This is a genomic window from Halomonas sp., assembly GCF_052095695.1.
In the GTDB taxonomy this organism is placed as follows: Bacteria; Pseudomonadota; Gammaproteobacteria; order Pseudomonadales; family Halomonadaceae; genus Vreelandella.
Genome location: NZ_JBQDLQ010000001.1, coordinates 1 through 96593 on the forward strand (window position 1 = coordinate 1; position 96593 = coordinate 96593).

General features: G+C 53.6%; 100 protein-coding genes, 2 pseudogenes and 1 riboswitch. Of the genes and pseudogenes, 39 read left to right on the forward strand and 63 right to left on the reverse strand.

Annotated features, from left to right (window positions below; all coding sequences use genetic code 11):
* Together ACTH5D_RS00005 and ACTH5D_RS00010 are read right to left on the reverse strand one after the other, a co-directional pair.
* Positions 1–159, reverse strand: a 159-nt coding sequence (locus ACTH5D_RS00005; protein WP_441667708.1) for a catalase, incomplete at its 3' end; no start/stop codon positions are given.
* 204 nt (positions 160–363) lie between these two features.
* Positions 364–1395, reverse strand: a complete 1032-nt coding sequence (locus ACTH5D_RS00010) for a succinylglutamate desuccinylase/aspartoacylase family protein (protein WP_441667619.1) — start codon at positions 1393–1395, stop codon at positions 364–366.
* Positions 1396–1609: 214 nt separating this feature from the next.
* Here ACTH5D_RS00010 and ACTH5D_RS00015 point away from each other — a divergent pair, with 214 nt between their 5' ends.
* Positions 1610–2221, forward strand: coding sequence for a TetR family transcriptional regulator (locus tag ACTH5D_RS00015; protein WP_441667620.1), 612 nt, complete (start codon positions 1610–1612; stop codon positions 2219–2221).
* A gap of 75 nt (positions 2222–2296) precedes the next feature.
* Positions 2297–3232 (forward strand): alpha/beta fold hydrolase, encoded by a 936-nt coding sequence (locus ACTH5D_RS00020; RefSeq protein ID WP_441667621.1) that lies wholly within the window; start codon positions 2297–2299, stop codon positions 3230–3232.
* Between the two features lie 40 nt (positions 3233–3272).
* Here ACTH5D_RS00020 and ACTH5D_RS00025 read toward each other — a convergent pair whose 3' ends face one another.
* From ACTH5D_RS00025 to ACTH5D_RS00085, 13 genes are all read right to left on the reverse strand, one after another.
* The gene (locus tag ACTH5D_RS00025) at positions 3273–3959 is read right to left on the reverse strand and encodes a hypothetical protein (RefSeq protein ID WP_441667622.1); all 687 of its coding nucleotides are present in this window, start codon (positions 3957–3959) and stop codon (positions 3273–3275) included.
* Positions 3960–4127: 168 nt separating this feature from the next.
* Positions 4128–7316: an efflux RND transporter permease subunit gene (locus tag ACTH5D_RS00030; protein ID WP_441667623.1), complete on the reverse strand. Its 3189-nt coding sequence runs from the start codon at positions 7314–7316 to the stop codon at positions 4128–4130.
* Positions 7316–8584: an efflux RND transporter periplasmic adaptor subunit gene (locus tag ACTH5D_RS00035; protein ID WP_441667624.1), complete on the reverse strand. Its 1269-nt coding sequence runs from the start codon at positions 8582–8584 to the stop codon at positions 7316–7318. The genes ACTH5D_RS00030 and ACTH5D_RS00035 overlap by 1 nt, the downstream gene beginning before the upstream one ends.
* Before the next feature lie 77 nt (positions 8585–8661).
* The gene (locus ACTH5D_RS00040) at positions 8662–10143 is read right to left on the reverse strand and encodes a TolC family outer membrane protein (protein WP_441667625.1); all 1482 of its coding nucleotides are present in this window, start codon (positions 10141–10143) and stop codon (positions 8662–8664) included.
* 302 nt (positions 10144–10445) lie between these two features.
* Positions 10446–11399, reverse strand: a complete 954-nt coding sequence (gene tal, locus ACTH5D_RS00045; RefSeq protein ID WP_441667626.1) for a transaldolase — start codon at positions 11397–11399, stop codon at positions 10446–10448.
* A gap of 20 nt (positions 11400–11419) precedes the next feature.
* Positions 11420–12907, reverse strand: coding sequence for a xylulokinase (xylB, locus tag ACTH5D_RS00050; protein ID WP_441667627.1), 1488 nt, complete (start codon positions 12905–12907; stop codon positions 11420–11422).
* Positions 12907–14394 carry a mannitol dehydrogenase family protein gene (locus ACTH5D_RS00055; protein ID WP_441667628.1) on the reverse strand — a complete coding sequence of 496 codons (1488 nt, stop codon included), beginning with the start codon at positions 14392–14394 and terminating at the stop codon, positions 12907–12909. The genes xylB and ACTH5D_RS00055 overlap by 1 nt, the downstream gene beginning before the upstream one ends.
* 21 nt (positions 14395–14415) lie before the next feature.
* Positions 14416–15087: an HAD family hydrolase gene (locus ACTH5D_RS00060; protein WP_441667629.1), complete on the reverse strand. Its 672-nt coding sequence runs from the start codon at positions 15085–15087 to the stop codon at positions 14416–14418.
* A complete protein-coding gene (locus ACTH5D_RS00065; RefSeq protein WP_441667630.1) occupies positions 15084–16232 on the reverse strand; it encodes an ABC transporter ATP-binding protein in 1149 nt (382 codons plus the stop codon). Before ACTH5D_RS00065 ends, ACTH5D_RS00060 begins: the two co-directional genes overlap by 4 nt.
* Positions 16233–16244: 12 nt before the next feature.
* Positions 16245–17072 (reverse strand): carbohydrate ABC transporter permease, encoded by an 828-nt coding sequence (locus ACTH5D_RS00070; RefSeq protein ID WP_441667709.1) that lies wholly within the window; start codon positions 17070–17072, stop codon positions 16245–16247.
* Between the two features lie 68 nt (positions 17073–17140).
* The gene (locus tag ACTH5D_RS00075) at positions 17141–18031 is read right to left on the reverse strand and encodes a carbohydrate ABC transporter permease (RefSeq protein WP_441667631.1); all 891 of its coding nucleotides are present in this window, start codon (positions 18029–18031) and stop codon (positions 17141–17143) included.
* A gap of 93 nt (positions 18032–18124) precedes the next feature.
* A complete protein-coding gene (locus ACTH5D_RS00080) occupies positions 18125–19447 on the reverse strand; it encodes an ABC transporter substrate-binding protein (RefSeq protein ID WP_441667632.1) in 1323 nt (440 codons plus the stop codon).
* A 150-nt stretch (positions 19448–19597) separates the two neighbouring features.
* The gene (locus tag ACTH5D_RS00085) at positions 19598–20548 is read right to left on the reverse strand and encodes a sugar-binding transcriptional regulator (protein WP_441667633.1); all 951 of its coding nucleotides are present in this window, start codon (positions 20546–20548) and stop codon (positions 19598–19600) included.
* A gap of 161 nt (positions 20549–20709) precedes the next feature.
* On the opposite strand from ACTH5D_RS00085, the gene ACTH5D_RS00090 reads away from it, so the two are divergent.
* A complete protein-coding gene (locus ACTH5D_RS00090; RefSeq protein ID WP_441667634.1) occupies positions 20710–21021 on the forward strand; it encodes an NGG1p interacting factor NIF3 in 312 nt (103 codons plus the stop codon).
* A gap of 24 nt (positions 21022–21045) precedes the next feature.
* On the opposite strand, the gene ACTH5D_RS00095 is transcribed toward ACTH5D_RS00090, so the two are convergent.
* Entirely contained in the window at positions 21046–21603 is a 558-nt protein-coding gene (locus ACTH5D_RS00095; protein WP_441667635.1) for an NUDIX hydrolase, read from the reverse strand.
* A 94-nt stretch (positions 21604–21697) separates the two neighbouring features.
* Here ACTH5D_RS00095 and ACTH5D_RS00100 point away from each other — a divergent pair, with 94 nt between their 5' ends.
* Both ACTH5D_RS00100 and ACTH5D_RS00105 read left to right on the forward strand, forming a co-directional pair.
* Entirely contained in the window at positions 21698–22369 is a 672-nt protein-coding gene (locus ACTH5D_RS00100) for a CoA pyrophosphatase (protein WP_441667636.1), read from the forward strand.
* A complete protein-coding gene (locus tag ACTH5D_RS00105) occupies positions 22366–23034 on the forward strand; it encodes a 2OG-Fe(II) oxygenase (protein WP_441667637.1) in 669 nt (222 codons plus the stop codon). The genes ACTH5D_RS00100 and ACTH5D_RS00105 overlap by 4 nt, the downstream gene beginning before the upstream one ends.
* A gap of 16 nt (positions 23035–23050) precedes the next feature.
* Here ACTH5D_RS00105 and ACTH5D_RS00110 read toward each other — a convergent pair whose 3' ends face one another.
* Positions 23051–24019 (reverse strand): L,D-transpeptidase family protein, encoded by a 969-nt coding sequence (locus ACTH5D_RS00110; protein WP_441667638.1) that lies wholly within the window; start codon positions 24017–24019, stop codon positions 23051–23053.
* 428 nt (positions 24020–24447) lie between these two features.
* Between ACTH5D_RS00110 and ACTH5D_RS00115 the strand changes: the two genes are divergently transcribed.
* Positions 24448–24858, forward strand: coding sequence for a PRC-barrel domain-containing protein (locus tag ACTH5D_RS00115; RefSeq protein ID WP_441667639.1), 411 nt, complete (start codon positions 24448–24450; stop codon positions 24856–24858).
* A gap of 210 nt (positions 24859–25068) precedes the next feature.
* Here ACTH5D_RS00115 and ACTH5D_RS00120 read toward each other — a convergent pair whose 3' ends face one another.
* Complete coding sequence (locus ACTH5D_RS00120; protein WP_096281515.1) at positions 25069–25491, reverse strand: OsmC family protein; 423 nt, start codon at positions 25489–25491, stop codon at positions 25069–25071.
* Between the two features lie 203 nt (positions 25492–25694).
* Here ACTH5D_RS00120 and ACTH5D_RS00125 point away from each other — a divergent pair, with 203 nt between their 5' ends.
* Positions 25695–26600 carry a DMT family transporter gene (locus tag ACTH5D_RS00125; RefSeq protein WP_441667640.1) on the forward strand — a complete coding sequence of 302 codons (906 nt, stop codon included), beginning with the start codon at positions 25695–25697 and terminating at the stop codon, positions 26598–26600.
* Here ACTH5D_RS00125 and ACTH5D_RS00130 read toward each other — a convergent pair.
* The 3 genes from ACTH5D_RS00130 to ACTH5D_RS00140 form a co-directional block, all read right to left on the reverse strand.
* A complete protein-coding gene (locus ACTH5D_RS00130) occupies positions 26554–27402 on the reverse strand; it encodes an MOSC domain-containing protein (protein WP_441667641.1) in 849 nt (282 codons plus the stop codon). The two genes, ACTH5D_RS00125 and ACTH5D_RS00130, sit on opposite strands and share 47 nt — an antisense overlap.
* A gap of 58 nt (positions 27403–27460) precedes the next feature.
* Positions 27461–28456, reverse strand: coding sequence for a gluconate operon transcriptional repressor GntR (gene gntR, locus ACTH5D_RS00135; RefSeq protein ID WP_441667642.1), 996 nt, complete (start codon positions 28454–28456; stop codon positions 27461–27463).
* Positions 28457–28545: 89 nt separating this feature from the next.
* Positions 28546–29064 carry a gluconokinase gene (locus ACTH5D_RS00140; RefSeq protein ID WP_441667643.1) on the reverse strand — a complete coding sequence of 173 codons (519 nt, stop codon included), beginning with the start codon at positions 29062–29064 and terminating at the stop codon, positions 28546–28548.
* Between the two features lie 258 nt (positions 29065–29322).
* Between ACTH5D_RS00140 and ACTH5D_RS00145 the strand changes: the two genes are divergently transcribed.
* From ACTH5D_RS00145 to yghU, 3 genes are all read left to right on the forward strand, one after another.
* On the forward strand, positions 29323–29772 hold the full coding sequence (locus ACTH5D_RS00145) for a MarR family winged helix-turn-helix transcriptional regulator (protein WP_441667644.1): 450 nt from the start codon (positions 29323–29325) through the stop codon (positions 29770–29772).
* Positions 29773–29891: 119 nt separating this feature from the next.
* Complete coding sequence (locus ACTH5D_RS00150) at positions 29892–30326, forward strand: organic hydroperoxide resistance protein (RefSeq protein WP_441667645.1); 435 nt, start codon at positions 29892–29894, stop codon at positions 30324–30326.
* A 163-nt stretch (positions 30327–30489) separates the two neighbouring features.
* On the forward strand, positions 30490–31362 hold the full coding sequence (yghU, locus tag ACTH5D_RS00155; protein ID WP_441667646.1) for a glutathione-dependent disulfide-bond oxidoreductase: 873 nt from the start codon (positions 30490–30492) through the stop codon (positions 31360–31362).
* Between the two features lie 101 nt (positions 31363–31463).
* Here the strand turns inward: yghU and ACTH5D_RS00160 are convergent, their stop codons facing one another.
* The 5 genes from ACTH5D_RS00160 to ACTH5D_RS00180 all read right to left on the reverse strand — a co-directional run bounded on the left by ACTH5D_RS00160 (position 31464) and on the right by ACTH5D_RS00180 (position 34771).
* Positions 31464–31781, reverse strand: a complete 318-nt coding sequence (locus ACTH5D_RS00160; RefSeq protein ID WP_441667647.1) for a DUF6693 family protein — start codon at positions 31779–31781, stop codon at positions 31464–31466.
* Between the two features lie 77 nt (positions 31782–31858).
* Complete coding sequence (locus tag ACTH5D_RS00165; protein WP_441667648.1) at positions 31859–32179, reverse strand: hypothetical protein; 321 nt, start codon at positions 32177–32179, stop codon at positions 31859–31861.
* 53 nt (positions 32180–32232) lie between these two features.
* The gene (locus ACTH5D_RS00170) at positions 32233–33222 is read right to left on the reverse strand and encodes a lipid A deacylase LpxR family protein (RefSeq protein ID WP_441667649.1); all 990 of its coding nucleotides are present in this window, start codon (positions 33220–33222) and stop codon (positions 32233–32235) included.
* Between the two features lie 240 nt (positions 33223–33462).
* Entirely contained in the window at positions 33463–34002 is a 540-nt protein-coding gene (locus tag ACTH5D_RS00175) for a YaeQ family protein (protein ID WP_441667650.1), read from the reverse strand.
* A 67-nt stretch (positions 34003–34069) separates the two neighbouring features.
* Complete coding sequence (locus tag ACTH5D_RS00180; protein WP_441667651.1) at positions 34070–34771, reverse strand: glutathione S-transferase family protein; 702 nt, start codon at positions 34769–34771, stop codon at positions 34070–34072.
* 265 nt (positions 34772–35036) lie between these two features.
* Here ACTH5D_RS00180 and ACTH5D_RS00185 point away from each other — a divergent pair, with 265 nt between their 5' ends.
* The 3 genes from ACTH5D_RS00185 to ACTH5D_RS00195 are packed head-to-tail and all read left to right on the forward strand — an operon-like array spanning position 35037 to position 38239.
* Positions 35037–36416: a GntP family permease gene (locus ACTH5D_RS00185; protein WP_441667652.1), complete on the forward strand. Its 1380-nt coding sequence runs from the start codon at positions 35037–35039 to the stop codon at positions 36414–36416.
* Positions 36417–36425: 9 nt separating this feature from the next.
* Entirely contained in the window at positions 36426–37196 is a 771-nt protein-coding gene (locus tag ACTH5D_RS00190; RefSeq protein ID WP_441667653.1) for an SDR family oxidoreductase, read from the forward strand.
* A gap of 32 nt (positions 37197–37228) precedes the next feature.
* Complete coding sequence (locus tag ACTH5D_RS00195) at positions 37229–38239, forward strand: L-idonate 5-dehydrogenase (protein WP_441667654.1); 1011 nt, start codon at positions 37229–37231, stop codon at positions 38237–38239.
* Positions 38240–38289: 50 nt separating this feature from the next.
* On the opposite strand, the gene ACTH5D_RS00200 is transcribed toward ACTH5D_RS00195, so the two are convergent.
* From ACTH5D_RS00200 to ACTH5D_RS00220, 5 genes are all read right to left on the reverse strand, one after another.
* Positions 38290–38907 (reverse strand): LysE family translocator, encoded by a 618-nt coding sequence (locus tag ACTH5D_RS00200; RefSeq protein ID WP_441667655.1) that lies wholly within the window; start codon positions 38905–38907, stop codon positions 38290–38292.
* Between the two features lie 154 nt (positions 38908–39061).
* Entirely contained in the window at positions 39062–39835 is a 774-nt protein-coding gene (locus tag ACTH5D_RS00205) for an enoyl-CoA hydratase/isomerase family protein (RefSeq protein WP_441667656.1), read from the reverse strand.
* Positions 39836–39973: 138 nt separating this feature from the next.
* Positions 39974–41602, reverse strand: coding sequence for an acyl-CoA synthetase (locus tag ACTH5D_RS00210; RefSeq protein WP_441667657.1), 1629 nt, complete (start codon positions 41600–41602; stop codon positions 39974–39976).
* 112 nt (positions 41603–41714) lie between these two features.
* Positions 41715–43502 (reverse strand): acyl-CoA dehydrogenase, encoded by a 1788-nt coding sequence (locus ACTH5D_RS00215; protein WP_441667658.1) that lies wholly within the window; start codon positions 43500–43502, stop codon positions 41715–41717.
* A gap of 143 nt (positions 43503–43645) precedes the next feature.
* Positions 43646–45019: an MFS transporter gene (locus ACTH5D_RS00220; protein ID WP_441667659.1), complete on the reverse strand. Its 1374-nt coding sequence runs from the start codon at positions 45017–45019 to the stop codon at positions 43646–43648.
* A gap of 560 nt (positions 45020–45579) precedes the next feature.
* On the opposite strand from ACTH5D_RS00220, the gene ACTH5D_RS00225 reads away from it, so the two are divergent.
* The 3 genes from ACTH5D_RS00225 to ACTH5D_RS00235 all read left to right on the forward strand — a co-directional run bounded on the left by ACTH5D_RS00225 (position 45580) and on the right by ACTH5D_RS00235 (position 47416).
* Entirely contained in the window at positions 45580–45963 is a 384-nt protein-coding gene (locus ACTH5D_RS00225) for a VOC family protein (RefSeq protein ID WP_441667660.1), read from the forward strand.
* Positions 45964–46091: 128 nt separating this feature from the next.
* The gene (locus ACTH5D_RS00230) at positions 46092–46478 is read left to right on the forward strand and encodes a DUF4870 family protein (RefSeq protein ID WP_441667661.1); all 387 of its coding nucleotides are present in this window, start codon (positions 46092–46094) and stop codon (positions 46476–46478) included.
* 2 nt (positions 46479–46480) lie between these two features.
* Positions 46481–47416 (forward strand): lysophospholipid acyltransferase family protein, encoded by a 936-nt coding sequence (locus ACTH5D_RS00235; RefSeq protein ID WP_441667662.1) that lies wholly within the window; start codon positions 46481–46483, stop codon positions 47414–47416.
* A 26-nt stretch (positions 47417–47442) separates the two neighbouring features.
* On the opposite strand, the gene ACTH5D_RS00240 is transcribed toward ACTH5D_RS00235, so the two are convergent.
* Positions 47443–48852, reverse strand: a complete 1410-nt coding sequence (locus tag ACTH5D_RS00240) for a mannose-1-phosphate guanylyltransferase/mannose-6-phosphate isomerase (RefSeq protein ID WP_441667663.1) — start codon at positions 48850–48852, stop codon at positions 47443–47445.
* A 42-nt stretch (positions 48853–48894) separates the two neighbouring features.
* A complete protein-coding gene (locus ACTH5D_RS00245; protein WP_441667664.1) occupies positions 48895–50475 on the reverse strand; it encodes an alkaline phosphatase in 1581 nt (526 codons plus the stop codon).
* Between the two features lie 139 nt (positions 50476–50614).
* Here ACTH5D_RS00245 and ACTH5D_RS00250 point away from each other — a divergent pair, with 139 nt between their 5' ends.
* Positions 50615–52225 carry a glucan biosynthesis protein gene (locus tag ACTH5D_RS00250; RefSeq protein ID WP_441667665.1) on the forward strand — a complete coding sequence of 537 codons (1611 nt, stop codon included), beginning with the start codon at positions 50615–50617 and terminating at the stop codon, positions 52223–52225.
* A 60-nt stretch (positions 52226–52285) separates the two neighbouring features.
* On the forward strand, positions 52286–53065 hold the full coding sequence (locus ACTH5D_RS00255; protein ID WP_441667666.1) for a creatininase family protein: 780 nt from the start codon (positions 52286–52288) through the stop codon (positions 53063–53065).
* A gap of 24 nt (positions 53066–53089) precedes the next feature.
* Here the strand turns inward: ACTH5D_RS00255 and ribA are convergent, their stop codons facing one another.
* Positions 53090–54193, reverse strand: a complete 1104-nt coding sequence (ribA, locus tag ACTH5D_RS00260; RefSeq protein WP_441667667.1) for a GTP cyclohydrolase II RibA — start codon at positions 54191–54193, stop codon at positions 53090–53092.
* 255 nt (positions 54194–54448) lie between these two features.
* Between ribA and ACTH5D_RS00265 the strand changes: the two genes are divergently transcribed.
* Positions 54449–55192 (forward strand): RibD family protein, encoded by a 744-nt coding sequence (locus ACTH5D_RS00265; protein WP_441667710.1) that lies wholly within the window; start codon positions 54449–54451, stop codon positions 55190–55192.
* A 102-nt stretch (positions 55193–55294) separates the two neighbouring features.
* Here ACTH5D_RS00265 and ACTH5D_RS00270 read toward each other — a convergent pair.
* From ACTH5D_RS00270 to ACTH5D_RS00285, 4 genes and pseudogenes are all read right to left on the reverse strand, one after another.
* Positions 55295–56197 (reverse strand): annotated as a pseudogene (locus tag ACTH5D_RS00270) (lysylphosphatidylglycerol synthase transmembrane domain-containing protein); the annotation flags it as partial.
* Entirely contained in the window at positions 56166–58103 is a 1938-nt protein-coding gene (locus ACTH5D_RS00275; protein ID WP_441667668.1) for a glycosyltransferase, read from the reverse strand. The pseudogene ACTH5D_RS00270 and the gene ACTH5D_RS00275, both read right to left, overlap by 32 nt.
* Positions 58100–58498 carry a 6-pyruvoyl trahydropterin synthase family protein gene (locus ACTH5D_RS00280; protein WP_441667669.1) on the reverse strand — a complete coding sequence of 133 codons (399 nt, stop codon included), beginning with the start codon at positions 58496–58498 and terminating at the stop codon, positions 58100–58102. The genes ACTH5D_RS00275 and ACTH5D_RS00280 overlap by 4 nt, the downstream gene beginning before the upstream one ends.
* A gap of 26 nt (positions 58499–58524) precedes the next feature.
* Positions 58525–59505, reverse strand: a complete 981-nt coding sequence (locus ACTH5D_RS00285) for a zinc-dependent alcohol dehydrogenase (protein ID WP_441667670.1) — start codon at positions 59503–59505, stop codon at positions 58525–58527.
* 385 nt (positions 59506–59890) lie between these two features.
* Here ACTH5D_RS00285 and ACTH5D_RS00290 point away from each other — a divergent pair, with 385 nt between their 5' ends.
* Entirely contained in the window at positions 59891–60616 is a 726-nt protein-coding gene (locus ACTH5D_RS00290) for a CDP-alcohol phosphatidyltransferase family protein (RefSeq protein ID WP_441667671.1), read from the forward strand.
* A 6-nt stretch (positions 60617–60622) separates the two neighbouring features.
* Here ACTH5D_RS00290 and ACTH5D_RS00295 read toward each other — a convergent pair whose 3' ends face one another.
* Positions 60623–61033 (reverse strand): DUF1090 domain-containing protein, encoded by a 411-nt coding sequence (locus ACTH5D_RS00295; protein WP_441667672.1) that lies wholly within the window; start codon positions 61031–61033, stop codon positions 60623–60625.
* 186 nt (positions 61034–61219) lie between these two features.
* Between ACTH5D_RS00295 and ACTH5D_RS00300 the strand changes: the two genes are divergently transcribed.
* From ACTH5D_RS00300 to modC, 9 genes are all read left to right on the forward strand, one after another.
* Positions 61220–62152, forward strand: coding sequence for a CysB family HTH-type transcriptional regulator (locus tag ACTH5D_RS00300; RefSeq protein ID WP_441667673.1), 933 nt, complete (start codon positions 61220–61222; stop codon positions 62150–62152).
* A gap of 132 nt (positions 62153–62284) precedes the next feature.
* On the forward strand, positions 62285–63367 hold the full coding sequence (locus ACTH5D_RS00305; protein ID WP_441667674.1) for a sulfate ABC transporter substrate-binding protein: 1083 nt from the start codon (positions 62285–62287) through the stop codon (positions 63365–63367).
* Positions 63368–63428: 61 nt separating this feature from the next.
* Positions 63429–64259: a sulfate ABC transporter permease subunit CysT gene (cysT, locus tag ACTH5D_RS00310; protein ID WP_441667675.1), complete on the forward strand. Its 831-nt coding sequence runs from the start codon at positions 63429–63431 to the stop codon at positions 64257–64259.
* A 12-nt stretch (positions 64260–64271) separates the two neighbouring features.
* Positions 64272–65171: a sulfate ABC transporter permease subunit CysW gene (cysW, locus tag ACTH5D_RS00315; protein WP_441667676.1), complete on the forward strand. Its 900-nt coding sequence runs from the start codon at positions 64272–64274 to the stop codon at positions 65169–65171.
* 28 nt (positions 65172–65199) lie between these two features.
* Complete coding sequence (locus ACTH5D_RS00320) at positions 65200–66279, forward strand: sulfate/molybdate ABC transporter ATP-binding protein (protein ID WP_441667677.1); 1080 nt, start codon at positions 65200–65202, stop codon at positions 66277–66279.
* A 61-nt stretch (positions 66280–66340) separates the two neighbouring features.
* Positions 66341–66724: a winged helix-turn-helix domain-containing protein gene (locus ACTH5D_RS00325; protein ID WP_441667678.1), complete on the forward strand. Its 384-nt coding sequence runs from the start codon at positions 66341–66343 to the stop codon at positions 66722–66724.
* A gap of 76 nt (positions 66725–66800) precedes the next feature.
* Positions 66801–67586, forward strand: coding sequence for a molybdate ABC transporter substrate-binding protein (gene modA / locus ACTH5D_RS00330; RefSeq protein WP_441667679.1), 786 nt, complete (start codon positions 66801–66803; stop codon positions 67584–67586).
* Positions 67586–68284, forward strand: coding sequence for a molybdate ABC transporter permease subunit (gene modB / locus ACTH5D_RS00335; RefSeq protein WP_441667711.1), 699 nt, complete (start codon positions 67586–67588; stop codon positions 68282–68284). Before modA ends, modB begins: the two co-directional genes overlap by 1 nt.
* Positions 68274–69392, forward strand: a complete 1119-nt coding sequence (modC, locus tag ACTH5D_RS00340) for a molybdenum ABC transporter ATP-binding protein (protein ID WP_441667680.1) — start codon at positions 68274–68276, stop codon at positions 69390–69392. The genes modB and modC overlap by 11 nt, the downstream gene beginning before the upstream one ends.
* Positions 69393–69461: 69 nt before the next feature.
* Here modC and ACTH5D_RS00345 read toward each other — a convergent pair whose 3' ends face one another.
* Positions 69462–71069: an aminotransferase class V-fold PLP-dependent enzyme gene (locus ACTH5D_RS00345; protein ID WP_441667681.1), complete on the reverse strand. Its 1608-nt coding sequence runs from the start codon at positions 71067–71069 to the stop codon at positions 69462–69464.
* A 43-nt stretch (positions 71070–71112) separates the two neighbouring features.
* The gene (locus tag ACTH5D_RS00350) at positions 71113–71577 is read right to left on the reverse strand and encodes an Lrp/AsnC family transcriptional regulator (RefSeq protein WP_441667682.1); all 465 of its coding nucleotides are present in this window, start codon (positions 71575–71577) and stop codon (positions 71113–71115) included.
* A 543-nt stretch (positions 71578–72120) separates the two neighbouring features.
* Here ACTH5D_RS00350 and ACTH5D_RS00355 point away from each other — a divergent pair.
* On the forward strand, positions 72121–72681 hold the full coding sequence (locus ACTH5D_RS00355; protein ID WP_441667683.1) for a manganese efflux pump MntP: 561 nt from the start codon (positions 72121–72123) through the stop codon (positions 72679–72681).
* A gap of 91 nt (positions 72682–72772) precedes the next feature.
* Here the strand turns inward: ACTH5D_RS00355 and ilvY are convergent, their stop codons facing one another.
* Positions 72773–73651 (reverse strand): HTH-type transcriptional activator IlvY, encoded by an 879-nt coding sequence (ilvY, locus tag ACTH5D_RS00360; RefSeq protein ID WP_096281641.1) that lies wholly within the window; start codon positions 73649–73651, stop codon positions 72773–72775.
* Between the two features lie 223 nt (positions 73652–73874).
* On the opposite strand from ilvY, the gene ilvC reads away from it, so the two are divergent.
* Both ilvC and modF read left to right on the forward strand, forming a co-directional pair.
* Positions 73875–75347 (forward strand): ketol-acid reductoisomerase, encoded by a 1473-nt coding sequence (gene ilvC / locus ACTH5D_RS00365; RefSeq protein ID WP_441667684.1) that lies wholly within the window; start codon positions 73875–73877, stop codon positions 75345–75347.
* A gap of 156 nt (positions 75348–75503) precedes the next feature.
* Positions 75504–76991: a molybdate ABC transporter ATP-binding protein ModF gene (modF, locus tag ACTH5D_RS00370; RefSeq protein ID WP_441667685.1), complete on the forward strand. Its 1488-nt coding sequence runs from the start codon at positions 75504–75506 to the stop codon at positions 76989–76991.
* Positions 76992–77039: 48 nt separating this feature from the next.
* Here the strand turns inward: modF and ACTH5D_RS00375 are convergent, their stop codons facing one another.
* From ACTH5D_RS00375 to ACTH5D_RS00400, 6 genes are all read right to left on the reverse strand, one after another.
* Entirely contained in the window at positions 77040–77354 is a 315-nt protein-coding gene (locus tag ACTH5D_RS00375; RefSeq protein WP_441667712.1) for an antibiotic biosynthesis monooxygenase family protein, read from the reverse strand.
* Positions 77355–77425: 71 nt separating this feature from the next.
* Positions 77426–77596, reverse strand: a complete 171-nt coding sequence (locus tag ACTH5D_RS00380; RefSeq protein ID WP_192536229.1) for a hypothetical protein — start codon at positions 77594–77596, stop codon at positions 77426–77428.
* Between the two features lie 425 nt (positions 77597–78021).
* Entirely contained in the window at positions 78022–78537 is a 516-nt protein-coding gene (locus tag ACTH5D_RS00385; RefSeq protein ID WP_441667686.1) for a GNAT family N-acetyltransferase, read from the reverse strand.
* Positions 78538–78636: 99 nt separating this feature from the next.
* Positions 78637–79017 carry a VOC family protein gene (locus ACTH5D_RS00390; protein WP_441667687.1) on the reverse strand — a complete coding sequence of 127 codons (381 nt, stop codon included), beginning with the start codon at positions 79015–79017 and terminating at the stop codon, positions 78637–78639.
* Between the two features lie 121 nt (positions 79018–79138).
* A complete protein-coding gene (locus ACTH5D_RS00395; RefSeq protein WP_441667688.1) occupies positions 79139–79738 on the reverse strand; it encodes a pentapeptide repeat-containing protein in 600 nt (199 codons plus the stop codon).
* A gap of 156 nt (positions 79739–79894) precedes the next feature.
* Positions 79895–80335 (reverse strand): GFA family protein, encoded by a 441-nt coding sequence (locus ACTH5D_RS00400; protein ID WP_441667689.1) that lies wholly within the window; start codon positions 80333–80335, stop codon positions 79895–79897.
* Between the two features lie 113 nt (positions 80336–80448).
* Here ACTH5D_RS00400 and ACTH5D_RS00405 point away from each other — a divergent pair, with 113 nt between their 5' ends.
* Both ACTH5D_RS00405 and ACTH5D_RS00410 read left to right on the forward strand, forming a co-directional pair.
* Positions 80449–80721 (forward strand): type II toxin-antitoxin system Phd/YefM family antitoxin, encoded by a 273-nt coding sequence (locus ACTH5D_RS00405; protein WP_441667690.1) that lies wholly within the window; start codon positions 80449–80451, stop codon positions 80719–80721.
* The gene (locus ACTH5D_RS00410; protein WP_441667691.1) at positions 80702–80974 is read left to right on the forward strand and encodes a Txe/YoeB family addiction module toxin; all 273 of its coding nucleotides are present in this window, start codon (positions 80702–80704) and stop codon (positions 80972–80974) included. Before ACTH5D_RS00405 ends, ACTH5D_RS00410 begins: the two co-directional genes overlap by 20 nt.
* Here the strand turns inward: ACTH5D_RS00410 and ACTH5D_RS00415 are convergent.
* The 8 genes from ACTH5D_RS00415 to ACTH5D_RS00450 all read right to left on the reverse strand — a co-directional run bounded on the left by ACTH5D_RS00415 (position 80971) and on the right by ACTH5D_RS00450 (position 85291).
* On the reverse strand, positions 80971–81570 hold the full coding sequence (locus ACTH5D_RS00415) for a GNAT family N-acetyltransferase (protein ID WP_441667692.1): 600 nt from the start codon (positions 81568–81570) through the stop codon (positions 80971–80973). The genes ACTH5D_RS00410 and ACTH5D_RS00415 overlap by 4 nt on opposite strands.
* 105 nt (positions 81571–81675) lie before the next feature.
* On the reverse strand, positions 81676–82047 hold the full coding sequence (locus tag ACTH5D_RS00420) for a VOC family protein (protein ID WP_441667693.1): 372 nt from the start codon (positions 82045–82047) through the stop codon (positions 81676–81678).
* 108 nt (positions 82048–82155) lie between these two features.
* Entirely contained in the window at positions 82156–82656 is a 501-nt protein-coding gene (locus ACTH5D_RS00425; RefSeq protein ID WP_441667694.1) for an AAA family ATPase, read from the reverse strand.
* A gap of 86 nt (positions 82657–82742) precedes the next feature.
* A complete protein-coding gene (locus ACTH5D_RS00430) occupies positions 82743–83057 on the reverse strand; it encodes a HigA family addiction module antitoxin (protein ID WP_441667695.1) in 315 nt (104 codons plus the stop codon).
* 14 nt (positions 83058–83071) lie between these two features.
* On the reverse strand, positions 83072–83353 hold the full coding sequence (locus ACTH5D_RS00435; RefSeq protein WP_441667696.1) for a type II toxin-antitoxin system RelE/ParE family toxin: 282 nt from the start codon (positions 83351–83353) through the stop codon (positions 83072–83074).
* A 125-nt stretch (positions 83354–83478) separates the two neighbouring features.
* Positions 83479–84024, reverse strand: coding sequence for a DUF6624 domain-containing protein (locus tag ACTH5D_RS00440; RefSeq protein ID WP_441667697.1), 546 nt, complete (start codon positions 84022–84024; stop codon positions 83479–83481).
* 106 nt (positions 84025–84130) lie between these two features.
* On the reverse strand, positions 84131–84802 hold the full coding sequence (locus ACTH5D_RS00445) for a hypothetical protein (RefSeq protein ID WP_441667698.1): 672 nt from the start codon (positions 84800–84802) through the stop codon (positions 84131–84133).
* Between the two features lie 108 nt (positions 84803–84910).
* Positions 84911–85291 carry a VOC family protein gene (locus ACTH5D_RS00450; protein WP_441667699.1) on the reverse strand — a complete coding sequence of 127 codons (381 nt, stop codon included), beginning with the start codon at positions 85289–85291 and terminating at the stop codon, positions 84911–84913.
* A gap of 275 nt (positions 85292–85566) precedes the next feature.
* Between ACTH5D_RS00450 and ACTH5D_RS00455 the strand changes: the two genes are divergently transcribed.
* Positions 85567–85686: a phage integrase N-terminal SAM-like domain-containing protein gene (locus ACTH5D_RS00455; protein WP_441667713.1), complete on the forward strand. Its 120-nt coding sequence runs from the start codon at positions 85567–85569 to the stop codon at positions 85684–85686.
* A 75-nt stretch (positions 85687–85761) separates the two neighbouring features.
* Here ACTH5D_RS00455 and ACTH5D_RS00460 read toward each other — a convergent pair whose 3' ends face one another.
* Positions 85762–86364: a class I SAM-dependent methyltransferase gene (locus ACTH5D_RS00460; protein WP_441667700.1), complete on the reverse strand. Its 603-nt coding sequence runs from the start codon at positions 86362–86364 to the stop codon at positions 85762–85764.
* Positions 86365–86494: 130 nt separating this feature from the next.
* A riboswitch (TPP riboswitch) is annotated at positions 86495–86655 on the forward strand.
* Between the two features lie 89 nt (positions 86656–86744).
* Between ACTH5D_RS00460 and tenA the strand changes: the two genes are divergently transcribed.
* From tenA to aztD, 4 genes are all read left to right on the forward strand, one after another.
* Positions 86745–87428, forward strand: coding sequence for a thiaminase II (tenA, locus tag ACTH5D_RS00465; RefSeq protein ID WP_441667701.1), 684 nt, complete (start codon positions 86745–86747; stop codon positions 87426–87428).
* Positions 87429–87458: 30 nt separating this feature from the next.
* Positions 87459–89378 (forward strand): phosphomethylpyrimidine synthase ThiC, encoded by a 1920-nt coding sequence (gene thiC / locus ACTH5D_RS00470; protein WP_441667702.1) that lies wholly within the window; start codon positions 87459–87461, stop codon positions 89376–89378.
* Positions 89379–89548: 170 nt separating this feature from the next.
* Positions 89549–90487: a metal ABC transporter solute-binding protein, Zn/Mn family gene (locus ACTH5D_RS00475; protein ID WP_441667703.1), complete on the forward strand. Its 939-nt coding sequence runs from the start codon at positions 89549–89551 to the stop codon at positions 90485–90487.
* 63 nt (positions 90488–90550) lie between these two features.
* Positions 90551–91765 (forward strand): zinc metallochaperone AztD, encoded by a 1215-nt coding sequence (gene aztD / locus ACTH5D_RS00480; protein ID WP_441667704.1) that lies wholly within the window; start codon positions 90551–90553, stop codon positions 91763–91765.
* A gap of 95 nt (positions 91766–91860) precedes the next feature.
* On the opposite strand, the gene ACTH5D_RS00485 is transcribed toward aztD, so the two are convergent.
* The 6 genes and pseudogenes from ACTH5D_RS00485 to ACTH5D_RS00510 form a co-directional block, all read right to left on the reverse strand.
* Positions 91861–92046, reverse strand: coding sequence for a CsbD family protein (locus ACTH5D_RS00485; protein WP_441667705.1), 186 nt, complete (start codon positions 92044–92046; stop codon positions 91861–91863).
* Between the two features lie 121 nt (positions 92047–92167).
* Positions 92168–93262 (reverse strand): DUF2955 domain-containing protein, encoded by a 1095-nt coding sequence (locus ACTH5D_RS00490; protein WP_441667706.1) that lies wholly within the window; start codon positions 93260–93262, stop codon positions 92168–92170.
* Positions 93252–94313, reverse strand: coding sequence for an HlyD family secretion protein (locus ACTH5D_RS00495; protein WP_441667707.1), 1062 nt, complete (start codon positions 94311–94313; stop codon positions 93252–93254). The genes ACTH5D_RS00490 and ACTH5D_RS00495 overlap by 11 nt, the downstream gene beginning before the upstream one ends.
* A 215-nt stretch (positions 94314–94528) precedes the next feature.
* Positions 94529–95038 (reverse strand): porin family protein, encoded by a 510-nt coding sequence (locus tag ACTH5D_RS00500; protein ID WP_096281673.1) that lies wholly within the window; start codon positions 95036–95038, stop codon positions 94529–94531.
* A gap of 77 nt (positions 95039–95115) precedes the next feature.
* Positions 95116–96036, reverse strand: a complete 921-nt coding sequence (locus tag ACTH5D_RS00505) for an EamA family transporter (protein WP_441667714.1) — start codon at positions 96034–96036, stop codon at positions 95116–95118.
* A 288-nt stretch (positions 96037–96324) separates the two neighbouring features.
* A pseudogene (locus ACTH5D_RS00510) lies at positions 96325–96593 on the reverse strand (heme o synthase); the annotation flags it as partial.

Genomic DNA, 96593 nt, shown 5'->3' on the forward strand with positions numbered 1-96593 from the left:
ATCCGGAATCATTTCCCGGTTAAAGGCAGCCATCTGCTCCATCAAGTAGTGATCGTGCAAAACAATCGGCCCATCGGGGCCTACTGAGAGTGAGTGTTCTTCACTGCTGACCGGTATGCCCGCATCCGTTGTGGTGTGCTTAGGGTTATCGCTCGTCATCGCTATTCCTCCATGTCACGGTAGACGTGGCGTTTGACCGCCACTCGTTCGAGTACGATGAAAGCTTGGCTATTTATTTTCATTGTTATCAATGTAGCCGCTAACAAAGTCCACCTTTAGGTATAGCCAATCAGCCGCTAACTTTCCATGTATGGCGGCTATCACTTCTCTATCAAACCAATAGCTTTTATTTATAAGCAGAGACTAAGAAAAAGAATCCGTGGGCGGCACCAAGCTTGAGTTAAAGCTCTCGATGGCCGTTTCAGCCTCCTCAATTTCATCGAAACGGGCAATATGAAATAGCGCTTCACCTTCGTTAGCCAGCGGCAAGCGGCTCATCCCAATCACAATTCCATCTGCCACCGCGCGCACTTCGCTCTCTTCATTGCCAAAAGGGTCGGCCACTTTGCCCAGCACCTCACCTTTGGCAACGCGCGCGCCTAGGCGCACCTTGGGGCGCAAAATACCGTCGATAGGCGCCCTTGCCCAGCTTGAGCCGTTGGCCAGTTCAGCAGGCGCAGGCGTGCGGCGGCGCTGCTCACCGGCCAACATACCTAAACGCCGCATAACGCGCAGCACACCGCGGGCACCCGGCGCAATCGCCCATTCATCAAAGCGCAGCGCTTCACCGGCTTCATAGGTTAATACTGGAATACCACGGCTCTGCGCGTAGTGGCGTAGGCTACCTTCACGCAGCTCAGCGTTAAGCACCACGGGCGCGCCAAAAGCATCTGCCATCCGCTCGGTTTCACTACCCGGCCGCAGCTGTGCACGAATTTGCGGCAGGTTCGTACGGTGAATCGCCCCGGTATGCAGATCAATAATATGCGTGGCGTGATCAACAATTTGTTCTCGAAATAGAGCGGCAATCCGACCACCTAACGAGCCTGACTCACTGCCCGGAAAGCAGCGATTAAGATCACGCCGATCAGGCAAATAGCGCGTTTGCTGTAAGAAACCAAACACATTGACCACCGGCACCGCGATCAGCGTGCCGCGAATGCTATTAATCACTTTGGCGCGCAGTACCCTACGCACAATTTCCACGCCGTTGATTTCGTCGCCATGAATACCACCGCAAACCAGTAAAACAGGGCCATCCTTGCGCCCGTGCACAACCTCCACAGGGATATGCAGCGGCGTATGGGTATATAAACGCGCTACCGGCACGTCTATTTGTAAACGCTGACCGGGCATAATGGAGTGCTCGCCCAGACGAAAAGGTGCTCGCGCCATGTATACATCCTGTTTTTCAATGGGTAAGCCAAGCAGCAGCATTACCCATGTGAGCCGGTTTGATTACCTGTTTATACCCCTTAAGCACCAAAATGACGAATTTGTTAACCCACGTATGCACTCGACCATCTATCCATACAGTTTTGAATGTAAATGTTATTCAGCTTAGGTTAAAATATGATCATCCCGTGTCGATTATGAAGGTTACATTTCCATGGCAAGAAAAACCAAAGCTGAAGCTGCTGCTACCCGAGAAGCTCTGTTAGAAGCTGCTGAAGAGGTGTTTTTTGCCAAAGGCGTGGCACGCACATCCCTTGAGCAAATTGCTCGCCATGCAGGCCTTACCCGCGGTGCCGTTTACTGGCATTTTAAAAACAAGGGCGACCTGTTCATGGCGTTGATTGAACAAGTGCGCATGCCCTTCCAGTCGCTAATGGATGAGGTAAGCAAAGCCGACGCCGAACTATCTCCCCTTGAAGCAATACGCCTAGCATGCCACGCAGGCTTAGCGCGCCTCGAGCAGCCGTCTTACCAGCGAGTACTGTCCATTTTATTGCATCGCTGCGAATTCTTTAGCGACATTAACCCACTCGAAATGCAGGAAGAGATCGGCAACGAGTGTTTTGAAGAGATGCTGGAAGTGTTTAGTCTCGCGCAACAGCAAAAGCTATTGCGCGACGATTTAACTCCGGAAGTAGCAGCACGCCTGATGCAATCCATGCTGGGCGGCCTTTTCCATGACTGGTTACGCAACCCCGACGCTTTCTCGATTCGCGAGCGCGGCGGCGAACTGATTGATGCCTCTATTCGTATGATGCACCGCTAAACACTGCACCCACCCCTCGCTGCATTGCAGCAAACATGCTAATACTGGCTCTCTTTATAGCTAGGTGAGCACGCTATGGATGCCCTCGAATTTATCCGCGTACGCGAATTAGAAGTCGCCGTACGCATCTGGAACCCAAACGCCCCCCGCACGCTTATCGCTTGGCATGGCCTTGCTCGCCACGGTGGCGACTTTGACGCGCTGGCGCGTGAATTAGGCAGCGAATGGCGTATTTTGGCCCCCGACATCCCCGGCCGCGGGCTTTCCAGCTGGTCACTGTTTCCCCACCACGATTACCTTTACAGCCACTATGTGACGGTCGCCATCGCACTACTCGATCACTTTAAGCTTGATCAAGTTGATTGGCTGGGCACTTCCATGGGTGGGTTATTAGGCATGTTGATTGCCGCTGCCCCGCAATACAGTGCTCGTATTTCCCGGCTGGTTCTAAATGACGTTGGGCCAGAGCTAAACAAACAGGGGCTAATAGCGCTTTCCAGCTACTTTGGTGTCTACCATTGTTTTTCCAACTTCAGCGAGCTACAGCAAGAGCTCCAACAGCACTACGCCAGCTTCGGTATCAACAGTGATGCGGCTTGGCGCGAATTAGCACTCAATAGTGCCCGCCGGCTGCCAGATGGCCGCTGGACGTACCACTTCGATCCGCGTATCAGCGAGCAGTTTATACATGACACGCCACGTGATACCTGGACTGACTGGGCGAGTATTCGCTGCCCAGTGATGGTTATTCGTGGCGAACAATCGACGCTACTAGACGCAGCGACGTTGCCGCGTATGGCCGAGCTTCAGCCGTCAATGGTGACACTCAGTGTGCCTAACTGCGGGCACGCCCCCATGCTAGATCGACCTGAACAGGTCGCGCCCATTGAGCGCTTTTTAATACGGGCTGAAAAGGCTCATGTAGTGCCCAACGAGCCAATTCAAACCACCAAGGTTAGTCCTACTCTCATTCAGTGGCTAACTCAGCAGTGGCGGAAGTGGTGGCAATAGCTGAGCGACGCTTTTAGGCGATACGCCCAGCTGTTTCCCATCAAGGCGAAGTCGAGTATGGCGCCGAGTGGCGTTTTTTCCGGTTGAGCCGCAGCTTATTCAAATGAACGCGTGTTTCTAGGTAGTCATGCTCTGACACGCTTCGATAAGCACCCTCTGAGGGCAGGTATTTAACCAACACACGCCGCTCGCCTTGAAATGGCAGCGCCCCTTCCTTGCTATGCAGCGTTATTGCGCTGTTAGGCTCATTATCAATCACTGCAAATGCTAACTCACCGCGGCCTTGGCGCTCAGTCACCACCACGGTTTCTCCCAACAAGCACCGGCGAGTAAATGGACGATAGCGGTGTAACCCACGGTGCAACGCGTGGCAAATCGATGCTGCAATCGGTGAAGCAGCGACCATGGACAACCACAATACCAGTACGCCCACCGGAATACGTATTAAGCCAAGTGGCAGCCAGCGCAAGACCAAGAGCTCTGTCATCAACGTGAATGCCGCTGAAATAGCCAAAATAACGCTCAGTGCCAGCATGGCGGGCACACCAGCGAAGCCTAGCGAAACCAACGTGCTGGCGAGATGGTCTTCTTTTAAGCTGTCACGTTCAAATAAATCTAGTGGGGCTACTCGGATCAGCACTAATAGCCAGTAGAACGCCAGTAACCCCAGTAAGACAACGAGCACAATGCTCGGAAATTGCATGGCAGCGTGCAGTACATGTTCCATGGTGTCGCTCCTCCGATACTTAGCCGGCGATGTATTATTATTTAAAGCTTAGTCTACATTAGCTTTTTTAGTACCTCTTTTTAACGCTATTTTCATCAGATAAAAAAACGGGCATCACCCGAAGGTGACACCCGTTTATTGCTTGCTTACCCATCGTAAGGGGATTAGTTAGTCTTGATTGTGCTCAAGCGCTGGCTTGGAGGATTCATGCTTGTGCCCTCGCATCTTACGGCCTAGCCAATCCGATGCTGTCGCAATCATGGCGTAAAAGCTGGGGATAAACAGGCTGCCCAGCGTTGCGACAGACAGCATACCCATCGCGACCGTGCTACCAATGTGGTGGCTGCTCACATCGCTGGCACCGGTGGCTAACGCCAGCGGAAGAGTACCAAAGATGAACGCAAGCGAGGTCATAACAATCGGGCGGAAACGCAGCTCGGCCGCGATAATCGCCGCTTCGCGAATTGATTTGCCATGCTCTTTACGCTGAAGTTCAGCAAACTCGACGATCAATATAGCGTTCTTCGCTGCCAACCCTATAACCACCAGCATACCTATTTGCACATACACGCTGGTGTCCAGGCCGCGCAGTACAATGCCCCCTATGCTGCCAAGGAAAGCAAAAGGCGTTGCCGTTAGTACCGCCAGCGGCAGTGACCAGCTTTCATACTGGGCCGCAAGTATCAAGAACACCATCAGCATACCAAAGACGATCGCCATAGTAGCCGCATTACCCAGATTGGCCTCCTGATAAGCAGTACCGGTCCAGCCCATACCCCAGTTAGTGCCCAGCGTTTCTTGTACGATTGAATCCATCGCCTCAATCGCCTGAGCAGAACTGTAGCCGGGCGCTGGATTGCCCTGGAACTGGGCACCCGCATAAACACCGAAGCGGGATACCACAGAAGCCCCTATTTGGCGCTCAAGCTCTACGAATTCAGAAAGCGGTATACGCTCACCGTTGCCGCCGCGCACATACACACTGCTAACGTCATCTGGCGTCTTACGGAAATCATCTTCGTTTTGCAGGTACACCTGGAAATTACGGTTTTGATAGCTAAAGTAGTTCACAAAGCCGTTACCAAACGTATTACCTAATGCTGAGTTGATATCACCCAGTGCCACGCCATAGCTCAATGCCTTCTGTTGATCAATGTTCGCACGGTACGAAGGTACGTTAACGTTGAACGTTGAAAACACTTGGTTTAAAGCAGGATGCTCATTGGCCTTCTGCATGATTTGCAGCGATGCTTCATAAAGCTCACGCGTTGATGCACCATCAAAGGACTGCAGGTAGCCGGTAAAACCGCCGGTCGTCGAGAGGCCCATAATTGGCGGCACGTTAAACGCCATGGCAGAGCCGCCGTCAATACTTGCCCCTAGCTGCATGATTTGCCCAACAAGGCCGCTGGCCGTCAGGTCACGCTCAGACCAGGTGCTCATGCTGACGAAAATGATCCCCCGAGCCGTATTCACGGCGCTCGACAGGATGTCGTAACCCGCAATGGCTGAGGAATATTCCACGCCCGGAATCTCTTCAATTTCAGCACTGAGCTTTTCCATGTAACGCTGAGTACGATCAAGCGACGCGGCATCCGGCAGCGACACGCTCACCAGCACGATCCCCTGGTCGGTTTCTGGCACCAGCGTTGAAGGCGTGTTGGCATACAGCCAGTAAGAGCCAACGCCGACCAGCACCGTGAGCGCTAATGCCAACACCCATAGACGCACCAACCCTTTCACCACCCACATGTAGGCAGCAGTGATACCGGCAAACATGCGATCAAACAAGCGCAAAGGCGTATTCAAGGCACGTTTAAATTTAGACTCACCCGCCCCGGCGATTTTATGCTTGATAAAGATCGCGGAGAGCGCCGGTGTAAAGGTCAGCGCCATGACCGCCGATAGCGCGACAGAGATGGCCACGGTAATCGCAAACTGCTGATAAATCTGACCAGTAAACCCGCCCAGGAAAGCAACAGGGATAAACACGGCAGCCATAATCAGCGATGTCGCAATGACCGGCCCTCCGACCTCTTTCATTGCTCGGATGGTTGCATCGCGAACGCTTATATCCTCTTCTTCACTGAGTACACGTTCGACGTTTTCAACCACCAAGATGGCATCATCAACCACGATACCTATCGATAGCACCAACGCGAACAGCGTCAGTAGATTGATCGAGAAACCAAACAGGTAGAAACCGGCAAAAGTACCTACCACGGCTACCGGCACCACCGACATCGCAATCACGGTAAAGCGCCAATTCTGCAAGAAGATAAACAAAATGACGATAACGATCAGAAAGGCTTCAATAAAGGTATGGAAAACCGTCTCTACTGAGGCATCAATAAACAACGTGGTATCGTAAGGTGAGGCATACTCAAGCCCTGGCGGAAAACGCCCTTGCAGCTCATCCATTGTTTCCCGCACGGCGTCCGCCGTTGCTAATGCGTTTGCTCCGGGCTGCTGATTAATGATAATCGGCGTCATCGTAGAGCCGTTCAAACGCGCATCAATACCGTAAAAAGATGCCCCAAGCTCAATGCGCGCAACGTCTTCTAGGCGCAGTGACGACCCATCGTTATTGGTGCGCAGATAAATATTGCGGAAATCATCCACATTATTCAGTCGGCCGCCTGCGGTAATCGTATACGTATAAGCGCGCGGCTCGCTTTGGGGCGTGGATGCCAAGCTACCCGCTGGGATTTCAGTATTTTGCGACCTAATCGCGCTCGCCACTTCACTAGGCGTCAGGTCGTACTGAGCCAACTTGTCTGGGTCCATCCAAATACGCATGGCAAACTCACCGCCACCCAGCACTTCAGCATTACCCACACCCGGCACTTGGCGCAGCTCATCCAGAATATTGAGCGTGGCGTAGTTCTGCATATAGACGTTGTTGTAGTCCCCATTGGGTGAGGTCAACGCAATAAGCATCAAAATAGAGTCTGAACGCAGCTCGACGGTAACACCTTGCTGCTGCACGGCCTCAGGCAATTGAGAAAGAGCGCCCTGTACGCGGTTATTGACGTTAATGGTATTTATGTCGCCATCCGTGCCGATATTGAATGCAATACTCAGGCTCATAATGCCGTTATCAGCGCTGTTCGAGGTCATGTAGAGCATGTCCTCAACGCCGTTTATAGCTTCTGCCAGCGGCGCCGCGACCGTTTGGGCAACGGTTTCGGCGTCAGCACCCGGGAACTGCGCCTGCACCGACACGGTAGGCGGCACCACGCTAGGATACTGTTCAATAGGCAGCACTCGCATGGACATAACGCCTACCAGCGTCACGATAATTGCCAGTACCGTGGCAAATATCGGGCGGCTGATGAAGAAGTTAGAGAAGTTCATTATTGCGCACCCTCTTCTCCTTCAGCGGGCTGTCCATCGGCAGCACCCGCTTCCATCGCTTGCGCTGCTTCAGCCTGCTCTTGTGCTTCTTGCTGCTCAACATCTTCAACAACGGCAGCCGCATCACCATCAAACGGCTGCGGGTCAATCGCCATACCCGGTGATAAACCGGCAGGGTCACCGACAATCACTCGATCACCTGGCTCCAGACCTTCGCGAATCAGTTGCCACGGGCCTGCCACTTCACCTAAGGAGATCGTTTGTTCGCGTGCCTTATTCTCGTCATCCAGCACCAGTACCTGCGGGCCCATTAAGCCCTGAGTAACGGCAATTTCAGGTACGGCCATTACATCAAAGCGCTTTAAGCCCTCAATGCGAACGCGTACAAACTGACCTGGCAGTACGGTAGCGTCAGGGTTCTCGAACGTGGCGGATGCTTGTACCGTGCTCGTACCGCTATCCACTCGGGAGCCCAAAAAGTCTAAGTGACCTTCAAGCTCAGAGTCAGTGCCACCGCTCACGCCGGGAATGCTTAACCGGGCACGGATATCAGAAGGGTCACCGCCCTGGCTCAACTGCCTGCGAAGCTCAAAGGCATCGCGCTGGGGTAATTGAAAACGCACTTCTAGCGGGTCCAGCGGTGTGATCGTGGCAAGCTCCGTGCCAGACGTCACCACATTGCCCACATTGATTTGACTCAAGCCGATCATGCCCGAGACGGGCGCGGTCACCTGGGAATAGCCTAGGTCTAGATTGGCGCTGGTCAATACCGCGCCTGCCTGTGCCACGCTTGCCTGTGCCACGCGCTGGTCGGCTAACGCTTGGTCATACTGCTGACGGCTCACCGAGTTTTGGCTCAGCAGCTGTTCAAAGCGCTGGGCATCACGCTGAGCGCGAGACAGCTGGGCCTGCGCACTTTGTAAATCGGCTTCGCGCTGATTGACGGTGGCCTGATAAAGATCCGGCTCAATGGTGTAAAGGCGGTCGCCTTTTTCTACCATTTGCCCAGGTTCGAAGTGACGTTCCTCCAGCGAACCATCCACTCGCGCGACGAGCGTAACTTCGTTATCGCTGCGTAACAGCGAGGGGTACGATTTATCCAACGCTATATCTTGGCGAGCCATCTCTGCCACTGCCACTTTATGCGGCGGCGCCTCTTGCTGACTCTGCGGTGGGGCTTCAGTCTGTTCTTGACCACAGGCGGCAAGTGCCAGCGCGGCTACCAGCGTCACCAGACTCGCTCTATGTGAGTGAATCATTTTCTTCATACGTTGCAATTCCCATATATCTTTTTAAGATCGACTGATAGCAGATTCGCGCTTAATGCACGTTCGACTTGACATCATTACCGGCCAGGCTGGGGCGGTGCACCAATGTCGAGTGCGCGCTGGTAACGGTCATCACCGCCGCTTTCGGGCAAAGTGAAGTTCACTTCATCGCCCGTTAGCCAATTATTGAGGTCTTCAATGGCATCCACATCTAAAAGACCCGACTGCTGACGCAGCGATAGTAAATTCACCACATAGCTGTAGCGAGATTCAGCATAATTAGCGATAGCGTTGTACAAGTTCTGCTCAGCATTCAGCACATCCACAATATTACGAGTGCCCACCTCATAGCCCGCGCGGGTTGCTTCTAGCGCGCTTTGGTTCGACACAATGGCCTGCTGGCGCGCTTCAACCGTTTCTACATCATTGCTGACTTGGGTATATAGCGAGCGCACTTGCTGGATAGACATCCGACGCTGGGACTCGAAATCATACTGGCTGCTCTCCAGTTGATAGGTCCCTTGTCGAATCCTGGCGCTCGTGCTGCCGCCGGTGTAAAGAGGTAAGTTGGCACTCACGCCTACTTGGCTAGACGAATCATGACCGGTAGTACTGTCAATATCGTTATCAGCGAACTGATAGCTACCAAACGCCTGAATAGTTGGCAAACGTCCCGCGCGAGCAATGTCCACACCACTGCGTGAAATCTCAATACCTGCCTGCTGCGCTAATACTTGCGGGTTGCGCTCAATGGCTTGCTCTACCCAATAGTCGCGACTGCTGGGCTCAGGAAGCGCAATCGGCATACTGTCTTCCAACGCGTCGATACTGGCATAGCGCTGACCAGTGAGCTGCTCTAACGCTTCAAAAGCCACCTGCAGACTGCTCTCTGCGGCAATGCGGTCAGCACGTGACTGATCAAATGTGGCGCGCGCTTCTTCTACTTCGGTAATCGCAATCAAGCCGACTTCGAACTGCTCACCGGCTTGCTCAAACTGCCGCCCGATCGCCCGCTCTTGAGCAAAACGCGCCTCTAATACTTCGTAAGCGCGCAGAATTTCGAAATAGGCGCTAGCCACATCAATCAACAGCTGTTGTTCGGTGGCCGCCAGCAGATAAACCTGCTGATCAATTTGCCGTTCGGCCTGAGTAAACTGTTGGCGAGTCACTTCATCGAACAACGCCTGAGTGGCTTCAAGCTGGAGCGATACGGTGTTGTAACGGTCATCGCTCGACCCAGTGGTGCCCAGCTCAGGGCCTCCCGCTCCGGCACCACCAGCACCTACGCCAGACCTGCCCTGGCTTTCATACTGCTGGTTATGCGCCACATTACCCGTTGCATTAACTTGAGGTAATAGTCCGCCCCGTGCGACATCTCGGCCGGCCTCAACGCCCAAGTATTCAGAGCGCGCAGAGGCAAGTGCTGCGTTATTATCTAACGCATCACGGGTAATCGTGATGAGGTCAGCCGCCTGAGCAGGCAGCACAAAAGAAGCGGCAAACACCGCTAACAGTAAGGGTCGTAAAGGGGCATTGGCTGCCCAGTGTGCCAGTCGCATGGGGGTTGCCTCTAAGCATTAGCGTCGGGATGGCGAGCGTACTAAGTCACTTAACGTACTGGGCCATTCAGAAAGATGAGCATTATAGTTACATTCATGTATGTATGCTAGCCTTGAACAATCGAAATTTGTGTGTGCACTCTCTTGTCAAGATTACCCTAGTCCAAAGTATTATAGGTTAACGATAAATAGTTTTTTTTACTGGCGAAACTCGCGCGAATCAATACCCCGTTTACAAAACAATGCCGCCCTAACCAATTGACTGAGGCGGCATTGTGCTAGTACTGCTTGTCTAAACCCGATTAACCAAGCCGCTTATCGATTAACGCTTCTAACTCAAGCTGGTCTTCGTGGAAGCGACGAATACCTTCAGCCAGCTTGTCGTTCGCCATGGCATCCTGGTTATGCCCCCAGCGGAAAGCTGATTCGCTTAACGCTGTCGCGGGCTTACCATTTTGTTTGTTAGCATTGATCTGTGCACTGACGCCGCCCTCAGTGGCCTCCAGCTCTTCAAGCAAGGTGGGCGAAATGGTTAACCGCGGACAGCCTGCCAGCGCTAGCACTTGGCCCGTGGTGCGAAAACTCGCGCCCATTACCACGGTATCGTAGCCGCCCTGATTGGCTCGCTCACATACGCCCTGCACAAACTGAACGCCTGGATCATTTGCAGGGGCGTAATCATTGCCTGTCTCTTTTTTGTACCAGTCGGTGACACGGCCCACAAAAGGAGAAATCAGGAATACGCCCGCATCAAAACAGGCCTGGGCCTGGGCGTCGCTGAACAGCAGCGTTAGGTTGCACTGGATGCCTTCACGCTCAAGCACCTCGGCGGCACGAATGCCTTCCCAGGTAGATGCTAGTTTAATCAGCACACGATCACGGGCGACACCGCGGGCGCTATAAAGCTCGATCAGCTCGTGGGCTTTGGCAATGCTAGCCTGGGTATCGAAGGAAAGACGCGCAGCTACTTCGGTAGAAACACGCCCCGGCACCACGGCTGAAATTTCACTACCCATGGCGACTGCAAGCCGATCAACGGCATGACTAACCTGTTCTTCACGGCTGCCACTTGAGGCTTTTACGCCGCTCAGCTCTTCATCAATCAATCCTTGATAACCTGCCAGGCTAAAAGCTTTAAGCAGCAATGACGGGTTGGTGGTGGCATCCTGGGGCTGATAGCGGCGAATAGCGTCAAGATCACCGGTATCGGCGACTACCAGTGAATGTTGCTTCAACTGTTGCAACTGACTCGTCATACAATCTCCTTAATAGGCTGTTAGGCGCCGCCATGGCGTTGTTCAAGTGCCGCGCAATAGCGGGCATAAATGGGTTGGTACGCGGCCACCCTGTCTGGACGTGGGTCAGCCAGCGACTGCGCATCCAAATGCACTAAGCGCTCACACAGCGTCTCTAACGTTACGCCGTTTGCACGCTGGTCGCACCAAGCCGCCTGTAGCGCAGCGCCTAGCGCTGCCGCATCGGTAATCTCGGGGCAAATCACCTGGGTGCCGGTAATATCGGCCACCATCTGCCGCCATACAGGGCTATTGGCACCGCCACCGATTAGCCGGATTTGGCTAGCGCCAGCGGTGATATCACCCAGTAACTCTAGCCCATAGCGTAGCCCGAACGTGGCCCCCTCTACTACGCCCCGGCATAAATTAGCCTGGGTGGTATTTAAACTAGTTAGACCGAGAAAGTCCGCCGACACATCAGGCAGCATTGGCACCCGCTCGCCATTAAAAAACGGTAATACGGTAACGCCTTCAGCGCCTATTGGCGCGCTTGATACTTTCTCGCTAAATGCCGGCAGATCTAAACCGAACAGCTCGCGTACTCGCGTAGTGGCTGACGTAACGTTCATGGTGCAAATAAGAGGCAGCCAGCCGCCAGTACTCGAACAGAAGTTGGCAACCATGGCGCTGTCACATTCGACGGGCGTCGCCGAATAGGCGCAGACGGTGCCAGACGTACCTAGACTGAGCGTAATCAGCCCTGGGGTGATATTGCCGGTACCAATGGCGCCCAGCATGTTGTCGCCACCGCCAGAAGAGACGACGACCTGATCGCTCAGCCCAAGCTCTCGGGCTACCGCTGGGCGCACAAACCCGGCTGACTCATGGGCTTCTAGCACGCGAGGCAATACCTTCGCCGGGTCTAGTTCGGGGGCTATTTCAACAAACACATCCAACTGCCAGCAACGATTGCGGGTATCGAAATAGCCAGTGCCTGATGCATCGCCTGCCTCGGTGACGCGCTCACCGGTTAACCAGTAATTCAGGTAGTCGTGCGGCAGGAGCAGGCTGTCAATTCGCCGATAGGCATTGGGGTGCTGCTCACGCAGCCAAGCGAGTTTAGACGCGGTATAGCCCGTTTGTAATACCAGCCCCAGCTTATCCAAACAGCCTGCTTCGCCCCCCAGGCGCGCGACTAAGTCAATGTTCTGTGCATTGGTTTCGGTATCGCACCACAGCTTAGCCGGGTAAACCGGCGCGCCGTCGGCATCCAGTGCCACCATCCCATGCTGCTGGCCGGATACGCCGATCCCTCGCACGTCACTCGCGAGAACTCCTGCACGCTCCAGTGCGGCAAAGAAGGCGCCTTTGAGAGCCGCTAACCATTCAGCGGGTGCCTGCTCGCGTCGACCATTTTCGCCTTCATCTAGGCGATGGGGGCAGCTCGCCTCAGCCAGAATCCCCCCCCGCTCAACGTCTACCACAACCACCTTGGTACTTTGGGTACCGCAATCTACCCCGATATACATCACAACGTTCCTTTGGACACGGCCAGCCCCTCTAGAGTAGCGCGTGCGCCGCGTTCGTGCAGCGCTGTTAGCGCCGCCAGATAAGCGTCAACAAATCGAGGGCTGTCGCTTAGGTCGCCAAACAGCTCACGACTCTCAATAAAGGCCGTGGGTCGCGTGCGGTTCTGGGCAGCAATGGCCATCAAGGGCGCCTTTAAGCGATCAACAATTTCAATAGCTTGACCTTGCTCATCCACACCCTCGGCATAGCGCGCCCAGCTAGCCACGACAGCAGCACTGCGTGCTATATCACCGCCCTGAGCCAGCTGTTGGCGAATTACCGGCACGAGCCATTTGGGAATACGATCAGAGCTTTCGGCGCACAGCCTTGCCAGCGTATCTTTAATTTGCGGGTTGGCGAAACGCTCAATCAGCGTTAATCGATAGGCTTCAAGGTCTACGCCCGGCACTGGCGATAACGTTGGGGTGCCTTCTTCGCACATATAACCCATTAAAAAATTGACGAACAGCGGGTCCTGACAAACTTCGTGGGCATAGCGATAGCCCGCCAAATAGCCAAAATAGGTCAGTGCCTGATGGCTTGCGTTAAGCAGGCGCAGCTTCATCAGCTCATAAGGTTCAACATCGTCCACTAGCTGCACGCCCACCTTTTCAAACGCGGGGCGCCCCAGAGGAAAATCGTCCTCCAATACCCACTGGGTAAAGGGCTCGCAAACCACCGGCCAGGCATCCTCTACACCAAAGCGTTGGCTCAGTTCCTCAATATCAACAGGCGACGTCACCGGAGTAATGCGATCGACCATGGCATTGGGAAACGCCACCTCCGTCGTTAGCCAAGCGCCTAATTCAGGATCACGCGCCTGGGCATAGGCAGCGAACATACGTTTGGCCACATCACCATTGCCCTGAATATTATCGCAGGACATCACGGTAAAGGGCGTCACACCCTGCGCACGGCGGCGAGCAAGCGCTTCGACGACTAGACCAAAGCTGCTGAACGGCTGAGTAGGATTGGCAAGATCAGCGCGTATTTGCGGATTATCAACATCGAATTCGCCGCTCACCGGATGAAAATTATAGCCCCCTTCGGTAACCGTTAGCGACACGATACGAATCGCCGGGTCCGCCATCTGCTCAACCACTGCATCACCGTCTTCGGGGGCAAACAAGTAATCCACCATACTACCGATCACACGAGGCTCATATTGGCCATCAGGATGCTTGACCACCAGCGTATACAGATAATCCTGCGCCGCTAGCGCCTGCTGCATGCGCTTGTCGCCAGGCATCACGCCTACGCCAACAATTCCCCAGCCAAGCGCCTCTCCCTGATTCATCAATGCATCTAGGTACATCGCCTGATGAGCGCGATGAAAGCCACCTACCCCGATATGCACAATACCGGGCGTTAGTGACTGACGGTCATAGGCAGGTGTGGCAACATCGGCACTGAGCTTGGCTAGATTGAGATTGCTAAGTTGGGTCATCGGTATTTCTCCAGTCAAGGCTCACTTGGCGATGGCCTGCCACTCGTTAACCAAGGCTTCCAAGCCATGCAGGTGGTCTAAAATGCGCCATGCACCGGCGTTAGTCAGTCGCGCTGACTGCTCAGCATCCACGTGGCTGGCCCCAATGAAGCCAATCACACACATACCGGCAGCGTGGGCAGCGGTCACGCCGGAAACGCTGTCTTCTACCACCAAACAGTCTTTAGGCAATTGACCCAACTGATGCGCTGCGAGCCGATAAAGCGCTGGATCAGGCTTGGGTTTAGCGACCTGTTCAGCGGTAAAAATTGGTACTGCGCCAAAGGCATCCGCCAGCTTAGTGCTGGCAAGCGAGGCCAGCACGCGGCTACGACGGCTGTTGGAGACAATGGCCTTGGCAAGCGGTATACGCCGGACGGCTTCATCTGCACCCTCAAGCGCTCGAAGCTCGCTTGCCAAACGCGCTTCAATGGCCGTATCCATTTGTTCGGTAGCATCGAGCGGCAAGGTGTGGGTACTTAGCTGTTCAAGGTGACGTAAAATATTGGCGGTGGTCATACCAAGTGCTTGGCTGAGCACCTGGATGACATTTAGGTCGGGTAACCATCGTGACAGGTACTCAACGAGAGTCTCTTCAGCAAGTGCCTCGCTATCGACCAGCACTCCGTCACAGTCAAAGATGAGCGTCTTCATGCAGGATCCTCTGCAGGCGATGGGGCGCGGTTATCATGGCGGGTCAGCGCGGCCAAAGGGTGCTGCTGCAAGCTGGCTAACGCTAGCCCATTCGCGTCGAACAAGTGAGCACGCTCAGGGGCAAAACCAAAATGCACCGTGTCGTGCACTCTATAGGCGACGTCACCATCGGCCATAATCGTGACCAGCTCATCATCCATTTGGATGTAGAGCGAGGTTTGGCCGCCCAGGCGCTCCAGCACCTTAATCTCGCCACTCAGCGGCCCCTGCTCATCAAGTACCAGATGTTCCGGGCGAACGCCTAGCTCAAGAGTCGCGTTGGTAGCCAAATGCTGACCGTCAGCCGGTACGCTGCGCTCACCGCCACCGGGCAATCGAATACCCACGCCTTCTGGCGTTACGTCGGTCAGCGTTACCGGTAGAAAATTCATTTTCGGGGAGCCGATAAACCCAGCGACAAAGCGGTTGCGAGGGTGGTGATAGAGCGCCATAGGCGAACCCACCTGCTCCACCACACCGTCGTGAAGCACAACGATTTTATCCGCCATGGTCATGGCTTCGATCTGGTCATGGGTGACGTATATCATGGTCGCATCTAGCTCATCGTGCAGCCGTGCCAGCTCAATTCGCATCTGCACACGCAGCGCGGCATCTAAGTTAGAAAGCGGCTCATCGAACAGGAAGATACTGGGGTTGCGCACAATGGCGCGGCCAATCGCCACCCGCTGACGCTGACCACCCGAAAGCGCCTTCGGCTTGCGTTCCAACAGTGGTTCGAGCTGCAGAATTTTGGCCGCTTCCAGCACCTTGGCACGCCGCTCCTCTTTAGGCACGCCCGCAAGCTTCATGCTGAAGCCCATATTGCCTTCCACCGTCATATGCGGATAAAGCGCATAGCTTTGGAAAACCATCGCAAGGCCGCGATCCGCGGGGCCAACGTCATTGATACGCTGACCATCGATTAAAATGTCGCCATCGCTGGCACTTTCTAGCCCGGCGATCATGCGCATCAAGGTCGACTTACCGCAGCCAGAGGGGCCCACGAAGACCACGAATTCGCGATCATTCACCTCAAGGTCGATACCTTTAATTACCTGGGTGTCGCCGAAGTGCTTGGTAATATTGCGCAGTTGCAGTGTTGCCATGAGGAAGCTCCTTTACTTGACGGCACCAAAGGTAAGGCCACGTACCATTTGTTTTTGAGTCATCCAGCCCAGTATTAAAATGGGAGCAATCGCCATAGTGGATGCCGCTGACAGCTTGGCCCAGAACAGACCCTCAGGACTTGAGAACGAGGCAATATACGCCGTTAAGGGGGCCGCTTTTGAAGTGGTAAGATTGAGGCTCCAAAACGCCTCATTCCAGCTTAAAATAACCGACAGCAGCCCCGTTGAGGCGATGCCTGGAAGGGTCAGTGGCAATAGCAAAAAGAACACTTCCTGCAACGTAGAAGCGCCGTCCATCCGCCCTGCTTCTAGAATTTCTTTGGGCATATCTTTAAAGAAGGTGTAAAGCATCCACACCACAATCGGCAGGTTCATCAGCGTATAAATGATGATCAGCCCAGTACGCGTGTCGAGCAGGCCGACATCTCGAAAGATCAGATAAATGGGCACTAGTACGCCCACTGATGGCAGCATTTTGGTGGAGAGCATCCACAGCAAGGTGCCTTTGGTGCGCTTCGTCGGCAAAAAAGCCATGGCATAGGCACACGGTATCGCAATCAGCAATGCCAAGAAGGTAGAGCCAAAGGCTACCGCTACGCTGTTAAGCGCAAAGCGTGTATACCCAGAGCGCTCATGTACGGCCTGATAGCTTTCAAGCGTCGGGGAAAAAATCAGCGTCGGGTCAGCAATCGCTGCTGTTTCTGTTTTGAATCCGGTCAGTATCATCCAGAAGATCGGAAAAAAGATCACCAGGGCAATTGACCAGCCCAGCACGGTTATAAAAGCCCGCTTTGCCTGTGCTGACCGCCACCCCGTCATCAAATGTGGCGCAGCCGTTTTGGAACGTAATGTTGTCATTGCAATGCTCCCAAGACACAAGTGCCGGTCTAGTCTTCCAAGTTTTTGGCCACCATACGGACCAGGAAGATCGCCACTATATTGGCAAGGATGATGGCAATCACCCCACCGGCGGACGCAGTGCCCACGTCAAAATCCAGTAGCGCACGGATATAAATCAGGTAAGCCAAGTTGGTGGTCGCTAAACCAGGCCCACCCGAGGTCGTCACAAAAATTTCCGCAAAAATAGTCAGCAGGAAGATCATTTCAATCATAATCACCACGCTAATGGCGCGTCTTAAGTGCGGTAGCGTAATAAAGAAGAAAATAGCAATCGGCCCCGCGCCATCCATGCGCGCAGCTTCCACTTGATCTTCATCCAACGACTGCATGGCGGTGAGCAGAATCAACAGCGCAAAGGGCAGCCACTGCCACGCGACAACAATCACAATGGACGTTAGCGGTAATGCCGAAAACCAATCAATCGCTGGCAGACCAACGGACTCAAATAACCATGCCAGCACTCCGTTAGACGGGTGCATCATCATGTTTTTCCACACCAGCGCACTGACCGTGGGCATGATGAAGAAAGGTGAAATAGCCAATACGCGAGCAATACCACGGCCCGCGAACTCCTGCTGAAACAGCACCGCCAGTAACGTGCCGCCAATCACCGTAATCGCTAGCACTGACCCAACCAGTAGCAGTGTATTGCCCATGGCTCTCCACAGCGCGGTGTCGGTCAACAGATAGTGGTAGTTTTCCACCCCGGCAAAGCCGGCCATGTCGGGCATGAGCAGGTTGTAATACTGGAAGGAGAACCACAGCGTCATGCCTAACGGCACAATCATCCATAGCAGGAGCAGCGTGACAGCGGGCGCCTGAAGCGAAAGCGTTCTTAACCCACCGACTGTACGGCCAGAAGCACGTTTTTTATTCATGAAAGTACCTGCGAGACAACAGACTTGCTAGAAAACACCGACAAAACGCCTGCCCTCACCTACTAACAGCCAGTAAGAGCAGGCATTAGCTACTTATCGTTCGATATAGCCAGCTCGCTGCATGGTGCGCTCGGTAGCGCGCTGGGCACCGTCTAATGCCTGCTCAACCGTGGTATCACCGATTAAAGCCGCCGCAATGCTTTGCCCAACCTGAGTGCCAATCGACTGAAACTCAGGAATATTGACGGTCTGTACACCGACATAAGGGTTTGGTTCAAGGGTTGAGTCGTTAGGGTTGGTTTCTTTGATAGCGTTAAGTACGAAATCAGCAAACGGAGCCGCGTCGGTGTACTGCTCGTTGGCATAAGTCGACTCTCGGGTTCCCGGCGGCACGCTGGTCCAGCCGTTGGTTTCGCCGACTAGCTCAATGTATTCCTGCGACGTTGCCCAGGTAATGAACTCAAGCGCAGCCTCTTTATGCTCGGAGGAGGCCGGGATAGCCAGCGCCCAAGACCACAACCAGTGCGAGCCCTTAGGCGTTTCAGCGATGGGGGCTGGCGCAAAGCCAAGGCTATCCGCGACGTCAGACTCGTTAGCATCGTAAAGCTTGCCTGCCGCTGACGTGGCATCCACCCACATGGCGCAATTGCCACGCGAGAACAGCGCTAGGTTTTCATTGAAGCCGTTAGAGCTCGCGCCTGGTGGGCCGTAGTTACCCAGTAGATCAACATAGAACTGAACGGCATTGACCCACGCCTCGGAGTTGAGTTCTGGGTTCCACTGCTCATCAAACCAGCGCCCGCCATAGGTATTCACCAGCGTTGTGATGAACGCCATGTTTTCACCCCACCCAGGCTTGCCGCGCAAGCAGATCCCAGCCAAACCCTCTTCGCTGCCGTGAAGATCTTCGGCCCAGTCACGCACCTGCGCCCACGTCGGCTGCTCCGGCATTTCTATACCGGCTTGCTCGAACAGGTCTTTGCGGTAATACATCATCGAGCTTTCAGCGTAGAAAGGCAGCGCGTGCAGCGTACCATCCAAGCTCAAGCCATCGCGCACCGAGGCTAGCAAGTCATCCTCGGCGTACTCGTCTGGCAAGTCATTTAGCGGCTCCAGCCACTCTCGCTCCGCCCAGACCGGCACTTCGTAAGTACCGATCGTCATCACGTCAAACTGACCGCCACCGGTAGCAATATCAGTGGTCATACGCTGACGCAACACGTTTTCCTCAAGCACTACCCAGTCCAGGGTAATGTCAGGATGCGCTTCCTCGAAAGCCTCGGTGAGGCTTTGCATGATCACCATATCATTATTGTTTACCGTCGCCACAGTAAGCTCTGTTTGCGCCTGGGCGTTTCCCGCTATAGCAATAGCGGCGGCTAGCGTGGTGACGGGCAAGTGACGTGCGAATCGCATAAAGCACTCCTATGGGCATGTATTGGCATTGTTGTCGCCTTGATCTTATTGATCATCAACCAAACAAATGATCGTACGTAAGTCGGAAAAAAGCAAAGCCCTGGGCTTAGACTTTACGCTAACCTAGTGCCGGCTACGCGCACTGACGCGTTATAACGTTTCTACAATCTGCCTTGCGGCAACCTCATCGGTTACCAATCCTTTGAGCCAACCACCGCGCAGCGCTGCGCGGATGGCCGGCGCTTTTTCACGCCCACCTGCAATCGCGACCATGAGATGTTTACCAAAACGCTCTAAGGGAAGGCTAGTAACGCGGCGTGTAATCGAACAGTCAATGACGTCGCCATCACTGTTAAGCGGCCACCCTAATAGCTCGCCCACCGCTTTTAAGCCCAACAGCTCATCCAGCTCGCTTTCGCTAATGAAGTGATCTCGAAACAGCGTGGCCTGCCGGTCGATACGCCCTATGCCAATGAAAGCGGCTTCTGATTCTGTGGCCACGTCAGCAATCGCCTTGAACAGGCGCTGCGTAAGCATCGCCTCTTTCTCGCCCAGCGACCCAGCCACTATCGGCGTGGGCAACAAAAAACGTTCTCCGCCGGTTTTATCAGCCATCAACATGACGGCGTCGTAACGGTTCGTAGAGCCGTCCCTGGCGACATTACCCACCAGCGACACAAAGCGATGCTGTGGACGCTCAACGTGCCTGAGCGACTCCACTGCGGCGCGAACCGAACGCCCAGAGCCTAACGAAAGCGTTAATGGCTCACTACGTTCAACGAGTTTGGCAATACGTTCTGCGGCGGCTACCGCCAGATAGGAAAGCACGCTGTCAGGTGCGTGATTATCAGCAGGTACCACTTCGCAGTAGGCTAAGCTAAAGCGATCACGCAGCGTGCGGCCTAGCGCCATACAGGTGGAAATAGGATGATCAATATGGACTTTAACCAAGCCTTCCTGTCGCGCCAGGGCCAATAATCTCTGTACTCCCGGCCTGGAGACGCCTAGCTGGTAGGCAATTTCATCCTGCGTCATTCCGCCCACGAAGGACATCCAGGCGGCTCTGGCGGCCTGATCCAGTTTAACCTCGAATTTATCCATATGCCGCTCTCTCAATGTTAATTTACGTGTCATCATACAAAGGTAATGCCGCGACCAGAAGCCACCTATTCGTTAATAGACAAGCGTCGCTAATAGATAAGCATCGCTAATGGGCAAGTGGTATATCGCCTCACCATGCTCACACTATTTGGAGATTATGCATGTATAAACTGGCTTTTTACGTTCCCATCAACGATGCCGAAAGCGTTAAACAGGCCGTATTTGAGTCCGGCGCTGGGCATATTGGCTTGTATGAAAATGTCTGTTTTCAAACCCGCGGCACCGGCCAGTTTCGGCCAACGAAAGGCACCAACCCGCATATCGGCGCGGTCGGCAGTTTGGCAAGCGTTGAAGAATTCAAAGTCGAGATGATATGCGACGAGGACCATATTCACAGCGCTATTGCGGCCTTGAAACTTGCCCACCCTTATGAAGAAGTCGCTTATGATGTGTGGCTACTCGCCGATTTGTAACACGTGCGCACGTTTATTTTTAGTCTAGGCGCTGCCTAAATAACGCTCGCGGTCTTCTGGTGTCACCATGCTGATATGCAGCGGGAATTCATCATGAGGGCGATCCGCGTAAAAGTGACGTAACGTACGTTCAATCGTAATGAAAGCAAGCTCGTCCCAAGGAATTTCGTGTTCGTCAAACAAGGCTACTTCGAGGCTTTCTGGCCCGGTACTAAAGCCGCCGACTAATTCGGCACGAAAAATCATAAATACCTGATTGATATGAGGCAGATCAATGAGCGTATACAGACTAGCCAGATCGACCTCGGCACAGGCCTCTTCCCGAGTTTCCCTGGTCGCCGCCTGCGGGGTAGATTCAGCATTTTCCATAAAGCCAGCAGGCAATGTCCAATAGCCCTTGCGCGGGGCAATCGCGCGTTTACAGAGCAACACTTTGCTACCACTAACCGGCAGCGTACCGGCCACGATGCGTGGGTTTTGATAATGGATCGTACCGCAGGCATCACACAGGTAGCGAGGGCGGTCATCGCCTTCAGGGACAGCAAAACGTACTTTATCACCACACTGGCTACAAAAATTCATCGCGTATTCTCAACGGCTAGTGGATAGAAGCCTCGACGCGCTTGACGTCAATGGCCGCTGCTGGGTAAAAGAGAACAAAGTCATTGGATACCCTATGTTAGAGAAACTACGTAAACAGCTGCAACAACTGACTCCTCGGCGTTTGGATCACATTGTGATGCGCGAAGCCGCCGTGCTTTTGCCCATTGTCGAACGTCCAGAGCCAACCTTACTATTTACCCGCCGTGCAAGCCACTTAAGCACTCACAGCGGCCAGGTGGCCTTTCCGGGGGGGAAGCGCGAGCCTTTTGACAGCGATCTCTATGCAACGGCGCTGCGCGAAGCTGAGGAAGAAATCGCCCTTGACCCAAGCCTGGTCGAGCCGCTGGGAAGGCTGTCGGATGTTATTTCACTACATGGGCTTCGCGTTACTCCTTGGGTTGGCATTATTCCGCCTGATTTACCGCTGGTTGCTGACCCGGGTGAACTTGACGCTATTTTTGAGGTTCCGCTTAGCCACTTTCTGGATGACTACCGCACCCACACCGATGTCATTACCGTCGATGGGATTGCTCACTATGTACCCAGCTACCACGTCGATGGCCATGTCATCTGGGGGCTTTCGGCGATGATGCTGGTGGAATTACTGGCAGAGGGTTTTGGTATGCCCATTGACTTATATCAACGCCCACAGGGCCCGCTGCAGCATTATCCTGAACGCAAAAGCCGCCTTCCTAACTCATCTGTCACGCCTTCTCGTCCGGCGCCATCGAGACCCAACAAATGACCCCGACCGTCACAACGTCGTCACCTGTGCTGCAAACAGCAACGCAAAACGCTCTAGTGGATGCACTGGTCGAGCAGGGCTGGTATGTTGGCCGCGAGGTTATTGACCTTGAGCTATGTGAGGCGCTGAATCACGAGCTTTTGCACCGCGCGGCCTACAACAAATTGGATGAAGCGGGGATTGGCCGAGGCAAGCAGCATCTGCTGCGTAAAGATATTCGCGGAGACGCTATTCACTGGCTGGATCGTAAGAGCGCCGCTCAGCGGCGTTACTTAGATGCCATGAGCGAGCTACAGCAGGCGCTTAATCATGCATTGTTTTTAGGCCTGTTCGAGTACGAAGCGCATTTTGCCCACTACCCCCCTGGCGCTTTTTACCAGCGCCACGTAGATAGCTTTCGTGGCCGCGCCAATCGCGTGATTTCCACCGTCAGTTACTTAACGCCCGACTGGCCAAACGATGCCGGTGGCGAAATGGTGATCTACCACCCGGACGACACCTCTCTTGAGATCACCCGGGTCGTACCCGAAGCAGGCACTTTCGCCTGCTTCATGTCTGAAAATATCGCCCATGAAGTGCTGCCTACCCGCCAGTCGCGCACCAGCATTGCAGGCTGGTTTAGGCGCAATGCCTCGCTAGGCGGCGTACTTGATCCCGCACGCTAGCGGGAAAGGCGCATAATTAGCTGAGAGGAACGATCTGGCCGTTGGATTGATCTAGCACCTCCCGCACCTGCTCGTAGTCAACGCTACGCGGATTGCCGCCTTCATATTGCTCAATTAAACCAACGACATTTAACAGCGTTTCCATGCCATAGGCCTTTTCATCTGTCGAGGTAAAGGCCTGCACAAAGCTTTCATCGTTGGCGCCCCAGCCTAGCTTGATCGGTGCATCGATAATATTGACCTGGGTACCCACCGGCACGCGCCAGAACACAGATTCAATATCTTCAGGATACATGCGGATACAGCCTCTACTAGCGCGCATCCCAACACCATCCGGCTGGTTAGTGCTGTGGATCATATAGCCTGGAATATCCAGCAGCATGGTGAAACGGCCTAGAGGGTTCTCAGCACCCGGCGGCACCACGGCGGGTGCTGGGTCGCCACGCTCAGCCGCCTCACGACGAATTGATTCAGGCGGATACCAGGCCGGATTCTCAAGGCGCATGGTCGTTTTGGTAATGCCCAGCGGCGTATTAAAGGCGTCACGCCCAATGCCGATTGGATACGTTTCGACCCGTGGCGTTTCGCCAGCCTTAACGTCGGGATAGTAATAAAGTCGCAGCTCGGCCACGTTAATCACAATGCCCGTACGCTCCTCATCGGGAAGAATGAACTGCCCGGGGATCGTCACCTCGGTTCCCTCCCCCGGCACCCAAAGGCTGACATCAGGGTTAGCCATACGAATTTCTTCGTAACCCACGTTATGAGCACGGGCAATATCCATCAGCGTATCTTCTTCTGTAGCTGCGACGGTGTAGACCTCACCGACCATATTGCCATTTTCGGGCAGCGGATAATGCCCTCGAGGAAGGTCACTGCCGCTGGCAGCAGCAGACGACGCCAACAGCCATGCACCCAGCGTGATACTGCCGAGCCACAGTTGCTTAACACGCGTTAAGGGGTAGCGCCTAGCAGTCGATATCATGGGTTTTCCTTTTTATGCGGCCCTGGCCTGACGTTCATGGCAGGTGGGCTGAAAGTAGTCATTTGACCCGGCAATATGAGCATTGTTAAAGAGTAGGTCAACTCGGTAGATTGTCGCATGGTAGCAGCACCGTGGCCCTACACACTTACATAGCCTGCTAAAACCTGTCATGAAATGATTGTATTTTTGAATACAGCGGCTAATCTATTAATTGCCTTAGTGCAGCTAAGCATAAGGCGCTTAATCATCTTACGCCGTTATTACAGCTTACTATCTAACATGGCTTGATGATTAATAAAACTAGGAATAGTAGCGGTGAGAAGATTTCTAGAGCAAGACAACTCGGAATATTATAAGCCGTTATTAGCCTTTTAGGGTTGCAACGCGGAGTCGTTCAGTCCCGATAACACTGCAAGGAGCAAGCAAAAATGAAAATGATTAAACCCGCTATTTTAGGCACTCTCGTCGTTCCGGCCTTCATTCTTGCCGCAGGTATGGCAAACGCTGAAGAAACGACCGAAACAATGGAAGCGACCTACCTTACTGCTACGCCAGAAAACACTTTCCATTCGGATGCGTTGACCGGCAATCAGGTCCAGAGCGCGGTCGAAAATGATCAAGATATTGGTACCATTACCGATCTCGTGATCAATGAAGATGGCCAAATCACCGCGGTGGTTGTCGGTGTCGGTGGCTTTCTAGGTATGGGTGAAAAAAGCGTTGCTATCGAGTGGGATTCGCTTGAACTCACCAAAGAAGAAGATGGCGAAGGCTACATGATTAGCGTTAATGCATCTGAAGATGCTCTCAAAGATGCTGAAGAGTATACGCGTGACTAACGAATTGGCGCTAATAGCCAATATAAAAGCCCTGGCAACCGCCAAGGCTTTTTGTTTTACTACGCTTACTTAAAAGGCATTAGCATTATTTAAAAAAAAATGCAACCCTTATACCTTTTGTCAGAGACTTAAGCATCATGACGTCTTGATTAAAAAATGAACCTAATACTTAAAAGCTTATAAAAAAAGACGCCACAACAGAGATCAACATTAGCCTTTTAATTTAGCGGTCATGCTAATGTCGGCATTAAGGACTTTAGAAACCGGGCAATTAGCTTTAGCAGTTTCTGCTGCTTCCTGGAAAGCGGCATCGTCTGCGCCACTGATGGCGGCAACAACATCTAAGTGAATCTTAGAAATATCGAATCCGGCATCACTTTGGGAAAGAGTCACTTTCGCACTGGTTTCGATAGAGTCAGCGGTATAGCCCTTCTCGCCCAGAATCATTGAAAGCGCCATCGAAAAGCAGCTGGCATGCGCTGCGCCGATTAGCTCTTCAGGATTCGTACCTTTTTCATCTTCAAAACGCTGCTTAAAGGAGTACTTGGCATCTAATACGCCACTTTCGGTTGAAACGGTGCCTTTACCATCTTTCAATCCACCTTCCCAACGTGCGCTAGCTTTGCGATCCATGAACAACTCCTTGTGCGTGCTAATAGGCAAAAAAATATGTCGTTCTAAGCCCAAGCGGCAGATGCCATCTAGACTACCTAAACAGCGTAGCTGATTTTTGCATGCCCTGCCCAGCAAGCGCTTCCAATAACTTCCATCGGCCTCTGTTCAGTCGTAAGCTAGCTAGCCAATCAACCACATCATTTTGAATATTAAGGGCATTCATGTCATCCACTGATGCGCTACGTCTGCTGCTGCTTTCCTCGCTCTGGGGCCTGTCCTTCATCTTCATGCGCGTAGCCGCCCCCGAGTTCGGGCCAGTCCCACTGGTGTTGATACGTATGGGAATAGGCGCACTGCTACTAATGCCGCTACTTATCAGCCTGCACTATCTACGCCTAATTTGGCAGCATAAAGGCCCGCTATTACTGCTGGGAATCGTCAATCACGTACTGCCTTTTTCACTGCTGGCACTCGCTACCACACGCCTTGAAGCAGGCTTCACGTCACTGATTAACGCTACTACGCCTATTTTCACTGCGTTGATGGGCGTGTGCTTCTTCGCCACTGCTATACAGCGCCAACAGTACTGGGGCCTCGCGCTGGCGCTGCTGGGGGTTTATGTGCTCTCAGCTAATCGGCTCGACTTTGCGCTAGGTGGCGACGGCTGGTTTATTGTAGCGGCACTCGGGGCTACGTTTTGCTATGGCATTGCGAGCAACTACTCCAAGACGCGCCTAGGCCACCTCCCTACCCGCGTTCTAGCTGCGGGCAGCTGCGCGATGTCGGCGCTGGTGCTATTGATTCCCGGCATTTGGTTATGGCCAAGCTCCCCGATCAGCCTTCTGGCTTGGGGCAACGCTATTTCGCTCGCAACGCTTAGCACCACACTGGCATTCCTGCTGTATTTTGGTTTACTCGCCAGCGCCGGGGCTACAGCAACCTCAACAGTCACTTTTTTAGTGCCGGTGAGCGCACTGGTATGGGGCTATCTATTGCTGGACGAAACGCTAAGCCTTCAGATTATCGCCGGTATGGTCATTACGCTGATAGGTACGGCCATTGCTACCAACCTGCTGCGCCTTAAATCTCGCGGATCACTGCCGACAACGCATCCCCCACGCGAATAACGCCGCCCGCACCGACAAGCAGGGTGGCATTTTGGCCGAAGTGCGCGCCTTTCAAGGTAGGCTGAGTATTAAGCACCACCAGCGTTTCCAGCGGTTCTGCAGGCGCAGGCATCGCCGCCGACTGCTGATCAATCGTGATAATTTTGCAACGCTTGCAGGCCTTACGCAGCGTCAGCTGAAAGCTACCGCTCTGCGCTGAAAGCGTCACCCAGCGGTCTTCAGCCCACGCCTGGTCGCACTTAATCACGATATTAGGTCGAAAACGATTCATCGGCACAGGCGACTGCCCGCCATCGACCAGCGCTTGATTCAGGGCATCTAAGGAGCCGGTAGTGGTGATCAAAAAGGGGTAGCCATCGGCGAAATAAGTATGGGCCGCCCCGCCGTCAAGAAAATCTTCTTCAACCGCACGGCTAAACTCTGTGGCAAAGCGTACCAAGCTCAGCCCCTGAGCCTGTTCACCTAGGGCAGCTTCTAACCATCGCGTAACTTCCTCGCTTTCAGGCCGCGCTTTGCAGTGATCATTCCACACGTTAACAAGGCGCAGGTTTCCCTCCGGCTCAGTGAGTGGCAGGCGCAGTGAGTCAACGGCGGAGTGTGAAAGCACAAGGTGCTCGTCGGTCAATTCAACGCCGATTGTCGCCAGCGCAGGCAGCTGACGCTGCGTCACAAAACGTTGCTGGGCATCCACTAGCATCCAGCGGCGGTCCCAGGCTAGCCCATGCTCTTGCAACACACTCTGGCTCAAGCTGATGCCTTGTAATGACTTAACGGGATAGATGTTGAGCTGAGCAATCTCCACGGGCGGCCTCACAGTATGGGAAAACGCTACTTTAGCCAGTCCCGTAACCGCCGTCACGCTATAGCGTCATGCCTGCTTCGATTAGATAGCCTAAGTCGATCACGCTCTGCGTTAACGGCTCCCCCCGTATACGGGCTAAAAGCTCACGCGCCGCCGCTTCGCCGATGCCCTGACGCGGCGTAACCACGCTAGCAAGCCTAGGTGCCATCACTTGCCCTACGTCATGACCGTGAAACCCCGCCAAGGCCATGCGCCCAGGCACGTCAACCACACACCGCTGGCACTCAAAATAAGCGCCCACAGCAACGTCATCGTTGGTGCAGAACACACCATCGGCATCTGGATAGTCAGCTAGCACCTGCTTTAGCAGTGCCGCCCCCACGCTATAAGAGGAGCGCTGTGTGCTTTTCAGCGCAATCGGCGTTAGCCCGTGCTCTTCCATAGCAAGTCGGTAGCCCTGCTCACGCTGTCGAGTACGCTCATCTAGACGTACGCCCAGGTAAATCACCTGACGCCGGCCCCGTTGAATCATGGCACTGACCATGTCATAAGCGGCTTGAACGTTGTTATATCCCACCGCCTGCTGCAGCGCGGGTCGGTAAGTATCCATGATTTCAACTACCGGGATACCGGCGGTTTCCAGCATACGCAGGCTGCGCGGGGTGTGATCGCGGTCAGAAAGGATCACCCCATCAACGTTATAAGAGAGCAGCGAGGCCAAACTACGTTCTTCAAGCTCAGGGCTATAGCCATAATGAGCAAGCATCAAATGATAGCCCGCGGGTTCCGTCAGCGATTCGATGCCGACAATCACATCGGCGAAGACCTGATTAGTCAATGACGGCACCAGCACACCGATAGAGCGGCTGGTCGCTCGGGAGAGTAAATCCGGGGCCCGATTAGGTATATAGCCGACCTGCTCAGCCACTGAGAAGATGCGCGCGCGTAGTGCTTCAGAAACCGTTTCAGGATCGCGCAGGCAGCGGCTTACCGTCATTTTGGTAGCCCCTACGTGATTGGCAATATCCTGTAGGGTGGGGCGTTTTTTCTTCAAAGTGTGGCGGCCTTGTGCAGCGAGGGAGCGTTGGGATCTACCCTAACTAACAATGAACCCTCGTGCCTATCCCCTCTTTAGCCGAAGGTTTAGCTAAGCGGCGGCGCTAGCATTGCGGTAAATTGGCCAACAATGGTTGGGGGGGAAAGCGCAATGGAGGCCGTCATTGCCTCATCGCTGCCCGGCGGCTCTAAGTCCGCTAGCTGGCTTGCCAGCATGCTGTCGCCCTTAAAGAAATGCCCCGACCGGGTTTCCAACCGCTCTCGCAGCAGCTCGCGCGTGCCTTTCAAGTATAAAATGCGCAGTTCAGAATCGCCGCTTCTCAAGCGATCCCTGTAGCGGCGTTTAAGCCCCGAACAGGCAATCACTACCGTCTCGTTTTGCGCTTTATAATTAGCAAATAGCGCTGCCAGCGTGTCTAACCAGCCTTGGCGATCATTGTCATCAAGCGGCGTGCCGCTCGCCATTTTTGCCACGCTCTCTGGCGAGTGGTAGTCATCACCATCAATGAAGGTGGCACCTAGAGCCTGCGCCAAATTTTCGCCAATCAACGATTTTCCACACCCGGATGCGCCCATAACTAAGATACGATAAGACGAGGGAATCATTGGGCTAGCTCTCCAAATGTGAAGCCTACGGTGCAAAAGAATGAAACGAAAGTGTACATGACGCTCAAAATGCAGTGGGGTAAGAAATCGATATAAACAAGGGCCTTGCCATTGTTACCGGTAACAATTAAAAGAAAAGGCTAACGGGGCGCTCATTGCTTGTCAAAACAAAACTGTTAACCTGCGACCAACGTCTAGATCTAGCCACTGGCGCTCCATCAAGCTACATTAGCCTACGTCTTTCGTTTCGGAGCACCCATGTCTGTGCAACCATCTTGCAGCGCGTTAGAACTGGATCACCAGCTTTGCTTTGCGCTCTACTCAACCTCGTTGATGATGACGAAGGTTTATAAACCGCTGCTTAAAGAGCTGGAACTTACCTACCCGCAATACCTTGCCATGCTGGTACTGTGGCAAAACGATGGTATGACCGTTGGCACCATGAGTAAGCGCCTACTAACCGATCCCGGTTCACTGACGCCACTACTTAAGCGACTTGAAGCCGATCAACTGCTTAATCGTAAGCGCAGCCATCAAGACGAGCGCGTGGTAGAGCTATACCTTACCGAAAAAGGCAAAGCGCTGCGTGAGCAGGCCTACCACATTCCTAGCTGCGTCGTGCACGCGAGCGAGCAGTCAATAGAAACGCTGACTGAGTTAAAAGAGGATTTGGTGCGGCTACGCGACAGCCTGCAAAAAAACCAGTGACCCTTTGGCCACGGCAAAAGGGTCACTGGTTTTTATTTACCATTTATATTGCGCGCAAAATAAAGCTGCGCTAGATTAAAGAAGTTAACATAACTCATAATGCTGACAGGAGATTCAATATGACGACCACTACTATCGAAAAAGTTGCTTACCGCGCCCAGGCTATCGCTACCGGTGGCCGTGAAGGCCAGGCTAAATCATCAGATGGCGCGCTAGAGGTTAAACTCAGTACGCCTAAAGAGCTGGGTGGCGCTGGCGGTGAAGGCACCAATCCCGAGCAGCTGTTCGCGGCTGGCTACTCAGCCTGTTTTCTAGGTGCGCTTAAGCATGTAGCGAGCCAAGAAAAAGTAACGCTTCCCGAAGACACTCAAATTGAAGGCAACGTAGGTATCGGCGCAATTCCTACCGGTTTTGGCATCGAAGCTGAGCTAAAAATCAGCCTGCCCGGCCTTGAGCGAGACGTCGCGCAGCAGCTAGTTGATAAAGCTCATGTCGTGTGCCCCTACTCCAATGCCACCCGTGGCAATATTAACGTCACCTTGACGCTGGTATAAGCGAACCATTAGCTTAATCTGCTAGCGCCCACACCACCGCTTTCTGCGCATGCAAAGCGGTGGTGTCGTAAGCCCCCCCCCTAAAAGCGTTAGCATCGCCGCACAAGGATAGGCTCACCTCTGTGCCCAGCAGTTACCGATACCGGTTAATAGCGAGGAAACGATGAGCGATAACACCTATACGCCTCCCAACGTTTGGAAATGGGAGCCTGGCAACGGCGGTAAATTTGCCAACATCAATCGCCCGATAGCAGGCCCTACCCACGATAAAGCGCTGCCCGTGGGTAAGCATTCCCTTCAGCTCTACTCCCTAGCGACACCTAACGGTGTAAAAGTTACCGTGATGCTCGAAGAGCTGCTGGAGCAGGGAATTAAAGACGCAGAGTACGACGCCCATCTGATTCAAATTGGCGAAGGCGATCAGTTCAGCAGCGGTTTTGTTGAGGTAAATCCCAACTCCAAAATCCCGGCACTGATGGATCACTCCACCACTCCACCTCAGCGAGTGTTTGAATCCGGCGCCATCCTGCTCTATCTAGCCGAGAAATTTAATGCCTTCTTGCCGACTGACCCAAGGAAGCGCACAGAATGCCTCTCTTGGCTGTTCTGGCAAATGGGCAGTGCGCCAATGTTAGGCGGCGGCTTCGGGCATTTTTACGCCTACGCGCCAGAAAAATATCAGTACCCGATTGATCGCTATACGATGGAAGTGAAGCGCCAGCTTGATGTACTTGATCGCCACTTAGCAGAAAACCGCTTTATGGCCGGGGATGAGTACACCATTGCCGATATGGCGATTCACCCTTGGTACGGCGCACTGGTGAAGAACCGTGTTTACGAAGCGGCTGAGTTCTTGGAAGCACACACTTACAAGAATCTATTGCGTTGGACCGAGGAAATTGATGAGCGCCCCGCCGTCAAGCGTGGCCGTATGGTCAACCGCACCTCGGGTGAGCCTAGCGAGCAGTTGCATGAGCGCCACGACGCCAGCGACTTCACGCTGAAAACACAAGACAAGTTGACTGACGGCAAGTAAGTTGACGGCATACAGCACGGGCGCCTTTAGCATCGCTAAAGGCGCCCGTGCTGACACATATCGCTTGGCTGTTTTACGCTACGCGCTATTGAATACGTGAGTTATTGAGTGCGCGAATTATTCAGTGCATAGTTCCACACCCGATAAACGTAAAAAATATACCCAAGCCCAAACGTTAATAGTGAAATGATAACCCACAGGATGATGTGGCCAATATTGCTGAAGAGGCTGATATCACACACCATTTTCCGCTCCACGCCTGTCGCTGTGTCAATAACGGAAGTGCGGTTAATAACAAATCTTGCAAACGAGTATGGAAAGAAAAATAACGCTATACCGAAGGTAATCACGCTCAGGATTAGCCAAAGAACCAGATGACCGATGATGTCGATAATGGATAGATCCGCTTTAATGTTCACGCTGCGTCCTTAAAGAATAAGAGCGGCGCAGAATATCATCACACAAGGCAAACACGCATTTACATTAGCAAGGCAGCTTACGCCAGATTCTCCCACCACTTGGCATAAGAGCTATTATGCGGGGCAAAACCCGTCTCATCGGGCGCGTCATCATCCCACCACACCGGGCCGCGCTCTCCCAATGCTTCTTTAGCGGCTTGCACCGCCTCGCGAGCGCGGCCTAGCCCCGCTTCATCGTTCTGTTGCTGGGTGGTTCTCACTGCACGTCGAGCTTTCATTAAGGCTTTAATGTGCACGCGCCTTTCGTCTTCACTTAAACGCGGATCAGTACAGCGCCATAGTCGATTCTTAGCGATAAAGTAGCGCCCATCAGGCGTGTGAGGATATTTATTGGCCATGCATATCCTCCCCTATTGAAAGACGCTTAACATTATTCGTCGCGTTAAGCCGCTTAGAAACGCTTGGATAGCGCAATAGAACCAAACTTATCCTGATCTTCCTGTCCGTCGAACTCACGCGAGCGCTGCACAACCGCGTAGGTGACCTGCCAATCTTCCCAGGCAAGCGCCAGCCCTGCTGAGACGTCGCCCACCCACTCTTTACGATCAACCGAGTGGCTGTCTCTGAAAGTATTACCATCAAGCGTTAGGTTTTGCGCCATGTAGTAGCCGTCTACGCTCGCAAACAGGTACCACTGCAAGCCTTGCCTTCCCGTCATATAGTGACGGCTACCGGGGCTAGGCGTCAGCGTAGGAATGCCGGCAGCTTCATCGCCCCAGCGCACGCTGTAGCCCGCACCAGCATAGGTATACAGATTACCTAGTGCGGTACTGACACTCGGTCCATGGGCAAACTCTTTACCGATAAACGGCGTGCTGTTCCACCACTGGCGACGCATAGCAGCATTGACGATTGGCTCATCGCCAATTTGATTATTCCAGCCGTTAGGACGGTCGCTGCCGGTGATACGGTGTACTTCACGCTGAATACTATCGGCAAGTGACGACGGCCCTGCCAATCCAATATCTAGATGCAGGTCAGTCGACTGAACCCAGCTACCCATTGGCACATCTTCGTAAAGCGATACGCCACCATAAACAAGCCCGGCATATGGGCGATCATCTTCAATCAGCCCCGGCTGCATAATATTGTTAGGCGTATAAATTTGGTGCACCAAGCGATAAGCAGCCATGTCTGCACTGCCGATAATGCTATCGGGTAACGCGGTAGCTAAACGCTGGGTCCAGCTTTGTGCCTCAGGCTCAAACATCCAATTAAGCTCAAAGCCACTCGTGAAGTGGCCATCGTCACCGCTGGCGATACCGTCATTTTCATGCTTAATCGTGAATACACTGTTGCCTGCGTGTGCCAGTGTTGGCAGCAGGCTAATGGCTGCTACTAGCGAGAGCAGCTGCCAACGTAAAGAGGGGTATCCGCGCATTGCTCGTTCCTTGAGAGAGGCCTTGAGACAGTTTTTAAAACAGTTTTAAGACAGCTGTTGAGGCAGTTTTTTGAGACCGCCAACAAACATTGTTGATTGTATGTAATTGTGCAAAAAGATAGCAAGCTATAGTTTTCTTTTCCTCGCGTGGAAAAGCTTAAGCAGCTGAAACAGCAGGGATGAGCAATGGCTACCCCTTCTCATATTTATAGCTTAGTCGAATAAACCCAACGATAAAGATTAACGCTCGCGCAGTAGCCATTGAGGGGTAATTTCATGCTGGCCGTTCTCATCGGTAATAAACAGCGATTCTTCGCTGATCATAATGGCCCAGTTGATAGCCCTTGGCAGATCTTTCGCAATCACCGCTAGCGCCTCTTGCGGAAGCCTCGCCACATGCACATTTTTCAACGAGGATACGCTCGGCAGTACTTTGCTTTCCCATAAGTCGACCCGGCCGTACGCAAGCAGCGAAACCCGCTCTGCCCGGCGCGAGCACCAGGTAAGACGCTCGGCATCGGGCAGCCCGACTTCAATCCAGTGCAGCAAGCGCCCATCCAAGCTTTTCTCCCATAGCGCGGGTTCGTCCACATCGGAAAGCCCGCGGCCAAAAGCTAGCACCTCGCTGTACCACAGCACATAGGCAAGCAGGCGCGCGGTCATGCGTTCTTCAGTTTCCGAGGGGTGACGCGCCACGGTAAAGCGCAGCGTCTCGTACACGCTGCGATCCAGATCGGTCAGATTAATATCAACTTTATAGGGCGTTGCACTAAGGGCCATGGATGTTTCCAAACAAAAATTTTCGCCAGTGTACCTGATGCATAGCGCATCGCGTGAGCTAAGCGAGTTAAGGCTGTCGATAATCCGCTATTAGCGCGCCATTCTTGAGCGTTTCAGTTTCGTGCATAGGCTCACGCCACGGCTCTTCAAGCGCAGACTGATACCACGCACGCATGACGGGCAGCGCAAGTAAACGCTCTACATAAGCCTGAGAGCCTTCACTAACCGGCAGATTAAACGTCTGCATGCGAAATGCTACCGGGGCATAAAAAGCATCCACCGCGGTGAAGTTTGCGCCCGCTAAATAAGGCCCACCAAAGCGCTCAAGCCCCTGCTGCCACAGCACATCCAAGCGAGCAACATCGGCTTTAAGGCTATACGACAATCCCTTTAGCTCAACGCGCACGCCGCAATTCATTGAGCAATCGTCACGTAGAGCACCAAAACCGCTGTGCATTTCAGCAGCGGCGGAGCGCGCCCAGGCGCGTGCGAGCTTATCCGATGGCCACACCGCTTTATGCTGCTCGGCTAAGTACTCAATAATAGCGAGCGAATCCCATATCGCCAGCTCGCCACCGGTCGTCATATCAACTAAGCAAGGCACTAAGCCTGAGGGTGAAAAACGTAGAAAGGTGTCACGACTTTCACCCAAACCACCTTCAAACGGCATGAGATGTTCTTCAAACGGAATGTCTAGAACCTTCATCAATACCCATGGGCGCAGCGACCAGGACGAATAATTCTTATTGGCGATATAAAGATCAAACATGAACACCTCAGCTTAATAGAGACTGAACGACAATTGATGCCATAAACACTCACAAACCTAGCAAACACAATCGAGTAAACATAGCCGTATCGGCGCACATCCTACGCCTATCTGTTTATCAGAATTGCTGTCGCTGGACTAGTGGTTATCCCAACGCCGTTGTTCGTCCATTTAAACCAAGGTCGTGTATCCAGCCCGCATTCAAGCTGTAAAATGTTACCGATAACATCGACAGTCATTAGCCTTACTTTTTCGGAGCGCTCGCATGAACGGATGGACTCAGACGATGTCCGCAGGACCACTGCTAAGCATTGCCGCAGTGGCTGTCTTATCCCTTTTGGTGTTAATCATCAGGTTTAAAATGCACGCCTTCTTGGCATTGATGCTGGTGAGCCTGCTCACCGCGCTAGCTACCCAAATACCTATTGATGCCATTGTACCCACGCTGGTGAATAGTTTCGGTGGCACGCTAGGGGCCGTTGCGCTGCTTGTCGGCCTGGGTGCGATGCTTGGCAAGCTGGTTGAGCATTCGGGGGGCGCGAAGGCGCTTTCTGACAAGATGATTGACGTCTTTGGCGAAAAGCGCGCGCCGTTTGCACTGGGTATAGCCTCGCTGCTGATGGGGTTCCCCATTTTCTTTGATGCTGGCTTGATCGTCATGCTGCCGATCATCTTTGCGGTATCACGTCGTTTAGGCGGCCCGGTACTGCTCTACGCCATGCCTGCAGCCGCGGCATTCTCGGTCATGCACGTTTTCTTGCCTCCTCACCCAGGCCCGGTGACCGCGTCGGAACTGTACAATGCCAACCTAGGTCTCCTTCTGCTAACCGGCGTAATAATTGCCTTCCCACTCTGGTGGATCTCAGGCTACATGTGGGGGAAAGTGGTCGCCAAGCGCCATCCTTTCCCGCTTAGCAATGGGCTATTTGGCGACATCAGCGACGACGAAGTGACCAATCCGCCTTCCGTTGGTGTGGTAATCAGCATGCTGATGCTGCCACTTGTACTGATCTTTATGAACACCGGCCTGAACTCGCTGCGCTCCATCGGCGCGGTTGACAGCGACCAATTGTGGTTTCAGCTTCTTTCAGCGCTCGGCAATACGCCTATCGCACTGCTTATTTCAACGTTAGTGGCTATGTTAGTGCTGGGCCGTCGCCAAGGAATGGAAGGCAATGCGTTAGAAAAAGTACTTGACTCCTCCCTCGGGCCGATTTGCTCAGTGGTGTTGATTACCGGCGCTGGCGGCATGTTCGGTGGCGTGCTGCGCGCATCGGGCATTGGCGATGCGCTATCCAGCTCGTTAAGCGATATTGGCCTGCCTATCATCCTGGCGGCCTATGTGATTGCGGTGATTATGCGTCTCGCCCAAGGGTCGGCAACGGTCGCGCTGGTAACGGCAGCGGGGCTAATGGCACCCGCCGTGATTGGTGGTGACTTCACCTCAATGCAAGTAGTGGCGATTACGTTAGCCACAGCCGCAGGCTCTGTGTTTGCAGGCCACGTGAATGACTCAGGCTTCTGGCTAGTGGGCCGGCTGCTCGGTATGGATGTCAAAACAACGCTGAAAACGTGGACCGTCCAGCAGGCGCTTGAGTCTGTGGTCGGCTTTATCTTCGCGTATATCATTTTCATGATGTTTTAGGTGACCACTATGCAGCAGGCACTTTTCGATATTAGCGACCGCTTAGCGTTGATAACCGGTTCTTCAAGAGGGCTAGGTAATGCTCTCGCAAGAGGGTTGGCACACCAGGGCGCGCGGGTCATCCTACACGGGCGTGACCTAGACAAAGTGAAGGCGGAAGCAGATAAAGTGGCGCAAGACACAGGGGCCACCGTTGAAGCGATCAGTTTCGATGTCACCGATGCTAATGCCACCAAGCAGGCGCTTGAAACACTGATTGATGACTACGGAACGCCGGATATTCTGATCAATAATGCCGGGCTTCAGCGCCGCGCACCGTTCAATGAGTTTGATACAGCTGATTGGGATGCTCTTATCGCGACCAATCTGTCGAGTTTATTTTATGTTTCCCGCGCCTTAACGCCAGCTATGAGCGCACGCGGCTCCGGCAAAATCATTAACATCGGCTCCGTGCAGTCCAAGCTTGCTAGAGAAACCATCGCGCCTTACTCCGCCACAAAAGGCGGAGTTGCGCTACTGACACAGGGCATGGCCGCAGATTTGGCCCGCTTCAACATCCAGGTCAACTGTATTTCTCCCGGTTATTTCAAGACCGAAATGAATACTGCTTTGTGGCAAGACCCAGCCTTTAACCAATGGGTCGAAAAGCGCACGCCAGCCCAGCGCTGGGGCCATTTCGACGAGCTGGTTGGCACGCTTATCTATCTCTGCTCGGGCGCCTCAAGTTTCGTTTCGGGGCAAAATATTTTCGTCGATGGCGGGATGACCTCGGTCGTTTAACTGCCCAGGCCTCCCCTTTAGGAAGCAGCGCCATGCAAGCATTAGTCATTCACGGTAAGCAAGATCTGCGAGAAGAAAGCATTACATTGCCTGCATTAGCCTCTGGAAAAGTACGTTTACGTATGTCTTTCGGCGGCATCTGCGGCTCAGATCTTCACTACTATCATGAGGGAGCCAATGGCGCTTTTGTGATTCGTGAACCATTGATTCCCGGCCACGAGATGTCGGGAATCGTTGAGGAAGACCCTAGCGGGCAATGGTCGCAGGGCACACCGGTCACGCTGCACCCTGCAACGTTTGGCAACAGTCAGCCCGGCATCGAAAACAAACCGCACCTGTGGCCCAACGGTGCTTATTTAGGCTCTGCCTCAACCTGGCCGCATACGCAGGGTGGCATGAGCCAGTTTTTAGATGTCGATGCCAGCATGCTAAGGGCCCTGCCTGATACCTTGCCTCTGGCACGTGCTTCTTTAGCAGAGCCCTTATCCGTGGGTTTGCATGGTATCCAGGTAGCCGGCGGGGTCGATCAAAAGCGCGTACTGGTGTGCGGTGCGGGGCCTATTGGCTTGCTCGCCGCTGCGGCAGCGCTTGCTAAAGGGGCCCGCGAAGTCAGCATTACCGACGTTCTGGATGGCCCGCTATCTCGCGCCCGTGCACTGGGGGTGCATAGCACTATTCAGATAGGCACGGATGAGCTGCCTCAAGAAGCTTTTGATGTGGTGCTAGAATGCACTGGCGTACCCGCATCGATCAACAGCGCTATTCTCGCCGTACGTCGTGCAGGCGTTATCGTTCAAATAGGCATGATGCCTGCAACGCCACAGCCGATTGCGCTAGCGTCATTGATTTCAAAAGAGGCACAGCTGAGAGGCTGCTTCCGCTTCAATGATGAAATTGATGAAGCCATCAGTCTTCTCGCTGCCGATGCCCGCTTCGATAGCATCATCACTCACGTACTGCCCGCCAAAGACGCCCAGCGCGCGTTTTCTATTGCTAAAGATGCGCAAGTATCCGGCAAGGTGTTGATCGAGCTTTGGAAGTAACAGAGCAATGATTAGGCAAGGCAAGCCTTGATGGCTTGATGGCTTGCCGGCTAACGCGCCGCTTGAGCTAACGTATTACCCCCCAGCCCCATCAATATGCCGCCGCCGATCCGCTGAATGAGCGTAGAAGAACCTTTAGAGTGCTGCAGCCATGCCCGTAGCGGGCTAGCAAGCAGCACTACCATGACATCTGCAGAAGAAAACAGCATATTGGTAGCAATGCCTAACCAGAGCAGTTGCCATGCCACCGGCATAGTGCTCTCAGGCTGCACAAACTGAGGCAAAAATGCCACAAAGAAGAGTGCAGTTTTAGGATTGAGCACTTCTACCCAAAAACTGTCGCGCAGCACGCGCCTTGTCGTTGCCAGCGGCACTTCAACGTTATGAGCCCCAACCCCCTGTTTCCATAGCCGTAACCCCATCCACAGCAAGTAGAGTCCGCCAATAATTTTCATGGCTACATAGGCAGGAGGAATCGCTGCAAATAAAAGCGCCAAGCCAAGAGCAGCAGCGATTACGTGGATATAACACCCTATATGCACGCCGATGACAGCTAACCACCCTGCGCGTCGGCCTCGCCCAAGCGTTTGCGCTGCGGTATACAGCATCGCAGGACCAGGCAGGTAGGCAAAACCAAGCGTGGCGATTAAAAAGGCGGCCCATTGCATAAATGACACTTCCCAATAACGCTAGTGATCAAATATAGAAATAAAGCATAGGAATAAAACGGGAGTGACACAGACGTCACCCCCACTACCAGTCAAAATTTATTAAGCAAATGCTTATAAGCTGACCTAACGCAGCAGGCCTTAAAGCGAGATGTTAAAAGTTAGCTTTGCGCTTTTCTACAAAGGCGCTCATACCTTCTTTCTGTTCTTCACCGGCGAAACATAGGGCAAACAGGCTCGTTTCCAGCGCTAGCGCGCTATCAAGGTCTTGGTCTAATCCATCGTGAACCGCCTGTTTAGCCCCCCGCACGGACTGCGGGCCATTGCCTTTAAGCTGCTTGGTGAGCTCTTCGACGTAGCTCTCCAGCTCAGCCTGCGGCATTACTCGGTTGACGAGTCCGATACGCAGCGCCTCTTGGGCATCAATCTTACGACCCGTGGTGACAAGGTCAAGCGCCATGGCGGGACCAACGCGACGCGGCAGACGCTGGGTGCCACCAAAGCCGGGGATAACGCCCAGCAGCACTTCTGGCTGCCCAAACACGGCGTTATCGCTGGCTACGGCCCAGTCGCAGGCCAGTGCCAATTCGCAGCCGCCGCCAAGGCAAAACCCGTTTACCAGCGCGACCACCGGCACTGGCAATGTCTCTAAGCGTTTAATCGTGCGCAGCGCTTGGCTGGCAAATGCTCGCGCCTCTTCAGGCGTTTTTTCGCGCATTTCGGTAATATCGGCTCCCGCCACGAAGGATTTCTCGCCCGACCCCGTAATCAGCACCGCGCGTAAACTCGGGTGAGCTTCCAGCGCCACTAAATGGGCTTCTAATGCGGTGAGCACTTCGCTGTTTAGCGCATTGAGCGCCTTAGGGCGATTAATGGTTAATCGCACCATTCCATCGTTATCAACTTTCTCAATCACTGACTCACTCATGGCGGCTCCTTAATTGTTATGGGCATACGCTGTTATATCGTAGCCAGAAAAACACCACTCAACCCTAGCGAACGCTTGGTTGAGTGGCAATGACTTCTTTTTGTCGCGCACGCAGGGTGACGAACGCCGCCCTTTCCTTTAACGGTGTTTAGCCTCTTCACGCAATACGAATTTTTGTATCTTACCCGTTGAGGTTTTCGGCAGTTCGCTGAAAATCACCGTCTTAGGCACTTTGTAGCCCGCCAAACGTTCGCGACAGTGAGCGATAATATCGGCCTCAGTGACTTCCCCGTAGCCGACTTTCAGCTTCACAAATGCACAGGGCGTTTCGCCCCACTTCTCGTCGGGCTTAGCCACCACCGCCGCCTCTTCGACGGCAGGGTGGCCGTAAATAGCGTCTTCTACTTCGATGGTCGAGATGTTTTCACCGCCGGAAATAATGATGTCTTTAGAGCGGTCTTTGATCTCGATATAGCCATCCGGGTGCCACACAGCCAAATCACCGGTGTGATACCAACCGCCCTCTAGCGCCTGCTCGGTTGCCTCAGGGTTTTTTAAGTAGCCCTTCATTACGTTATTACCACGCATCAGTATCTCTCCAATGGTTTGACCGTCTTTGGGGACAGGCTCCATGGTGAGCGGGTCGGCCACGCATAATGCTTCGAGCATGTGGTAGCGCACGCCCTGGCGAGCCTTTATTTTCGCCCGCGCCTCAAGCGGCAGCTCATCCCACGCCTCACGCCAGGCACAAACGCTCACCGGCCCATATACCTCGGTTAAGCCGTAAACGTGGGTAACCTCTACGCCGAGCGTTTCAACACCAGCAATCACCGCGGCGGGGGGCGCAGCACCGGCGGTGGTGACTTTCACCGAATGATCGAACTGGCGCTTATCTTCAGCGGACAAATTAACTAGGCCATTGAGAATAATCGGTGCGCCGCTGAAGTGGCTAACTTTTTCATCGCCAATTAGCTGCATAACCTTTATGGGCTCAACACGGCGCAGGCATACGTTGACGCCTGCATTAGCGGCGATCGTCCATGGAAAACACCAGCCATTGCAGTGGAACATGGGCAACGTCCACAGATAGACCGGGTGGTGGGGCATTGCCCACTCCATAATATTGCTCACCGCATTCAGGTAAGCGCCGCGGTGGTGATAAACCACGCCCTTGGGTTTACCCGTTGTGCCCGAGGTGTAGTTGAGCGAGATCGCACTCCATTCATCGTCAGGCAGCTGATAAGCGAAATCGGCGTCACCTTCATTGAGCAGCGCTTCGTACTCAATCTCCCCAATGCCGTTTGTTTCACCCAGAAACGCCACGTCGGCCACATCGATGATCAGCGGCTTATGTTCAAGCTTGGCAACGGCCTGCTGGATAACGTCAGCAAACTCGGGGTCCACCAGAATCGCCTTGGCTTCGCCATGCGCAAGCATGTAGCTGATCGCCTCAGCATCCAGGCGAATATTTAGGGTATTGAGCACACAGCCCGCCAGCGGCACGCCAAAATGCGCTTCATACATAGCCGGTATATTAGGCAGCATGGCGGCTACCGTTTGACCCGGCTGAATACCCCGCTGTTGGAGCGCAGAGGCTAGCTTGCGACAGCGCGTCCAGGTTTCATCCCAGGTGCGGCGAGTGCTGCCATACACAACGGCGGTATAATCGGGGTAAATAGACGCCGAGCGCTCGATAAAGGTCAGCGGCGAAAGCGGTACATGATTAGCAACAGTTTTGGGCAAGCCTTGCTCGAAGATAGCGCTCATGGTCGGCTCCTACGTATTGTTATTAAAAGCAATCGTTTTAAATGTATGTTTTGTTAGCCTACAAACAGCGCCGCCGCCTTTAAGGCGGCGGCACGTAGTTATGTTATTCGCGTCAATGAACCTCAAAGTCGCTAAGGCACTGCATGCCCGCCTCAATGACCGCACGCTGGGCGCGGCCAACCGGCAGCCATTGAGTGATAGCAAATTCTGCGCTGCGCAGTTTGGCCGTATAAAAAGGATCGTCGCTGCCGTTATCAAGCGCAACTTGAGCGCTAAGCGCCGCTTGCCCCATCTGCCAGGCGCACAGCACGTGCCCCGCTAAGCTGAGAAATGGCGTGGCGTAGGCCTGGACCGCGTCCGTTCCTTTTTCAGGGTCGGCACCCTGCTTGAGCACCATCGCTTGGGCGGTTTTTAGATCGTCTAAGCCGGCGGCTAAGCCACTGCCTAACGCAGCAAGCGCAGGGTTCGCATTGAGCTGTTCGACGGTAGTGGCAACGTCATCTAGCAGCGCCGTTAGCGCCTCGCCACCATCGCGCTGAAGCTTACGCCCCGCCAAATCAAGCGCCTGAATACCGTTAGTACCTTCGTAAATCGGGGCAATTCGCGCATCGCGCAGCAGTTGAGCTGCGCCGGTCTCTTCCACGTAGCCCATCCCACCGTGCACCTGAATGCCCATGGACGCGATATCGACCGCCTGGTCAGTTGAGAAACTTTTAATCACCGGAATAAGAATATCGGCGCGTGCTTGGGCAGCGCTACGCGTATCGCGGCTGTCTGCATGACGGGCTGTATCCAGCTCGGCAGCACAGTACAGCGCCAGTGCCCGCAAGGAATCGGTACGCGAGCGCATCGAGAGCAGCATTCGGCGAACGTCGAAATGATCGCTAATACTGCATTCAGCGCCGCCACGCGATGCCGGTGCTCGCCCCTGACGACGCTCAAGCGCGTAAGCGAAGGCATGCTGGCAGGCGCGCTCAGCCACGCCAATGCCCTGGATACCTACTTTGTGGCGCGCCTCGTTCATCATGGTAAACATATGATTCAGGCCGCGCCCTTCTTGGCCAACCAAGTAGCCAATCGCACCGCCGTTTTCACCAAAGCTTAGCGTGCAGGTAGGGGAACCATGAATGCCCAGCTTATGCTCAATAGATGCACAGGTGACGTCGTTGCGCTCGCCAAGCGAGCCGTCGTCATTGACCAAAAACGTGGGGACTAAAAACAGTGAAATGCCTTTATTGCCTTGCGGCGCATCGGGCTTTCGGGCCAAGACTAGATGAATAATGTTGTCAGCGGCGTCGTGCTCGCCCCAGGTGATATAGATTTTCTGGCCGCTAATGCGGTAGTGGTCGTTTTCGGGCACCGCGCGAGTGCGCACTTGGGAAAGGTCCGACCCCGCCTGGGATTCGGTAAGGTTCATCGTGCCCGTCCAGCTACCTTCCACTAATTTGGGCAAGTAAGTGGATTTGAGGGCATCGCTGCCGTGGTGCGCAAGCGCCTCGATAGCGCCAGCGGTTAGCATGGGGCAAAGACCTAGCGCCATATTGGCACCGTGCAGCATTTCCTGCACGGCGCTGGCCACCACTTCAGGCAAGTTCTGCCCACCTAGCGCTTCGGACACGCCAATACCGTTCCAGCCACCCTCTACATACGCCTGATAAGCCGCTGCAAAGCCATCCGGTGACGTCACGCTGCCATCGATATGACGCTTGGCGCCCTGTCGATCACCGCTAGCATTTAGCGGCCCCCAGACATCGCCTGCAAGCTTTGCCGCCTCTTCGAGCACTGCCTCGACTAAATCGGGCGTGGCCTCTTCAAAGCCTGGCAGGCTTAGCGAGCGATGCGCGAGCAACTCTTCTAGCACAAAGCGCAAGTCGCGTACGGGCGCGGCGTAAACATTCATGGCGAACCTCGGCGGAGAGTGAATCTGGGCATTCTTAAACAATTGTTTGAAAGTAGCGCTACGATAGTAGTAATACTCTCCCCCAGATACCATTAGCCCAAGGTATCAGCCGCTGCTAATAATGCCGCTATATTGCGATTGCGCTACTTGCGCACGCCCACCTGCTCCACGTCATCATAATAGGTGATATGACTTTCATCTTCGGCAGGCGGCCCTACCACTGGCTCAACGGCGTCAACATCCCATACCGCGTCGGACAAATCTTCCAGGTGCTCGTGCTCTAGCGCACCTTGCATCAGTTCCTCGGTCACCACTAGCTCGGCACCCGCTGCGGTCATTGGCGTTGTTGGCGTAAATGGAGCCACGGGCACCGGCGCTGGGCGAACATGGCGCCGCCAGGAAAAGAACATGACGAGGAACAGGCTGAGCGAACCAAAAGCCCAGAAGAGCCCTGCGTCGCCTATCGCTGTCATGACCGGTGAAATCATTAGCGGACTGAGCGTGGCGCCAATAGAATTGATCAACAGCAAGCCTTGGCTCATACGCACTAATGCGCCCGCGGGTGCACGGTCAGCGGCGTGGCTAACCGCGACAGGATAAAGGGCAAACACTCCGCCGCCGAGCAAGAACAGCAGCCCTGCTAACAGCGGTGTTGAGAGCGGTAGCCAGAGTATCGCCGCCGAGATCAATACACAGAAGCCGCTAATCCCAATCAACACCATCTGACGGTCGTGGCGGTCCGACCAGCGGCCAATGGGGTACTGCAGCAGCATAGCGCCCATAATCACCACGGCCATCATCTGCCCTACCTGGCTAACGCTCATGCCGTTACGCTGCAAATAGAGCGGTAGCAGCGTATAGGCCGCCGCCACTACCATGCCCGAGCCCAAACTCCCCATCACCCCGGTGGGTGTCAGCATAATCAAACGATGGGGAGGCAGCGGTTCAGCGTGTTCCATGATCGGCGAGACGCGGGGAATCATGGCCATTGGCAGAACGGAAAGCGAGGCCAGCAGGCCAATCACCATAAAGGGCGCGGTGACGCCCATAGCGTTAGTCACGCCTAGCAGCAGTTGGCCCAACACCCCGGCCCCGTACAGCGAAATCATATATAGCGCCAAGAGGCGGCCGCGGACCTTTTGATCCCCGGCGGTCAGCAGCCAGCTTTCAATGACCAGATAAACGCCCACCGTCGCCCAGCCGCCAATCAGACGTAGGCCAAACCAGGCCCATGGGTCGAAAAACAAGCCCTGTAACAGCACCGTAACCGCAACGAGTGAGGCGAAACTACCGTAGGCACGGATGTGGCCAATGCGCAGCAACAGGCGGTCATTCACCAGCGCACCCAGCGCTAAGCCGATAAAGTAAGCCGACGACACAATACCGATCACCGTGGCCGACTCACCGGCGGCGTCCAGACGCACGGTAATTAAGGTGGCAAGAAAACCGTTGCCAATCCCGAGAATGAATAGCCCTAACAGGGGCGCCAGCGCCATGGCTAATAGTTGCCGCGACATGAAAACCTCACCTCGCCTACAGGAGTGCAAAAACACGCATGAAACACGTTGCCAAATGTGCTCAAAAACACCGTCATCTCACCTGGCACACCTAGTCAGGTTGGGATATCGGCGCGCAATTATTGCCCTCGATGGTGCAAAGTCAATGCTTTTCGAATGCTTCTCTCACTCGCGCTGGCGGTTTATGAATAATAATCGTGTCAGGATCAGGAAATTCCACTACTAAATTATTCTTTTGTGCCCACCCGCGAAAGGTCGCCTCACTAAAAAACTAACGTACGCGGGGTCGTTAATATAGTGCCGGCGGGGTAAATAAACGCCCTAAAAAGCGTCGGTATCCCGTATCATGCGGCGAGTTTTGATGTTTATCGCATTCGGCTGTTGCCGCCGCGGCGCTCAAATGCTGCTCTGGGGGGGACAAATACCAGCGCGCACGTGGCACACTGTAATAGTCACGACGCCGGTCGCTGTGGTAAAGCGCTATGTGCGTTTCCGCGCATAGCGAACAGCGGCGCATCATCGTATTCTCTGGCTTATCGTTATGGTTTAAGGAAAGAGGCATGCTAACAGGTCTGGATCATCTTGTTGTTACCGTCACGGACATCGGGCGCGCGGTGGATTTTTACTCTCGCGTGCTAGGCTTAGACGTACGCTATCGCGATGCCCAGCGGGTCGATCTAATGCTTGGTGATATCGCGCTGCGCCTGCATCAAACAGACACCGATATCGCCCCTGTCTCCGCAACGCCTACTCCCGGCAGCCTGGATTTATGCCTGCGCTGCCAGCTGCCGCTGGACGAATTTAAGCAGCACCTGGACGCCTTGGCGATTGACGTGGAGCTTGGACCTGTGGCTCGCCAAGGCGCCAATGGGCCGATTGAGTCAATTTATCTGCGCGACCCGGACGGCAACCTGCTGGAGGTTTGCCGACCTTCTTCACGCTAAGCACTGGCTCGCGTTAATGCCAAGCCGGGTATCGCAAGGTATCATACGGCCCTTGAACAGTAGCCGCTGTGCTGGGTAATGCGCAGCGAGCTCTATGCACTTATACAGATTGATCGAAAGGAAACGCTATGCGTGATAATGCCAATGCGCCGCTTGAAGGCGAAATAATCAGCGAAGAACAGCGCCATCAGCCCGACACCACGATGGCGATGGTTATCTATGCGCTTTATCTGGCCAGTTTTATTCTCGGCTTTACGTCGATTGTCGGGCTAGTCATCGCTTACGTGTATAAAGGCAAAGGCCCTGCCTGGCTAGAAGAGCACTATCGCTACCAGATTCGCACCTTCTGGATAGGGCTAGTGTACGGCATCGTCTTTTCGCTACTGACCTTAATACTGATCGGCTTCCCATTGCTGCTTGCGCTCGGCGTATGGCTGATTGTCCGCTGCGTTAAAGGCTTTAAAGGGCTGCAAGAGAAGCGTGCCCCCTCCAACGTAGACACTTGGCTGCTCTAACAATGACTCAGCACAGGTCTGAATCCGATGGGCGTTTCTCAAAAGCCAGTGCCATTAGCGGGCTTTGGCGTCATTTGTCAGGCTGGTCGCTCTCACGCCTGTGGCGGGTTTCCTCAGCGCTAGGGCCGCAGGTTTACCGCTTTAGCAAGCGTGAACGCTTTATCACAGAGCGCAACTTGGGCATTGTTTACCCCCATTTTTCGGCTGCCGAACGCAAGATACTTGCTCGGCATAGCCTGCGTCACTCAACGGCGACCATGTTAGAGCTAGGGCATGCCTGGATGGCGGAGCCGGATAACGTAGAAGCCGGCATTTTGGCGGCCTATGGGCGCGACAAGCTCGATAGCGCCCGGTCGCAAGGCCGTGGAGTGATCGTGCTAGCTCCGCACTTTGGTAACTGGGAAGTGCTCAACTTCTGGCTGTCGAGCCACTTCCCCTTTACTGCCATGTACGAGCCCCCAAAAATTACCGCCTTAGATCCCATCATTCGCCATGGCCGAGAGCGTATGGGAGCAAGCCTGGTACCAACAAATCCTCGCGGCGTCGCGGCACTGCTCAAGGCGCTTAAGCGTAGCGAAGCTATTGGCATATTGCCCGACCAAGAACCCGACTGGGGCAGCGGTGTTTTCGCGCCTTTTTTTGGTCGCGATGCCTACACCGCCACGCTGCTGCCGAAACTAGTGGCTCGCACCCAGGCAAGAGTCGTCACCGGCGTGGCGCTGCGCGTTCCCGGCAAAGGCTTTGAGATCCACTTTCTAGATGCCGACGAGCGCGTTTATAGCACCGATGACGTAGAGTCTGCCACAGGGGTTAACGCTTGCGTAGAAAGCGCCATTGCCCTGGACCCCGCGCAGTATCAGTGGGAGTACAAACGCTACCGCAAGGTGGTGCAAGAACAGCAGCAGTTGCCCAATTTTCGCGACTTTCGGCCGTATTGATAACGACTCCTCACTCTTACGGCAGATTACTCGTTATTGTCACGGGCATAAACATCGTCTAAGCGCTCGATATCGTCTTCGCCCAGGTAGCTTCCCGACTGCACTTCGATCAGCTCAAGAGGAATCTTGCCGGTGTTTTCCAGCCGGTGAAGCGCTCCGATGGGAATATAGGTCGACTGATTTTCACTGACTAAGAAACTCTGCTTTTCAAGCGTTACTCGTGCCGTGCCGCTCACCACCACCCAGTGTTCAGCGCGGTGGTGGTGACGCTGAAGCGAAAGCCGCCCGCCAGGTTTCACGGTAATGTGCTTCACCTGATAACGCTCGCCGCTATCCATCGCTTGAAAGCTTCCCCAAGGACGCTGAACCTGAGGCGCGCATTCAGGCTCGCGACGCCCCGCCAGAGAGAGTGCCGCCACCAGCTGTTTGACCTGCTGCGCCTGCTCACGGTGAGCGATTAATACGCTGTCAGATGTTTCCACGACAATCAGATTTTGCACACCCAGCGTTGCCACCAAGCGGTGTTCGGCAATTACCAGCGAGTCCTGGGTATCGGTTAGCCAGGTATCGCCTTTGGCAGCGTTGCCAGCCTCATCGGGCGCCACCGTTGCCCACAGCGCATCAAAACTACCTATGTCGCTCCACTGCGCCCTCAGAGGCACCACCGCGGCGCGCTCGCAGTGTTCCATCACCGCATAGTCGATAGAGTCCGCCGGGCAGCGGCAAAATGCCTCTTCGCCCAGGCGTAGAAAATCCAAGTCACGATGAGCCAAGCTAACCGCCGCCACACAGGCCGCAAGCATCGCCGGCTGCAAACGCTCAAGCTGCTCTAAATAGCTGGAAGCACGTAGCAAAAACATGCCGCTGTTCCACAGGTAGTCGCCGCTTGCTACCAGCTCAGCGGCGCGCTCGGCGCCCGGCTTTTCGATAAACGCGGCAAGATTATGCCCGCCCTCTAAAGGCTCACCGCAGGCAATGTAGCCATAGCCGGTTTCAGGTTGGGTCGGCACGACGCCAAATGTCACCAGGTAACCTGCTTCGGCGAGTGGCGTGGCCAGCATAACGCTGTGCTGAAACGCGCTAACATCGCCTATCTCATGATCCGCCGGCAGCACCAGGAGTAGCGGATCATCGCCGGCTTGCCGCGCCAGCAATGCTGCACAGGCAATCGCGGGTGCGGTATTACGCCCTTCGGGCTCAAGCACCAGTGTGGCCGTTTGATCCATTTCGCGCAGTTGTTCGGCCATTAAGAACCGATGGCTCTGATGCCCCATCAACATCGGGGCTTTATCGGTCAGCCCGACTAAGCGCCTCAGCGTCTGCTGCAACAAGCTCTGCGGCGACGTTAAGCGCAAAAACTGTTTAGGCATTTGCTCTCTTGATAGCGGCCAAAGCCGAGTACCGCTACCGCCGCTTAAAATTACCGGCTGAATCATGGTTCCGTCCTTGTGGTCGTCCTTGCATCAGAGCGCGCGTTTTTAGCGAATAGGCTCACCGAAATCGGCCTGTAACCAGTGACGCAGCTCGCTCATTCTAGGCGCATTCTCAGCCTGTTCGAGCACAGGCAGCGTGCCGGGCACAAATCCGCGGGCGATAAACGGCGTCAGAAGCGCGGGATCTGCACTGATGATATGCACCGGCACCGCCGCGCTAGCATTATCACCGGTAATTAACGGTGCGGCCTGATGATCACCAAGAACGATCATCAGCGTGTTGTCGCCCACCACCCGCTCCGCCCAGCGTCCGGTGACTTTTACAGCGTAGTCCACCGACCAGGCATAGTGATCGCGAATACGTTCAATGTCTTGCCACAGCACTTCTGGCGGGTCACCGGCATTTTCCCACGGTGCAAAAATGCGGCCATCCTCGATTAACGACCAGTCTTCAATGATCGGCAGTATCGGTGTCCAGGGCGCATGGCTAGAAATTAACGCCTGCTGAGCAAACACCGGCGAGTCGCCTAACAGGTGTTTCTGAGTGTAATCGAGGGTGAACTGATCGGGCATCGTCACCCAGTTAAGGGCAGGGCCGGCGTAGGCGATATCTTTAGCAGCGACTATTTCATCGAAACCGTAAATCTTGCCTTCCGGCCACGCCATGGTAATAGCGGGCATAACGGCGAGCGTACGCTGCCCGGTGGCACGAAAATCATCAATCAGCGTGGAATGGCCGCTGCCTAACATCAGCCGATACCATAGCTGGTTGTCGATCCACCGGCCGCTGAGCGTGGTCGCGTGCGCCAGCCACGACTGCCCTCCGCGAATCGGGGCTTCTAACATACCTGACACGACGTGAAGATCTCGCTCTTCTAAGCGCTGCTGCATCTCGGCAAGAGTGAGCAGCAACACGCCGGCATAGCGGGGATCATCTAGCGCCGAGATGCCGTATGACTCAATGAAAGTCAGCAGCACATTATGTCCCTCAAGCCCTGGCAGGGCCTGGGCCTGCATAGGCGCATCTTCCAACTGCGCGATAAATTCACCGCGAGCAGCATGGGTATCGATTACTTGCTGCCATTGAAAACGCGTGATGTTGACCAAAGGCAGGCGGGCGCTATCCACTAATCGCATACCGTTAAGCTCAAGCGCGGCACCGCTGGTCGCCATCACCAGCAGCGCTAATGCAACCGCCTGGGGCATGCGCTTAGTAACGTAAGACGCTGGTGGCAGTAGCAACCATGCCAAGCCCGCGACAATACCCAACAGTAAGCCGGCACCGGTCAGCATTGTGCACACGGCCAAAAATTGCCCGAGATTACCTTCCAGCAAGTTATAAACCGCACTCATTAAAGGCAAATCGAGATAGAGGTTGAGTGGCCGGGCAAAAGCCATATGCGTCGCGGCAGTTCCCAGGTTAGTAGCGGTTGCCAATACCACCCAGCTCACCAGCCCCACTGCCACGATGAGGCGAGCCTTGCCGCGAGGAAGCACCAGCATTAAAGGCGCGATGATCAACGCTTCCCAGGCAATCAGATGTGAGCTGATATCACTAAAACGCCACCACAGTGGCGCGATGAGCAGTAGATTGAGCAGCAGTACCGTTGATAATAATCGGGGCATCGCATTCTCGTGTGTGCCTGCTTTAGCTTAAGATCCTTAGGATAAGAATTATCGGTGCCTTATCTTATTGAAAGGTAATATACAGGCATAAGGCCGCTGAAAAACAACATCATCATGTTATGTCGAAAGGATTTCGCCCATGAGTGTTCGCAGTGTTGGTAGAGAGCCGGTTGGTAGAGGAAAGACTGTTAAATGGGGTGCTGGTAACTTGATAGTACTACTCGGCTGTACGACCGCATCGACTGCGTTTGCCGACGTTGATCGGCACTTTAACGCAGTGATTGAACGTGCGCAGAAGCTTGCTGAAAATACTTATCAAGCCCCCGAAGAGACGCTGCCTGATGCGCTGCGTGATATTAGTTACGATACCTATCGGCAAATTCGCTTTGATCCAGCGCATGCTTACTGGAAAGAAGAAAGCCCGTTTAACTTACAGCTATTTCACAGCGGTTTCCTTTTCCAAACCCCCATTACGCTCAATGTTATTGAGAACGATGTTATTGAGAACGATGGTATTGAGATTGAGAACGACAGCGTCGTCTCGCTGCCGTTTTCATCCGAGAATTACAACTACGAAGGAAATGCTGAAGCACTGAAGGAACAGGATTTATCGGGTAGCGGTCATGCGGGATTCCGCCTGCATTATCCACTCAATAACGAAGAATACGCAGACGAAGTAGCGGTTTTCCTTGGCGCGAGCTATTTTCGCATCGTAGGACGTGACCAAGTGTATGGACTTTCGACGCGTGGGCTGGCGATCGATACGGCCTCCCCCGGCGGTGAAGAGTTTCCAGCGTTCCGCGAATTTTGGTTTTATAAGCCCGCCGCTGATGCCGATCACCTTGAGCTATTGGCACTGTTGGATAGCCCTTCTGTCAGCGGCGCCTATCGCTTTATTATCTGGCCCGGTGACGATACGCAGGTGGAAGTAGAAGCCGAGCTGTTTGCGCGAGACGATATCGCCAAGCTAGGCGTTGCCCCACTCACCAGCATGTTTACTTACGGCGAAGCGAGCCGCGAGCGCCCGGACGATTTTCGCCCGCAGGTACATGACTCGGATGGGCTACTGATGCATACCGGTAGCGATGAGTGGATCTGGCGCCCGCTGAACAACCCTGATGATCTTCACACCTCGGTGTTTATTGACGCATCGCCACAGGGGTTTGGCCTCATGCAGCGCGAGCGCGACTTTAACCGCTACTTAGATACGGAAGCCCAGTATCATCGTCGTCCCAGCCAGTGGGTGGACCCCTTAAACGACTGGGGCCCTGGCCACGTTGAGCTGGTTGAGATCCCCACCGCCGATGAAACCCACGACAATATTGTTGCCTTCTGGGTCGCCGATGACGCGCTGAAGGCCGGTGAGTCTCGCCGCCTTCACTACCGTACCTACACCCTCAATGCTCAGCCTGAAGACGCAATGCTTGGGCAAGTCATTCGCACCCGCCATGGCCGTGTCGGCATTATCGAGCAGGAAGATTCAGCCTCATCAGGGCAGCGCCAATTTATTGTCGACTTTCAGGGTGGCACGCTAGATGAGCTAACGGCCAACCAACCGGTTGAGCTAGATATCAGTATCCAAGACGGTGAGGTGCTGTTGCCTCAAGTCACCGCCCTACCTAGTAAGGGCTGGCGCGCTAGTTTCAGACTCCCCGCCAGCGATCAGCTTAGCGATGTTAGCCTCAGACTGACCTTAAATGGCGAACCGGTTAGCGAAACCTGGAATTACGTGTGGTATCCGGATGCCTGACCCAAGCAACACAACGCTATCCCTTATCTGGCTCATCATCCGCTATAGGTCGTTCACGCTATGATTTACCACTGGCAAGCACTTACCTCTTCACAACTCGCCGATATCGCTCAGCGCGACCCGGTGGCGGTACTGGTACTCGGCGCCATAGAGCAGCATGGCACTCACCTGCCTTTAGCCACTGATCTCACGATTGGTTTGGGCCTTCAGGCGGCCATGTTGGAACAGCTGGATGAATCGCTTAATGTCATTTGCCTACCGCCCATTTCCGTGGGCGCCAGCGATGAACACGCAAGCTTTCCCGGCACGCTGAGCTTGCCCGCGCCGCTTGCTATTGCCACTCTGGAGGCCTATGGCGATAGCCTAGCCCAGACGGGCATTCGCCGCCTGGTACTGCTAAACAGCCATGGCGGTAACAAAGCGGTGATGGACATCGCAGGGCTAACGCTGCGGCGTCGGTATGCCATGCGTGTGGTAAAAGCGACCTATACGCGGCTACCTCCTCTTGAAGGCGGCATGGATGCTGAAGAACTACGCTATGGATTACACGGCGGGCTGCTGGAAACCGCGATGATGCGGCACTTAGCACCAACGCTTGTGCAGCTTGATCACTATCAAGCTGCCCCTACCACGGCACCACAGGGCAACGCATTAGTCAGTGCAGAGGGCGCCGCGGCGTTTGCATGGCTAGCAGAAGATTTAAGCACTCAGGGCGTGGCAGGTGATGCCTCTCACGCTAGTGCTGAATTAGGCGAGCAGTTAGTACGCCACTACGCAAGCCAGCTTGCCATGGTAGTAGCAGAAACTGCCCGACTGCCGCCGCTAGCAGGGCAAAACTAACGCTCTGATTAGCGACGGTTGCGGTTAGCGCTGGCTGCTTAATACGTCGTCCAAGAGATGCCCGCCACGGGTTGCCTTAGCGTTTAGGTAGCGCTGATTGTGGTCGGTAACGCTGCCGTAGAGCGCTTGGCGCGACACCACTTCGATGCCGCCTTGGTGCAAGGCATCCATTTTCAGCGGATTATTGGTCAGCAGTTGTACCTGATCGATTTTAAGGGCGCTAAGCATGTCCACCGCGACGCTATACTGGCGCTCATCATCGCCGAACCCCAGCACTTGGTCAGCATCTACCGTATCCAGCCCGCCGTCTTGCAACGTATAGGCACGCAGCTTGTTAGCCAAACCAATGCCACGCCCTTCTTGGGCCAAATAGAGCAGCACACCGCCCCCCATGGCCTGAATATCCTTTACAGCATTGCGCAGCTGTTCGCCGCAGTCACAGCGCAGGCTGGCGAAGAGGTCTCCCGTTAAGCAGGCCGAATGCATACGCAGCGGCACCGCAGCTTCCCACTCTTCCGACTTGCCAATGACTACGGCCACATGCTCGCGCAGGCCGTCCGGCTCACGAAAGAGCACGAAGCGGCTGTCGGCCGCTTCTTCCAGCGGAATATGCGCTTCGCTCACCCGCTTAAGCATGCCCGGCACACCGGCCAAGCACTGCTGAGCATCCTCGGCATTAACGGCTAACAGCTGCCCTTCGGCAAGCTGCTGCTCAATATCCGCGGCGACATTCTCACTCACAAACGCGCAGAGTGCCGCGGGTATTAGCAGGGCGCGACGCATGAGCGTTACTGCGCCTACTTCCGCTAGCACCGCTGGCTTTAAGCCCTTTAATCGCTCGCTGCCCGCTGGCGGCTGATCTTCTGAGGTGGCTAAACGATGCAGTTCGCCAGCGCCAATATCCGCCGCTAGCGGTAAGCTTGCCGCCTCAGCAGTGATCGTCACACCGATAGCCGCTAAGCGGTGGCGAGTAAGCACTAGTGAAGGCGGGCTACCGGCCAGCTTCGCAAGGGCGTCTACCGACTCGCTGCCTTCCAGCGCCTGCACCAATAAACGCTGGTTGTCGGCATTAATCACCACGGGCAAACCACGGCGGATATCGAAAATAGCGCGTTCAACCTGATACATATTGGCCTCCTGGCGTGGGAGTTGTTATAGCTTGCGCTGTGCGCTACTTGCTGCGAAGTGCTGACTCGAAGTGCTTGCTCTTAACCAAGCAGCGCCCGCATGATTAAGCGGACTTTTTAATACGGAGGCGTCATGCCCGGCCCCAACGTCAACAAGGGCGTTACCTCGCCAACCATCCATCAAGATGGCCGTATTGAGGCGGCTGATGCCTGGGAGTGGCTGCTGGCGCTGCGCCACCGTCGCGCCTGCTCGGTGATGATTGAGCTCACGCCTAACGGCGAGTGGAGAACGTCTCTGGCCGTTAGCGCGCAAGCCCGCGAGTTGCTGGACTGCCTGGCACCGCTGGCCAGCCAGCCTCAATGGGTTGTCGCTCAGTTGGGCCAAAGCCTTGATGGCCGCATCGCAACGGAAAGCGGTCATTCGCACTACATCAACGGCCACGAAAGCTTGGTGCATCTGCATCGGCTGCGCGCCATGGTCGACGCAGTGGTAATCGGCGCGGGCACTGCCTGTGCCGACAACCCGCAGCTGACGGTGCGCTACGTTAGCGGCGAGCACCCTGCCCGCGTTGTGCTGGACCCTCGCGGGCGGGTACTCAGCAGCCTTGCCATGATGCAAACCGATACCGCACCGACGCTGCATATTGTGGGGCCGGAAGTGCCGGCGACGACGCCTCATTCCCACGTTGAGCGCTGCGCGCTGCCGCTGAACGCTAGCAGCCAGTTCAACCCTCAAGATGTCATTGCACTGCTGGCCGAGAGAGGCTTGCATCGCGTGCTGGTGGAAGGTGGCGGCATTACAGTTTCTCAGTTCATCGAAGCGCATGCCGTTGACCGCTTGCATCTGCTCATCGCCCCGCTGCTGATTGGCTCCGGCAGGCCGGGACTGAAAATGACGCCCATCGACACGCTTGATAAAGCGCTGCGTCCGCCCACGCGAACCTTCCGCTGCGGTGAGGACACCTTGTTCGATATGCTGCTTCGGAAGGCTGCTCCCTGAGGGCGACACCTTTTCACGGCGGCTCAGCGCAACCCAGATACCCGGCAAGCTGGCCAGCAGCGCTAACACACCGTAAGCCAGCGATACCGCCACGCCCTGGGCTGCCGGCAACCCTACCAGCGCCCAAACACCGGCCGCGGCACCTTCACGCAGCCCCCAGCCCGCGACCGAAAAAGGGATCACCATCATTAAGAGCAATACCGGCGTGAGCGCGAGCAGCTGCAGTACGGGTAGCTCAACGCCAATCGCACGGGCTGCGCAGACCATCACTAAGCCATAGCTCAAGACAATCATCAGCGACGAGAGCAGTTGCCGAGACCACACGCCGCGTTGCAATAAGCCACGCTTAATATCGCGTGATAAGGCTTGGCTCCAGTCTGGTAGCCGCCGAGACCAGGCGTTAAGGCGATGGCGCAGCAGCAGCCCCCCGACGATCGCTAACGCTAGCCCTATCACTATGCTAAGGCCAACCACCTTGATCACGGGCATGCCCAGGGCGGCATGCCAAAGCGGCGAAAACAGCAGCGTCGTTAGCGTTAATAGCACTAACGCTAGCTGGCCCGACGCACGTTCAATAATCACCGCTCGCCAGGCCTGACCCCGGGACTGCGCTTGGCGGGCATGACGGTGAGCGCGGCCTGCATCGCCCAGCACTCCTCCCGGCAACAGCTGATTGACTAACAGCGCGAGATAATACTCGCGCAGCGCATAGCCAAATCTCAGCGGTACGTTAATTAGCCCGGCTGTGAACTGCCAACGCCAAGCGCTGAGCATGATCTGTAGTGTACTGATAACCAAGGCAAGAACTACCCAGCCGATAGAGAAACGCTGCACCTCATCAACAATCGCTCTAGGATCAACCCACAGTGCGACGGCCCCCAGCAGGGCGGCGCTTATAACGCCACGGTGAAGCCATGGGCTGCCTAGCATCACGTGTAGTCGCGTGCGGGCTCTCGGCGCCTGGGCCATTGGTTTACGCCTCTTCCTGGGGCATGGCGAACACATCCCGATGCCCCACCCAGATACCTAATTCACCGCCAGCAACTGCCTGCTGACGATGCTGCAACCAGGCCGCAATACGTGCCGATGATTCAGGTACCTGTTCTGTTATAGCCAGCGCCCAGCCTTCCAGCAGCGCTGACATCAACGGCAGCTGCTCGCGATTGCCAGCGCTTAGATGCCAAGGCGTTTCAGCTTGCTCAATGCGGTACTGCGCCTTTTCTAAGGCGGCAACTAACGCGTCATAAGCCTGGCCACCCAGCGCAGCACCTAGCCCTTTATCACGCTGTTGGTGAGCCATAAACACCGCCAGCATCCAGTGATCTTCATCGTCTAATAACGGGGCCCCGTGGGCATCCGTAAAGTGCCACTCGCCGGTCACGCTTAAAGCAATCAATAGGGCCTGATGCTGATGAGCACAGCGAGCAACCAGTTCCTCAATCCACTGCTGTGAAACCAAATCAAGCAGCGCTGACGCGGTCACGAGGTGTGAGTCGTTCAGCGGCACATCGCTCAGCGGCTCAAGCGATACGCAGTGTGTTTCAACCGCTACGGGCAGCCCCTGGCAATCGCTAAATTCAACCACTCGCTGCTGGGCCTGCTCCAACAGCCCAGCGTCATGATCGATTAATTTCCAGCGCTGGTAGCTGCCCAGATGCGGGGCAAGAAAGCGCATATTGCTACCTCGGCCGCAGCCAAGATCCGCTATTCGGGGTGATGCTGCACGCGCACTCAGCCACTCAGACGCCTGCATGGCCAGCGATTGGCTGCGCGAGTCAATGTCAGCCTCTTCGCGCAGCGTCAACCAGTCTGCTGAAAACTGGCTGCCGGCACTAAAGCCAAGCTGAGCCCTCGGCGTGGTTAACGCAGCAGCAAAGTCAGCGCCTGCCGCCTGCCAGTCATTAAGGCAATGGCGTGCTTGCGCCGCGCCTTGACGCAGCTGATGGCGTAAATCGGGGTCACCGCAAAACCGACTAAGGGCATCTTGTAGCGCCTCGCTATCACCCGGCGGAACGCTCAAACCCGCCCCCGGCGGCAGCGTATCGCACAGCGCACCGCCGGTAGTGGTAATCACAGGCAGACCGTGGGCCAGCGCCTCAGTAATCACCATGCCGTACCCTTCATACCAAGACGGCAACACAAGGGCGTGGGCACGTTGATATGCTGCTACAAGGGTTTTATCATCGCACTCACCGTGCAAGATAACTTGACCGGCAAGCTGATGTTGTTCGATAAGCTGCTGAACGCGCTGGGTAAACGCAGCATCACGCGCACCGCCATAGCAGTCGCACTGCCAGTTATCCCCCACTACGCCTGCTAACGCCTGAACTAAAATGTCCTGCCCTTTGCGGGGCGTTAACGTCGCCACACACAGCAGCCTCAGCGGCTCGCCTGGCTCGTCGGCGGGGCTTACCGGCGCTTGAGCGACACCTGGCTCAATGACTGAAATATCGGCATTCAGCGGCATGGCGTAGTTCGTTGCCAGTTCCAGCACACGCCGAGCGGTAAAATGGCTAGTGACGATGATGCGCGCCACGCCTGCAAGAGCCGCAAGCTCACTACGATGAAAGCGCTGCTGGTCCGCTGCGCTCAGGCCCAGCTCATCACCTAACGGATGATGCAGCAGCGAGGTAATATCCAAGCGCTGTCCGTGCAGGGCAATCACCTCTGGCAATGCTCCCATGGCCAGCCCATCAATCACCACCGACGCCCCTTGTGGCAACGACTCAAGGGCTTGGGTGAGCTGCTGTGTTGCTTCGTTATCGGGATCAGGAAACGCACCAGAAAGGCCGGTCACGTTGATCTCCCAGCCCTGCTCACGCAAGGCTGCGACGATGTGCGCATCGTAAAGATAGCCACCGGTGCGTTGAGCAGGGTCGCCAGCAACGATTAACGTGAAATGCTGGCTCATAGCGCGCCTTCGAAGCTTGCCCAGGCCACATGAGACTCGTGGAGCTTGATTTCCATATGCGTAATACCACGGGCCGTTTGGCCCATTTTACCCTCGCCAATCGCGCCGGCGAGTTTGTCAAAAATCGCCTTGGCCATAAATTCTGTGGTGGTATTTTTGCCTGAGAACTCGGCTGCTTCGTCCAAATTGCGAAAGTTGTAACCCGCAAGAACTTCCTTCACCGTTTTACTCGCCAGGCCGATATCGATCACTAGGCCATCTTCATCCAGCTCAGGGCGCTGAAAAACCACATCTACGACATAGGTCGCGCCATGCGTACGTTGGGCAGGGCCAAAAATCTCGCCTTTAAAGCTATGCGCAATCATAAAATGGTCACGGACGCATAAGCGGTACATAGAGACTCCTTGTCATCAGAAAATAGTTACGAATAACGTAAACGATGGCACAGCGCGGTGCTTCCTGGGCCCAATAGATCCGGTGCAAGCGCGGGAAAATCGTGAAAGTCGCTTTCACCACTCACTAAAATGTCCAGCCGCTCATCGGCCAACAAACTTAGCGCTAACGTTAAGCGGCGGCGATAGTCCCAGCGGGAAAGCAGTTTCGTGGGCAGTTGGCCGACCTGGCTGGCGCGAAGCGTCAAGCGCTGGGAATGAAAGGCGCCGCCTAGAGGCAATATCACGTCATTTTCGCCGAACCAGCTCATCTCAATGAGCCGTCCCTCGTTACCCAATAGGCTAAGCCCCTGACGCAGCCCGTCAGGATGCCCGCTGGCGTGAATAACGCAGTCTTGGTTATGAGGGGCCTGGTCGGGAGTACTAAACGCCACCCCTAGGTGGGCGGCAACGGCCTCCCGCTCAGGGTTAATATCAATTAGGTGTACGTTCACCCCGGGAATTTGGATGCACAAATACGCCACTAAAGCGCCTACTACCCCCGCGCCGATGACGCACACCTGCTCACCCAGCATAGGCTCTGCGTCCCACACACCGTTAATCGCCGTTTCCATGTTGGCAGTCAGCACCGCACGTTGAGCAGGCACATTAGCAGGAATGGCAACGACCGCCGAGGCAGGCACCACATAGTGATCTTGATGGGGAAACAGACAAAAAACGGATTTATTCAGCAGCTCATCAGGGCCATGTTCGACACGCCCAACGCTGCAGTAGCCGTATTTAACCGGTCCAGGAAACTCTCCTTTTTGAAAAGGAGCCTGCATGCGAGCAAACTCGCTCGCCGGTACGCGGCCATTGAATACCAACGATTCGGTACCCCGACTAACCCCGCTGTACAAGGTGTGTACATGCACTTCACCTTGCCCTGGGGGCTTGAGTATTTCACGCCGCATCTCGCCTTGCTGGGGGTTGGTCACCCAAAAGGCAGTGGCATAGTCAGGCGCCAGCATAGCCATTCCTTTTCGTTGCGAGCTCAAACAACCCGAGCCCATGCTCATTCCATTGAATGCTATGTTTTATCGCTAGGCTGCGAATTAGCTAGGTCTACGAACGAACTAGGTTTACGAACGAACTAGGTCTTGCACGATAAGCCCGCTAGCGTTGTCACATAGCGTATGGCCACCTTCAAAATAGTTTTCAATGGCCCACCTAATTCAGCGTAGTGCTAGGAAAGAAAATATTCGATTAACAATTTTAAACACTTGATACTATCGCTGCCTTCAGCGTTAAGTTGCTCTATGGACAACCCTACCTTCTTCTACAAAAATGGTACATATAAAAATAATTGCATCACTTACTTTAACCGCGGATAGCGACGCCGCTTCGTGAGCCAACATGCCGCTTTTCTCAAACGCGTCTTCCTGCACTCCGCACAAGTCGCTTTATACCGCTTTTGAACTGCTTTTAGGCAGTCTGATATTAATCATCATTGGCAATGCTTTGCCGTTACTTATGCTGGGCTCAAGCAACTGGTGGGTGGCCGGTGGTTTCTACGCGTTCATTTCTATACTGATTCTAATTTTCTGGCCCCACGGGGCACTGGGATGGGCAAATCGTGTCACGCTGATACGCGCAGTGCTGGTGGCAATAGTGGCGGCAGGCTCGCTCGCAGGCGCTTTTAAAGACGCTATTTGGCAGTGGCTGTTGATTGCGGTAATAGCGCTGCTGCTTGACGGCGTGGACGGTTGGGTCGCGCGATACACGAACAGCCATTCAACCTTTGGCGCGCGCTTTGATATGGAGCTAGACGCCCTGTTGATCATGCTGCTATGCGTCGGGCTGTGGGAGTTTGAATCGCTGGGCGCCTGGGTATTGCTCATTGGCGGCATGCGCTATCTGTTTGTGATGGCGGGCTGGCGATTCAAGTGGCTAACCGCCCCTCTGTTTGCCAGCTTTCGCCGCAAAGCAGTATGCGTATGGCAAGTGGCGGCGCTACTCCTAGCGCTGACGCCGCTCAGCTCGCCGCTAATGGCTAATCTACTAGCGCTCAGCGCACTAGTTTCGTTAGTTTATTCATTCGGGATCGATGTACGGTGGCTCTACGCAAGATCTAAACCCTAAGCAGAGCTACTCGGCCAGCCGATTCTGAAGCGTATTTAAAGCGTCGGTATCGGCCTCTAGCTCGCGGATTGCGTCTTCTAGCTTGGCACGCCTTGTTTCAATATCGCCGGCATCGCCTTCACTGAGAGCCTCTTCAAGATCAGCCTGACGCTCTTGAAGCTCCTCCTGACTGTCACGCACGTCCTTTGCAGCATCGTCTAGCACGCCTGCGTTGGTGCACTGGGCTTCGATAGCGTCTAACGCACGCTGCAAGCCGTCAATACGATGTTGATTATCATGTTCACGGGCGTATTCAAGCTGTTCTTGAACGTCTGCTGTTTTGTCCTCACACAGCATGTCCGTGGCATGTGCCAACGGCATGGTGACAACACCTGCCAACATGACGAACCCGAGCATGGTTAACGATTGCTTTTGCATAGCTATCTCCAGCCTGTTTTACGAATTTTCCTGGCTCGTCATTTTACAGCACTGCCTTACGATGCAAATGCGATATAGTTATCACAAAATACAATTTATTGCATAATAAGAATATTTTATATTCTTTTTGAGAATATAAAATCTCTTCAAAGCAAAATCTCTTCAAAGCATTGGACACCGCTCGCTATGAACATTCAGCAGCTACGCATCGTACGCGAGACCGTGCGTCAGCACTTTAATCTGACAGAAGCCTCCAACGCGCTGTTCACGTCACAGTCTGGGGCCAGTAAGCATATCCGTGATTTAGAACAAGAGCTGGGCGTTGAGCTATTCGAACGGCGCGGCAAGCGTATTCTAGGGCTGACCGTGGCGGGCAGTACGCTAATTGATTGTATTGAGCGTATTTTGTTGGATGTCGAAAACCTCAAACGCTCGGCGCATCAGCTTACCCATGAGGATCAAGGTAGCCTGGCCATTGCAACGACGCATACCCAGGCCCGTTACGCCCTGCCACCAATTATTGCCCGTTTTAAAAAAATCTTTCCCAACGTGCATTTGGAGCTGCATCAGTGCAGCCCGGAGGAAATTGTCTCGTTATTAAAAGCGGGCAAGGTCGATATCGGCATTGCCACGGAAGCGCTTAACGAGGAGGGGCAGCTATTTGCCTGCTTCCCCTTCTACCATTGGTATCACGGCGTAGTAGTGCCTCAAGAACACCCGCTTAATGACGGATTACCACTGACGCTTGAACGCATTACCGAGCATCCTATTGTGACGTACCACGAAGGATATACGGGTCGAAAGCGAATCGATACCGCGTTTTCGGCAGCCGATGTCTACCCTGACATTGTGCTAACCGCGCTTGATGCGGATGTCATCAAAACTTACGTTGAGCTAGGCATGGGCGTTGGCTTGATCGCATCAATGGCCTATCACGAGCAGCGCGACCAGGGCTTAAAACTACTGGATGCCAGCAGCTTATTTCCGCGCAACACCACCTATCTTGCGCTGAGGCGCGGCCACTTTTTACGCGGCTATGCCTATCAGTTTTTGAAGCTTTGCCGTGAAAATCTAGACGAAGAGACCGTCCAGAAAGTGCTAGCGGGTCGTCAGGATTAACCCATCGCTTAATCACAAAAAAACATAAGCAATCCATTTTTTATTCGTTAATTAGCATATAGAACCCCGTTAGGCTGCTCCCATCACATCAATAAACGATCGTTCAAGATACAACTCTGGAGCAGCCGAACTATGCTAACTATCTCTTCATCAACTAGCTCTTCTTCCAGTATTTGGCAACTCTCCAAACTCACGGGCGCCTTTCTGCTGGCCGGCGCGGTGCTGACGGGAGCGGTTACCTTTAGCACCACCGCCCAGGCTCAAAGCGAAAGTGCAGAGCTTCTCAATGTCTCTTATGACCCCACCCGTGAGTTCTATCGCGAATACAACGAACTGTTTGACAAGTTTTGGCAAGCCGAACACGGCCAATCTGTGACCGTTCGCCAGTCTCATGGTGGCTCAGGCTCGCAGGGCCGCGCCATCATCGACGGTATTGACGCTGACGTCGCGACACTCGCTCTTGCATACGATATTGACGCCATTCATGAACGTGCTGACTTGATTCCACAAGACTGGCAGTCGCGCCTTCCTAATAACAGCTCTCCTTACACCTCCACCATCGTTCTTCTAGTGAGAGAAGGTAACCCTAAAAACATTCAGGACTGGGATGACCTCGCTCAAGAAGGCATTGACGTCATTACGCCAAATCCGAAAACGTCTGGTGGCGCCCGCTGGAACTTCCTGGCGCTGTGGGGCTACGGCCTAGAGCAGTTCGATGGTGATGAACAGCAGACCTATGATTTCGTGCGCCAGGTATATGAAAACGTGCCGGTGCTCGACTCAGGTGCCCGCGGCGCGACCAACACCTTTGTTCAGCGCCGCATTGGCGATGTGTTTATCGCCTGGGAAAACGAAGCGTTCTTGTCAGTGGAGCAGCTAGGACAGGGTGAGTACGCAATCATTGTGCCGTCGCAGAGCATTCTAGCTGAGCCACCCGTAACCGTGCTGGATGCCAACGTTGACCGTAAGGGCACCCGCGAAGTAGCAGAAGCCTATTTAGAACATCTCTATACCGATGAAGCCCAGCACTTAGCAGCTAAACACTACTACCGGCCAAGCAATCAGCAAATCTTGGCTGAGTATAGTGATGAGTTTCCAGCACTCGACCTTTTTACCATCGATGAGGTCTTCGGCGGTTGGCAAGAAGCCCAACAGCGCTTCTTCAATGATGGCGGTGTATTTGACGACATTCTCGAAGCGATCAACTCCCAGTAAATCGCGTGTGACCAGCCAGCCAGGGGGCTATCGCCTCCCGGCATTTTAATGAGAAGCCACTATGTCGATCACCCTTGCCAAACGTCGCGTCATCCCAGGGTTTGGCCTCACCATGGGGTTCACCCTGCTATATATGGGATTGGTGTTTCTGATTCCGGTGGGCGCCTTTTTGCTCTATACCACCACCATGAGCTGGGACACGTTTTGGAGTGCGGTCACTCAGCGTCAGGTCGTCGCCTCCTACAAGCTGTCTTTTGGCGGCTCCTTAATTGCCGCAACGATCAACTTGGTGTTTGGGGCATTGGTTGCCTGGGTATTGGTGCGTTACCGGTTTCCGGGTAAGCGTTTGGTCGATGCGCTGGTTGACCTACCGTTTGCCCTGCCAACGGCGGTAGCCGGTATCGCCCTAGTAACGCTCTACGCGAGCACCGGCTGGGTGGGACAATACTTGGATGTGTTTGGCATTCGCATCGCCTACACACAGCTGGGCGTGGTGATTTCCCTTACCTATATCGGCTTACCGTTTGTGGTGCGTACCGTACAACCGGTGTTGGAAGACTTAGAAGCCGAGCTGGAAGAAGCCTCAGCAAGCCTGGGTGCTGATCGTTTCACCACGATACGCCGGGTTATTTTTCCTGCGCTATTTCCCGCCCTGCTCACCGGCTACGCGCTAGCCTTCGCACGGGCGCTGGGCGAGTACGGCTCGGTGGTCTTTATCTCTGGCAATCTGCCGTTTCGAACTGAAATTACCCCGCTATTGATCGTCGCCAAAGCTGAACAATACGACTACCACGGCGCAGCCGCTATTGGCACGGTCATGCTTGTCGCTGCATTTTTAATGCTGCTGGTCATTAACGGCCTGCAGTGGTGGGCCAGTCGGCGCCATGGATAACAGGAGTACGCCGTGACAACGTCATCAACGGTCATTGAGACCCATGACACTATTGCTAAACGCTGGCGACGCGCCACCGAAGAGCCCGCTTGGCTGCGAATCATCCTCATCACCATCGCCTTAATCTTCCTGGGTCTTTTTTTAGTGCTACCGTTAACGGTCGTGCTTTACGGTGCCTTTGAACAAGGTATTGGCGTCTGGTACGACGCGGTAAGCGACCCTGATGCGCTATCGGCGATTCGCTTAACGTTTCTCATCGTGGCCATTGTTGTACCGCTCAATACGTTGTTCGGCGTGGCGGCCGCTTGGTCTATCGCCAAGTTTGAGTTTCGCGGCAAGTCGATTTTAATTTCGCTCATCGACATGCCCTTTGCGATATCACCCGTGGTGGTGGGCTTAATCTTCGTCATTTTGTTCGGCTCACAGGGTTGGCTTGGGCCTTGGCTCTCGGCTCACGATATGCGGATTATTTTCGCCGTTCCTGGCATCGTCATCGTGATCGCTTTTGGCACTCTGCCGTTTGTTGCACGCGAACTTATCCCACTTATGCAGCAGCAGGGTAAAGAGGAAGAAGAGGCTTCTTTAACGCTGGGCGCCAACGGCTGGAAAACGTTCTGGTACGTCACGCTGCCCAATATCAAATGGGGGCTGATTTACGGCGTCATTCTGTGTAATGCCCGCGCAATGGGCGAATTTGGCGCGGTAGCCGTGGTGTCTGGCCGCATTCGCGGTGAAACCAACACCATGCCGCTGCATATCGAAGTGCTTTACAACGAATACATGTTCACCGCCGCCTTTGCCGTCTCGTCGCTATTGACAGGCCTAGCGCTGGTCACCATCGCGATCAAAAGCGCCGTTGAGTGGAACGAAGAGCGCCGTCAGCGCATTGCCGCCGCATGCCCCCCCCTTTAGCTCTTCACAGAGATAAGAGAGAGCCTTCATGAGCATCGAAATTGATCACGTTAACAAACACTTTCGCGACTTTGTGGCGGTAGATAATGTCAGCCTCACTTTCCGTGATGGCGAGCTGACGGCTCTACTTGGCCCTTCTGGTTCGGGCAAAACCACTCTGCTGCGGATCATTGCCGGCCTTGAGCAACCCGATACCGGGTGCATCCGCTTTCATGGCGAAGACACCACTGACCTACACGTCAGCGAACGCGGCGTTGGCTTTGTATTTCAGCACTATGCGCTGTTCAAACATATGACCGTGTTTCAAAACGTGGCTTACGGACTCACCGTTCGACCACGCAAAACACGCCCCAGTAACGTCGAGATTAAGCAAAAGGTCATGCGGCTACTAGAGCTAGTACAGCTGGACTGGACCGCACATCGCTACCCGCACCAGCTTTCCGGTGGCCAGCGCCAGCGCATTGCATTAGCTCGCGCGCTGGCGGTCGAGCCTAAAGTGCTGCTGCTGGATGAGCCTTTCGGCGCACTGGATGCCAAAGTACGCGCAGAGCTTCGCCGCTGGCTACTCAGGCTGCATGATGATATCCACGTCACCAGCGTTTTCGTCACTCACGACCAGGAAGAGGCGTTGGAAGTCTCTGACCGCGTCGTCGTCATGAATAAAGGCCGCGTGGAGCAAGATGGCTCGCCGGAGGAGGTCTATGACCATCCTGCCAATCCTTTCGTTTATCAGTTTTTAGGTAACGTGAACCTGTTCCATGCACGAGTTCATGATGGCGTTGCACGCATTGGCGATGTGCAGCTGCCGGCACCGGAATTTGCAGGCTATAAAAATGAGCTAGGCCAGGCCTACGTGCGACCCCATGAAATCGAAGTGTTTGCTGGGCGTGAGCATGCTGATGCTTTGCATGCCAAAATCGAGCTGGTCTCGGTTGTCGGCCCCACCGTTCGACTTGAACTGCGTACCAATAACAGCGAAGCGCTGATCCACGCCGAGCTCACCAAGCACCGCTTTCGCGCGTTAGGGCTAGCCCAAAATGGAGATGCTTGGATTCGTCCGATTTATAGCCGCATATTTTTACCAGATGGACGCATTGCAAACGGTTAAGCGCTTAGTGGGCGGTCGCTGCTAAACTAGCCCAACGCTGCCCACTCGCTGGAGACACTTAATGACACGGACCCACCATTTAAAGCCAACGTATCAATTACGTTTGGTGCTACATCATGACGTGATTATTGGGCCGGGCAAAGCAGAGCTGCTAGAAATGGTTAGCCAGACAGGATCAATTTCCGCCGCTGGCCGCGCACTCAAGATGAGCTACAAAAAAGCCTGGCAGCTCATCGACACTATGAACAACCACTTTCCCTCCCCTCTTGTATCGACCAGCTCTGGCGGTAACGAGCGCGGCGGTGCTCATCTCACGGAGCTTGGCAAGCAGGTGCTGACTCACTACCGTGCGCTGGAACGCCAGCTCTCGCTGGAGGGCTCGACTGACGCCCAGGCACTGCTTTCGCTATTGGCTCCGGACAGACCTGCCCATCGGGGAGCGTGAACATTAACGTATTGAGCTGATGACCGGTTTTGTGTAATCTCCGCTATATCCAATTGGTAATAACGGAATCATTACAATGCTTACCCATGCTATGAATCGCCGTTTATTAACCACTGCGCTGGCACTGGCGTTTCCCACCTCAGCCTTTGCCACAGACACTATTCAAGTTGCCGCTGCCGCCTCGCTTACCGATGCGCTCAATGACGCCATTGCCGTTTATGAAGCTCAGCATGATGTTGACGTGACGCCCATTTATGCATCGTCCTCGACGCTTGCTCGGCAAATCGCCAATGGCAGCCCAACGGATCTATTCCTGTCTGCCAACGTGCAGTGGATGGATTGGCTTGAAGAGCAAGGCATTAACATCCAACAGCGCAGCGACTTGCTCAAGAATCGTTTGGCGCTGGTATCAGCAAGCCCTGACCTGCCAGAACAGTTCGTACCGGGCGACGAGACACGCATTGCAACGCTGCTGGAAGAGCGTGATCGTCTTTCCGTCGGCGACCCGGATCACGTGCCGGCCGGCATCTACACCCAGCAGGCGCTTGAATTTCTCGGCGAGTGGGTAGAGCTTGAGCCAAGACTTGCACGTGGCAATGACGTCCGCGCGGCGTTAACGCTGGTAGAACGACAGGAAACGCCGCTTGGCGTTGTGTATCAAACAGATGCCTTTGCCAGTGACCGCGTGCGGGTACTCGGGCTATTTCCCACCCCCAGCCATGATCCCATCACCTACCCCATTGCACTGATAGGGGCAGAGCAAAACGACGTGGCCGTGGCACTGCGCGAGTGGTTAGCGAGCGAAGAAGCGCTGACTATTTTTGCTGACTATGGCTTCGACACCGGCATTAGCAGCCCGTGATACTGTCGTCGGCCGAATGGGAGGCCATCCGCCTTAGTTTACTGATCGGCCTTGCGGCCGTGGCCTGGATTTTACCACCGGGTATTGCCGTCGCCTGGTGGTTAGCCCGACACGACTTCAGAGGCAAATCCATCGTCGATGGTTTTATTCATCTGCCGTTGGTGCTGCCACCCGTGGTAGTCGGCTATTTACTCTTGGTGTCGCTCGGTCGACAAGGGGTGGTCGGCCAGTGGTTATATGCCACTCTCGGCGTATCGCTACCCTTCACATGGCAAGGCGCCGCCGTTGCCAGCGGCGTGATGGCATTTCCATTATTGGTACGAGCACTACGCCTATCATTGGAAGCGGTGGATCCCAAGCTTGAAGCCGCAGCGCGAACGCTAGGCGCCAATCACTGGCGAGTATTTACCACCATTACGCTGCCATTAGCCATTCCGGGCCTGCTGACAGGAACCGTTTTAGCCTTTGCCCGTGCGCTTTCGGAGTTTGGCGCCACCATCACATTTGCCTCCAATATCCCGAGTGAAACACGCACCTTGCCGCTGGCGCTGTATACGTTGATCCAAACGCCCGGCCAGGAATCTGCGGCGGCGCGGCTCTGTGTTATCGCTATCATCATCGCCCTGTTCTCATTGATCGCCTCTGAATGGCTGGCTCGGCGTACTAAACAACGACTGCAGGAGCGCGATGCCTACTAATTTTAGACATCCCGCATTGCCTGGGGGCTCATCTTCGCTGTCATTGTCTATCGACCAGCGGCTCGGTAGTTTTCATCTTCAAACCGAGCTGGTACTCCCCGCCCACGGCGTGACCGGTATTTTTGGCACATCAGGAAGCGGCAAAACCAGCTTGCTGCGCCTTATTGCAGGTCTTGAATATCCCGATAGCGGGGTTATTCAGCTGGGTGACCAGGTGCTGCTGGATACCCGGCGCCGTATTAGAGTTGCCGCTCATAAACGTAGAATCGGGGTCGTGTTTCAGGAAGCCCGGCTGTTTCCCCACTACCAGGTACGCGGCAATCTCACCTATGGCATGCCAGCACATGCATCAGCCCGCTTTGATGAAATCGTCGAGCTTCTGGGTATTAAAGCGTTGCTCGAACGTATGCCCGGCACGCTATCGGGTGGGGAAGCCAGGCGGGTTGCCATTGGCCGAGCACTGCTCAGCGACCCTCAGCTATTGCTGATGGATGAACCACTGACAGGGCTAGATGGCCCGCGCAAAGATGAGCTACTGCGCTTTATTGCTCGACTGACCAAGCAGGTAGACATTCCAGTGATTTACGTCAGCCATGATGCGGAGGAAATTTCAGCCATCGCCGATCATCTGGTGCTGATGAAAGCAGGCAGTGTCGTGGCCAGCGACCGCTTGAATCACTTGCTACAACGCTTTGATTTGACTCACGAACTCGGTGGGTTTGACGCTGCATCGATTCTTGAGGGCCGCATAGATGAGCACGACGCGACGTACAATCTGACTCATCTTGCCCTTAATGACACCCATCGATTAGTCATACCGGACACATCGGCCCCGATAGGCAGTCGACTGCGCGTGCGTATCCTCGCACGCGATATTGCCTTAGCGCTGACGCCATTACAGTCAACCAGCTACCGCAACCAGCTCAGCGCCACCATTGAAGATATGACCTCGCTATCGACAAGCCCACACTCGGTTGAGCTGCTTTTAAACATTGGCGATATCCGCCTAAGGGCACGGCTAACGCGAAAGTCCTGGGATGAAATGGGGTTACATATCGGCCAACAGATCACGGCGCTCATTCGCAGCGTATCGGTTGCCCACTATTAATCAGCGCCGGATTTGTGCAGTGCGGTGTATGTCATAAAGGAACATCTTGCGGGGAAGAAGAATTTACTGTCATTGCGTCATCTCCATCTGGGACTGCATAGCCTTGTCTGTTTCATGAGGCCACCAAAACCAACGGATAGGTACATCTGAGCTAGCAGTGCTTGCGGGCAGGTCGACCTGTTCTGCCAACGCAACAATATCCCGTGCCTTAGCGAAGTAATCCTCGCCTTCTTCTAACGTAGCCTCTGATGTAGGGCTCGTCTGGGTAAAAAGCGCGTCCAGAGATATTGCTGGCATGCTGGGCTGATTTTCCACCAGGTGTTGGCGAACGCTCCAAACACCGGATTTTTCATCGACGGTGTAGAGCTTCATTAATACCGCCGCGTAACGTGTAATAAACTCGACGGCAGATACTACATAGTTAGCCGACTCATTGCTAAAAAAGAAATGAAATCCGAGCCTTACCCAGCCTGGACGATATAAGCTTTGGCCTTTTTGGACTAAACGTTCATGTTCTAACGCCGTGTCAGCATCAATTGAAAGCAGCTCATGACCATAAGGACCTGCACACGAACAGCCGCCTCTTGCCTGAATACCAAACAGGTCATTGAGCATGGCAACAATGAGATTGTGGTGGATGTCACGCTGCCCGGCGCGAACGTTAAAAGAGAATATAGACAGCCGCGGCGCATTCACTGGCCCCAAAAGCGTTAAGTTACCCAGCGTTGACCAGCGCGCCATGGCCATCGCTGTCATGGCTTTTTCCTGCGCTTCAATGTAATCCACCCCGACCAGCGATTTAACGCGAAAGGCAAGACCCGCCCGGATGTTGCCCAATATATCCGGGGTGCCGCCCTCCTCCCGGCGCTGAATATCGCTCACATAGCGATGTTCCGTCGCGGTGACATAAGACACCGTACCGCCGCCTGCAACCGAGGGAATGGCATTGCGGCACAGCGCCTTTCTAATCACCAAGACGCCTGAACTACCCGGCCCACCCACGAACTTATGCGGCGAGACAAAAACCGCGTCTAAGTGATCATTTTCCCCGGTGCCCGCCACATTAATATCGACGTAAGGGCCGCTGGCGGCATAGTCAAAAAGCGCCAGCCCATCGTAACGATGCACCAGTGTGGCAATAGCCGAAACGTCCGTTTTGATGCCGGTTACGTTAGAGGCTGCCGAAAACGCGGCAATTTTTAGTGGCCGGTCAACGTAGCGCTTTAGCTGCGCTTCTAGTTCATCCAGGCGGATAAGGCCATCTTGGCCTAGCGAAATACGTACCAAGTCGGCATCGCATTCTCGCCAGATAAGATCGTTGGAATGATGCTCGTAAGGCCCGATAAAAATCACCGGCCTAATGTCACTCGACGTATCGCCCCCCTGCTTTAGCTCTAAAATCTTACAGCAGCGATCAATCGCTGCCGTTGCCCCGGCACCAGCAAACAGCACCGCATAGTCGTCATTAGCCCCAACAGCCTGGGCCACCGCTTGGCGGGCTGACTCGCGATAGCGGGTGGTGACTTTGCCGGTATAAGAAGTCTCGGTGTGCGTATTGGCATAAAACGGCAGCAGCTGCTGGTAAACGGCGTTTTCAACAAAACCTAACGCACGCCCCGAGGCCGTGTAATCAGCATAAAGCAGCGGGCGCATGCCAAATGCGGTAGGAATAGACATACCTTCGCCTATCACGTCATCGCGAAGAAACGCTACCCACTCACTAGAATTGCCCGAGAGGCAGCTCGGTGGTTTTTTTGACTTGTTCCATTGAAAAACATGATGTGACATTATTTAACTCTACTGTCGAAATTAGCCTCTTATAAAAGGCGTCGAAAGACTGATTATCGCGTGTAATGACCTTAAGCAAATAATCATACTCACCGGCCAAACGATTAACTTCCATAATTTCAGGGAAAGACTGCACAGCTGTCTGAAATGTATCTAGCCAGGCTTGGTTATGTTTGTCTGTTTTAATCATGACAAACACAACAAGGCGAAGATTGAGCTTCTCAGGATTGAGAACGGCAATCCTTTTTTCTATAAACCCGTCTTTCTCTAATCGCTGTATTCTTCGCCAGCACGGGGTTACCGATAGCCCAATCCCTTCTGCTAGCTGGGCAATAGAAAGACTATCATCATGCTGAAGCTGTTCAAGAATTTTTAAGTCAAAGCGATCAATAAGCAATTTATTTCCCCTCAGATCAATTTATTAGAAAAATTTTTTATATATTCAAAATATTGCTCCGTCAAGGAAAATAAATTCCTCTGCTATCCCGTCGATAAAAAAGCAAATAATGGAATTATATAAAGTCTGGCGGAGTAATCACACTCTTTATAAACATCAGGAAAACTTTGCAGGCAGGATATTACCAATACTTCTCACCAAGTAAATATAAGCGCTAAAAGCCAGCGTTAATAAAACACTAAAAAGCAGCCAAACTAAAAATCATAAAATATTATAAACTAACCACAAAAACCTATCGAATAGGCAACCCCGCCCTTAAGTTTTAAAAAATACAACACAATCAGCTGCTACACACATTGTTAGCAAAGGCTATATTAGTTCGCCATTACAAACTTTATTTTTAATCATTACCCTTTTTTAATCACTAAAGCATGCTAGGATTCATCGCTATTGAATACCCGAATTTTGCACTCAGGTATGGCCCTATCGCCATACTCGTCAGTAGATATACGCGGTCATTTTTTCAGCTAGCGTTTCTAAGCCATGACACCGATCACCCTGCTGTTCCTGGCCGTCTCAATGTCAGCGGATGCTTTCGCTGCCTCCATCAGCAAAGGCACAGAACTTAAGAAGCCCACTTTGCGCCATGCGATCGGTATCGGCTTAGTCTTTGGCATTACTGAAGCCATCACGCCGGTGCTCGGCTGGGCGGCAGGGAAGGCATCGCAGCAGTATGTGCAAGCCTGGGATCACTGGGTGGCGTTCACCCTGCTTTCAGTGATTGGCCTGCATATGATTTACGCCGGGCTCAAAAAAGACGGCAAAGTAGAACACCGTAAGCAAACACTCTGGCTATTAATTATTACCGCCACGGCTACCAGCATTGATGCGATGGCAGTCGGCGCAAGCCTTGCCTTTATCGATGCCAACATTATCGCTACTAGTTTTGCTATTGGTCTGGCCACAACAATCATGGCTTCAATGGGCACGCTGCTGGGCCACCGGCTTGGTAAGTTTGTTGGCCATTGGGCAGAGTTAATCGGCGGTATTGTATTGATTGGGATTGGGCTGACGGTACTGGCACAGCACACCGCCATTTTTTAAATCTTTTCAGCACGCCCACGCCCTGCACCAGCAATGGCGGCACTTAGCTGCGTCTTATAGGCCTATGTCTATTTCAGATCTATGACCAGGCTTACATCAAGCTCCAAAATGCATCAACCAGCGGGTTCTTTAAGTTTTTCTTTAACGTAAACAAACCAATATCGTAGGGTTCCAGCTCAGGCGTCACATCGAGCACCCGGATACGGTCCATCAATGGGCTGTTATCAAGCACAATTTTTGGCACCACGCCAATCCCAAAGCCCAAGCTCACCATACTCACAATCGCCTCATTACCGGTGACCTGTGCATAAATGCGCGGGGCGATATCTCGTTGACGAAACCATTCGTCCACACGCGCTCTTGAGACACCGCTTTCAGATAAAATCATCGGGATGCTCGCCCACTCCTCCGTTGCCGTTGGCGAATTCATAGGCACATTCGGCACCTGCTGCTCAAGCGGCGCAATAAACAGCAATGGCGACGTCGCAATGGGTTTAAATGCCAGGCCTCGCGCTAAGTTTGCAGGCTGAGCCGCAATACTGAGATCTTCTTTACCATCCAGAACATGCGCAATCGCGTGCTCTGGATCCCCCGTGCGAAGCTTTATTTCAATCGCAGGATAGGCAATACGAAATCGGCGCAGCAGCTCATAAAGAAAGCTGTAGCTTGCGGTGACGGAGCCATACAAACTGATTTCACCGCTTAACTGATCAGAATTATCGGTTAACTCATGGCGGATCAAGTTCCACTGGCTACTGGTATCACGCGCGTATTTAAGAAATTTTTGGCCTTCCTGGGTCAACGCCACGGTTCGATTGTCGCGATTAAACAGCGAGACCCCCAGTTCGTCTTCTAAATGACGAATGTTACGCGACAGCGCAGAAATGCTGATATGGCACTCATCGCTGGCGCGCCCGAAGTGCAGCGTTTCTGCCAAGGCGAGGAATTGTTTTAAAGTTTTAAAATTCATAGCTTTCATTCTATCTCGTCATTGCATAAAACGGGACGTGTTATTGCAAATATATCAATTTAAGAAATAGTCACTTTTGTATAGATTAGCCTTATTCACATGGCGCTGAGCTCCATCTTGAGCGGCCATGTCACGCATTTTGAATACCGAATTCTTAGTATCGGCGTGTCTTACACCGTTTTTTATATCAACATTATGCTCACCAAAAATCAGGATGTTAACGATGGCTAACTATTTCAATACCTTACCGCTACGCGAGCAATTGGCTCAGCTAGCGCAATGCCGCTTCATGCACAGCGCTGAGTTTGCTGATGGCGTCGAAGCACTAAAAGGCAAAAAAATGGTGGTTATCGGCTGTGGTGCACAGGGCCTTAACCAAGGTTTAAACCTGCGCGACAGCGGCCTAGACGTTTCTTACGCACTGCGCCCTGAAGCCATTGAGCAAAAGCGCCAGTCTTGGAAAAACGCCTCTGAAAACGGTTTTGTGGTGGGCACTTATGAAGAGTTAATCCCCACTGCAGACGTTGTGTTGAACCTGACACCCGATAAGCAGCACACGTCAGTTGTGACAGCGGTGATGCCGCTGATGAAGAAAGACGCCTGCCTGTCTTACTCTCACGGTTTCAACATCGTAGAAGAAGGCATGAAAGTTCGCGAAGACTTAACCGTCATCATGGTGGCGCCTAAGTGCCCAGGCTCCGAAGTTCGCGCTGAATACGTGCGCGGTTTCGGGGTTCCTACCCTAATCGCTGTACACGAAGACAACGACCCTAAAGGTGAAGGCCTGGCGCTGGCAAAAGCCTACGCGGTAGGTACGGGCGGCCACAAAGCGGGCGTGCTGATGTCGTCTTTCATCGCGGAAGTTAAATCCGACCTGATGGGTGAGCAAACGATCCTTTGCGGCATGCTGCAAACGGGCTCCCTGCTTTGCTTCGACAAAATGATCGAAGAAGGTATCGATGCAGGCTACGCGTCTCGCTTGATCCAATTCGGTTGGGAAACCGTCACCGAAGCGCTGAAGTACGGCGGCGTGACGAACATGCTAGACCGTCTTTCTAACCCAGCGAAGATCAAAGCGTTCGATCTTTCTGAAGAGTTAAAAGACATCATGCGCCCGCTGTACAACAAGCATCAAGACGACATCATCAGTGGCCACTTCTCTCATACAATGATGGAAGACTGGGGCAATGATGACAAAAATCTGCTGCAGTGGCGTGCCGATACCGCTGAAACGAACTTCGAGAAAACCCCTGCTGGTGATGTGGAAATCTCTGAACAAGAGTTCTTCGACAACGGCATTTTGATGGTCGCCATGGTTAAAGCCGGCGTTGAGCTTGCGTTCGAAACCATGACGGCGGCGGGCATCATTGCTGAATCGGCTTACTACGAGTCGCTGCACGAAACGCCGCTCATCGCCAACACCATCGCGCGTAAGAAACTCTACGAAATGAACGCGACGATCTCTGATACCGCGGAATACGGCTGCTACCTCTACAACCACGCCTGCGTACCGCTGTTGGCAGACTTTATGAAAGGCATTAAATCCGACGTGATCGGTAAAGGACTTTCTGTAGACGACAACGGCGTTGATAATGCACGCTTGATCGAAGTTAACACCGCCCTTCGTTCTCATCCCGTCGAAGCCGTTGGCTCGGTTCTGCGTGGCTACATGGCTGACATGAAGAAAATCGTTTAATCGGCTCATGAACCGATAGGCGTTTAGGTTTTTAAAAGCCAGGTTTTCAAAATCAAGCGCCGCCAAAAAAAGCCGAGCTATCATCACGATATGCTCGGCTTTTTTGGCTCTTCTGTGCTTAAACAATCTCTATCGAACAGCGTAAGGAAGACAGTAATGGATCCATTAATCCGCCCAGGCACTATACGCTTAACAAAAGCGACGGTTAGCTTTGATGATCGCTTCACGCTAAGCGAGATTGATTGGACCATTACGCCAGAACAACATTGGGTGATTACGGGTACTAATGGCGCGGGAAAATCGGCCCTGGCGGCTGCGCTAGCGGGCATTGGTGATATCACGGGGGGAAGCATTCAGGGGCTGCCCAGCAACGTGGGCATCGTCTCTTTTGAAGCCCAGGCGGAGCTTATCGCTCAAGAGCTCAAAAAAGACGACGCCGACATTATGGACGTCATTTCACTTGGCACGCCCGTCAGTGAAATGATTTTTGACCATTGCCAAGATCATCAACTCGCCAGCGAACTTGTAGAAAAGTTCGGGCTGACAACGCTACTCGATCGCGCGTTTCGCAAACTTTCCACCGGCGAAACGCGTAAAGTCATGCTGATTCGCGCACTGGCCAACAAGCCTGATTTACTTATTTTAGACGAGCCGTTCGATGGCCTAGATGTAGCCACGCTGGCCATGCTGCAAGCACATCTCGCCTCTATCATCGACACCGTTCCTATGGTCATGGTGCTGAATCGCTTTGATGAAATGCCGGATTTCATCACCCATGTGGCTTATCTCGTTAAAGAAAAGTCGGATAAAGAGCGTTCAGATAAAAAGCGAGGGGATAAGGGACGATTAGCGCTCACGGTTGATCGCCAGGACAACGCTGCCTTCAATGAGCTCTACCAATTACTGCATTTGAAAACCACCGATCTGAGCGTGCCGGAGGCTGACCCTAGCAATCAACTCCCCCCTCTCGACCCCAGCCAGCCGTTAGTAAAACTGAAGCAAGCGACCATCCAATACGGCGACACCGTGATTGTTGATAAGCTCGATTGGACCATAGAACGAGGCCAGCATTGGCAACTGAGTGGGCCAAACGGTAGCGGCAAAACCTGCGTGTTGTCGTTGATCACCGGCGATCATCCGCAGTGCTATACCAACGATATTTTTGTGTTTGGATTCCAGCGCGGTAACGGCGAAAGCATCTGGCAGATTAAACAGTTTATCGGCTATGTATCGACTAATCTGCAATGGGAATACCGCGTTAGCACCAGCTGCAAAAATGTGATTATCTCTGGCTTCTACGACAGCATCGGCATGTACACCAAGTCCACCGATAGCCAGAAAAAAATTGCCGACCAGTGGCTTGCGCTACTGGGCATGACCGAGCGCGCCGACCAGCCGTTTAACAAGCTTTCTTACGGCGATCAGCGCCTGCTGCTCATTGCCCGCGCCATGGTCAAGCACCCGCCTCTGCTGATTCTAGACGAACCCTGCCTAGGCCTAGACGAAATGAACCGCCAACTCGTCCTGGCTCTGATCGAAAAAATCTGCCAAGGCTTCGAAACCACTGTGCTTTACGTCAACCACCACGCGGAAGACCAGATAGCAGGCATAGAGCATTACTTAGGCCTGGAAAAGAATCACTAGCGCGGAGTGAAGCGATGCGCACCAGCAACAGCGCTCATAATTGAGCGCTTAAATGCCATAATCCCGCTCCACTTTGGCTACCCGAACTTTAAACGCTGAGTACCACGCTTTGTGGCCCAAGCGCTGGGCTTCAAGATGCTCAGCGTGCTGCTTCCAGCGCTTGATAGCTTCCTCGCTTGCCCAGTACGAGACGGTGATGCCCACCGCCTCACGCGCAGACTCAATGCCCAGAAACCCTTCCTGCTGGGAGGCAAGCGCGAGCATTCTGTCAGCCATTGCCCCATAGCCATTATCTTGCTCGGTGCGCACAGAGCTGAAAATGACCGCGTAATAAGGTGGGCTGGGGGTGTTGGCAATTGACATTGCGTCCTCTGGAAATGTTAAGGCGTCCACCGCTTTTTTAACCTGCTCTACAGCCATCGTTGGATGCTCTATTAGTCTTTTTTATCTATCGTTATCTCAATAGTTTTACTGTCACCAGCAAACCATTTCTGAACGTAAAGCGTGCCCACGATAGGCGCCGTTCCTTCATCAGGCACTTCCTTGTAACGCACGCTATTTTTGGTTTCTTTTTCGTATTCAAACATCACTACTTTCTTCGACATGGCATGTCCCCGATATATAACGATTGAAACCTGGGCGACTAACGCCGCTCAGCAGGTGTGTGGCGTGATTCGCGCCATTAAACACTAAACATTTAGCGTTCCCAAAGCCCTGAATCATACATGAGGCGCATGGTGTAGTTGAGCTGAAGAGTTTGATTACTGCCGCACTCAATCTCGCTGCTTCGCCCTGCTGGGGCAGGCCCTGTTACCGTTATGGAAGAGTATCTTCTGAGCGGGTCAAGCAGCCTGTAATCGTAGCCACCATTTGAAAACTCGATGGAGGCGTCACCGTTACTCGCGGCGTAGTAGCTGAAAAACCCCAGCGGCGGCCTTTTTTCAAGTGGATAAAAACGGCGGAAGTGGCCAACATCCGGCATATCGATAGCAGCGCTCTCATCATGCTGTTTATAGTCCCCAGCGTTAGGCTATACCGCGCTACCCAGCTTCATCACCATTGACTGTACGCAAAGCGTCGAACCGACTCTCAGCGCTTCAAGCTGCTCTGTTGCGATAAAACCAGACGATTTATATAAGTTAACGGCACCTTCATTGCCTGTCGTCACGGCAAGCGCTAATAGATGACATCCTCGGCTAATTGCCCAGGCTTTAATTTCCCGCAGAAGAGACGTTGCGATGCCCTTTCCTCTTAGCGCTGGTGAAACCCACATTTGATAGATATGCGCCGTTGCCACATCAGGCTTATGTATCACGCCCCAAGCAAGGCCGACGGGCAGGCCGCCAATCTGTACGATAAGTGGAAGCGCATTTAGGGCTCGCGACTTAAGGTCTAAGCGTAATTGCCAATCCGCATCTGATAATACAGCTTCCTGCTCATACGTTGACCCAAACGAGTCGGGCGCATCCCTTAAAGATTTCAACCTGACTGTTTTGTATAAAACCCAATCTTCTGGAGTTAATACACTGATTTCGAATTCATCCACCGCATGGCCTCCTGATGCGTAACGCTTAGCTAAACTGTACTCTGATTAGGTCGCATCCGGTGGACGTCTGAGAGGCCGAGAACATTATTGAGCGAAGAGTTATGAGCTACTTGCTGGCTCAATATCTTCACCAAACATGATTCGATGGCCCTCGGGTGTTTCGACACCAAACTCTCGCAGGCCCCATGGTTTGTCAGCGATTGCCTGAAAAATATCCGCCCCACGGCGCTGGTAGTCCCGATAAATCTCGTCGATATCCTCACAGTTTACATAGGCGAAGTACGAGTGTTCGTGCGTTTCACGAGCGGATATTTCATCAGGGCAGTGGCCTAACATGATATGAAAACTGCCTAGGCTTAAAAACGACCAGCCCTCAACACGGAATCGAACGGAAAAGCCAAGCTTGTCGAGGAAATAGCCTTCGGTGCTCTCAATATCTTTGACTGCAAGGACATGCTGGGTTGAGGTGACTGAAAACATTATTGGCGCTTCCTAGTGTTGTGTATGCTCTTAATGCATTTGTGAATGCTGTCACTTTAGTAGCACGAAGCGGCGAAAGCTGGGGCGATGCAGGCTGTCCACTTGAAGCATCCTTAGGCTATTAATCAACCAATTCAATACCTAAGACTTCTAACAAGTTTAACGCCTCATATCGTGAGAACTTAGCCCTTTTCACATTATTTTCTCGTATATCAATGGAATATGCAGTGGACTCGCTAAAATCGACTTCTTGCAAATTTGTTCTCATGAAAAGGCTACGACTGAAATCACTATCTGTCATTTTCGAACTAATAAAACTACCTTCACGAAAGTCCACATCATGTAACTTACAGTTATCAAAAACCAACTCATTTAAGGTAAGACCAAAGAAAGACGAGTCATTTAAAATACAGCGCTTAAAACTCAGCTCAAAATCTAAGTGGAAAGCTGACCACGTCGCTTTCGTCCAATCAACTCCAACCAGCTTACTATCTTGAAAATCAAGTTCAAATAGCTTTGTATTTGAAAAATCAACCAAGCTGAGATTACAACGATAAAATGTGCAGCTTGTGAATTTACAGTTCTGAAATTTAGATGCTGAGAACTCACAATCGGAGAACCGGCAACCTTCGAATTCGATGCCGATATACTGTTCATCAGGTAACGAAAGTTTCTCTAAAGAAACGTCGAAATAATGCTCGCCATTTTTTAATGCTGACATCGTATCCTCTCAATAGCTTAACGCTTGGGCTTAGTCACCGGTTTGGAGCGGCAGCGGGAAATCGGTTAGTTGCCGCTTCTGTACATGTCGAGAGCCATGACGCTAAGCATCGCGGCGACACGTCAGCTGCGTCCGGCGGCCATAGACCTCAACTTGTTACAGATTATTCTGCCATTCTAAGTGCTTACAAACATTTTCGTATTCAAGCCATGGCGCACCGTGTGAAACCCAAATATGCGCTTCAGGCTTCAATCCAGGGTCATCATCCAACGTGGCCACTCGAACAATGACATGTGGCTGCGCGACCCTTTCCGCCACCAAGTGAGAGCCACAGTGCCTACAGAAATGACGGAGCTTCCCAGGTGATGATTCATAGGTTGAAAGAGATTCAAGACCTTTGAGCCAGCGGAAATGTTCACGTTTTACACCCGCCGTTGAGGCAAATGGGGCCGCGTGCGCCTTACGACACGTCTGACAATGGCAATGCACGATCGGCATATCCAAGGAATCTATTTCGTAACCAACCTCTTCGCACAAACAGCTTCCTTTCAACCTCACTGGATGATCTCTCTTTTGATATTTAACGCCGCTCAGCACGTGCGGCTTTGAAATGGAGGCGCAGCCGCAATGTAAAAGCCGTCGCCGTGACTGGCCTTGTTAGGGCTACTGCGCTATAGTTGTACGGAGTTTCCGTACGCAAAGGTGGGATTATGGATATCATCAGTGTAAACAAATTCAGAGACAATCTGAAAAGCCTTGTAGAACAAGTTATTAGTAGACACGAGCCCCTCAAGGTGACACGCCGTGCCGGAGAGGCTTTCGTGATCATGAGTGCTGAAGACTGGGAAAGAGAGCAAGAAACCCTCCATGTTCTTCAGAACCGAGAGCTGATGCAACAAATTGCGGCCTCCCTCGATACTCACAGCCGTGGCCAAGGATACACACCTGATGATGAGCAGATGAATGAGATCACTGGTATTTGAGGGCAACACTTGGGAAGCCTATGAAAAGATGCGCGAGAAAGACCAGAGGCTGCACAAAGCCCTCCGCAAGCTGCTGAAAGAAATGCTCCGGCCTGAAGATCCATCCGTTGGCACCGGCAAACCTGAACCACTCAAACACAACTTATCAGGCTTGTGGTCAAGACGCATCTCACAGAAGGACAGGCTGATATACCGGTTCGATGACAAATCCATTTATATTTTCGCCATTGGAGGACACTACGATCAGTCCTAACGCTGCCAACACGTGCTTGTCGCGTGCATTGCTTGGTTATGCTGTGCTGGATGGTCACTTACCAGTCGCCCATACAGTGCCGAGTCAGAGATGATGCCGTTGACTTCCCAACGCTGCCTTAGCAGACCCTCTCGGGAAAATCCTAGTTTCTCTAGCACTTTTGCGGAAGACTGGTTGTCTGGGTCGATCTCAGCTTCAATTCGGCGAAGTCCCAATGAATTGAATCCGTACTGAACTAATGCTTCCCCCGCCTCGCGAATGTAACCCTTTCCCCAAAAAGAACGACCCAAACCAAAGCCGATCTCGGCACGTTTTGATTCTTTGTCGTAGCTAAATAACATACATTTTCCAGCCAGCTCACCTGTAGACTTCAGATACACGCCGAGTACAAGCGACTCTTGACGCTGCATCGAACTTTTACTCTCATTAATGAAGTCAAGAGAGTCCTGAATTGTTGCCCAAGGTGCAGCATTCCAATACCGCATGACCTCAGGGTCAGAGAAAATTTCCTGCAGGCTATCTGAGTCATCAATTACTAAAGGCTTAAGTGTTAATCGCTCGGTTTCAACAACCGGGAAAAATAACTCTTCTGACATCCATTCCTCCCTTTTTACACATTATGCCCGGCTTTGGGGCGGACTTGCAGCCGCGCAGCGGCGGAAAGGCCGTCCCAGCCCCATCGGGGCGACAACAGCCGTTTGTTATGCATTTGTTCCAACTCTCAACTGGAAAATATTACCTTCACAATCACAGCCATCACATACTTGACGTCCACCAAAGTTCCAACTTTTGGGTTGGTATATAGCTCCACCTTTTTCTTTTATTTTCTCGCCAATTAACTCAAGAGGAGCATCGATAAAGAATGATGGCTTTATTGGCGTATCTTCTCTGGCTTTGTCTGTACTAAGCGCCTTTTTAGAAGCCTCAGTTTCAAGTAACACAAGCTCAAAGCTACCAGCTATTAGTAAGGCGTACGATTCATCTTTTTCGAAAACCTCGAATCCAAAGACATGGCAGTAGAATTCGGCTAAGCGGTGGATTGACGAAGAGTAAATAACCAACCCTGTTTTCACATTCCCTCCTTACTTACACACAATCGAATGCATAACGCCAGCAATAAACGGCGCCCTGACAAGGGCGTCCGGTGGAGGCCGAAGGCCGGAACGAATTTGATTGCCTTGTTATGCGTACTTCCGTTCTACAATTTGGAGGTTAAACGCTTCCGACTCTTTGGGGGGCTCAAAGTAACCTGTCACCATCCTAAAGACCTCTTCTGTGTCGAACTGTGCTCGTTCAGGTTGTTCCTTCTGCCGCTGTTTAAGCTGCTTTAAACAAACTTCATCGTCTACCGACAAATAGTACAGTTCATGAGGAATACCATGTTGCAAGTATATATCTTTGAACCAAGCTCTTTGCTTCCGGGTGTTACCAGGAAAATCCAGGACCACGGAGGTACCAGCCAAGAGCACTTGCTCAACGTGTGATCTCAGCACTGGCTTAAGACGAGATGAGTAACTAACGTAATCATTGAAATCTTTGATTTCGCCGGGGAACAGCGCGGCTAGCCATTCATCCTCTGAAATAAGCACGGCTCCCCGCTCACGAGCGATTTCGCCAGACAAAGTGCTTTTGCCTGCTCCCATCTTCCCACAGAAAAATATCAACGTTCCGTACGAACTCATTGCTTAATCCTTACGCATAACGCCCGCCATCACCGGTGACAAAACCGCAGCGGAGCGGAGGGTTTGGCATCCGGTGCATGGCATGGTTATGCAGCGTTTAACGGCTTAATCCGATCAACTTCCTCCTTGACCGATTGAGCAGCAGTCCACAAATCAATAGCGCGCTGTGCATTCAGCCAAAATTCCGGAGAGTTGCCAAACAAACGAGCCAGCCGGAGCGCCATTTCAGGGCTGACAGCACGGCGCTCACGCAACAGTTCATTGACTGACTGGCGAGAGACGCCTAGAGACTCAGCCAGTCCTGCAACCGTCAGGTTATAGTCCGGCAAGAAATCCTCTCTCAGCATTTCACCAGGATGGGTGGGCTTGCGCTGCATGCCGGTAGTGTTAGGAATAGCCATAGTAATTACCTCCCTCAGTGGTAGTCATACACCTCGACTTCGTATGCATCTCCATCTTCAAAACGAAAGCAGATACGCCACTGATCATTTATTGATATCGCGTGCTGACCCTGCCTGTCTCCAGAAAGTGGGTGAAGGCGATTGCCGCGCGGCACTTTCAAGTCCTCCAGCTGTTCGGCCAGGTTCACGTATTCAAGTTTTCTGGCAGCTCTCGGAGCGACATCCGCGGGAAACTTCTTTGTCTTGCCCTTGGAGTAAAGCTCTTGAGTTCGTTTGTCGGCAAAGGATTTGATCATGAGGTAAAGCGTACTCTGTCACGTGACGCGTGTCAATAAGGTAGGGAGCGACTGCATAACGCAGAGCGCACCGGTGACCTTGACGCAGCGAAGCGGAGACAGGGGCGTCCGCGTGACGCGTTTGGTTAACTGGTTTGCTGGTTATTGGCACGGCGCTTCCGCTCCTGCTCAGTCATCTGCCCCAGGCGCTCCTCCAGGGAATTCAGCCCAAGGCGCAAACGGCGTTCGTTCACCGTAGCAGAATCTTCAATGGGAAACGGTGTTGGCCATCCATTTTCGTCAACATCAAACTGTGTGCCGTAGTATTGAAGCTTGCCGGATAAAGTACGTACTCGATCCTGAATGAATGCCAATTGCCAGCCTTCCACATCTTGTCTCGCGACGGCATCTTCCAGCAGCGAAACACATTCCGCCATGAACTCGGTATCTGAAACCGAATGCTGAGCGACCAGCCAGGCAGCTTTGGCAGCGTCCTCAGCGACCAACGAAATGCCGGGCCAGCCGTGGGCACTAATAATTTCCTTCAAACGGGAAGCGTTATGCTCATGCAGAGCTTTCATCTGGGGATGATAAGATTCAGATGGCAGCTCTCCAGATTCGAAGAGTTGCTGCAATAATCGCTGGTCTTCCGTCATCATCGTGACCAGTTCATCAGCGAGATTCTGATTCATGAGCTCCTTCCCTGTTAACGCCTGAATTAAGCCGACCCGCGAAGCGGGTTCGGCTTGAATGAATTGTTAGGCGTCTTCGGAGAAGCTAAATGTATTGACATGTGCTCTAGTCCATGTCCGAAAGCATCTCCATTGCGTCTGCATCCAGAGAGATATTTCTAGCTTTATTCTTATTCTCTTCGTCCAAGTTGATCCAGCCGCGCTTTATGAACTCAACACCGATTTCTTTTTGCTGGTTGAAGTTGTAGCCCTGCGCCTCTGCCGATGAAATGCAGCCGAGTATCATATTTAGTGTGTCTCGGTTTAAGAACATCATCATTGCGTAGGTTTGGGCCACGCCTTGGCGCGAAGATTCTTCCACTACGTAGGATGTAAAGGCCTCTAACTCTTCTTTATTACTAACCCATGCTGGATTCCTGGCTCTCTTTTCTGTACCCGAAGCCCCCGTCGAATCCATGAACGCAACATACGAATCGACAAAAGACTTGCTGTAGCTCTTCTCTTTGTTAGATAGCAGCTGGCTAGAAATTTGATCTATCTCGTCGAGCATGGATTGCTGCTGCCTCGGAGCTTCTTGCTTGATATCGTCGCGGAACTCTCCGTTAGCGAGCTTTTTGTAAGCTAGAAAGAGAAGCCCAATGGCTGGAATAAGCGGAAGCGTAAACGGCATGATTGCGGCGCTAGCAATCGCCACAAAAGGCTTGCCTCGCGTAGATTGGTGAGTCGACACCGCCCAGAATGTGATTAGCGCAACGATGATGTAGTACGCCGCGAACATGTTCTTTCCCCCTGATCTGTCAAATGAAGCCGCAGTCTTAGCGAAACTTCATTAGACGCCTAACGCTTGAGTTAAGCGGCGGCGTAGCCGTCCGCCTTGAACGAGTTGTTAGGCCTTGCTTGCGCTGTGCTTGCGGAAGGCCCGACTGGAAATACTAATCGAGTTCTTGTCCGCATCCTTGGCGTTTGCGAATGAGTAGCCGTTTGCCTCGTGCACAGCACCAAACTTGAGCCCATTTTTTGCTGATGCGGCTGAAAAAGCCACCACGTCGGATACGTGAAAACTGAGCTTGACGCCAACCTGGCCAAGTTTCACGGACTTGGCAGCTTGGTGAATAAGGATGCTGGCCCCACCGTGAGATGCTTGCAACTCAATGAGTCCTTCAACTACCTGCCCAGATGTCTCGAAGCCGAAGTGCTTGCTGTAGAACGCAGCCGTTTTCTGCATGTCGCGGGCGTAGATGATGATTGTTCCAAGTGATGGACTCATGCGCGAAATCTCAATTGAGGTGCAAGGATTCGGGGACTGTGGCTCGTGAGGCCTAACAGTGATTATACACCCTGCTACAAAACCCCAATAAACGCGGCCGCACATTCATTGGGGTTTTGTAGCCACCCAATTTGACTTTACCCCATTGATTCCTTTGAGAACAAAGCCAATTTTGGCAGCATATCCAAAATTCGCGTGCTTGCGCGGTTTGCCACACCCAATAATACTGCATATAAATACATGCAAAGTCATAAAGGAGGCAACCTATGAAACTGATGGAGAGGGTGAAGGCTGCCCTCAGAGTCAAGCGCTATAGCCTTCGTACTAAGAAGACGTATTGCTATTGGACTCGCTTCTTCATTCGTTTTCATGGAATGCACCACGATGGCGGGTGAAGAAGTAAGGCAATTCCTGGAGCACCTCGCAATTGAACGACATGTGGCAGCTTCTGGATCAATCAGGCATTTCATCTAAACTGCTGGCTTTCTCAAGATAAGATCAAATCGATGCCAGTGGTGCTTTACCAGCCCACCCTCTCCCTCACTATCGCGAAAAAGCTTGATCTCTAAACCGCCGCAAAGGGCTTCAACTTCTTGCGTCGAGTGAAAGCTCATACCTGGATGCTTGGCCCAATCGTGCCGATTACCAAAGATATGCCCGACAAATAAGCCTCCCGGCTCAAGCGCTGAAAGGATCATGTCCCACAGTATGGGAAAGTGCGTTGGCTCGCAAAACGGCAGGCTTAGCCCGGCGTGGACCAGGGCAGACGGTGGAAAGCCTTTCAAATCCTCGAAGCGCGAAGTCATCACCTTCAGTTTAGCGCTGGGTAATTCAGCTTTCAGTGTTTCGACTCGCGCAATAGCATTGGGCTCTTTGTCGATTGCCAATACCTTCCAACCGGACGTCAGCAACAGCGCGGTTTCGGTGCCGCCTCCACATCCTAAATCGATAGCATGGCCGTTGCCTTTGGGTAAGCACTCATCCCCCAAAGCGCGCCGTAACAGGGGCGAGGCGGCTCGTGTTTGATTGGCGCAATAAAAGGCTTCCCAGTTTGTCTTGTTAACAGTGGTCAATGTCGGTGCTTCCTGATCGCATCATGCCGTGATGATGAGTGGTAATAGTCACAATTGATTCAAATTAACACGTAACACCACTGTTCACTCCCTTGCATCTCCCCCCATCGCCGCCTAGACTCGCGGAGTTGAATGCTTGACGGGGTGCCGGTGAAATCCGGCTGAGATGGCGCAGGGCAAGCATTTTTAGCTGCCGAGCGCTGGTCCCGCTGAACCTGATCCGGCTAATGCGCTGTATTTCATATGAGATGCAGCGCGGGTACCGGCGTAGGGATCAAGCGATGGCCTTGGCTAGCTCTCTTACGATCGCACGCCACCTTTGAGCGCCATTTCCTCGATCTTTTTCGCCTTACCTCCGGATCACCACCACCGGAGGCATCATGGGCTACCGCTTTACTGATCTCACCACCGCCTGCCAGCAAGATTGGCGCGCTTATATTGAGCACAATTTCGTGCGTCAGTTGGGCAATGCCACGCTGCCTGAGGCATCGTTTCGCCACTACTTAAAGCAGGATTATCTGTTTCTGATTCACTTCGCCCGCGCCTACGCGCTGGCCGCTTACAAAAGCCCCACCCTTGCCGATCTTCGCCAGGCCCACGAAGGCTTAAAAGCCATTGTGGATGTGGAGCTGGGCCTGCACGTGGGCTTTTGCAAGGAGTGGGGCATTAGCGAAGCAGAACTGGCGGAGCTTCCCGAAGCCAGAGCCACGTTGGCCTACACCCGCTACGTATTGGACACCGGCAACCGCGGCGACCTGCTTGATCTGCACGTAGCACTGGCCCCCTGCCTGGTGGGCTATGGCGAAATCGCCAACTGGCTGAACACCCAACCCACAACCCTGCGCGGCGCGCAAAACCCTTTTGATGCTTGGATTGCCATGTACGAAGGCGAAGAGTTTCAAGCCGCTATGCAGGCGGAGCTTGCATGGCTCAACGCCCGCCTTACCGATGTTACCCCCGCCCGCTTTAAAGAGCTGAGCAAAATCTTCCGCGATGCTACCCGCCTGGAAATCGATTTCTGGCAGATGGGCCTGTCGCTAACAGACGAAGACCTGTCTCACTAATCCTTCCCAACAACAATCGAAGAGACCGCAATGACTAATACCTTAACGGCTAAGACCGCCACCAGTAAAACCAGCCACTTTTTAGCTGAAACCGCCCAGGTCGATGCCGCCGCCATTGCGCCGCTACCCGGCTCGCGCAAGGTGTACATTGAAGGCTCGCGTGCAGATATCCGCGTGCCGTTTCGGGAGATCTCGCTTTCGCCGACTAAAACCAGCGGCATTGATGAAGAGAACCCGCCGCTGCTGGTGTACGACACCTCCGGCCCCTACACCGACCCAGATGCCAACAACGATTTACGCAAAGGCTTGCCCGCCCTTCGCCGCACCTGGATTGAAGAGCGTAACGATACCGAGTTCCTGTCAGGCCATACCTCTAATTACGGCAAGCGCCGCGCTAACGACCCCACGCTTGCACAGCTGCGCTTTGATTTAACCCGTACGCCGCGCCGCGCTAAAGCAGGCAAGAACGTTACCCAGCTTTACTACGCCCGCCAGGGCATTATTACCCCGGAAATGGAGTTTATTGCCATTCGCGAAAACCAGCGACGCCAGGCGTTAGGTACCGCAGAAGTGGAACGCATTCTGGGCCATCAGCACCCCGGCCAGAGCTTTGGCGCCAGCCTGCCGGAAGAAATCACGCCTGAGTTTGTGCGCGATGAAGTCGCCCGTGGGCGGGCGATTATCCCCAATAACATCAACCATCCAGAATCTGAGCCGATGATTATTGGCCGTAATTTTCTGGTCAAGATCAACGGCAACCTGGGTAACTCGGCGGTGACGTCTTCCATTGAGGAAGAAGTGGACAAGATGACCTGGGGAATCCGCTGGGGCGCGGATACCATTATGGATCTCTCCACTGGGCAAAACATCCACGAAACACGCGAGTGGATCCTGCGCAACTCGCCGGTGCCGATTGGCACGGTGCCCATTTATCAGGCGCTGGAAAAGGTTAAAGGCGTGGCCGAAGACCTTACCTGGGAAGTGTTCCGCGATACGCTGATTGAACAGGCCGAACAGGGGGTGGACTACTTCACCATTCACGCGGGCGTGCTGCTGCGCTATGTGCCGCTTACCGCCAAGCGAGTGACCGGTATCGTCAGCCGCGGCGGTTCCATCATGGCCAAGTGGTGCCTGTTCCATCACCAGGAGAGCTTTCTGTACACCCACTTCGAGGAGATCTGCGAGATCTGTAAGCAGTACGACGTGGCGTTCTCCCTCGGCGATGGCCTGCGCCCTGGCTCGGTAGCCGATGCCAACGACGAAGCGCAAATGGCCGAGCTTAAAACCCTGGGCGAGCTCACTCATATCGCTTGGAAGCACGATGTACAGGTGATGATCGAAGGCCCCGGTCATGTTCCCATGCACCTGGTGAAAGCAAACATGGATAAGCAACTGGAATACTGCGACGAGGCGCCCTTCTATACCCTCGGGCCGCTGGTCACGGATATCGCCCCCGGCTACGACCACATCACCTCGGGTATTGGGGCGGCGATGATTGGCTGGTTTGGCTGCGCGATGCTTTGCTACGTCACGCCCAAAGAGCACCTGGGCCTGCCCAATAAAGACGACGTTAAAACCGGCATCATTACCTACAAGATTGCCGCCCACGCAGCGGATTTAGCCAAGGGCCACCCGGCGGCGCAGCGGCGTGATAACGCGCTTTCCAAGGCGCGCTTTGAATTCCGCTGGGAAGATCAGTTCAACCTGGGACTAGACCCGGACACCGCCCGCGAATATCACGACGAAACCCTGCCCAAGGACTCCGCGAAGGTGGCCCACTTCTGCTCCATGTGCGGGCCGAAGTTCTGCTCCATGAAAATCAGCCAGGAAGTGCGTGAGTATGCCAATGAGCATGGTTTGAATGGCGATCAGGAGGCGGTGATGAAAGGCATGGAAGAGCAGGCGGAGAAGTTTCGACAGAAAGGCAGCGCGCTGTATCAAGAGGTGTAAGCACACCCTGCGCTGAGTGTTTGTTAGCCCTCGCGATGCAAGCGAGGGCTTTTTATTGCCCACTCACTGCTGAAATACAAACTGACGTTATAAACAGATCAATCTTCCCAACCTCTTCATTGTTATGATATAACATATTTTATATAAAGCCGTTTTACGAGATAAGCGCCATGGGATTGTTAAGAGCCGTAGTCACGCCACTCCTGGTAAGCATAGCTGCATTCAGCGCAGGCACTGCTGGGGCCAGCGAGCCCGCACTAAAGGTGGTGGCTTCGTTTTCCATTATTAACGATTTTGCTCAGCAAATAGGCGGTGACCGGATCACCCTTACGAGTATTGTCGGGCCAGATTCAGATGCGCATATGTACGAGCCAACGCCGGCCGACGTAAAGGCCGTGGCACAGGCTGATATCGTGCTGATCAATGGTTTGATGTTCGAGGGATTCTTGGCACGCCTAATCGCGGCCAGCGGCAGCGATGCGGAGATAGTCACGCTGACGGATAACGCCGAGATTCTGCAAGACCCCCAGGGCGGCCACTACCATTTTATTGGCGATAAGGCTGTGTTCCACGCGGCACCGGAAGACCCGCACGCCTGGCAATCGGTTAGCAACGCGCAGGTGTATGTCAGCAATATCGCCCAGGCATTCTGCGCAGCAGATCCGGCTGGCTGCAGTGCGTATGAAGCCAATCAACAGCGCTACTCGGCCACACTAACAACACTCGATGACGATATCCGCGAGCAGCTAAGAACCCTTCCCGAGTCGCGGCGTACAGCGGTGGTCGCTCATCATGCCTTTCGCTACTTCGAAAATGCATACGGCCTAACCTTTCTAGCCCCTCAAGGCATGTCAACGGAATCTGAAGCCAGCGCTGCAAATGTCGCAGGCTTAATCGATGAACTTCAAGCACAGCAGGTCTCGGCGGTGTTTGCCGAGAACATTTCCAGCCCGCGCTTGGTCGAGCAGATTGCCACTGAAGCGGGCCTACCCATGGGCGGCACCCTTTACTCTGATGCGCTTTCCAGCACAGCAGGGCCCGCGCCAACGTATGAAGCCATGATGCGCTACAACGTTGCCACGCTAATGTCGGCGCTTACGCCGCCTTAATCCTTTCTGACTGTGACGTATACCCAGCAAGGCACTACGAACGTTCTGTTTTCAGGAGATGTTATGAAGAAACGCATTTTGGCCCGCTCAATCGCGGCGTTAGCGGTCGCTATTGGCAGCACCAGCGCTTATGCCCACGATGAGAGTGTCACCGAGTGGCGGCTTTTCGTCGCGGACCAAGCGTCCCCTACAGTGAGTGTTATTGATGCCACTGACAAAGCGCTGATCGACACATATAAGCTCAGCGGGCCGGCGGCGCTGCATCGTACCAGCAGCGGCCAAACGGTATTTGCCGTTCAAGGCTCAGAAGGCCGCGTCTCGGCGATCAATACCGGGGTCGCGTTTCATGACCACGGCGACCATGCCGATATTGATGTCGATGCGCCCGAGCACCTGGATATAGAGCTAACGGGTGAGCGTCCGGCCCATTTTGTTGAACAGCAGGGCTATATCGCCCAATGGTTTGACGGCGAAGATGAGGCGCGCTTTTTTACCGAAAACAGTGTGCTTGAGGGTCAGCCAGAGATTCGTACAGCTAACATTGAAGCTGCCCATCACGGTGTTGCAGTGCCCTATCAGCATCACGCCGTTGTATCGATTGCTAACCCTGACGACGCTTCCCAACGCCCCATTGGTGCGCGAGTAGTAGACTTTGAGGGCAATCATGTTGGAGAAGACGTCGCATGCCCAGGGCTGCATGGCTCGGCTGGCTCAGGCAGCCTTTATGCCTTGGCGTGCCAAACCGGCCTGCTGATTATTTCAACTCAAGACGGCATGCCTGAGATCGAGCACCTGGCCTACCCTGCTTCGCTGCCAGAAGGCAGTGCTTCAACGCTACTCGGCGGTAAAGGACTGCAATACTTTATTGGCAACTTTGGCGCTGACCGTCTCGTGATTATCGACCCCTCTCAAGGGGAAGAAGGCTTTCAGCTAGTGCAGTTGCCTACTCGCCGCGTCCACTTTGCCACTGATCCTATTCGTCCGCGGTTCGCCTATGTGTTTACCGAAGATGGCCAGTTGCATAAGGTAGATGTGCTCAGTGGCGAGCTGACGCAATCACTGCGTTTGACAGACCCCTACTCCATGGACGGCCATTGGAACGACCCGCGACCACGCATTGCCATCGCTGGAGACAACATCGTGGTGACCGATCCCGCAGCGGAAACACTACATTTCGTGGATGCTAATAGCTTTGAACAAGTGGATGAGATGCCACTAGAAGGGAAACCGTTCAATATTGTGGCGGTGGGCGGAAGCGGCGTTTCCCACCACCATTGATGTGACGGCAGCTCCCGCAAACGCAAACAGGGGGCCGAAGGCCCCCTGTTGTTATCAGTCATTACTGTTAGTCAGTAATGACTACAGCGTAAGAATTAGTGCTTTTTCTTAAGCGCGTCCTTGACTTCACCTTTACCTTTTTGCAGCTCACCCTTTGCTTGCTGGGCTTTGCCTTTGGCTTCAGTTTTTTCGCTGCCGGTTACTTTACCCGCAGCTTCTTTCACTTTACCAGCAGCCTTGTTGGCAGTACCTTTCGCTTTATCTTCTTTACCTGTTGACATGACGAGCACCTCTAATCCGTTAGTAGGGAAAACGCCGTATGTGAAAGTGTGAACTGTACTGAGAATCACACATCGACATATCACCAGAGTAGTCTCTATTAAAAAAGTTGCGCTAATTTATTTATGATCGCTTTATTTCTGGCAAGCGCGTGGGCTCCCAGTAATTCAATAAATAGTGCAAACACGACATCACAAGCAGCGTTGACACCAGCGCCACGCTCATGGAAGAAAACCGATAAAGTGCACTATAAACAAGGTCTTGATTAGGTCCAAGTGACTGCCCAAAGAGAATACCCAGGGTCGTTAGCCCACCAAAACCAATCCCTGAGCCGCCCCCTTCGTGAATATGTTCACGCCCAAAAAGCATTAATCCCAACCAATAAATAATCACCACCAGCAGGAAATGATGGCTTTGGGTATACAACAGCAGCTGCATTAGAAGCGCTAAATTGCACCCCAGCAACGTGCCTACCGCCCGCTTCGCGGCGGAAAGGCGTGCGCCGGAGTATCCCAAGGCAAACAAAATCAAAATGGTCGCCATCTGCGCCGAAAGCGAGTCTTTTAAGTCAAAGGCTTGAAACACAACAAAAGAAAGCGTCGCAGTTATCCCACCAATCAACGTTTCATGGCGAATTTGCGCCAGCGATTTGGCACTTTTCGGCGGTGGTTTACGAGCCTCAACGTCAGGGAACAGGGTATGCATGAGCATGGCAATAAATACCGCTAGGCCGCTCGCGGCTAAATTACAGGCCAACAAATCGCTTAAGTCGGTGCCGGGGTAACTGGCAAAATGAAGCAGGATGCTGAGTGTGAGCACACCATTGGCGCCGAATAAAAACAGCGGCCCCTTTGCCATTAAGTTAAATCGAAATAAAAATATGCCCAGCACCACCAGCGTCATTATCACCGGCATATGTTTGAGCAGCCCAACCACCAGGCTAACTTCCAGCACGTTGAGGGAAACATTGGTTAAAAACTGGCGAATAATACTGCCATTAAGGATAGGCACCATGCCCAGCAAGAACATCGGGAAAACGGTAAAAAATACCCCGTAGTTCCAGCCCATTAGCTGACTGACCACAAACCCCAGCGTACCGCCGCCCGCCACCCGCAAGCACTGGCGCAGACCATTTTGGGTTAGCCCAGGGCGAGAAGCACGCGGCACATTAGAACCACCGCGCTTACCCCACCACTCGCTTAGCGGCTTAATATACATAGTGCAGCAAGCTAATCAGGTGCGCCTGCAGCCAGCCAAAGGGTTTTGCCAACACAAAGTCGCTCGGCTGAAGCTGCACGGTGGCGCGCGCACCGCTCGGCAGCGCGTTTATAATCGGCTGCTGGAGAGCAACATGCACGCGCATACGCTGGGCGTCACGAATCCAGCGGTCGGATGTGGGAATATCGGCTAATTGGCCGTCGGCGGCTAGCTGCCCTTCGCGTACACCGGCGTCCACGGCAATCACCCGCGCGTCAAATACTTGACCCGGCCATGCATCGAAAACCACTTGTGCGGGGTCGCCAAGCACTACATGGCGCAAACTCTTTTCACGAAAATCGGCAATGATATCCACTTCTTCAGCCACCACTGCGACGGCCGGCTGGCCGGCTTGAACGTAGTCGCCAACGCCTAGCTGCAGGTTAGTCACATTGCCTGACTGGGCGGCGCGCACCTGCGTATGAGCAAGGTCCAGCTGAGCCTGTGCCAGCGCGTTTTCTGCCTGACGAACGCGCAGATTCGTATTACCTGAATCGCCTAGCTGCACTTCAAGACTGACGATTTTCGCCCTGGCGGCGGCGACGCTTGCTTGCGCCGTTCGTTCAGCGGCCACCTGCTGATCGTACTGCTGACGCGATACGCTTTGGCGAGACAGCAGCGTTTCAGCACGCCGACGTTCACTCTGGCTTTCACTGGCCGTTGCCTCTGCCGATGCCAAATCTGCCTGTGCGGAGGCCAAGTCTGCCTCTAAGCGGGCATTCTCTCGCTCGGCCTGCTCACGATTAAGACGCGCCTGATCGACCGCTAACGCAAAGGGCGCCGCCTCTATCTGAAACAGCACATCGCCCTTTGCAACACGTTGATGATCGCGCACTGAGAGTTCGTCTACCGGGCCACTAAGCTCAGGCGCAATGCGAGTAACCGGCCGCATTACCCGCGCTTCCGGCGTCATTGGCATAAAGCTGTCGGCCACTAAAAAATAAATAAATAACACTATGAAGGCGACAATAGCGACCTTCACCCAGCGGGCAAATGTTTGATCGGGGGTCATGCAGGGCTCACTTGTTAGCCGCCAGGGTAGCCCTGGCCAGCGCCGCTGATGGGCGCGCATTGTATAAGATACTTTAGTCTAACAAATAATTAGCTGGCTAACAATGTTGGCCGATGCATGGAACACATATGCTTTGATAATGGTGGGTCGTAAAAACCAAAAAAACCCATGGCATAAAGGCCATGGGCTTGACGATTAACACAGATTACTAACGATTAAAAACGATAGCGCAGACCTACGCTGGCAGCATCAAACGTGTAGGCAGACTTATCAAGGTAGCGCATATAGTCAGCACCTACGGCTAAATTCGGTGCGACGTCAAATTCCGCGCCGCCGCCATACGAAAAGCCACTTTCACGATCACTATTAAAATCTACGTCCGTAACGCCCGCTAAGCCGTAAATGCGAACGTCAGGCGAGACGGGGAAAATACCTTTGGCGTAAGCACCCGCTAAATAATCCAGCTCAGCGCCACCGTCAGAGCCGCCCGTACCTAAGTGCCCTTCTAGTGCGAAGTAATCGTTAAACTGCGCACCGCCGCGCAGGCGTAGGCCCACGGAATCACGCGAAGAGCCATTGTCTGGATCAAGGCTCCAGAACATCGCATCACCACCTACGTATCCTTGTGGATAGTTGAAGGATTGCTGTGCTTGAGCAGATGCTGCGAACGTACCTGCGCCAACCAGGAGTGCCGCGGATGCTAGTGATAATACGGACATCTTCATAGGTTGTACCTCAGTTAAAAAACAGTGTTTCCTTACTCCGCTGCATTGTGGTCCATTCCTATCAATAACGCAAATATTTACCTTCCCTTGGATAAGCTAAGCACCACAATCCCCCCGACAACAACCGCACCACCGACTAGCTGCCCGGGGCTAAGCATTTGACCTAAAACAAAATAACCGAGCACCAGCGACGCCACTGGCTCGATATTCATTACCGGCGCATTACGCGCCATATCAAGCCTAGGTACAAAAATAAATAGGACTGAAAACGCCGACCCATACAGCAGGGCAAGTAGCGCAAGCCCTAACCAACCCGAGCTATTTTCAGGCAGGCTCATGCCTCCCGGCACGACACCCGCGATACCGCCAATGACCATCGCGGTAAACACTGTCTGCATGGTCAGCAGGCTGCGCAGCGTACTGCCTACGCCGGCTAAACGGTGCTCGGTCACCCACAGCGCACAAGCAAAAACAAACGCGGCCACGAGGCCAAAACAAATCCCTGCGACCCAGCCTGGCCCCATGTCATCGGTATTGGCTAACCAGGAAGGAATATCCAGCACCACCAGCAGCCCAATTAAGATAGTGCCCATGATCAAACAGCTACGCAGCGTTGGTCGCGGGCCGCCAAATGCCCAGCTTAACAACGCCAGCTGAATGGGAAAGGTATTGACCAGCAGCAGTGCAATCACCACGGGCAGCCTTGCTACCGCCGAGTAAAGGCTAACGCTCTGAATCGCAATTAGCAGCCCTACGGTTAGCTGCCAGGGCCAACTGCCTGCGGGCAGCCACAGGCGCTTTTTCTGCACAACCACCAGTGCCAAAAGTATTAGGCATGCCACACCTGAGCGCGTTAATACCGCGAGTAATAGCCCAGCACCATTATCAAATGCCAGCCGTGCAGAGACATGATTGGCGGCAAACATTGTCGCCACTGTTACCATCAGCAGGATGGCTAAACGACGCGGCAATAGACTGGGCAAAGAGGACGCAGGCATAAGAACGAAACGGCTCACAGTGGCAAAGTAAGAAGAGAGATAGCGAGAGATGGGCATCTACATTAAGCATGCCTCGCTTTTGTGGGCAAGGCTAAGGAAATCTAGTGGCTTATTTCCGCACCGCCGCATATTAAGCCAAAGTCTAACTCCATGCGTTGTTTAATCCGCCCAATTAATCGCTTGAAGAGCTGAGAGGTCAGGCTGAGCAGCGGATATCATTAAAACGCCCCGAGCAGATGTCTACTCGGGGCGCTATGTGACGGCGAGTGGCCTAAGCGATCAGCTTAGTTACACCAGCATGGGCACCATTGCCTCTAATACCATCACAATGCTCATTGCCGTAATGGTCAGGATAGAAACACCAAAGACACGCTTGGCCCAGCGGACATCGTCGTCTAAACGATAACCACGCAGCGCCAAGTAGAGCCAGTAGCCGCCCATGGTGAGCGCCACACACAGATATCCAGCGCCTGCCTGGCTGGCTAAACCTAATGCCAGCGAAGCAGGAATAAACGCCACGATGTAGCCAAGAATATGGTGCTTGGCCATTTTGACCC

Bases quoted from the DNA above. Each gene is read 5' to 3' on its own strand.
- ACTH5D_RS00010 (WP_441667619.1), bottom strand. From the start codon at position 1,395: ATGGCGCGAGCACCTTTTCGTCTGGGCGAGCACTCCATTATGCCCGGT.
- ACTH5D_RS00015 (WP_441667620.1), top strand. From the start codon at position 1,610: ATGGCAAGAAAAACCAAAGCTGAAGCTGCTGCTACCCGAGAAGCTCTG.
- ACTH5D_RS00020 (WP_441667621.1), top strand. From the start codon at position 2,297: ATGGATGCCCTCGAATTTATCCGCGTACGCGAATTAGAAGTCGCCGTA.
- ACTH5D_RS00025 (WP_441667622.1), bottom strand. From the start codon at position 3,959: ATGGAACATGTACTGCACGCTGCCATGCAATTTCCGAGCATTGTGCTC.
- ACTH5D_RS00030 (WP_441667623.1), bottom strand. From the start codon at position 7,316: ATGAACTTCTCTAACTTCTTCATCAGCCGCCCGATATTTGCCACGGTA.
- ACTH5D_RS00035 (WP_441667624.1), bottom strand. From the start codon at position 8,584: ATGAAGAAAATGATTCACTCACATAGAGCGAGTCTGGTGACGCTGGTA.
- ACTH5D_RS00040 (WP_441667625.1), bottom strand. From the start codon at position 10,143: ATGCGACTGGCACACTGGGCAGCCAATGCCCCTTTACGACCCTTACTG.
- tal (WP_441667626.1), bottom strand. From the start codon at position 11,399: ATGACGAGTCAGTTGCAACAGTTGAAGCAACATTCACTGGTAGTCGCC.
- xylB (WP_441667627.1), bottom strand. From the start codon at position 12,907: ATGTATATCGGGGTAGATTGCGGTACCCAAAGTACCAAGGTGGTTGTG.
- ACTH5D_RS00055 (WP_441667628.1), bottom strand. From the start codon at position 14,394: ATGACCCAACTTAGCAATCTCAATCTAGCCAAGCTCAGTGCCGATGTT.
- ACTH5D_RS00060 (WP_441667629.1), bottom strand. From the start codon at position 15,087: ATGAAGACGCTCATCTTTGACTGTGACGGAGTGCTGGTCGATAGCGAG.
- ACTH5D_RS00065 (WP_441667630.1), bottom strand. From the start codon at position 16,232: ATGGCAACACTGCAACTGCGCAATATTACCAAGCACTTCGGCGACACC.
- ACTH5D_RS00070 (WP_441667709.1), bottom strand. From the start codon at position 17,072: ATGACGGGGTGGCGGTCAGCACAGGCAAAGCGGGCTTTTATAACCGTG.
- ACTH5D_RS00075 (WP_441667631.1), bottom strand. From the start codon at position 18,031: ATGAATAAAAAACGTGCTTCTGGCCGTACAGTCGGTGGGTTAAGAACG.
- ACTH5D_RS00080 (WP_441667632.1), bottom strand. From the start codon at position 19,447: ATGCGATTCGCACGTCACTTGCCCGTCACCACGCTAGCCGCCGCTATT.
- ACTH5D_RS00085 (WP_441667633.1), bottom strand. From the start codon at position 20,548: ATGGATAAATTCGAGGTTAAACTGGATCAGGCCGCCAGAGCCGCCTGG.
- ACTH5D_RS00090 (WP_441667634.1), top strand. From the start codon at position 20,710: ATGTATAAACTGGCTTTTTACGTTCCCATCAACGATGCCGAAAGCGTT.
- ACTH5D_RS00095 (WP_441667635.1), bottom strand. From the start codon at position 21,603: ATGAATTTTTGTAGCCAGTGTGGTGATAAAGTACGTTTTGCTGTCCCT.
- ACTH5D_RS00100 (WP_441667636.1), top strand. From the start codon at position 21,698: ATGTTAGAGAAACTACGTAAACAGCTGCAACAACTGACTCCTCGGCGT.
- ACTH5D_RS00105 (WP_441667637.1), top strand. From the start codon at position 22,366: ATGACCCCGACCGTCACAACGTCGTCACCTGTGCTGCAAACAGCAACG.
- ACTH5D_RS00110 (WP_441667638.1), bottom strand. From the start codon at position 24,019: ATGATATCGACTGCTAGGCGCTACCCCTTAACGCGTGTTAAGCAACTG.
- ACTH5D_RS00115 (WP_441667639.1), top strand. From the start codon at position 24,448: ATGAAAATGATTAAACCCGCTATTTTAGGCACTCTCGTCGTTCCGGCC.
- ACTH5D_RS00120 (WP_096281515.1), bottom strand. From the start codon at position 25,491: ATGGATCGCAAAGCTAGCGCACGTTGGGAAGGTGGATTGAAAGATGGT.
- ACTH5D_RS00125 (WP_441667640.1), top strand. From the start codon at position 25,695: ATGTCATCCACTGATGCGCTACGTCTGCTGCTGCTTTCCTCGCTCTGG.
- ACTH5D_RS00140 (WP_441667643.1), bottom strand. From the start codon at position 29,064: ATGATTCCCTCGTCTTATCGTATCTTAGTTATGGGCGCATCCGGGTGT.
- ACTH5D_RS00145 (WP_441667644.1), top strand. From the start codon at position 29,323: ATGTCTGTGCAACCATCTTGCAGCGCGTTAGAACTGGATCACCAGCTT.
- ACTH5D_RS00150 (WP_441667645.1), top strand. From the start codon at position 29,892: ATGACGACCACTACTATCGAAAAAGTTGCTTACCGCGCCCAGGCTATC.
- yghU (WP_441667646.1), top strand. From the start codon at position 30,490: ATGAGCGATAACACCTATACGCCTCCCAACGTTTGGAAATGGGAGCCT.
- ACTH5D_RS00165 (WP_441667648.1), bottom strand. From the start codon at position 32,179: ATGGCCAATAAATATCCTCACACGCCTGATGGGCGCTACTTTATCGCT.
- ACTH5D_RS00170 (WP_441667649.1), bottom strand. From the start codon at position 33,222: ATGCGCGGATACCCCTCTTTACGTTGGCAGCTGCTCTCGCTAGTAGCA.
- ACTH5D_RS00175 (WP_441667650.1), bottom strand. From the start codon at position 34,002: ATGGCCCTTAGTGCAACGCCCTATAAAGTTGATATTAATCTGACCGAT.
- ACTH5D_RS00180 (WP_441667651.1), bottom strand. From the start codon at position 34,771: ATGTTTGATCTTTATATCGCCAATAAGAATTATTCGTCCTGGTCGCTG.
- ACTH5D_RS00185 (WP_441667652.1), top strand. From the start codon at position 35,037: ATGAACGGATGGACTCAGACGATGTCCGCAGGACCACTGCTAAGCATT.
- ACTH5D_RS00190 (WP_441667653.1), top strand. From the start codon at position 36,426: ATGCAGCAGGCACTTTTCGATATTAGCGACCGCTTAGCGTTGATAACC.
- ACTH5D_RS00195 (WP_441667654.1), top strand. From the start codon at position 37,229: ATGCAAGCATTAGTCATTCACGGTAAGCAAGATCTGCGAGAAGAAAGC.
- ACTH5D_RS00200 (WP_441667655.1), bottom strand. From the start codon at position 38,907: ATGCAATGGGCCGCCTTTTTAATCGCCACGCTTGGTTTTGCCTACCTG.
- ACTH5D_RS00205 (WP_441667656.1), bottom strand. From the start codon at position 39,835: ATGAGTGAGTCAGTGATTGAGAAAGTTGATAACGATGGAATGGTGCGA.
- ACTH5D_RS00210 (WP_441667657.1), bottom strand. From the start codon at position 41,602: ATGAGCGCTATCTTCGAGCAAGGCTTGCCCAAAACTGTTGCTAATCAT.
- ACTH5D_RS00215 (WP_441667658.1), bottom strand. From the start codon at position 43,502: ATGAATGTTTACGCCGCGCCCGTACGCGACTTGCGCTTTGTGCTAGAA.
- ACTH5D_RS00220 (WP_441667659.1), bottom strand. From the start codon at position 45,019: ATGTCGCGGCAACTATTAGCCATGGCGCTGGCGCCCCTGTTAGGGCTA.
- ACTH5D_RS00225 (WP_441667660.1), top strand. From the start codon at position 45,580: ATGCTAACAGGTCTGGATCATCTTGTTGTTACCGTCACGGACATCGGG.
- ACTH5D_RS00230 (WP_441667661.1), top strand. From the start codon at position 46,092: ATGCGTGATAATGCCAATGCGCCGCTTGAAGGCGAAATAATCAGCGAA.
- ACTH5D_RS00235 (WP_441667662.1), top strand. From the start codon at position 46,481: ATGACTCAGCACAGGTCTGAATCCGATGGGCGTTTCTCAAAAGCCAGT.
- ACTH5D_RS00240 (WP_441667663.1), bottom strand. From the start codon at position 48,852: ATGATTCAGCCGGTAATTTTAAGCGGCGGTAGCGGTACTCGGCTTTGG.
- ACTH5D_RS00245 (WP_441667664.1), bottom strand. From the start codon at position 50,475: ATGCCCCGATTATTATCAACGGTACTGCTGCTCAATCTACTGCTCATC.
- ACTH5D_RS00250 (WP_441667665.1), top strand. From the start codon at position 50,615: ATGAGTGTTCGCAGTGTTGGTAGAGAGCCGGTTGGTAGAGGAAAGACT.
- ACTH5D_RS00255 (WP_441667666.1), top strand. From the start codon at position 52,286: ATGATTTACCACTGGCAAGCACTTACCTCTTCACAACTCGCCGATATC.
- ribA (WP_441667667.1), bottom strand. From the start codon at position 54,193: ATGTATCAGGTTGAACGCGCTATTTTCGATATCCGCCGTGGTTTGCCC.
- ACTH5D_RS00265 (WP_441667710.1), top strand. From the start codon at position 54,449: ATGATTGAGCTCACGCCTAACGGCGAGTGGAGAACGTCTCTGGCCGTT.
- ACTH5D_RS00275 (WP_441667668.1), bottom strand. From the start codon at position 58,103: ATGAGCCAGCATTTCACGTTAATCGTTGCTGGCGACCCTGCTCAACGC.
- ACTH5D_RS00280 (WP_441667669.1), bottom strand. From the start codon at position 58,498: ATGTACCGCTTATGCGTCCGTGACCATTTTATGATTGCGCATAGCTTT.
- ACTH5D_RS00285 (WP_441667670.1), bottom strand. From the start codon at position 59,505: ATGCTGGCGCCTGACTATGCCACTGCCTTTTGGGTGACCAACCCCCAG.
- ACTH5D_RS00290 (WP_441667671.1), top strand. From the start codon at position 59,891: ATGCCGCTTTTCTCAAACGCGTCTTCCTGCACTCCGCACAAGTCGCTT.
- ACTH5D_RS00295 (WP_441667672.1), bottom strand. From the start codon at position 61,033: ATGCAAAAGCAATCGTTAACCATGCTCGGGTTCGTCATGTTGGCAGGT.
- ACTH5D_RS00300 (WP_441667673.1), top strand. From the start codon at position 61,220: ATGAACATTCAGCAGCTACGCATCGTACGCGAGACCGTGCGTCAGCAC.
- ACTH5D_RS00305 (WP_441667674.1), top strand. From the start codon at position 62,285: ATGCTAACTATCTCTTCATCAACTAGCTCTTCTTCCAGTATTTGGCAA.
- cysT (WP_441667675.1), top strand. From the start codon at position 63,429: ATGTCGATCACCCTTGCCAAACGTCGCGTCATCCCAGGGTTTGGCCTC.
- ACTH5D_RS00320 (WP_441667677.1), top strand. From the start codon at position 65,200: ATGAGCATCGAAATTGATCACGTTAACAAACACTTTCGCGACTTTGTG.
- ACTH5D_RS00325 (WP_441667678.1), top strand. From the start codon at position 66,341: ATGACACGGACCCACCATTTAAAGCCAACGTATCAATTACGTTTGGTG.
- modA (WP_441667679.1), top strand. From the start codon at position 66,801: ATGCTTACCCATGCTATGAATCGCCGTTTATTAACCACTGCGCTGGCA.
- modC (WP_441667680.1), top strand. From the start codon at position 68,274: ATGCCTACTAATTTTAGACATCCCGCATTGCCTGGGGGCTCATCTTCG.
- ACTH5D_RS00345 (WP_441667681.1), bottom strand. From the start codon at position 71,069: ATGTCTATTCCTACCGCATTTGGCATGCGCCCGCTGCTTTATGCTGAT.
- ACTH5D_RS00355 (WP_441667683.1), top strand. From the start codon at position 72,121: ATGACACCGATCACCCTGCTGTTCCTGGCCGTCTCAATGTCAGCGGAT.
- ilvY (WP_096281641.1), bottom strand. From the start codon at position 73,651: ATGAATTTTAAAACTTTAAAACAATTCCTCGCCTTGGCAGAAACGCTG.
- ilvC (WP_441667684.1), top strand. From the start codon at position 73,875: ATGGCTAACTATTTCAATACCTTACCGCTACGCGAGCAATTGGCTCAG.
- modF (WP_441667685.1), top strand. From the start codon at position 75,504: ATGGATCCATTAATCCGCCCAGGCACTATACGCTTAACAAAAGCGACG.
- ACTH5D_RS00375 (WP_441667712.1), bottom strand. From the start codon at position 77,354: ATGTCAATTGCCAACACCCCCAGCCCACCTTATTACGCGGTCATTTTC.
- ACTH5D_RS00380 (WP_192536229.1), bottom strand. From the start codon at position 77,596: ATGTCGAAGAAAGTAGTGATGTTTGAATACGAAAAAGAAACCAAAAAT.
- ACTH5D_RS00390 (WP_441667687.1), bottom strand. From the start codon at position 79,017: ATGTTTTCAGTCACCTCAACCCAGCATGTCCTTGCAGTCAAAGATATT.
- ACTH5D_RS00395 (WP_441667688.1), bottom strand. From the start codon at position 79,738: ATGTCAGCATTAAAAAATGGCGAGCATTATTTCGACGTTTCTTTAGAG.
- ACTH5D_RS00405 (WP_441667690.1), top strand. From the start codon at position 80,449: ATGGATATCATCAGTGTAAACAAATTCAGAGACAATCTGAAAAGCCTT.
- ACTH5D_RS00410 (WP_441667691.1), top strand. From the start codon at position 80,702: ATGAGATCACTGGTATTTGAGGGCAACACTTGGGAAGCCTATGAAAAG.
- ACTH5D_RS00415 (WP_441667692.1), bottom strand. From the start codon at position 81,570: ATGTCAGAAGAGTTATTTTTCCCGGTTGTTGAAACCGAGCGATTAACA.
- ACTH5D_RS00425 (WP_441667694.1), bottom strand. From the start codon at position 82,656: ATGAGTTCGTACGGAACGTTGATATTTTTCTGTGGGAAGATGGGAGCA.
- ACTH5D_RS00430 (WP_441667695.1), bottom strand. From the start codon at position 83,057: ATGGCTATTCCTAACACTACCGGCATGCAGCGCAAGCCCACCCATCCT.
- ACTH5D_RS00435 (WP_441667696.1), bottom strand. From the start codon at position 83,353: ATGATCAAATCCTTTGCCGACAAACGAACTCAAGAGCTTTACTCCAAG.
- ACTH5D_RS00440 (WP_441667697.1), bottom strand. From the start codon at position 84,024: ATGAATCAGAATCTCGCTGATGAACTGGTCACGATGATGACGGAAGAC.
- ACTH5D_RS00445 (WP_441667698.1), bottom strand. From the start codon at position 84,802: ATGTTCGCGGCGTACTACATCATCGTTGCGCTAATCACATTCTGGGCG.
- ACTH5D_RS00450 (WP_441667699.1), bottom strand. From the start codon at position 85,291: ATGAGTCCATCACTTGGAACAATCATCATCTACGCCCGCGACATGCAG.
- ACTH5D_RS00455 (WP_441667713.1), top strand. From the start codon at position 85,567: ATGGAGAGGGTGAAGGCTGCCCTCAGAGTCAAGCGCTATAGCCTTCGT.
- tenA (WP_441667701.1), top strand. From the start codon at position 86,745: ATGGGCTACCGCTTTACTGATCTCACCACCGCCTGCCAGCAAGATTGG.
- thiC (WP_441667702.1), top strand. From the start codon at position 87,459: ATGACTAATACCTTAACGGCTAAGACCGCCACCAGTAAAACCAGCCAC.
- ACTH5D_RS00475 (WP_441667703.1), top strand. From the start codon at position 89,549: ATGGGATTGTTAAGAGCCGTAGTCACGCCACTCCTGGTAAGCATAGCT.
- aztD (WP_441667704.1), top strand. From the start codon at position 90,551: ATGAAGAAACGCATTTTGGCCCGCTCAATCGCGGCGTTAGCGGTCGCT.
- ACTH5D_RS00485 (WP_441667705.1), bottom strand. From the start codon at position 92,046: ATGTCAACAGGTAAAGAAGATAAAGCGAAAGGTACTGCCAACAAGGCT.
- ACTH5D_RS00490 (WP_441667706.1), bottom strand. From the start codon at position 93,262: ATGTATATTAAGCCGCTAAGCGAGTGGTGGGGTAAGCGCGGTGGTTCT.
- ACTH5D_RS00495 (WP_441667707.1), bottom strand. From the start codon at position 94,313: ATGACCCCCGATCAAACATTTGCCCGCTGGGTGAAGGTCGCTATTGTC.
- ACTH5D_RS00500 (WP_096281673.1), bottom strand. From the start codon at position 95,038: ATGAAGATGTCCGTATTATCACTAGCATCCGCGGCACTCCTGGTTGGC.
- ACTH5D_RS00505 (WP_441667714.1), bottom strand. From the start codon at position 96,036: ATGCCTGCGTCCTCTTTGCCCAGTCTATTGCCGCGTCGTTTAGCCATC.